Origin of the sequence: Muricauda sp. MAR_2010_75 (assembly GCF_000745185.1) — a bacterium.
Classification (GTDB): Bacteria; Bacteroidota; Bacteroidia; order Flavobacteriales; family Flavobacteriaceae; genus Flagellimonas.
The window spans coordinates 3,519,681-3,635,023 of record NZ_JQNJ01000001.1 but is presented as its reverse complement, the minus strand read 5'-3'; the positions used below and the strand labels follow the sequence as shown (position 1 = coordinate 3,635,023).

Here is a 115,343-nt window from a genome sequence, read left to right as displayed (position 1 = left end):
CCGGAATTAATTCTTCGGCAAAGGCAATTAAACCGGCAGCTTGGCCAACTTTTCCTTTGTATAGACGGGTCATGAGCCAGCCCGCAATTGGAGCCCAGATTACATCGGAGAACTCCCCTATTCCAGGAATCATAAAAGACAACATTCCTATGCCGTCAAGCAACAATCCCAAAAAGAGATTACGGTACTTTGGGTCTTTCTCTTCTGCCATTCAGGAAAATTAGGAAATCTGCTCGATATGGGAAAATCCCTTAGGACAAATCAGAACTGATAAGTTTCAAAAACTCATTTCTAGTCTCAATCTTTTCAAACTGACCCCTAAAACCGGAAGTTGTGGTCACAGAATTCTGCTTTTGTACTCCACGCATCATCATGCACATGTGGGCTGCTTCAATCACCACCGCAACACCTTTGGGTTTTAAGGTGGAATTGATGCACTCCAAAATATCATGTGTCAAGCGCTCCTGTACCTGTAATCTTCGGGCATATACATCTACCACACGGGGTATTTTGCTCAGTCCCACAATATGTCCGTTTGGAATGTACGCAATGTGTGCCTTTCCAAAAAATGGCAGCATATGGTGTTCACAAAGCGAATACACCTCAATATCCTTAATGATCACCATATCATCATAACTTTCTGCGAACATGGCCCCTTTTAGGATTTCCTCTGCATTCTGTTTGTACCCTTGGGTTAGGAACAGCATGGCCTTTGCGGCACGTTCAGGGGTTTTTAAAAGGCCTTCTCGAGTTACGTCTTCCCCAATATCATCCACAATTTTGGAGAAATGTTCTTTTACCTCGTTGGTGATTTCAATATTGTACTCTTCCAGATTTCGGTATGGTGACATATTTAACTAGTGGTGTTTAACTTCTTTGAAAAATGAGTGTTCAGCTTTTTAATTTTGGGGTCAATGATAAACTGGCAATACGGTTGTTGCCTATGGTCATTGTAATAATTTTGATGCTCTTCCTCTGCCAAATAAAAGGGTTTTTCCTCAGAAATGGCCGTTACAATGGGTGATTTAAAGATGCGTTCTTTTTCCAAAAGGGCAATAAATTCTTCGGCTTGTTCTTTTTGTTGGGTGGATGTATAAAATATTTCACTTCGGTATTGGGTACCCACATCGTTACCTTGTCGGTTTAAAGTGGTAGGGTCATGGGTGACAAAGAACACCTCCAACAATTCAACATAGGAGACCTTTGAGGGATCAAATGTAATTTTTATCGCCTCTGCATGTCCTGTCCTTCCTGTGCAAATTTCCCGATACGCTGGATTTTTAATGGTACCTCCCGTATAACCGGAGAGTACTTCCTCTACTCCACTGAGTCGCTGAAAAACGGCTTCTGTGCACCAAAAACAACCGCCAGCGAATATGGCGGTCTCTAGTACTGATTTGTTTTGTTTATCCATTAAGTTTCAAAGTTAAACAAAGTTTGTGATTCTACCATCTGAATCAAATACTTATTCTTCTGCAAATAGTCGTAATACCATTGGAAAACTTATTTGAAAGGTACATCTTTGCCCACTCAGCTGTAATCCGTATTTTCACAACGAGAAGTATTTTCATGATAAAGGCCACAAATATTCAAAAAAACTACGGAGACCTCAAGGTCTTAAAAGGTGTTGATTTGAAGATTCAAAAAGGAGAAGTAGTTTCCATTGTTGGAGCATCAGGAGCTGGTAAAACCACGCTATTACAGATTTTGGGCACCTTGGATTCGCCTTCAAATGCTGGGGAAAGTACCCTTTTCATCAATGACACCAATGTAACTGCGTTAAATGATAAGAATTTGGCCCGGTTTCGGAACGAACATATTGGTTTTATTTTTCAATTTCATCAATTGTTGCCAGAGTTTACGGCCTTGGAGAACGTTTGTATTCCGGCATTCATCAAAAAAACACCTAAAGAAGAAGCCGAAAAACGGGCAAAGGAACTTTTGGATTTTTTGGGACTCCAAGACCGGTACCACCATAAACCCAATGCCCTGTCTGGAGGTGAACAGCAACGTGTGGCTGTGGCGCGATCTCTTATGAACAAGCCTTCCATAGTTCTGGCCGATGAACCCAGTGGAAATTTGGACTCGGAAAGTGCGGATAACCTTCACAAGCTATTTTTTAAGCTACGGGACGAATTTGGACAAACTTTTGTTCTTGTGACCCATAACCTTGAATTGGCCGATATGGCCGACCGAAAATTGACCATGGTGGATGGTCTCATCGTTTCTTAATTAAAATGACCCAGTCGGAGCTAAAGGAATTTTTGGATGAAAAAGTGGTGCAGTACAACCATCCCCGATTTTTGGAAGATGACCCGCTTCAAATTCCGCATAGATTTACCAAAAAAGAGGATATTGAAATCAGTGGTTTTTTAACCGCGACCATTGCTTGGGGAAATCGAAAAAGTATTATCAACAATGCTTCTCGACTAATGGAGCTTTTGGACAATGCACCGCATGACTTCATTATAAATAATTCAGAAGGTGATCTGGACAAATTAATTCCTTTTGTCCATCGAACGTTCAATGGGCTGGATTTGCACTATTTTCTGCGAAGTTTGAAAAATAGCTACCAAAATCATGGTGGGTTGGAATCTATTTTCAGTAAAAATCAAGAAAAGGATTCCTTGCAGTCTGCCATTTCCAAGTTTAAAGAGGTATTTTTTGAACTCCCTCATTTGCCACGAACCACAAAACATATTTCTGACCCCAACAAAGGTTCTGCAGCCAAACGCATTAACATGTTTTTGCGTTGGATGGTCCGTGACAACAGTACCGGAGTTGATTTTGGTATCTGGAAAAGTTTAAGTCCGTCCCAACTTTCCTGTCCGTTGGATGTACATTCAGGTAATGTAGCCCGAAAACTAAAGCTGCTCAAACGGAAACAAAACGATGCCAAGGCACTACAAGAACTGGATAAAAAACTAAGAAAACTCGACCCAATCGACCCGGTAAAATATGATTTTGCACTGTTTGGACTTGGGGTATTTGAAAAGTTCTAATTTAAAATTCATATTTCTAAATTTCAGCGTATAGTTTACTTTTATCCACGGTAAAGTACTATGGAATCAAATAGAAAGTCACCATATTATCCAGATATTCCCCTTTTTTTGGTGCTCATTCCATTTATCAGTGCCTTTAACTACTATCTCACCTACGCCAATGTAAAGTTCGATTGGTGGTTTGCTTTTACCTATACACTAGATACACTAATTGGTTATGCGGCTTGGCTTGCTGTGCGGAGAATTATTTTGTGGCTCGATAAAAAGATAGTTTATACACAATTTGCAAAACGCGTTACTTTACAGTTTTTGCTCACCACCTTTGCAGGACTGTTCATCATCAGTTTTTTGACCGAACTTTCCAGCCTTATTGTGAAAGGGAAATGGGCCCATTCCAGTTTTTACAATTACGACCTCTTTATTATTGCCATTTGGTTCTTTTTCATCAATGCCATTTATGTAATGATTCATTATTACTATCAATGGCAAGGAACAGCACAACAAGTATTATTGGAAAAACAAAAACTGCAAACTGGTTTTTTAGTGCGTGAGGGTAAAAATGAGAACAGGATTCCCTTTGAAAACATTACGGGCTTTTCCGTAGAAAGTGAATATGTGGTTTTGTATACCATGGATGGAAAACAGTATTTTTTGGACACTCCACTGGAAAAAATTGCATCGGAGCTTCCATCAAACCTATTTTTTAGGCTCAACCGGCAATTTATTGCCCACCGAGATCAAATTATGGGATTCATTAAGCTTGAAAATGGGAAAATCAGTGTTTCTCTGGTAGAAGAAAGTGCACTTCCGTCAGAAATCCCAGTAAGTCGCACCAAGGCACCTGCATTTAAGCGCTGGTTTCGGACATCTGACTGACATTTCAACCTAAATTTTACTACACTTCAAGGAAAAGACCAAGTTTTTCCTTGACCGCTGCTCTTCTCTCCTCCTACTTTTGAACCATCAAATCAATCAAAAATGAGAACAGTATTTATAGCATTTGTTTTGTGCACTTTGATGGTTCAATCCAGTTTGGCTCAGAGGGATGAAGGAAATCACAGAAACTTTCCATTAATCATTAGCATAGAATTTCACTCACTATCCCTTCCCTTTAAAGACAAAAAGTCCCTTTTTAAAAATATAGGGATTGGATTGGGTACCGAAGTGAGCTATAATGGAAACCGAAACTGGGTGCAACAATTCAAAATGATCTGGTACGGCAACAAAACGGTTGGCGGTGGACTTTTGTTTCAAACCCAAGCCTTGTGGCGGCCCAACATGGTTGACGATGCATTTTCTGAAATTAAGTTAGGGGTGGGTTACTTATACGCCAAACGTCCCAAAGACGGGTATATTCCCACGAAAAATGGATGGAAAAATATAGGCAAAAAAGGAAAAGGAATGTTTGTGGTGCCCATTGGAATTGGATTGGGATACGATTCCTATAGCGAAGGCACTTATGTTTCCCCATTTGCCAACTACCAATTTTTATTGGCTACCAATTACAATGAAAGTATGCCCTTGGTTCCCTTTACTTTGATGGAACTTGGAAGTCGTGTACATTTTTAAAACATAAAACAACGTCATGAAACATATAACTATATACATCTTTTTACTTAGTGGGTATTATTTTGGTTGGTCCCAGATAGAATCCAATCCAAATCACCCCAAGGGAACTGAAATATCACCTTATTTAAAATCATTGGTAGAGTATGGTTGTCCTGGGGTCAGTTTGGCTATACTGGACAAAGATGGCTGGTGGTTGCAAAGTGAAGGATTATCCAATATTGAGGTACAACGCAAAATGAAGGATACCCATTTGCACTACCTGCAAAGCGTGGCAAAAACCTATATGGCTGTGGCGATTCTTAAACTCTACGAAGAAGGCAAACTTCAGTTGGATGAACCCATAACCCAATATTTAGCTCAAGAAGTGTCCAGCATGGTGGATAGAGCGGATAAAGTCACTATTAAAATGCTGTTGAACCATACCTCCGGTATCCCAGAATACAACTTTGACCCCGAGTATGCAAGTACTTTACTCCAAAATCCAGAGACTGCTTTTACGGCTGTGGACTATATCAAATTTGTCGATGGGAAAAAATTGACCTTTGATCCCGGAAGCCGATACTCATACAGAAATACAAACTATGTACTTCTCTCAATGATAGCCGATGAAATTACTGGTGACCATACCTCTTTTATTGAAGAAAGCATATTTAAACCTTTAGGTTTGCAGCATACCTACTACCGTATATCTGATGAAAAGCTCTGGAATGAGACTTTGGCAAGTAGTTATTGGGACCGCTACAGTGATGGGATTTTGGAAAACATTTCTCACATCCAAAAACAAAACGTAACCTATATGGTTGGGGATGACGGAATTGTTACCACCACTTCTGAAGCCATACAGTTTTTAAAAGGATTGTTAGAAGGGAAATTACTTCAAAAAAGCACTCTGGACATGATGATGACCTGGGTTAAAAATAAAGAGGGAAAACCTGCCTACGGACTTGGATTGGGTCATGGTGAGGTTAACGGACATCCCTATTATGGACACTCAGGAGGAGGAATTGGCGCAGGTTGCGAACTTCGGTATTTTCCTGAAACTGACCGATACATGTTCGTTGCCATCAATATTGGAACGGTAACGTACAGTCCTTTGCACAGAAAGCTTGAAGTAATACGGAACAAGATTTTTTTGGCAATGACAGAATAGAAGACCTATTGAGAGATTAGTTATAGGTCCTCTTTCTATGCAAGCATTCTTATTTTGTAAAGGGATACTCTTTTCCCAAAATGGTGATTGTGGAATTGTTGTAATTTATTTTGATGTCTTTAATATTGGCGATATCTACGTCCAGGATACCCGATTTAATACTCCGCGGAAGCAATACAAAATGTAACGATTCTTCAGTGGTCAAGGAATAATCCAAACCTTTGGAACTTGTACCTGTTTGCGAACCTTCCCATATATATTCATCATCCCAAATATACAACGGTGTTTCGCTTCCAGCAATCCATGTTCTGGTCGAGTTTTCTTGATATTCAATTAACGCACCAGATTTTGTTGTGATTTTCCCATCCTGAATAACTACGTTATATTCCAAATCTCCATCTAAATTTTCACCCGTATTCTCAACCACATGAGTTCCCTCAACTTTGTAATCGTTGTGATAATAATCCGTAAAAGTAGCGGTATGAATGCTTCCAGTTTCTCTATACCAATTGGTGGAAACAATGGTGATTTCTCCTTTGCGGGTAATACCATCTTTGCCCAAAACACCTGTTTTAAAATTCACGGTTATGGTTTTTGGAAAAGTTACAAAATCGGCAGGTGATATAGTTACTTCAACATCTTGTGCAGTTTTCTCCACTGAATTGGATTTTGCCGTGGAAGTAGTACTTTCAGCAGATAAAACAACATCTCCGTTGTTGTTGCCAATATCCTGAAACACTTTATTTACAATAACATACTCTGTTAATGCATCAACAACAGCTTCTGAATTGGTTGGGGTTTTCGAATCTTCTTTGTCGCAGCCAAGAAACAGCACGACCAGCGTAGGAATTATAAGTTTTTTCATAATACATAAGATTTGTTATTACAAAAAAACTAAAATTCTGATAGTTTACCTCTTGAAAACGTTATTTTTTTGAATGCTAGACTTTGGTTATGAGTGACTTATTTCAAAATCAGCCCTTGGAAGCTTTAATTTTTTCAGGATGTTGGCAATCCGCCAAAACCGTATCCGGGTTCCAAGTCCAGCATAACTTTTTGTCCACCTTTCGCTATGGATTCATAAATGGCTTCACAGATGATCATATCACGTTTGCCCATTTCACCTGGGGCAATGTTGGGAGCATCAAAAAGTACATGTTTGGCAAAATCATCCATTTGTAGTTTTTGTTGACTTTCATGAGGGAACTCAATCACATCCCCTTTTGAGGTTCTTCCGCTAAGCGGGCCATAATTATTGGCCGGTTGTAATTCAAACCATCCTGATTCTGCCGACACATACATACTGTTTGCGCTAATGTTATGGGAAGTCATGATATTTCCCACTGCTCCGTTTGGAAACTCAAATTGGGCCGTAATGGTCTCATCGGTGTCCTTGAAATATTCTGGACGGGTGCTATATTCTTGGGCAGTAACAGAAATGGGATTCTGCCCAGAGCCATAAATGGCACTTTGAATGGCGTATACACCCATATTCAATAAGGCCCCACCTCCAGAAAGTTCCTTGTTCAAACGCCACTGGTCTGGATTTCCGCCAGAATGGTATCCGGCATCCGCAGATACATACCTGATATCTCCAAACGTTTTTTCACGCACAAAACGCTTTACTTCATTGGTGTACGGCTCAGACTGCAATCGATATCCAACACCGAGTTTTACACCCGCTTCTTTGCAGGCATTGATAATGGCATCGCATTCCTCAACACTTACTGCCATAGGTTTTTCGCAGATGACATGTTTTCCGGCTTTGGCCGCACGTATGCAGAATTCGGCATGCATGCTGTTCGGAAGTACCACATAGACCACATCAATATCATCGTTCTTTGCTATGTCATCAAAATTCTGGTAGTTGTAGATATTTTTCTTTGGAATGTTATACTTATCAGCCCATGTTTTTTCCTTTTCGGGGGTTCCTGTTACAATCCCTGATAGATAACAGTGTTGGGTATCCAGTAGTGCGGGAGCCAATTGGTAAGTACTATAACTACCAAGACCCACTAGGGCAATTCCCAATTTCTTTTTGTCCTGTCCACTGCCCATGGCGCAAGCCAATGGTGTGGTTGCCATAATGGCGGCTGTTCCCATGCCTTTAGCCATTAGAGAATTAAAATTTCTTCTTGATAAGTTTTTCATTGATACCATGTTTAGTCAGTGTGTCTTAAAATTAAGAATTATGCCGATATGCACAGCTTTTTCCTGGGTTTTACCATTCTTTTAACAAAAAAAGAACTTTCAAAATACTTACTTTTAGCGATAGACTAATTCAACTTAATACTATGAGAAAAATTTATCTTGCTTTAAGCATGGTTTTATGCGCTTCCCTTACCATTGCCCAAAACAGAAAACTCCCGGTGGATACCACGGTAACGACCCAACATTCAGTTACCATAAAAGGAGTAAATATTAACTATACAGCCACTACAGGTACCCAACCCGTATGGGATGAAATGGGGGAGCCCATTGCTTCGCTTCACTATACTTATTATACTAGAAACAATGTTAAAAACAGAGCCGAACGCCCCTTGCTGATTTCCTTCAACGGTGGTCCCGGTTCGGGTTCTGTTTGGATGCACTTGGCCTACACAGGTCCTCGAATCCTTAAAATTGATAATGAAGGTTATCCCGTTCAACCTTATGGTGTGGATCATAACCCCTACTCTGTGTTGGATGTGACCGACATTGTATATGTGAATCCCGCTAACACTGGATATTCCCGAACCATTCCCGAAACTGGGGAAGAAGTGAAGCGTGAAAAGTTTTTTGGAATAAATGCAGACACCGAATATTTGGCAGAATGGTTGAACACCTTTGTAACCCGAAACAATCGCTGGAGGTCTCCAAAATACATTGTCGGAGAAAGCTATGGAGGAACCCGTGTAATGGGACTTTCCTTGGCATTGCAAAACCAGCAGTGGATGTATTTAAACGGGGTAATTATGGTATCTCCTGCTGATTATAAGGTGTTCCGTGACAACGACCCGGTTTCAAGCGCTTTAAACCTTCCTTATTTTGCTGCTGCTGCATGGCATCATAAGACATTACCAGCAGCATTGCAGAGCAAGGATTTGCTGGAGGTGTTACCGGAAGTTGAGGAGTATACCATAAACACGCTATTGCCCGCCATTGCCAAAGGAGGGTTTATTCCAGATGCGGAACGGAACGAAGTTGCCAAACAAATGGCCTATTATACAGGATTGAAGGAAAAGGACATTATTGACCACAATTTGGTTGTGCCCACCCAATTTTTCTGGAAGGCGCTCTTAAAAGATAAAGGAGGGTACACTATAGGTAGATTGGACAGCCGCTATTTGGGAATTGACAGGCAACTTTTTGGGGACAGCCCAGACTATTCTCCTGAGTTGACTTCTTGGCTGCACAGCTTTACTCCTGCGATAAATTATTACCTACAGGAAGAATTAGGATTCAAAACAGACATTAAGTATAACATGTTCGGTCCGGTTCATCCTTGGAACAACGATGATGACAATGTTCGAGATAATCTCCGCCAAGCGATGGCCCAAAACCCCTATTTGAATGTTTTGGTGCAATCTGGCTATTATGATGGAGCCTGTACCTACTTTGCGGCCAAATATACCATGTCTCAAGTAGACCCCAGTGGACGCATGAAAGATCGTTTTGATTTTAAAGGCTATCGCTCTGGACACATGATGTATTTGCGAAGAGAGGATCTTCAAAAGGCTAATGATGATATCAGGGACTTTATTCTTAGAACCCAGACCAATGGGAAGAGTGCTAAATACTAATAAAGTTAATGATGGAAAAAAGGCAGGTTAAATAACCTGCCTTTTTTATTTACATTTACAGCAACTGCACAATTAATTTTAACTAAAAACTGACATTTTGAAAGTACAAACTGTAATTTGGACCATGGCTTCACTGTTAGCACTTTTAAATCCGAACAAATCCGCAGCGCAAGATTGGCCCAACTTGGAAAAGTATAAAAAGGCAAATGCTGAGCTATCCGCTCCTACGGAAAATGAACACCGTGTCGTTTTCATGGGCAACTCCATTACCGAAGGTTGGTCCAATGCCAACCCGGATTTCTTTAAAAACAATTCGTATATCAATCGCGGAATCAGTGGACAGACCACACCGCAGATGCTACTTCGTTTCCGACAAGATGTTATTGACCTTAAACCGAAAATCGTGGTTATTTTATCGGGTACCAATGATATTGCGGGCAATACAGGCCCCATGACTTTGGAACAAATTCGGGACAATATGCTTTCCATGGTAGAACTGGCAAAGGCCAATAACATTTTTCCCATTGTCTGTTCGGTGCTTCCCGCTTATGATTATCCGTGGCGACCAGGCAAACAGCCTAATATAAAGATTCCCAAACTCAATACAATGCTTAAGGCTATGGCCGAAGAAGAGGGTGTAATGTATTTGGATTATTTCTCGGAAATGGCCGATGATCGTAACGGGCTTCCCAAAGCATTGACCACAGATGAAGTCCATCTGACCAAAGCGGGCTATGCCGAAATGGAAAAATTGGTTCAAAAAGCTATCGAACAAGTTGTCAAAAATGAAAAGTAGTCTCTTTTTTGTCTTTTCTATTTGTACTCTAGTTGCTTTTGGCCAAAATGAGATAATGGTTCATCCTGCAATTGAGGTTTTAAAAGAATTTGACAAAGTCAGGGACTTTACCATGGATGCTTCCGATTCCGAGGCTTACTTTACCATTCAATCCCAGACTGAAGATGTTTCGGTGATTTCAATCGTTGCCAAAACGGACAACAAATGGAATACACCAACAATTGCTCCCTTTTCGGGAACTTACAAAGACATGGAACCGTTTTTAGCTCCAGATGGGCTTCGGCTCTATTTTGTGTCAAACCGTCCCCTGCATGATTCCATTTCCAAAACCAAGGATTACGATATTTGGTATGTGGAACGGTTTTCAAAAACATCGGCCTGGTCCAAACCGATCAATATGGGAGAACCCATTAATTCAGAACACAATGAGTTTTATCCTGCCGTGGCCGAAAATGGTAATTTCTATTATACAGGTGACCGACCTGAGTCCAAGGGAGAAGATGATATTTTTTTCAGTGAGTTCAAAAATGGAACCTACTTGGAACCTATCTCTTTGAATGAAAACATTAATTCCAAAGGCTACGAATACAATGCCTACATTTCAAAAAAAGAAACTTATTTAATTTTTGGAGGGTATAACCGTAAAGATGGACAAGGCAGCGGCGATTTGTACATTAGTTTTAAAAACGCTTCAGGCGAATGGTCCAAAGCTAAACCCCTGCCCCAACCCATCAATTCTAAACAAATGGATTATTGCCCCTTTGTGGATGAGGCCAATAACATGTTGTATTTTACAAGCCGAAGAGTCACAAATCCTGATGGGCCAATTCATACTATGAAATCGTTGGTTCAATTTCTCAATTCCTATGAAAATGGAAACAGCAGGTTATACAAGGTTGAAATAAATCCCTTGCAGTTTCAACCATAGTTACAGGATTATTGACCATTTATAAACGTTCATCCCCAAAGCGTACAAAAAATAGGAGACATACCTTATGTTCTATTCTTGGTAAGCGATCTTTTGTATATTTGACTTTCAATTGTATTTTAGGTGGAACTGGTTGGTAATAAGGAGACTACAATTGCAGTATTGCCCTTTCAGATTAATGGGGTAGAAAATGCTATGAGCCCTATTATAAGAGGGTTTACCGAAGACTTGATTATTAATTTCTCGAAGTTTAATGGCCTTTCAGTAATTTCCCAATATTCTACAATGGGTATTTCTGATATTTCGGACACCGATTCCATTGAAAAGTTGGGAGCGGATTACCTCATAACGGGGAGTTTTAGGCCAATAGAAAAAGGGTATAGAATTGGGGTTCAGCTCATAAGAACCAAAGATAATAGAGTGGTTTTTGCCGGAAACCATGACGAGTCTTTGGAAACCGTACTCAATGCCCAGGATATCATTACGCAACAAATGGTGAGTGTTCTGCAACAACAGATAGAGCATGATCTTCTTTCCTACTCTTACAAAAAGGAATCTGTAGGACTCGCTGCCTACGAAAATTGGCTTCTAGGAATAAAGGAATTAAAAAAAGGGACCGTTGAGAGCGATTTGATTGCCCGCAACTATTTTGAAGCCGCCTTAAAAATAGATCCCTTGTTTGCCAGGGCTTACACCGGAATATCCCTTTCCTATTTCAATGAATGGAGCTGCCAATTGTGGGACCGTTGGGAAGTAAGCCAAAAAGGAGCTCACGATTACGCCCTCAAGGCCATTGAATTGGATGAAAACGATTACGTTTCATTGGCAGTTTTGGGAAGGACTTTTTTGTATTTGGGCGATTATGACAAGTCTGAACATCTTCTACGGAAGTCATTGCGGATGAATCCAAATGATGCTGACAACCTCATTCTTATTTCAAATTGTATGGTATGGTTGGGGTATTTAGAGGAAGCCGAAGAACTGTACATCAAGGCCCGTAATTTAAATCCGTTGTATCCCGAAGCCTACCTGCCCATCGGCATGCTAATCTATTTTGAAAAAGGAGATTACAAAAGAGCCACAGCATTAGGGGAAAAAGTAGCCAATATTTCTATTTGGACCGATTTCACTGCATTTTTGGCCGCGGCCTATTACCATCTCTCCCTTTATGAACAGATGAATCTGTACTGGAAGAAATATCTGGAACTTTTCAAAAAAAATATCAATGAAGGAAAAGAGGCCACCAATAAAGAGGCAGTAGAATGGCAAAAAGTGGTCAACCCCTATAAGGTAAAAAGTAATTTGGAACCGTTTTGGGAGTTTAAACTAGGAGATTCCCCAATGAAAACCACCTCCAGTGTTCCACGGGCAAGTGCTGTTTCAAAAGGAAGATTTATCCATAATGGGGACTTATGGCAACTCTCGTATTTGGATTTATCTGTTGCCATAAAAGATTGCAAAGGGCTGCATGACATTTCCAAATTACTGGAACAGCCCGAGTCACAATTGCATTGCACCGAACTTATGGGTGTGGTCCTTGAAACTGTAGGAACGTCCATAATTGATGACCAAGCTTTAAAAGAGTACAAAGAAAAAATCCGCTCCTTAAAAGCAGACATTTCCGATGCCGAGGAAATGGGACTATATCAAAAGGCCGATCAATTTAAAGAAGAGTATGAGGCCTTGGTAGAGCACCTGTCAAAAGTAACAGGGTTGTCCAATAAAATTCGGAAGACAGGCTCTTCCAATGAAAAAGCAAGGGCAGCAGTAACATGGCGAATCCGGAATGCCATCAAAAAAATTGAAAAAGTACATCCCCAACTGGCCAAGCACTTGGCCAATTCCATCAAAACAGGAACCTATTGTAGCTATGAGCCAGAGACACCACATGAGTGGACCGTTTAATACTACTTACAGCACCTTCCTTACAATGTAAGTCGAAAACTTTAGCCTATAAGGTTGAACAACAATCTAAACAATACAAAAATGCTAGAGATTATTCAAAATTTACCAAACCCATGGGCCGTACTTGTCGACCCTATTTCCCTAATTGTTTTGGGAATGTACGTGGTATTGATGATTTGGGAAGCCCTTTTTCCAGCTAGGGAACTGCCAAAAGTGAAGAACTGGAAGCTGAGAGGACTTGTGTCCTTCGGCGTGTTTTTTTATCTGTCCACCTACTTTCCATTAATTTGGGACACCTATTTAGTGGACTATCAAATTTTTGACCTAACCGCTTTGGGAGCTGGTTGGGGTGCCTTTGTTGCCCTAATGATTTACGAGTTTGGACTTTATGTTTGGCACTATGCCATGCATAAAAATGACACCCTTTGGAAAATATTCCACCAAATGCACCACAGTGCGGAACGTATGGACAGTTACGGTGCCTTTTATTTCAGCCCTATGGACATGATCGGATTTTCATTGTTGGGAAGCCTTTGTCTTGTTGTCATTGCTGGGTTTACACCGGAAGCCGCTACCCTCTTTATCCTGATCACCACATTTTTGGCCATATTTCAACATGCCAATATTAGAACGCCAAGGTGGATGGGGTATATTGTTCAGCGGCCTGAAGCCCACACCATACACCATGCCAAGGGAATTCACGCGTATAACTATTCAGATATCTCTCTTTTTGATATCATCTTTGGAACCTTCAACAACCCAAAGGGTTATGAACACGAAACCGGGTTTTACAATGGCGCATCAAAACGAATATGGGAAATGCTGACCTTTAAAGATGTGTCAAAAAACAATTCTTAATGAAGCTTGGAAAAAGCGTAAACTTTACAACCATATTGTTGCTGATGTTCAATATGTTGTTGACATCATGCGGTAAAAATGATGACGGTAGTGGCCCTTCCCCTATCCCAGAACCTGGTGATGGAGTGGTTTATCTTCCCGTTGTGGTCCATGTAGTCCACAATGGGGAAGGCCTTGGGGAAGGCCCAAACCTTTCAGAACAACAAATATTGAGGCAGATTGAAATCCTTAATGAAGATTATAGAAGAAAACTGGGGACCAGAGGATTTAATGACCACCCCGATGGTGGGGATGCCCAAATTGAATTTGTATTGGCAAAAAAGACCCCGGATGGAGAACAAACCAATGGGATAAATCGCATAGATGCATCGCAAGAGAATGTTCCTGATTTGGGGTACAACCAAAATCATTATGCGCAATATGCCTATTGGAATCCAGAAGCATACATTAATATTTGGACCACCCCATTGCCTGAGTCCAGCATGTGTTTGGCTTTGGGTAACGCAACTGGTCCAAAGACAGACTTGCCCGGTACGGAACATCTATCTATTCCCGGACCCAATGATGCCGACGGAATTATGATAAATTGGATACACTTTGGAGAATCCAACATTGACTGTCATGCGCGTTTTGGACGCACCCTTACCCATGAAATGGGGCATTTCTTGGGATTATTGCACACTTGGGGCAGTGGGGATTGCGAAACCAATGATTATTGCGATGATACCCCACCGGTGGATGAGCATGTGTATGGAAATGTTCCTTTTGTTGGCTGTGCCGGCGAAGAGGTCATGATCGGAAACTATATGAACTACTCACATGACGAAGTAATGAACATTTTTACCAATGATCAAATTCAACGGATGCATTACGTGCTCAAGCATCACCCAGGGAGAAACGCCCTGTTGACAAGCCCCGCACTTTAACTAAAACTAAATATCATGACTTGTGCAAATCCAAATCTGTGGTACGGCAAAAACTATACCCATCATTCACAATTAAGCGATTCAGAATTTGTAGAATCCTTTGAGAATGGTAGTCTAAATCCAAGGCTATTTAATCATGAGGCCCATTTACGATTGGCATGGATCTATATCCAAAATCATGGGGAACAAAGAGCTATTGAAAAATCGTGCTCAGGCATCAAACATTTTGATTTTATCCACGGCAAAGGGGATAAATTTCACACCACTATAACCGTAGCGGCCGTTAAAGTGGTTCATCATTTTATAAAGAAATCAGAATCTAGAAGCTTTGCCGATTTCATTGAGGAGTTTCCTAGATTAAAAGTTGCCTTTAAAGAATTGTTGGACCAACATTATGGGTTTAATATTTTTTCCAGTGACGGGGCCAAGACAGATTATATTGAACCAGATTTATTGCCTTTTGACTGAAATCACGTATTTGCCTTCGGATTTAGTTTCTTTGTAGTATGCAAAATCCCAAGGTAAGTATTTGTATTCCCTTTAAGGATACCGTACATTTTCTTCCTGAATGTCTGGACTCCATTTTGAATCAAACCTACAAGAATTGGGAAATCCTTGCTGTAAATGACCATTCCAGTGATTATGGTTTTGAGCTTTTGGGCTCGTATGCTGATAAGGACCATAGGATAAAAGTCTTCAACAATTCAGGCAAAGGAATCATTCCTGCACTGAGGACCGCATACAAACACAGCTCTGGGGATTTTATCACCCGAATGGATTCGGACGACATTATGAAACCTTATCGGTTGGAAACCATGGTGAAGTCACTTTTAAAATCAGGAAAAAGCCATGCGGCCGTGGGTCAGGTGAAGTATTTCTCAGACCGGGGTATCAGCAACGGTTACGAACGCTATGAAGCTTGGCTGAACAAGCTTACCTCTAAAGGGGCAAATTATAGTGAAATTTATAAGGAATGTGTTATTCCCTCGCCCTGTTGGATGGTGTACCGTGAGGACTTTGAAGCTTGTGGTGCCTTTAGACCCAATCGATATCCAGAGGATTACGACCTCACTTTCCGATTTTATGAAAAGGGATTGAAAATTATTCCATGCAATGAGGTCTTGCACCTTTGGCGCGATTACGACACCAGAACTTCCCGTACCCATGAACATTATGCGCAGAATTATTTTTTGGATATTAAACTCCACTATTTTCTAAAACTGGATTATGACAAAAATCGTCCTTTGGTGATTTGGGGCGCAGGTTCCAAAGGAAAAACCATTGCCCAAGGTCTTTTAGAACAACAAACCGATTTTACATGGTTGTGTGACAATCCCAAAAAAATTGGAAAGAATATTTATGAAAAAGAATTGGTTCATTTTGAGGCATTAAAGAATTTGGACAATCCACAAAGTATTGTTACCGTGGCCAATGAAGACGCCCAACAAGAAATTAAGGGCTTTTTATCAGGGCTTGGCCAACAGCCCATGCTCGATTATTTCTTCTTCTGCTAAAAACCTTTGACCCTTCCACCTTCCACCTTCCACCCTTCACCTTTCTGCCCATCAACCATATATCACATTTACAACTCCCTTAACAATGAAATTTATACACCTACACTATTTTAATCCCTATATTTGTTCAATCAAAGTTGGGAATGCAGTTTAAACATCCGGAAATTCTTTGGGCCCTCGCACTACTTGTCATTCCTGTTATCATTCACCTTTTTCAATTACGGCGGTATAAAAAGACCCCTTTCACCAATGTAGCCATGCTACAAAAGGTAGTGTCAGAATCCCGAAAAAGCAATAGCTTAAAAAAATGGTTGCTGCTCTTGACGCGCTTATGCTTGTTGGCTGCCATTATTGTTGCCTTTGCCCAACCTTTTTCATCCACTGAAACGGCACTGAAAGAAAAAGAGACCGTGGTCTATTTAGACAATTCCTTCAGCATGCAGGCCAAGATCAATGGACTTTCCCTCATGGAAAAAGCAGTTCAAGACCTTATCCGAAATATTGGGGACGAAACGGTTTTTAGTCTGTTCACTAATGAGAATACATACAACGGTGTAACTGTAAAGAACATTCAAAATGTGTTGTTGTCATTTCCGTATTCCCACAAGCAATTGAATCTTGAGGAAATCAAACTGAAGGCGGCCACCTTATTTTCAAAATCAAATGGCAGTGTCAAGAATTTAATTTTGATTTCCGATTTCCAACAACGGATTGCAGCAAACAATCCTGTAACAGATTCTCTAATATCCATGTATCTGGTTCCTATTCGGCCTAGGGAGACACAGAACGTGGCCATTGATTCCATTTATCTTGATGATGAATTGTCAGAACAACCTAAGCTTACGGCATTGCTTTCTGGAGGTTCAGAAGAGCAGAATTTACCCATTTCCTTGTTCAATAACGATACGCTTATTGCGAAATCCGCAGCTAAATTCAATGCCAATGGTACAGCTGAGGTGGTCTTTTCCATTCCGGGAAATACAAAAATCAACGGAAAACTCAGCCTTACAGAAAATGGATTGGGGTATGACAACCGATTCTATTTCAGTATCAATGAAAGGGAAAAAATAAAAATATTGGCCATCAGTGCTTCAGAAAATGATTATTTGGAAAGACTGTATCCTGAAAATGAGTTCTCATTCCAGAAATCCCAGTTGAACCAATTGGATTATAGTGCGCTGGATGAGCAAAATGTGGTGGTTCTTGACAACCTTCAATCCATACCCAATAGTTTGCAAAAAGTCCTTCTTACGTTTAAGGAAAATGGTGGGACGCTCATAGTGGTTCCCTCAAACGAAAGCGATATAACTTCCTATAATTCATTTTTATCCAGCTTTTCGGCCATTCAAATGACAGAAAAAGTGGCGAACAGTACCAAAGTAACCTCCATTTCTTTTGATCATCCGTTGTACACAAACGTATTTGAAAAAGAAGTCACCAATTTTCAATACCCTACCGTAAAAGAATATTTCAGGATACGATCAAGAATGTCCAAAATTCTTGCTCTGGAGAACAATGATGCTTTTCTATTGGGAAATGATGGCTTTTACGTGTTTACGGCCTCTTTGGAAACAAGCAACTCCAACTTTAAAAATTCCCCCCTGATTGTGCCCACATTTTATAATATGGCCACATCAAGCCTTCAGTTACCGGAAATTTACCATACACTTGGTGAAATCACTACAATAGATATTTCAACAAACTTGGGCAGCGATGATATTTTAAATGTATCGAGAGAAGATTACGACTTTATCCCATTGCAGCAAACCTTTCCAAATCGTGTGCGATTGACCTTTGATCAAAATCCCGCATTAGATGGAATTTACACTATCAATCAGCAGGGACGGGCTTTGCAGAACATCAGTTTTAACTATCCCAGAGCTGAAAGCAAACTCAACTATCTGGAGGTTGAAAGTCTGCCAAATGCCCGCACCCAAGATAGCATTGGGTCACTTTTTGAATACTTGGAAGCCGAAAGTAATATTACCGCATATTGGAAATGGTTTGTTATTTTAGCGTTGCTTTTGGCGTTGACCGAGGTACTCATCCAAAAATTCATTACATGAACATTCTGCTGAAGTCTGCAAAAATCGTGTGCCCAGAAAATAAGGAACTACACTTGAAAAAGCGGGACATCCTTATTAAAAAGGGGATTATTGAAAAGATTGCCGCCTCTATTGAAACGCCTGCAAGCATAAAAGTAGTCAATCTTGAAAACCTTCATGTTTCATTGGGTTGGTTTGATAGCGGTGTGAGCTTTGGAGAGCCCGGTCATGAAGAGCGTGAGACCATTGCCAACGGTCTGAACGTAGCCGGCAAAAGCGGATTTACGGATATTGTGCTCTATCCCAACACCTATCCCGTACCCGACACCAGTTCTGACGTGGTATTTTTAAAGGAACGCAGCCTTGGGAAACCAACCAATTTACATCCGCTCGGAACCTTGACCAAAAACGCAGAGGGTGTTGACCTTGCTGAGTTGTACGATATGAAAAATGCCGGAGCGGTGGCCTTTTACGATTTTAAACAACAGATCACCAATCCCAACCTTCTAAAAATCGCCTTATTGTATGCCCAAAATTTTGAGGGACTGGTTTTTTCCCATCCCCAAGATGTCCACATAAAAGGAAAGGGTATTGTGCACGAAGGAGAAGTCTCAACCCGATTGGGATTGAAAGGAATACCTGCCTTGGCCGAAGAACTCCAGATTGCCAGGGATTTATTTATCTTAGAATACACCGGTGGCAAATTGCATATTCCCACCATTTCAACCGCAGAATCCGTAAAACTGATTGCCAATGCCAAGAAAAAAGGCTTGGATGTAAGTTGCAGCGTGGCTATCCATAATTTGGTGTTTACCGATGATTCGTTGGAAGATTTTGGTACAAATTTCAAAGTGTCTCCTCCCCTACGAACCAAACAAGATGTCAAATCGTTGCTAAAAGGTTTAAAAGACGGTACCATAGATTTTGTGACCAGTGATCACATTCCTATTGATGTGGAAGGAAAACGTGTGGAATTTGACAACGCCATTGATGGCACCCTTGGTCTGGAAACCGCATTTGGAAGCCTTAACAATATCTTTGGCCTAGAAGAAACCATATCACTTTTGACCAAAGGCAGGGAACGTTTTAATCTTGATGCCCCTATTTTAAAGGAAGGCGAGAAGGCTTGCCTAACCCTGTTTCATCCAGATAAAGAAAGTACCTTTGCCTTGGAAAACATTTTGTCCACTTCCAAAAACAGTATGTTTGTGGGAGCAAAGCTTAAGGGCAAAGTTTACGGTGTGATCAATAACGATAAAACTTCAATTTAATATTGTGAGCAAACCTAATCCGGGAAGAACAACGGCCATTGTGGCCTACATCACCATCGTAGGGTGTTTAATTGCCATTACCATGAATATGGAACCCAAAAATGCCTTTGCCCGGTTTCATATTCGGCAGGCTTTTGGAATTCATTTACTGTTCCATGCTTTGGCCGTGGCGCTAACATTTTCTGGAATTGTTTATCTATCCATCCCCCTATACCTTTTTTATTTGGTACTATGGGGCTACGGATTCATCCAAGCTCTGAATGAAAAAAACAAGCCCCTGCCTGTTCTGGGCACCTATTTTCAAAAATGGTTTACCTTTATTTCATAAAATTCTAAAATGTCCCCAACCTCATTGTCTTTGGAGTACCTAATACGTCCCTCATCATTAAAATCAGGAAAGAAACCCGGTCTATTCATGTTCCATGGTTATGGAAGCAATGAAGAGGACCTTTTTTCCTTTGCATCGGAACTTCCGGAGGAATTGGAGGTGATTTCGGTTAGGGCTCCTTATGATTTGGACCCTTTTGGCCATGCTTGGTATGCCATTAATTTTGATGCGGAATACGGTAAATGGAGTGATGATGAGCAAGCCAAAACATCTAGGGATAAAATTGTGGCCTTTATGGACGAGTCTATTGCGGCTTTTGATTTGGATGAAGAAAATATTACCCTTCTGGGCTTTAGCCAAGGCACCATTTTGAGTTATGCCGTTGCCCTTTCCTTTCCAGAGAAGGTGAAAAATGTAGTAGCGTTGAGCGGTTACATCAACAAAAGTATTTTGCGCGAAGATTATGCTGAAAAAGACCATAGCAACCTCCATATTTATGCTTCCCACGGTCAGGTGGACCAAGTAATTCCAGTAGAATGGGCCCAGAAAACCCCAGATTTCTTAAAAAAGTTGAATATTGACTTCATCTATGAGGAATTCCCTATTGGACATGGCGTTTCACAACAAAACTTTTACTCCTTCCGAAAATGGTTGGTGGAACATCTTTGATTTAAGTAATAACAGCTCGGTAGGTAGTGGATCAGTAGGCAGTGGGCATTACCCAAGGAATCCAACAATCAAATAATCAAGAGTCAAGTTCAAGAGTCAAGAGTCAAGAGTCAAGAGCAAACCCTTCTGGTTGATTTTTGGATTCGTATCAGGTAGGCAGTGGGCAGTCAAAAAAGCTCAAGTCCAAGTATCAAGTTCATGCTTCTGACTTCAAGTAGTCCAAGGTCCATCAGCCAAAAGGGGCTCACATCAACCCAAAAACAGCATTCGTCAAATAGTCCCAAAAAGTCAGCAGGAGTTTTGGGAAATTGTGGTTTCAACCCTTTAAATTTTAAAAGATGGAACGAAAAAAATTGCTATTCCTGACCCTTTTCGCCTTGTACCTTGTAATTTCCTGTAGCAAGGACGATGGGCCAAGTCCTTCGGCGAACACCGCCCCCGATATCAAGGCGCAGACCTTCCCTGCTGCCGAGAACCTAACTGATACTGCTACCATTGGAACGGTGACCGCTACCGATGCGGACAAGAATGACAAGCTCACTTTTAGTATCGCCGCAAATAGCAGCAACTTGTTTGAGATCACCACAGATGGTAAACTGAGCCTGGCCGCGGGCAAATCCCTGGATTTTGAGACCACTGATGAACACACTATTACCGTGGAGGTAACCGACAATGTCAACAATCCTGTCTTTGCAGAAATTACCATCACCGTTACCAATGTGATCGAGTCCTTGGCCGAGGATCCCGATTCCTTTATCACAACATGGGTTACCACAGCCAACAATGAAACCGTTAAAATTGGGGTTAATCCAAACCTTACCTACGATTATACCATAGACTGGGGAGATGGCACGGTTGAGAACCTTACCATCAATAGCTTCGCTGCCCAGCACCAATATGCCCAGCCAGGGGCCCATACCGTGGCCATAAAGGGCACTTTCCCAGCAATTTTAATGGATAAATATGAGCTTGTCACTCAAGCTGATGCACTTAAATTGGCAAGCATAGAACAATGGGGCACCAACCCGTGGACCAGCATGAAAAATGCCTTCATCGATTGTAAGAACATGGTGTACAACGCCACAGATGCGCCCAATCTCTCCCAAGTGACCAATATGAGTGGTATGTTTAGTTCTGCTGTTGCCTTTAACGGCGACCTCAGCGGCTGGGATGTGAGCAATGTTTCCGATATGGGTGGCATGTTTGCTGGCGCCGTTACCTTTGAAGGGACCGGGCTCAGTGATTGGAACACAAGCAATGTCAACAACATGAGTGGAATGTTTGCTTATGCCGAAACCTTTAACGGGGATCTCAGTGGCTGGGATGTGAGTAGTGTAACCGGTATGATTGGTATGTTCCGGTTTGCAAATGTCTTCAACAGAGATCTAAGTGATTGGAACACCGGCAATGTCACCGACATGAGTGAAATGTTCGCCAATGCTGTTGCTTTTAATAGTGACCTTGGCGCATGGGACATCAGCAATGTCGACAATATGGAAGATATGTTGAGTTTTTCAGGGTTAAGCTCCGAGAACTATAGCAGTACGTTGAAGAGCTGGGCCAGCCCCAATGCTCCACAAGGTATAACTTTAGATGCAACCGGGCTTCAATATTGTGATGACATAGCTACCGGTCTATCGCTTACCTATCTTACCAATGACAAAGGCTGGACCATAACTGATGGTGGTCCTGTCGATTGCAATTGATTAAAAAATACTTGTTTATCTTTAAAGAGCATCGGGAGATTTTGTTTCCCGGTGTTCTTTTAGTTCTTCTTTTTTGAGGGATGAACAATGATCAAATTCCAAGGGTCCAATAGCCAAATAACAAATCCATTAAGTTTCTTTAGAATTCGTGAAGTTGGTGTCATTTCGATATGGGATGCAAAGCTTATAAAATCGAAAGCTGTTAGTTGCTCCGAGTGTAGAGCAAGTGGTCCATTGGCGTAAAGCTAACGCTCAGGTCATCTTTTAATTCATACTGCAACAACAATTCACCCCAATATTTTCCATCCGAAAAATCAACAATGATCCATTTGTGGTTCAATACTTTGATTTTATTGATTTTGAAATCACTCTCCATACCTTCATAAGGAATCAACGGGTTGTCCCCTGATTGTTCATTGGTTTCCAATAGCTTGTCTTCAATGTAACGTGTAGGGTTATCCAAGTTGAGATGATCATAGTAGACCAAGGCATCATCGTTGTTTTCAAGCGAAAAATATTGCATATCCAATATCTTTAGCTGACTTTTCTGCAATGAATCTTGAAGCTGTTGAACTTCGGTTTCCAAGTTCTCAAGATCAGAAGTCATGGATTTTTGCATGTTATTGGTGCTCACAAATTGATAAAGAACCACTAAAGCTGCGAATACAAATAGATAAAGGAAAATTTTGCTCTTCATTGTTTAAATCTTCAATTGTAGGTTATCGTATGCCAAATGTATGTTTTTGGGCAATTCTTTTTCTACTTCTTCATGAAATCCCATAATATGACTGATGTGCGTAAAATACGTTTTATCTGCACCAGCTTCCCGCGCAAACTCAATGGCTTCCTCTAAATTAAAATGAGAATGATGGGGCTCTTTTCTGAGCGCATTGACCACCAGCACTTTGGCCCCTTTTATTTTTTTGAGTTGATCTTCATCCACCCGCTTCACATCGGTCAGGTACACAAATTCTCCAAACCGATAGCCAAATACCTGCAAGCGGTTATGATAGGCTTCAATGGGAATGATCTCTAGGTCCCCCAATTCAAATGGTACATTCTTTTTAACCGGGACAACCTGTACCGCCGGTGCTCCGGGATATCTGTTTTCATCGGCAAAAATATAATCAAATCGTCTTTTTAGGGAGGCAATTACGCGTTCGTGGGCATAGATGGGAATATCGCCCTGGCGAAAGAAAAAGGGTCTGATGTCATCAATACCGGCAGTATGATCGGCATGCTCATGAGTGAATAAAATCCCATCCAGTTTTTCAATGGGATTGCTGAGCATCTGTTGCCTAAAATCGGGGCCACAGTCAATCACATAATTATAATCGCCCCATGAAATTAAAACGGAGACCCGCAATCTTTTATCCTTGGGATCCTTGCTCAAACAAACTGGATGATCACTTCCGATAACAGGTATTCCCTGGGAGGTTCCAGTGCCCAAAAAGGTAATGGTCATCTTGTCATCCATTAAATTCAAAATTATAACTTATTTATTTAATAGATTGAATGAAGAGTGTAACTTTGTTCATCATATAAAATATCGGATATGCCTACCGTACCAAGCAAAGAAAATGCTTTTGAAAACATCCCTTCCATAAAGGCAAAGACCCTTAGAATAAACTTGAATCCAAATATTTACGGAACATTTGCCGAAATTGGGGCCGGACAGGAAACAGCGAGACATTTTTTTAGGGCAGGTGGCGCTTCGGGCACCATTGCAAAGGCAATGAGCGCCTATGATAAGTCGTTCAGTGATGCCATTTACGGTATTGAGGAAGATGGGCGGTACGTGACCCAGTCGCGTTTGAAGAAAATGCTGGACCATGAAATGAGGTTGGTGGAGGAACGGATCAGCCGTGAGAGCAACCCCAATTACTTGTTCTTTACGTATGCCAACACTGTTGCCACCATTGATTTTTCCAAACGATATAAGGGTCATGGATGGGTTGGAATCCGATTTCAATTAGATCCAAACCAAAAGGAATACGATGAAATTGTCCTGCATATCCGTTTTAAGCAAAATGAGGCCCGCTTACAACAGGAAACGTTGGGCATTTTGGGAGTCAATCTTATGTATGGGGCATTTTTTAAGTTTCATAAACCCAAAAAACTGCTGAAGTATCTATACGATCATATAGATAAGGACACCTTGGAAATTGATATGGTCAATTTTGTTGGACCCAACTTTAAGGAGGTGGACAATAGATTGATGAGCTTGCAGTTGATCAAGAATAATATGACCGATGCGGTCATGTTTGGCCCCGATGGGAACAATCTTTTACCTGCTGCGGTCCTTTACAAGAAAAATATCTTGGCACTAAGGGGAAGTTTTAGGCCTGTGACCAAGGTGAACATGGATATGTTCAAGAAATCGTACGACATCTTTGTACGGGAACAGACCGTGGAATATGAAAATACCATCGTGGTCTTTGAGATAACCCTCTCCAATCTTAAGGCTTCTGGGGAAATTGATGAACAGGATTTTATGGACCGCGCGGAGCTGCTATGTTCATTGGGACACACGGTGTTGATTTCCAAATTCCAAGAGTATTACAAGTTGGTGGAATATTTTAACAATTATACCAAGTCAAAAATTGGATTGACCATGGGCGTAAACAACCTAGTGGATATTTTTGATGAGAAATATTACCGTGATCTAAGTGGTGGTATCCTTGAGGCTTTTGGAAAATTGTTCTTTAAGGATCTAAAGGTATACCTCTACCCTATGAAGGATCCAGAGACCGGCCAAATTATGACCAGCAATAATGTAAAAGTGCATCCAAGGATGAAAGAATTATACAAATTCTTTAAGTATAATGGAAAAGTAATGGACATTATTGATTATGATCCTGATATTATGCACATTTTCTCCAGGGATGTACTGAAAAAAATCATCAATGGCGAGGATGGATGGGAAGAAGAATTGCCAGAAGGTATTGCCGAAATAATCAAGGAAAAGCATCTCTTTACCCGTAAAGTACTCCCAGAGAAGGAAGAGGCATAAATATCACATCGAGCGGAGTCGAGATGTCTTTTTTTGTTCTCGACTCCGCTCGATGCAACAATACTTGCTATTCTAAAATCTGAGCGGCGTGGTCCTTGGTCTTTACCTTATCAATGACCCGTTCCACAATACCATCACCACTGATTACAAAAGTGGTACGATGGATTCCGTCAAATTTTCTTCCCATAAACTGTTTTGGTCCCCAAACACCAAAAATCTCAAGGACGGTATGGTCTTCATCTGCCAATAAAGGGAATGGGAAATCATATTTTTTCTTGAAGTTTGCCTGCTTACGCTCAGAATCAGCACTTACTCCTAAAATCTCATATCCAGCATCCTGCAAGGCTTTGTAATTGTCTCTTAGATTGCAGGCTTCCAGAGTACATCCGGGTGTATTGGCTCTTGGGTAAAAGAAAACCACAAGTTTTTTTCCTTTATAGTCACTCAGATTAATTGTGTTTCCATCTTGGTCTTTTGCGGAAAATTCAGGTACTTTATCCCCTACTTTTAACATATCCATATGCGTACGGTCTCTATTTTATTGTTTAATTATTTTTATTCAAAATTAAACAAAAATGACTAAACAAGAAAAAGTTGATTTTGTTATTAAAACTTTGGATAAAATTTACCCGTCCATTCCCATTCCCTTAGACCACAAAGACCCTTATACACTCCTGATTGCTGTCTTGTTATCTGCCCAAAGTACAGATGTACGGGTGAATCAAATTACGCCATTGCTATTTGAAAAAGCGGACAATCCGTATGATATGGTAAAGCTTTCTGTGGATGAGATACGGGAAATCATCAAGCCTGTTGGGCTTTCACCTATGAAATCAAAAGGAATTCATGGTCTTTCCCAAATTTTGATAGAAAAATACAATGGTAAGGTTCCAAGGAGCATTGAATTATTGGAGGAATTGCCAAGTGTAGGCCACAAAACAGCCAGTGTAGTGGTTTCGCAAGCTTTTGGCATACCTGCATTCCCTGTTGATACGCATATTCATAGATTGATGTACCGTTGGGGATTCAGTAATGGGAAAAATGTGGTGCAAACGGAGCGGGATGCCAAGCGTTTGTTCCCCAAGGAAATCTGGAACCGACTTCATTTGCAAATCATCTGGTATGGAAGAGAATATTGCCAAGCAAGGGGCTGGGACTTGGAAAAGGATGTGATTACAAAGACCATCGGGCGAAAATCCGTCATCAACGAATATTATAAAAACAAAAAGAGCCGCTAATTGCGGCTCTTTTTGCATCTGTTTTTCAGCAACTTAGTTCAAAGTTACTTCAAATGGATGCTTTTTGTAGTTAACTACATGAATCGATTTAGAATAGCTAAGTAAGAAATTAATAGTTTCTTGGCTTGCTTTTACCGATTTAACGGTTTTTTGTTCTTCAGAGTAAATATTTTCCATATTCTAGCATTAATGTTTCAAATAGATAACGCCGCTAGAATTGAAATATTGTAGGGTTCGACAGAATGCCGATTAATTCGTTAAAACGATGTTCTTACGATCAACGATTTTTCTGAGATTAATCAGTGCATAGCGCATTCTTCCCAAAGCTGTGTTGATACTTACCCCAGTATTTTCAGAGATTTCCTTGAAGCTCATGTCCTTATAGATACGCATGATCAAGACTTCTCTCTGATCTTCGGGCAATTCATCAATCAACATGGTAAGATCGTTGTCAATCTGGTCTTTGATGATTTGTTTTTCAGCATTTAGCTTCTCGTCCTTGATTACGGAGAAAATGTTGAAGTCATCGCTGCCTTCAAACTTTGGCATTCTTTTATTTTTCCGAAAGTGGTCTATAATAAGGTTGTGGGCAATGCGCATTACCCATGGCAAAAACTTGCCTTCCTCACTATATGAACCTTTCTTCAAGGTTTTAATGACCTTGATAAAAGTGTCTTGGAAGATGTCCTCTGCAACATCCCTGTCAAGTACTTTGGAATAAATAAAACTGGAAATTCGTTGGTTGTGCCTGTTGATGAGCGCCTCTAGCGCTTTTTCATCACCAGCAATGTAGTTTTTAACTAGAATCGAGTCATTAATCTGTAGTTCCATACAAATTACTTTTTTTTGGTTAATATCACGGTCTTCCCTTTCCAAGAAAGACTTTAGGTATTTAGTTGAAATTTTAAAAAAGTAATTATTTCTGTATAGGCCTATCAGTATTTTAATTACAACTCAAATATAGAAAATTAGGTAGGCGACCTAAAAACTATGTTGTGATTTGCGCTTTTTTATATGTTAACTGATGCAATATACGTATTAAGTGTCCTGTATCGTATCTTTGAGGCCCTAATTTTAACAAATGTCAGCGATTACCAACATAGATCCCAAGCAGAATATCATCATAAAAGGTGCCAAACTCCATAACCTTAAAAATATAGATGTTGTTATTCCACGTAATAAATTGGTGGTGATTACCGGATTGTCCGGTTCTGGTAAATCAAGCTTGGCTTTTGACACACTTTATGCCGAAGGTCAACGTCGCTATGTGGAAAGTCTTTCTTCCTATGCCCGGCAGTTTTTGGGAAAATTGGACAAACCTAAAGTGGATTATATAAAAGGTATAGCCCCGGCCATTGCCATTGAACAAAAAGTGAATTCTACCAATCCGCGTTCCACGGTGGGAACCACCACGGAAATCTACGACTACCTAAAGTTGTTGTATGCCCGTATTGGGAAGACCATCTCCCCTATTTCGGGCAAGGAGGTAAAAAAACATACCGTAACCGATGTCATTAATTATATAAAGCCACTTGCTGAAGGAACAAAGCTCCTATTGTTGGCTCCTATTATTATTAAGGAAGACCGCGACTCCATAAAATCGTTGCAGCTATTTTCCAAGCAAGGCTATGCCCGTATTAAATATAATGGTGAAGTCCTTAGAATAGATCAAGCTCCTGAGGATATTGGAAGGGAATTTGATTTGGTCGTGGACCGGGTAATTGTGAAGGATGATGAGGATTTCTACAACCGATTGGCCAATGCGGTGGACAATGCCTTTTTTGAAGGCAAGGGTCAATGCGCTATAGAAAACTTGCAAAGTGGAGAAGTTAAGGTGTTCAGCAATCAGTTTGAATTGGATGGGATGAAATTCTTGGAACCCAATGTACACCTTTTCAGTTTTAATAATCCCTACGGCGCTTGTCCCAAATGTGAGGGCTATGGTGATGTGATAGGCATTGATGAAGATTTGGTGATTCCCAATACCGCCCTATCCGTTTATGAAAATGCAGTTTTTCCTTGGCGAGGTGAAAGCATGGGATGGTATCGGGACCAATTGGTGAACTCCGCCTATAAATTTGATTTTCCCATCCATAAACCTTGGTTTGAACTCTCTGAAGAACAAAAGCAGTTGGTTTGGGACGGGAATGAGCATTTTATTGGTATCCATAAATTCTTTGAACAACTCGAAGAAAAGAGTTATAAAATCCAGAATCGGGTGATGCTTTCTCGGTATCGAGGAAAAACCAAGTGTACGGTTTGCAAAGGAAAGCGACTTCGAAAAGAAGCCAATTATGTAAAGGTAGGTGGTAAATCTATTTCAGATTTAATAGAACTTCCCATAAAAAGAGTAGTTCCTTTTTTTGAGGAGCTCCAACTATCCGAGCACGACACCGCCATCGCCAAACGATTGATCACCGAAATCACCACCCGTTTGGACTTTTTGGATAAAGTAGGATTAAGTTATCTCACCCTGAATCGTAAATCCAATACCCTATCCGGTGGGGAAAGCCAGCGCATTAATCTGGCCACATCGCTGGGAAGTAGTTTGGTGGGTTCCATGTACATTCTGGATGAACCCAGCATCGGCCTTCACCCCAAAGACACCGAAAACCTCATTGAAGTCCTTAAATCTCTAAGGGATTTGGGCAATACCGTTATCGTAGTGGAACATGACGAAGATATCATGAAAGCTGCCGACGAGGTCATCGATATTGGCCCTGAAGCAGGGACATTAGGTGGTGAAGTAGTGGCAACAGGAAGTTTGGAAGCCGTTTTAAAATCCAATTCCCTCACCGCTGATTATCTAACGGGGAGAAAAGAAATCCAAGTTCCTGCCGAACGAAGAAATTCCAAACATTATATTCAGATTAAGGGAGCACGGGAAAACAACCTTAAAAATATTGATGTAACCTTTCCCTTGAACATGTTAACGGTGGTCACAGGGGTTTCCGGAAGTGGAAAAAGTACCTTGGTCAAAAAAATTCTGTATCCTACCATATTAAAGGAAGTGGGTGGTTATGGTGAAAAGGCAGGACAGTTTAGTGCTGCTGAAGGTAAATATGCCCACATAAAGCATGTGGAGTTTGTGGACCAGAATCCCATTGGGCGTTCCTCCCGATCAAATCCGGTGACGTATATTAAAGCTTACGATGACATCCGAAGTCTGTTTGCTTCGCAAAAGTTGAGCAAATTGAGAGGCTATCAGGCCAAACACTTTTCCTTTAATGTGGATGGTGGCCGTTGTGAAAAATGCAAGGGTGAAGGTGAGATTACCGTGGAAATGCAATTTATGGCTGATGTGCATTTGGAATGTGATGTTTGTGGGGGCAAACGCTTCAAAAAAGATATATTGGAAGTGCAGTTTGAAGGCAAAAACATCGATGATATCCTAAACATGACCATCGATGACGCCATTGCACACTTTAAGAATCACAAACAGGACAAAATTGTAAGCAAACTACAGCCTCTGCAAGATGTAGGTTTGGGGTATGTTACCTTAGGGCAGTCCTCCTCTACCCTTTCGGGCGGTGAGGCGCAGCGTATTAAACTCGCTTCTTTTTTGGTAAAAGGGAATACCAAGGAAAAAGCTTTGTTCATCTTTGATGAACCCACCACAGGACTCCATTTTCACGATATTAAAAAATTGCTCAAATCCTTTGATGAATTGATAGGTAAAGGGCATTCCATCATTGTCATTGAACACAATATAGAACTCATTAAATGTGCGGATTATATCATTGACCTTGGTCCTGAGGGTGGTGAAAATGGTGGGTATTTGGTGGTTGAGGGCACTCCGGAGGAGGTTGCTCAAGTCTCTGAATCCCACACTGCTAAATATCTGAAATATAAGATTTGATCAACTAAACAAGTTTTTTCGATTTTATATTGTACACAAAGTACAGGGGTAAACTCAAGACGTCCCTGACATTTCCTATTCATAGTCTCAAAAATACATCAATTCATATACTGGTTTTATCAAACCTAACCTTCCTTTTACAAATTTACTTCCTTTCAAAACCAAATATGGTTATAACATCGCATCGCTAATATTTGTCAATTTGATTACTTCCCTGATTGATTTTGTTGTTAGAGCAAAATGCCGCGAGAAGATTCATCTGGACAATTAGCGATAACCAATACTTAAATTATGAATCTCTCCATTTCTAAAACCAAATGGCAGAGGGGGTTTATACTGGGGCTTTTCTTTGCAATGGTACGTCTTGTCCCAAACCCTCTAATTAATACCCCAATAGAAAATCATAAGAACAGCCCTACTGCAAACAACATTGCATCTGTTCATTCGGAATCCCAAACTAATTTGAATGTCTCGATTTCCACTGCATACGTTCCGGCTATCGCTATAATTAAAACAGGGGTCCAAGACCCTGGGAGTCCATGCAGACAAATAGTATTTACCTATACGGTTACTAATCAAAGTACTAACGGTGAAATTTTAGAGGGTGTGGAGGTTATTGATCCCCTAATCGGCATGAACGCCTTGCCAGGTCCATCGGCCGGCGATGACAACAATAATACTTTTTTGGACCCAGGAGAGGTATGGGAATATAATGCCCTAGATATTATAAGCATACAGGACAGGATCAATGGGCAAGTGAGTGGCAATGCCACTGTTACGGCAGATGTTCAAGGCCAGGGAATCTCTGTGAATGACCTATCTGATGATGACAGTGTTTTGGAAGATGAGCCTACCATAATTGATTTAACTGAATGCCAGCCTACCATTGCAATCGTCAAAACAGGTATTGTGGCCCCTGGTTGCGATAACATCCGTTACCGTTTTGATGTTACCAATGAAAGTGCTGGTGACGATTTTTTAGAAAATATTGAGGTCATTGACCCACTGATTGGTCCCAATCCCATTGTTGGACCGTCTTTTGGGGATAATGGCAACGACATATTGGAAGTTGGCGAGGTTTGGTCCTATTTTGAAACCTATGACCTTACACAAGCTGACAAAAACCTAGGCCATGTGGAGAATCAAGCCCATGTAACCTCTAATGTGCAGGGTTTTCCAAATGCCTTTATTGAAGATGACTCTGATGATAACAGTGTATTGGAAAATGATCCAACAATAATCGATATATCAGTATGCCAACCAAGAGTAGCTCTGGTAAAGACAGGTACGGTAAGCAATGATTGCAGCCAAATCGAATATACTTTCTATGTTTCCAATACAGGAGCCCAAATTTTAACCAATATTGAGGTCATCGACCCCTTGTTTGTTAATGAACTTGGAAATAATCCCATACCTGATTTAGATCTCACTACAGATTTAAACAGTAACGGACATCTAGACTTGAACGAAGTTTGGGTATACAGAAGGGCTTATAATCTTACCCAAGGCGATTACAATACGGGAGAAGTGGTAAATCAAGCAACGGTAACAGCGGAAATCCTTGTAGCTCCCAATAACTTTGTAAATGATCTTTCTGATGATAACATAATTTTTGAGGACCATCCCACAGTGACTGACCTCACGGCTTGTATAAACCCAGAAATTGGTGTCATTAAGCAAGGACAAGTAATTGATATAGATGCGGATGGTTGTGATGATCATATACTATATGAGTTTACCGTGGCCAACCTGGGAGACGTGGATTTAGCCACAGTTACGCTTGATGATGTATTCCTTGGCGGAGTCATTCCTGGGCCTGCTTCTGGAGACGTTGGGAATGATAATATCTTAGGTATCGGCGAAGAATGGATATACAATTTCCTTTATGATATTACCCAAACCGATATAGACCAAGGTATTGTCCAAAACCAAGCTAGTGTAAAAGGGCATTTGAGCAACAATGTAAATATCCAAGTATCCGATTTGTCGGATAACGATAGCTATAACGAAGACGAATTCACGGTAACCGATGTCGCAGGAACCTGCGATGACCATGGAGGCCCTTTGGGCGTAATTAAATCAGGGACTTCCATTGACAGTAATGGAGATGGTTGCGAAGATCAAATCCAGTATACGTTCAGTGTAACAAATAAAAGTCCACTGGACTTGAACCAAGTAATCCTTGAGGACAATGACATATTGCTGGGTGTTATACCTGGGCCCGACTCCGGAGATGATGGCAATGATGGAATCATGGATCCAAATGAAGTTTGGAGCTACTCAGCAACTTACCTAATTACCCAAGCTGATATTGATGCCACCCAGGTTATGAATCAAGCAGAAGCAAGGGCAAATTTAATGCTGAACAACAACCAATATGCTGATTTATCTGATGATGACAGTTACGCAGAAAACGACCCTACTATAACATCCGTCACGGGAGCTTGTATTCCCAACCCTGGTATTGGACTTATCAAACAAGGTGAGTTGGTTGATAGCAATGACAATGGCTGTAAAGAATCCATTATTTATACGTTCACGGTTGCCAATTTAGGCAATGTAAACCTGGAATCTGTTACCGTACAAGACGACTTATTGGCGATAACCTTAACCGAGCCAGATTCGGGAGATACAGGAAATGATGGAATCCTAGGACCGGATGAAGAATGGACATATACCCTGATTTATGGAATTACTGAGGCAGACATTGACGCGACCCAAGTCCAAAATCAAGCAGAGGTAACCGCTGTCCATGTGGGTACACAAAATAGTATTTCAGACTTCTCTGATGATGCCAGTTATTCCGAGGATGGATTCACGCTTATATCAGTAGCAGGTGCCTGTGTTGGCTCTGGTAATCCAAACTTTGAGATATTCAATGGAATTACTCCAAATGGAGATGGTCTAAATGACTATTTCCATATCGAGGGCATTGACAATTATCCTTTCAACTCCATGAAAATATTTAACCGATGGGGGGTGTTGGTCTATGAAATCAGTGAATATGGCCAAGGAAATAATTTGTTCAGGGGTGCCTCTGAAGGAAGAGCGAACATTGCAGCAGACCGGGAACTACCCAGCGGAACTTATTTCTATGTATTAACCTTCCCTGCCGAGAATCCGGGGCAAAAAAGTTATTCAGGATACATCTATATAAATAGAGATTGATTGCATTCCGCAATGCCAAAATTCAAAACAAAAATCCAAATGAAACCAAATAACAAAAGAATGCCATGGTCAATGGTGATCCTACTGTTATCAACAGTCTATCAAAGCTTTGCCCAACAAGATCCCCAATACACACAATACATGTACAACACCCAGATTGTGAATCCTGCATATGCTGGGTCTCGAGAAACACTTAGTTTTGGTGTATTGGGCCGTACCCAATGGGTAAACCTGCAAGGTTCCCCAACAACGGGCACCTTTACTGTTAACTCTCCTATAGGGTTATATGACAATATGGGATTGGGACTATCTATTGTACATGACCAAATAGGCCCAGCAATAGAGTCAAACATAGTAGTGGATTTTTCATATTCATTATTTCTAAAATCCCCGAATAAACTCTCCTTTGGGCTTAAGGCGGGCATAGATGTATTGGATGTGGATTATTCCCGTCTGAACATTTTTGATTTTGAAGATCCTTTTTTTCAAAATAATGTGGATAATAAACTGCAACCCCAGGTCGGTGCCGGAATCTATTTCAACACCAACAAGTTTTATGCAGGTCTCTCTGTTCCCAATTTTTTGAATACCAAACATTTTGATGAAAGTACACTGAACAATACGGACCCTGGAAGCGTTGCCATAGAAAGATTGCACTACTTTCTTATAGCAGGATATGTATTCAACTTAAATGACAACTTAAAATTTAAACCAGCAACACTGGTGAAAATGGTAAGTGGAGCACCACTACAATGGGACATTTCGGCCAATTTCTTAATCAATGAAAAATTTACTTTGGGGGCTTCCTATCGATGGAGCGCTTCCATGAGTGCACTGGCTGGATTCCAAATTTCAAACTCCATTTTTGTGGGAATGGCCTATGACTATCAATCTACTACAATAGAGAACTATAGCGATGGCTCCTATGAAGTCTTTTTACGGTTTGACATATTCAACGGTCCAGACAGAATGATGACCCCAAGATTTTTTTAATCCCTTACTTATGAAATCAAGAACTCTTATAAAACTGGTATTGACTTTGTCAATTGTGGTTGGAATGAAAGGCCAAGAACTCAAAATAAAAAAAGCAAACGATGAGTTTGATAATTTTTCCTATATAGATGCTCGGAAAATTTATTTGGATGTGGTGGAAGATGGATATGAATCAGCTCAAATTTTTAAAAAACTGGGCGACACCTATTATTATAACAGTGAATATGCAGAAGCTTCAACATGGTACAAAAAATTGATTGAGCAATATCCAAGCCAAGTTGAGTCGGAATACTACTACCGATTGGCGCAAACTCTAAAAAGTGTAGGTCAATATGATGAGTCAGAGCGAATGATGCAAAAGTTCGGGGCATCATCTAATGATAACAAACCAGCAGAAAACTATACTTCAATAGAAAGCCCAATGGATTTTAAGAATAAAAAATATATCGTTAAGAACGTTACCAATGGACTATCGAGTTCCGATTTTGGGCCGTCATTCTTTGGGGATAAAATTGTTTACGCCTCATCCTCCATTAATCCCATGGGAAGTAAAATACATGACTGGAACGGCCTTCCGTATCTAGACCTATATGAAGCCAATATTGGAGAGGGCGGCATGCTTTCTAATCCCACTCCTCTGAAAGGAGATATCAATTCCCCATATCATGAATCGTCGGCTGTCTTTACCAAAGACGGAGGAACTGTCTATTTTACCCGCAACAATTATATGGATGGAAAGAAAAAAAGAGATAAAGACCGACTTGTAAGTCTAAAAATCTATAAAGCCACTAAAAATGAAAATGATGTCTGGGGCAATGTGGAGGAGTTGCCATTCAACAGTGATTCATACGCTGTGGCGCATCCGGCATTAAGTCTCGATGAAAAACGGCTGTATTTTTCCTCTGACATGGAAGGTTCGCTGGGAAGGTCTGATATTTGGTATGTTGATATTCTGCCGAATGGAACCTATGGAACTCCTGTAAATTTTGGAACTGTTATCAATACTCCAGAAAGAGAGTCTTTCCCCTATATAAGTGATAACAATAACCTTTATTTTTCCAGCGATGGACATCCTGGCCTAGGTGGCTTGGACACCTTTGTTATTTCCTTGGATCAAAATGGACAATACCCAAAAGTAACCCATCTGCAAAGTCCCATAAACTCCAATCAAGATGATTTTGGTTTTATTATAAATGAGAAACATATAACAGCCTATATATCATCAAACCGTGAGGGGGTTGAAGGAAGTATATCAGATGATATTTATTTGATAAATGAAAGCTGTAATACAGTTATCAATGGAATTGTTTCAGATATAAAGACGGGTGAGCCCCTTCATGGATCTGTGGTTACCTTATTAGATAATCAAAATAACGTCATGTCCCAAGAGATAACCTCCACTGATGGGTCATATTCATTTGAAGGTTTGGTGGATTGCAATAGCCAATATGCCATCCGTGGAACTAATGAAGAAAAGGACTATCAACCTACAGAAAAGCTAATAACCTCACCAAATGGAACGTATGTTTTAGAGGTGAATTTAGAGCTTGTCCCGCCAGACTGCCCAGTGAACGATTTGGGATGCAGACTTGATTTACAACCCATCTATTTTGATTTTGACAAACACAATATCAGACCAGATGCTGAAATTGAATTGGCCAAAATATTGCAGGCAATGAGAGCATACCCACAATTAAATATTCATATTGAGTCTCATACAGATTCAAGAGGTAATGACACCTATAATGCTACCCTTTCTGAAAAACGAGCTCAATCCACCATGAATTGGCTTATGGACAAAGGTGTAGATTCCAGTAGGCTTTCGGCTAAAGGATATGGGGAATCCCAACTTCTAAACCAATGTGGCAATGGCATTAATTGCCTAGAGGAAGAGCACCAACTCAATAGAAGGTCTATGTTCATCATTCAATACTAAAACCAACGCAGAAGGGAAATCTTTGAAATCTCCGTCAAACGGAACGGCTTTTTCATCAAATCATAGCTGCCATTTGTAAAGTTATAGGGCTCCAATACCTATAAAAGGTAAATCTTTATGGTTTAAAAAAGCTACGCTACTGCATCTTTTCTGGGCAAGAGCCAATGCTTTGTAAGACCATATTTTATGACAAGATTTTTATAGAATTAGAAATGGTTTAGCATCAATTCAAAAAATTGCAGTCACCCCCCAAATAAAGCAACTAACTATGCTCTTTGACTCAATTAATAATAAAAAGCGAAAAATCAGATTGATAAGCATCCTTTCAATCTTAGCATTTTATCTTTCAATTTCAACTTTTTCCAACAGCAAAAATATCACGGCGCCAAGTAATTTCACACATAATGAGGTTGAAATAAAGCATGCCAGTTCCAGCCCATATGCTCCCAGCATTTCCATTATAAAATCTGCCCCCGCATTTGATGGAAGCGATTGTAGCGAAATTCCCTTTACCTATACCATAACCAATCAAGGCGGCATTGGAGAAGAGCTTCAAAATGTGGTAATTACCGATCTTGATTTTGGTGGAATAATTGCTGGACCAATGTCATCGGACTATACTGGCGATACTGGTGGCGTGGGTGGCGACGGGATTCTTTCTCCCGGGGAAATTTGGACCTTTGAGATTAGTTACACCATCGCACAAACAGACCTAGATAATGGCCAATTTATTGGACAAATAGCAAACGTCAATGCCGAATTGGTTTCCAACCCCAGTATTGAGGTTGGGGATACTTCCCATCCATCAGACCCCAATGGTGAAGCCCCCACCATCGTAGATTTGTCCGCGTGTCAAAACCCCAGCATTGGGCTAATTAAGGAATGGGCGTATTTTGATTTGGACAATGACGCTTGCGCTGAGAACTTTTTATACACCTTCAGGGTAAGAAATACAGGGGACATTAGTTTGCAAAACATTGTTTTGAACGATCCATTGCTTGGAGGAGCTGTCCCCGGTCCAAAACCAGGAGCTGATATTGGAGGCGATGGCATCCTAAGCCCTGGCGAAGAATGGGAATACCAAGCCTTGTATGCTGCAGATCTTGAAGAAGGGGGGGCTATTTTTAACCAAGCCGATGTTACTGCAGAAACCGTGGTCCAGAATATTGAAGTATCCGATCTTTCGGATGATGGTGGTCAAAATGGTGGTGGAGGTACATTTGGGAGTGGTTCTGGCAATGATGATGGTACCATTGCCGCTTATGATGACCCTTCATGTGGTGTTACTTTTGTTCGAATAGCACTCATCAAAGAAGCCACGCCTACAGATGATAGTGGCGATAACTGCTTCGAAAGCATCTTGTACACCTTTTCTGTACAAAATGTCGGTCAGGCTCCTCTTGAAAACATCCTATTGACAGATGATATGTTGGGCGGAGAAATCGCCAACCGTACCAACAATGGCAATGGGGATGAAATTCTAGATCCAGGGGAAACCTGGACCTATGAAGCAAACTATAATTTGGTCCAAGCCGATTATGATGCCGGTTTTGTGTCCAATCAAGCACTGGTACAAGCTGAAATAGAAGGTTTGGGCATAGCCTTATTCGATTATTCTGATGATACCAGCTATGACGAAAATGACCAAACCATTGTGCCAGCATGTCTCACCTCAAGTATGGCGTTGGTGAAATCAGTAGGGGTCTCAGATTATCTGGATTTAGATAATAACGGTTGTGTGGAGACCATACGTTACAACTTTGAGGTGTCCAACACCGGAGGTATCGCCCTTGAAAATGTAGTGCTTAATGATAATGTTTTGGGCGGACCTGTAAACGGCCCCATACCCATTACAGATACCAACGGTGATGGTGTACTCTCTGTGGGTGAGACATGGACCTACCAAGCCCTCCACTCCCTAACCCCACAGAACGTCTCAGACGGAGAGGTAACCAACCAAGCACAGGTTACCGCCTATGAAGAGAATACCAACAACCAAGTTTCTGCCATGGACGAGATCACCACTCCTTTAGGGGCCAATGCCTGTCCAGCAGTGGCAAGTATTGGGCTCATAAAAAGGGCTCCTCTTATTGGACTGCAGGATTTAGATAATGACGGTTGCCCAGAAACGGTAACTTATCAATTTACGGTGACCAATACGGGAAGCATTCATCTGGGACAGATAACCCTTATTGATACACCACTCAAAGCTCCCATTACTGGCCCCCAAGGCGATATTGGTGGTGACAGTGTGCTCTCTGTAGGAGAAAGCTGGACTTATGAAGCACTCTACCCCATTACTGATCAAGATGAAATAGCCGGACAAGTTACCAACCAAGCCCAGGTTACCGCCATCGCTTTGAACGATAATAGTCCAATATCCGACTTATCGGATCATACCAACAATGATGAAGACCGTGCAACCACTATTGTTTTTAATCAAACCGTGTGCGCTGCAGAGTCCAGAATTGGTCTTCTTAAAAGAGTGCCTTTGGGAAACTTGGAAGATTTGGACAATGATGGGTGCGACGAAACTATCCGATACTTTTTTGATGTAGAAAATATAGGTACCATAACCCTTGAAAACATAGAACTTACTGATGTTTTGTTTGGCGGAACCATAACCGATTATGAATCATTACAGGGTGATGTCAACAATGATCAAGTTCTTTCCATTGGTGAAAGATGGAAATATGAAGTGCTCTATCCCCTTAATGATCAGGACATTGCTGACTTAGAGGTTGTCAATCAAGCGCAGGTTACTGCAAATGAATGGGGCACCAACATTGAAGTTGCGGATGATTCCGACCCCACCGATTATGCCCAGGACAGACCAACCATCACTTCCACCGTAGGTGCCTGCCCGGCAGAAGCTGGGATTGAACTCACAAAAACAGGGGTTTTGGCGGACAGTGGAAATGGCTGTTTCGACACCATTGAATATACCTTTTCAGTAGCCAATACAGGAGCCTTAGATCTTGAAGAAGTGATGCTCAACGATACTGTCTTGGGCGGCCCCCTAAACGGTCCCATCCCCATTTCTGATTCTAACGGTGATGGCAAACTTTCCGTGGGTGAGACATGGATTTACCAAGCACAATACGCACTGACCCTACAAGATGTATCAGATGGGCAGGTGACAAACGAAGCACAGGTTACCGCGCTGGAAGAGGGTTCCGGCAACCAAGTTTCTGCAATGGACGAGATCACCACCCTCCTAGGTGTAAATGCATGTGCAGCTGAAGCTGGAATTGGGCTCAAAAAAACAGGGGTTATGGTGGACAGTGGAAACGGTTGTTTCGATACCATTGAATATACCTTTACCGTAGCCAATACAGGAACTATTGAACTTGATAACGTTGTGCTTACCGATGCTGACTTGGGTGGCGAGATTACTGGTCTGGTACAAAGCACCGATATTAATACAAAAGGTGTCCTTTCAGTGGGCGAAGAATGGACCTATGTGGCCCAATATGCCATTACAGAAGCGGACATCACTGCCAATGAGGTACGGAACCGAGCAGAGGTAAATGCCCAAGAAGTGATTAGTGACAATCCTGTTTCTGACTTTTCGGACCACACGGATTATACTCTAGATAGGGAAACCGTCATTTCACCTTTGGACAATGTCTGTACGCCATCCGGCATAAACCTTAACAAATTTGTAGGAGGATTGGACTTTATAGATCAAAATAATGATGGATGCACTGAAGCCATCAGATACAACTTTATTATTTCGAACACGGGTACGGTTAATCTCCTAAATGTAATCCTGACCGATGATAATTTGGGAGGACAAGTCATTGAGCTGCCCATAGGCGATTCCAATAACGATCAAGTGCTATCTGTTGGTGAGCAATGGACCTACCAAGTATTGTATCACCTTACCCCATCTGACATTGGGGTGTTGTCAGTTATGAATCAAGCTGATGTAGCGGCGGTTGAGGAGGGCACCAACAACCCAGTTTTGGATACGGACGAGATTACAATTCCCTTGGACGACACCTTCTGCCCTTCTGAGGCGGTTATTGAACTTGAAAAATCCGGTGAGTTGGTCAATCTAGATGGAGATAACTGCATGGAAAGCATACAATATACCTTCACCGTTTCCAATACGGGAACTATGGATTTAGCCCAAATTGTACTTACAGATACAGATTTGAATGTTCCCATCATCGGACCCACTGGCGATACGGGAAATGACCAAATGCTTTCCATTGGCGAGGTGTGGACCTATGAGGCCACCTACCCCATCACCCAAGCGGATATTGATGGGGGTACCGTATTGAATCAAGCCAGTGTCTCTGCTGTAGAACAAGAAAACAATACTTCTGTTTCCGATAGCTCTGATAGCGTCATTATTGATGTTTCAGGCGCTTGTGTCGCTGAATCGAAAATCGGGCTCATAAAAACTGCTGGCAGTCAATTGGAAGATGTTGACAATGATGGTTGCCCAGAAAATATCAGCTATACGTTTACGGTAAAAAATACAGGAGCGATTATTCTTCAAGATGTGGTTCTCAATGATATTAAACTAGGACCGGGGTCCATAGAAGGTCCGTTACCTGGAAATGACATTAATGGTGACACCTACCTTTCCGTTGGTGAAACATGGACCTACCAAGCCCTATATCCCATTTCGGAACAGGATAGCATAGCGGGGCAGGTTATAAATCGGGCACAGGTAAGTGCTGTTGAGCTTGGAACCACTATTATGGTTACAGACGATTCTGATAATAACTCTTTTGATGAAGATGATGACACCATCACCTCAATTGCAGGTGCCTGTGTGGCCCGCGCTGGAATTAAACTCGTAAAAAACGGAGTGCTTGTAGATCAGGATGGTGATGGATGTGCAGAATCCATTCAATATACTTTTGCTGTTGAAAATACGGGAGCCATCAACTTGTATCAAATACTACTGGAAGATACGCTATTACAGCAAGCTGATATTCAAGGACCCTTGCCAGGTAGTGACATTAATGGAGACCAAGTACTTTCCGTTGGTGAAACTTGGATGTTTGAAGCCTTTTATTCCATTACCCAACAGGACATAGCTGATGAAGAAGTCACCAATCAAGCCACGGTATCTGCTTTAGAGGTCTTCACAAATAATACCATTTCAGATGAGTCCGAGGAAATTGTAACCATAATTGAAGGAATCCCATGTGTTGATCCAGTGGACCCCGATTTTAAAATCTTTAATGGTATTTCCCCCAATGGCGATGGTGTCAACGATTACTTCCAAATAAAAGGGATAGAAAGTTACCCTAACAATACTTTAAAAGTATTCAACAGATGGGGCGTATTGGTCTTTGAGATGGATGGTTACGGTTTGGGCAATCAACAGTTCACCGGTCATTCGGATAGTAAGGTCACCGTTGCAAAAGATAGAAAGCTACCAAGTGGCACTTATTTTTATACACTCACCTTTCATGGAAATGATAACCCCGGAGAAAAAAGCTATTCAGGATACCTCTATATCAATCAAGATTAATCACTACAAAACAACTTCAAAAACAACCTACAGAATAGGAAATGATATTCAACATGCAAAAAACCAAATGGGCATACCTTTTTAATCTAATTTTAATGACATACACAGGATCGGCCCAACAAGACCCGCAGTATACCCAATACATGTACAACACCCAAATTGTAAACCCTGCCTATGCCGGATCTAGGGAAGTGCTCAGTTTTGGTGTTTTGGGTCGCACACAATGGGTTGGGTTGGACGGATCTCCCCAAACGGGAACGTTTACCGTGAATTTTCCAACGGGACTTTACAGGAATATGGGGCTGGGTATGTCCATTGTCCATGACCAAATTGGCCCTGCTATAGAATCAAATGCCACAGTAGACTATTCCTATTCCATCAACCTGGCTCCTTATACCATAAGCAAGTTATCTTTTGGGCTTAAAGCGGGAGTGGATATGCTGGATGTGGATTACAGCAGACTGGAACTCTCGGACCCCAATGATTTCGCTTTTCAAAACAATGTAGATCAAAAACTCAATCTACAAGTTGGGGCCGGAATCTATTATCGTACTGAGAAATTTTATGCTGGAGTATCCGTACCCAATTTCTTAAACTCCAAACACTTTGATGAGAGCTCATTACAGAATCAGGATGTAAACAGTATAGCCATCGAAAGATTACACTATTTCTATATAATGGGCTATGTTTTTGACTTAAGTCAAAACCTAAAATTTAAACCAGCGACCCTTGTGAAATTTGTAAGCGGAGCCCCTTTGCAATGGGACATGTCCGCCAATTTTCTAATTCATGAGAAGCTTGCGCTGGGAGCATCTTATCGTTGGAACGCCTCCATAAGTGCCTTGGCTGGCTTCCAAATTTCAAGGTCCATTTTTGCAGGGGTAGCCTATGATTATCAATCCACCGCCATTGAAGATTACAGCAATGGCTCCTATGAGGTATTTATTCGGTTTGATGTCTTCAATAGACTGGACAGGGTACTCACCCCAAGGTTTTTTTAAAAATTGATGATGATGTCAACAAAATTTTCAGCGGTATTCTTATGTTTAGGCCTATTTACCCTAACGGTAAACGGACAAAAAAGCAACCTAAAAAAAGCAGATGAGGTGTTTGAGGCCTATGCCTATATAGATGCTAGGGAAATTTATTTGAAAGTGGTAGAAAAAGGGTACGAATCTGCCCAAATATATAAGAAACTGGGAGACACCTATTATTTTAACAGTGAATATGCCGATGCCGCCAAATGGTACAAAAAATTGGTGGACAAGTATGCAAGTCAATTGGAGCCACAATATTATTACCGGGCTGCACAGACATTTAAAAGCATTGGGGAATATTATCAATCCAAGAAAATGATGGGTGAATTTTCATCTCGATCCTCAACTACTAATCTGGCTCAAAATTTTATGAACAGTTACCCAGCCTTGGACAGTTTGGTGGACATTGAGTCGAATAAATTTGATTTGGTGAATATAACCGAAGGGATGTCAAGTTCAGATTTTGGTCCTTCCTTCTATCAAAACAAATTGGTATATGCATCCTCATCCAAAAATACAGAAGGAAGAAAAATTCATACCTGGAATGGTCTAAAGTACTTGGACCTTTATGAGGCCGATTTGGACGAAAATGGAAAATTAATTAATCCCATTCCGCTTAAAGGTGATATAAATTCTCCTTACCACGAATCTACCGCTTCATTTACTAAAGATGGGAATACCGTTTATTTTACAAGGAACAACTTCATCGACGGAAAGAAAAAAAAGAACAAGAATAGAGAAATTACCCTTAAAATATACAAGGCAACAAAAGACAACAAGGGTTCTTGGGGAAACATCAAGGAACTGCCATTTAATAATGATGCGTATTCTGTGGCCCATCCAGCGTTGAGCCCAGATGAAAAGCGTCTGTATTTTTCCTCAAACATGAACGGAACCTATGGGGAATCTGATCTTTGGTATGTGGATATTGGCTCCAACGGTTCATACAGCAAGCCTGTGAACTTAGGTCCCAAAATCAATACGGAAGCACGGGAAACATTTCCCTTTATCAGTGAAAATAACAACTTATATTTTGCGAGTGATGGCCATTTGGGCTTAGGCGGACTGGATATATTCGTTATTTCCCTTGACAATCATGGAACACCTCAAAAAGTAACCAACCTAAAAAAGCCTATAAATTCCAGTAAAGATGATTTTGGTTTCATCATTGATGAAGAAAAACATACGGGGTATCTTTCTTCCAATCGAAACGGAAATGCCGGTAGTGCCTCCGATGATATCTATAGATTTATAAAATCATGTGGCATAACAATCGTGGAGGGTATTGTTTCAGACGCCAAAACCAATATGCCTTTACAAGGGGCACAAGTTACTTTACTGGATGAAAACAATGACATTGTCGCCCAGACAATATCAGATACCCATGGGGCATACCAATTTGAGAATGTTTTGGACTGTTATAAACGTTACGGTATCCGTGGGGAACACGCAGATATGGAATACAATCCAACCGAAGAAACCATTCTTGTTTCTGGTGATGGACCAACAATGGAAGTAAACATTCCCCTTACTCCTCCAGATTGCGCGGTAAATGACCTAGGATGTAGACTAAATCTACAACCTATCTATTTTGATTATGGAAAGTATCAAATAAGACCTGATGCAGAAGTGGAATTGGCCAAAATCCTTGAAGCCATGAAGGAATATCTACAGCTTAAAATCCATATTGAATCCCATACCGATTCTAGGTCCAGTGACTCCTTTAATATGCGATTATCGCAGCGGAGAGCCCGGGCCACAATGCAATGGTTGATAGATAACGGAATAGCTCCCAGTAGACTCTCTGCCAAAGGTTATGGAGAGACCCAATTACTAAACGAATGTTCCAACGGAGTTCGATGTCCAGACGCCAAACACGAATTGAATAGAAGGTCGGTGTTCATTATAAAAGAATAAAGAAATATAGTAATTTACTGATTATCAATTATTTATGATTTTTGGCACGTTGATTGATACTACTAAGGTGGATGTAAATAGGTACATCTAGAACTTAAAACCTTGTAGCATGAAAAAGTTAGTACTCTTTATAGCAGCAGTTGCTTTCGGTACCATAGGTGCCCAAGCAGCCAAATTGGACGATAATGTGGCCATGGCCACTAGATATGGGAATTCCTTCATCTTTGTAGAGGATGGTGTAACTTTTTCAGTATACCCAGATGGAGAGTTCGATTTCTATATGGACAACAGGGTTAATATTGGAGTTGGTGCCCAAATAGGAAATGTAGGTATCACCTTTAACTCCGGATACAACTATAACCCTTTTGTACAGTATGATGATTACGGAGCCGTAATCCAAGTTGAAAATACGCCTATTTTTTATGATTACTATGGTCGTGTATCACAGATTGGCAATGTAAATATTTGGTACAACAATGGTAGAGTTCGTAGAATTGGTGGATTGCATGTCTACTATAACGGCGGTGTGTTCAGTCACTATACCGGATATATCAACATCTATAATAGACACTACGTATACCGTCCTTTCCATAGGTATTTTATTAGGCCAACAGTTGGATTCTGTAATGTGTATGCTAGACCCTATAGAAGGTATTACAATCCTGTTCGCTATACCTATTATGCGCCTTATCGATATAACCAAAGAAGGGCTTATGCCAGAATTGGTAAGGTATATCGAAACGATAATAGATATAGAAGGGACAATATCTATAGAAATGACAAAAGAGTGTCCGTACGTGATAACAACAGTATAAGACGTGGTGGTGATTACGGAAGAAGCAATAGGACTGTTGCTAAAAACAATGATAGAAAAGGAAGCCCCAATGTATATCGCTCCAACAGCAGCGTAAAAAGACAAGCTACGGCGCAACGCAGCGTGAGACAAAGTAATACGTACAGAAAATCAAATAATGCTTCTAGAAACAACAGGGCGGTGACCCAAAAACAGGTAAAACGAACTCCAGATAGGAGAACCGTTACCAAGAGAGAGGTTGCTTCCACCCCAAATCGTAAAACGGTGTCACGCACTACAACTACCTACAGGAAGCCCCAAACAAGAAGCAATTCAAGTAGGTCTGTAGTTCAAAGAAGTAGTGCTCCCAAAAGAACTGTAAAAAGTAGCAGTTCTAAACGGACGACTGTTAAGCAAAGTGCAAGAACTTCTTCCAGTAGAGGAAATAGTAGCGCCAGATATAGCAGAAGTTCAAGAAAAAATTAAACGAGAGTTTTTAGGTTGGTTAGTTGTTTAACCCCGTGGTTGGATTTATCCGCTACGGGGTTTTCTTTTTCAACCATTTTGAAAGGATTCCGGAAACATCTTCTGATATATCAAAACGATACAAAATCCCCACATACATAATCACGATCAAGACAGATTTCAAGACGATGTTCAAAATGGGATGAAATGGAAATTGCAACATATCAAACAATACGGCCAATAATACCAGAGTGGCTAAAACTTTAAAGGTCGCTTTGGAAAAAGGCTGAATGCCAAACTTTTGCTTCACAAAAATAACCTTGGTCAAGTTGAAAATAAAAATGGATACAAAACTCGCTAAAGCTGCTCCTTCCAGTCCCAACACGGGAATCAGCACATAATTCAATAAAATGGTCAATGCCGCCAAACAGACCCCAAATACCAATACGGTTTTATAGTATTGGGAATTGAACAAAATAGAATTGTTGTTTCCCAAAAGCGAATCGAACACCTTGGCCAGCCCCACCAAAAAGACTATGGTATATCCATTTCTGTAGGCTTGGGGCAATAATAAATACAGGTCGTTCAAATTCAAAATAATCAATACAAACAGAATTCCCGAAGCGATAAAAAGCGTCAATGAAGTTTTTTGATATAAACGCTCCAATCCAGAATGGTCCCCAGAATTCAATTGTTCCGCTGTTAAGGGATAGGTGATTTGGTGCATGGCCCGTGATGGAACAATGATAACGGTAGCAATGTATACGGCCACGCCATAATACGCCACGTTTTCTATGCTGATGAACTGGTTGAGCATTACCTTATCGATTTCCAAAAGTATCAAGGCGGCAGAGCCGCCAAGAATAATCAAGAAGGAATAGGATAGGATTTCTTTGTAGTTGTGTGGTAAATGAAAATCAAACTTTGGAAAGCGTAAGGTATACGCATAAATCTTAATAATTATGGTCCTTAAAAGATATAATCCAACCAAAAGCTTAAAAAATAAATCCAAAGAAATCACCTCGAAATAGAAAAAAATCAGTAGGATAGATACGCCAATTCGGCCGAAGACCTCTTTCATAAAGTTCCCAAAAACCGACTTTAAGTGTACCTTGCACCATGCAAAATAGACTTCAAAATATGCCATGGCCAGCCCCACAAAGAAGATATACCAGAGATACTCCTTGACCATAGGGTTGACTTGGGATACCCAATCTCCCAGCGGTTCATAAAAAAAGAGTCCGATCAAGGCTACGGGAATGATTCCCAATAGCGGCACCAAAAGCATAAAAGTCAGGAAAACATCCTTCTCCCCTTCCCTGTAATTGCTATAATATTTAACCAGTGTATTGTGCACTCCAAATGCCATCAATGGCATTAAAATAGCCCCCGATGCCAGAATAAAGGTCACCAGTCCATAATACTCGTCCTCCAGAATTTTGGTGTATAGAAACAGCGTGTTTACAGCTCCGAACAAAAAGCCCAGATAGGTGACCACAAGATTTTGTACGGATTGTTTTAAGACGACTCCCATTAGATGAATTTTACCAAGCTTTCGGTCAATGCTTTTCTGTGGAACTGCCCCACTCCCACTGATTTACAATGAAGTTCTCCCTTCTGATAGCTCTGGAACCAATCCAAAAGTACATTTTTTAGACAAGTGGTATCATTTTGTACACATACACTCCCTGATTGGGTTTGGGTCACCAATTTTCCAGCTTCCCATCCTTCTGGACCTATGGCCAAAATGGGCCGTTTCGCATTCAAATATTCAAACAATTTTCCAGGGATAATGCCCTTGGTTTCTTCAGAATCAATTTCCAACAACAATAACACCTGCGATTTTTGCTGAACCTTCAAAACCTGGCCATGGGATAAATACCCCAAACGTTTTACGTGTGACTCTAAACCAAATTCCTTGATGGATTGCAAAACTTCATCCCCTACCACCCCAGCCAACTGGATTTGCAGGGAATTTTTAAAAGCCTCATTTTCTTGTATAAGCTCTTGGATGGCCTTCCATAAAGCAATCGGATTTCGCCTGGTCAACAAAGAACCCATATGCGAAATAGTAAAGCCTGAATCTAAGTTTACTAGGGTTAAATCGTCATCATATCCATTGGTAATCACCTTAATGGGTTTGTCTGTGATAGCTTCAAACTCATTTTTAGTGAGGTTACTTGTTACAACAACCTTATCTGCCGAAGTCAATACTTCGGCTTCCAGTTTCTTGTGTTTTTTTTGGGAAGTCTTGGTCAACCTTAATTTTTTGTGATACCCAATGGAAGTCCAAGGATCTCTAAAGTCGGCAATCCACTGAACAGAATACTTTTCTTTCAATCCCAATCCTATCAGGTGTAGACTATGCGGTGGACCTGTAGTAATGATGGTTTCAATACCTTCATCCGCAATAACCTTGGCCAAATAACGTATGGAAGGTTTTACCCAATTTTTTCGGGCATCTGGAATAAAAAAATTACCACGAATCCAAAGCAATACCTTTTCTAAAAAGGAAGGGTCTTTCTCTTGGATTATTCCAGAACTGATGGTCTTGGTCTTTTTTTTTGACAACAACCCGGCCCATTTATAGGGTTCTTTTATGGGCTGCTTCAAAATCTGAATTCCCTTCGGAACTTCATCGACAAGATTTTCATCCACAATGGGATATTTGGGGTTTTCCGGAATATATACTATAGGTTGAAATCCAAACTCGGGCAAATACTTGGTAAACTTGAGCCATCGCTGTACACCTGGTCCCCCAGCCGGAGGCCAATAGTATGTTATGACCAAGACTTTTCGCATCAGGATTCTTTGGGTTTTTTCGGAACAAAGGAATATCCAACACCGCCCACAATAATCAACCCCAATAAAATACAGGCTGCCAAGGTTATCTGACTTCCTGTTTCAATGACCTGTGGTTCAAACTTGAACTCAATGACATGCTTCCCTGATGGAACCTTCATGCCCCGCAAGGCATAATCCACCTTGTAATGTTCCTCCGGTTTACCATCAATGTAGGCATTCCAGCCAGATGGATAATGCATTTCAGAGAAAACAGCGAATCCATCATTGCTGTTGCTGGACTCATATTTTAGATAATTAGGTCGATAATCCACTAAGTCAATATGTGCTAGAGAATCAGTTTCATACCGAAGCTTCGTCAAACGGGGATATTCCTTAGTATTGACCACCGCCTGCAACTTGGAATTAAAATCTTTTAGGGCTTCAATCTCCTCGTTCGCCGAAGATACAGGAAGCAATTGCCCCACAAACCAGGCATTGCCATTGGCATCGTCATTCACGGCTGGGAAACTGTTCCCCTCTTCATCTTGTTGGATGATATATTTTACGTTGAGCATGTTCAACACCTGAAGGTTGTTCTGGTACAGATGGTATTCGAACAAATTTTGTAGAGCACGCGGCTTAGCAGCATGATAGCCGCCTATGGATTTATGAAAATACGAAGTTCGAGCCCCATTCAATCCTTCTTGGGGATCAAAAACCCGATAAACCGAGTCATCTTCTTGGAGAGCGTGATCTATCTGACTTGCTTGGAACGGGGTGTTCATTTCACGTTGACGTACAAAATCGTCCTCGTTTACGTAACGAAGGGCTACTCCCACCAAATCAAACAGTACCAGTCCTGCCATGATGAGCACCATGGCGTTCTTTCCAATTTTCTCTTTTACAAAAAACCATAGCGCAACAGCGGCCAAGGTCACATATATTAAAGAACGAATAGTATCGCTGACATAAACAGCTTCACGGTCCCGTTGTATCATGGTCATCAATTCATCACCAAAATAACCACGGTACATCTCATCTCGCATACCATCAAAATCAAAGAAAGCTTTTAGGATAAAGATAAAAACCGCCAATCCCACAGCAACAAAGAACGATAGTTTGAGTGCCTTTAGTTTGTCTTTTGAATTGACAGACTTTTTGAACAATTGACGTAATCCCAAAACCCCTAAAACGGGAAGACACAATTCCAACACCACCTGAATGGAAGAAACCGCCCTGAATTTGTTGTATAGCGGGAAATAATCGATCATAAAATTGGTCAACGCCGGGAAATTCTTTCCCCATGATAGCAGAAGCGACAATAAAGCACCTCCCAATAGCCACCATTTATGTTTTCCTTTTACCAAAAACAAGCCCAACACAAACAAAAAGAAGACTATAGCACCAACATAGGCTGGACCTGCAACAATGGGTTGCTCTCCCCAATACAAGGGCAAGCCATTGGATAATTCCATAGCTTTGGATGGGGAAAGTCCTTGCCCCACTAAATATTCATAAGCTTTTGAATTTTTCCCAAGGTCTTCATTCCCAGAACCTCCAAAGAGACGGGGAACAAATAAGTTTAAGGATTCGGCAATGCCATAACTATATTGGGTAATGTACTCCTTGTCCAACCCATTGGAGGGTTGTTTTGGGGTCCCATCTGGATTGATGGTTAATTCCGATTTCCCCCGGGTACTCCAATCCGCATACTCTTTGGTGGCCATCAAGCCTGTGGCATTGGCCGCAATGGAAAGTGCAACGGCACCGATTAAAATTCCAACCGATAGGAAAAAGTGTTTTAGTTTCTTATCCTTTATCGCATAAATGAGCTGCACCAACCCTAAAATGAGCACCAACAACATAAAATAGTATGTCATCTGGTAATGATTGGCACTGATTTCCAAGGCCATGGCCAAAGCCGTTAAAATAAAGCCGAGTAAATACTTCTTTCTAAAAACCAATACGATTCCACCCAAAACCATAGGAATGTAGCCCAAGGCATGCGCCTTGGCGTTATGCCCCACACCAAGTATGATAATGAGATAGGTAGAAAAACCAAAGGCAATGGCACCTAACGCGGCTAAACGGAAATCAACTTTTAGACAAAGTAACAGAATGTAAAATCCAATAAAATACAGAAAAAGATAGTCTGCTGGTCTGGGTAAAAACCGAATCAATCGGTCCAGTTTTTTAATATAGTCATTGGGATAATTGGCCCCCAACTGATAGGTGGGCATTCCTCCAAAAGCACTGTTTGTCCAATAGGATTCTTCTCCGGTGACCTCTTTAAAATCGTCCCGCTCTTTGGCCATGCCCTTATACTGGGCAATATCGGATTGAAAAATGGCCTTGCCCTGCAAAACTGGATAGAAATACACCAGAGACGCGAGTAAAAATAAACCAATGACACAAATATGGGTGATAATGGCTTTGGGAGAAAAATTCATGGATAGCTGTTGAAAAGACAAATATTAGTCAATTTCCTCAAAATCTATGTATTCTCCAACTTTTTTTGAAGGATTGGATTTTCTTGTGGGTGTCTTATAAATTGTGGTATCCCCATCCTCAGCGGTATTTTGGCCAAAATCTTGGTAATTTCCAAATTGTTGCCCAAAGCGTTCCTCGGTTTTCTTCATGGCATAGTTCAACAATCGTGGAGCCAACCATTTCAGCAGTAATTTCGCTGCATAGTATACTAATATGAGGATAAATATCGTTTGTAGTACAACCATATAACCGTAAACTATTGTTTCAAAATTACACTGTAAGTAGCATAAAAAGACCAAACGTATCTTAAAATACTATTAAAATAAGTTATATGGATTTTTCCTTTTTCAAAAAGACCCTTTTTCTTTTCATTCTTACACCAGTTTTTTTGAGCGCCCAATATACCGATGTCATCAATTCCAACAGACCGGGTAGGGCCATAAGTGCCTATGCTGTGGGAAAAAATGTGGTCCAGGCTGAAGCAGGACTTTTTTATGAGCAGCAAGATAATGCCGACCTTAATTCCGATTCCAATATTTTTGGAACCGATATGGCTCTGAGATACGGGTTTCTTTTTGAAGAACTGGAAATCAATTGGGAAGGAACCTTTATGAAGCAGAACATAAACTATCCTGATTTTGGGATTGAAGGAAAGCTGGCTGATTTTTCACGAAATCGACTTGGGGTCAAATATCTCCTTTACGATCCTTATAAAAACCCAGAACGCAATAAACCGAATTTATACAGTTGGCGTGCCAACAACCTGTTCCAGTGGAAAAATTTAATTCCAGCGGTTTCGCTGTATGGTGGGGTTAATTTTGTGCTGGGTGACAATCCGTTTTATCCCGGGGAGCCCACAACTTCCTACAGAGGAGCCATTGCCACACAAAGTAGGTTGTCACCAAGGTTTGTGCTTATTTCAAATGTGGCCTATGACCGAATTGGAACGGATTTTCCCGAATGGCGCTATGCCCTTTCCCTTTCCTATGCCCTTAGAGATCCCAGATGGAGTATCTTTTTTGAAGGTCAGGGGATTTCAGGGGATCGGTATTCCGATATTATCTTACGAACCGGAGTGGCCCGTTTGCTGAATCCCAATTTTCAGGTGGATTTGCACATGGGTTCCGGATTTAAAAATGACCCTTCCCGCCTATTTGTAGTACTTGGTGCTTCCTACCGCTTGGATTTTCACAAAGATAGCTTTAAGACCATCGACCCATTGAGTAGCAATCAGAATGAAAAAATAAAACGGAACTCCAATAAGAAAAAATCAAAAAAGCGAAGGAAAAAAAACAAAGATGACATTGATTTCTAAGTTTTGTCTTTAACATTTTTATGATGTAGGTAATATTGCTAATATTGACCTGTAAAAAATGATGTATGATCACCATCAAGCAGGTTCAATCAAAGGCTGATTTAAAACGCTTTGTAAAATTTCCCTTCTCACTCTATAAAAATTCCCCATACTGGGTCCCCCCTATCATCAAGGATGAAATGGCATCTTTTGATGAAACCAAAAACCCTGTTTTTAAAAATGCTGAAGCCCGATTTTTTCTAGCCTACAAGGACAGCGAGATTGTAGGAAGGGTTGCGGCCATCATCAACTGGTTGGAAGTGAACGAACAGAAAGTTCGAAAAATGCGTTTTGGCTGGTTAGATTTTGTGGATGATCTTGAGGTTTCCAAGGCTTTGCTGGACAAGGTAGCCGAAATTGGAACAGAGAACCAGTTGGAATACATGGAGGGACCCGTAGGTTTCTCCAATCTCGATAAGGTTGGTGTCCTTATTGAAGGGTTTGACCATATCGGTACCATGATAACCTGGTACAACCACCCGTACTATCAATCCCATTACGAAAAGCATGGTTTAGTAAAGGAAAAAGAATACCTGGAAAACAAATTCTTGGCCTCAGCCGCAGACCCAAAGTTATTTTACAAGGCAAACTTGTTGGTGAAAAAACGCTATGGACTCAAAGAAATGAATTTTGAGAGTAGCAAGGAAATTATGCCATGGGTGGATAAAATGTTTGACCTTTTCAATGAAAGTTATGCCAAACTGTCCTCATTTGTAAAGATTACGGACATTCAAAAGGAATATTTCAAAAAGAAATACATCAGCTTCATAAACCCGGAGTACATCAAATTTGTAGTGGATTCGGATGATAATCTAGTGGCTTTTGCCATTGTAATGCCCTCCTTTTCCAAGGCGCTTCAGAAAGCCAATGGGCGCTTGTTCCCCACGGGAATATTTCATCTGTTGAAAGCAAAAAAAGAAAGCAAGGATGTTATTTTTTATTTGATTGGCATACATCCCACCTATCAGAACAAAGGGGTTACGGCCATCATTTTTAACGAATACTACCATACATTCAAGAAAAAAGAGATTGTGAATTGCATACGAACACCAGAATTAGAAGATAACGTGGCCATTAGGCAGATGTGGAAGCATTTTGATCCTGTAACCCACAAACGGCGCAGAACCTATCGAAAAAGCCTATGATCAAAAGCCTTCAACCTCTTCTTTTTGCACTGCTATTTACTGGCTTTCTGTTTTGTCAGGAAAAAACGGTAACACGTAGAGGGGAACAATGGTTTCAATATAACAATCAAACACATTTAAACGAAAAGTGGACCTTGTTTGGCAATACGGGTGCGCGCTGGAAACATGGTTTTGAGGAATTTGCAATTTTCTTTGGAAGAATTGGCGCCTCATATTCCATGAGTGATAAAATTGGAGTGTCAACGGGATTCACCTATGTAGAATTTTATGCCGATAAAGACCGGTACCAGGTTGAGTTGAGACCGTATGAAGAAGTATTGATACGAGATACGGGCGAGCATGCTTTTAAATTGAACCACAGATTTCGGTTTGAGCAACGGTTCTACAATCCAGTGGTTGATGGTAGCATACAATCAGACAATACTTTTGCCCTGAGGTTTCGCTATGCTTTGATGACGGGTTTTACCCTTTTCCGTCTTTCCAAAGAAAATCCCGATGCGAAATTTAGAATAAACATCAGTGATGAAATTATGTTTAATGCCGGAAAGAACATTGTTTATAATGTCTTTGACAAAAACAGGTTTGTAATCAGTCCTGCCGTACAATTAAATAAATGGATTTCCCTTGCGCTGGCATGGAACAACCAATTTGCCTCGAGCTCTTCCGAAGCTGGGCACTACATCCATACCCATGCACTATGGCTGCACATAACACATACTCTAAATCTCTCAAAAAAGAAAATCGGGGAAATCAAGGAAAGTCTTCCACCAATACCTTCAACTGCTACTCACCCATAGCAGCCGCAACGGCAGCTGAAAGTCGTTTGTAGGTGCCATTTTGGAGTCTTTCCCTAATAGATGAGAAAGCATCCAAGGTCTCTGCAATGTCTTCCATGGTATGAGTGGCGGTAGGAATCAAACGCAATAGGATTAGCCCCTTTGGAATTACCGGATAGACCACAATGGAACAGAAAATTCCATGGTTTTCACGTAAATCCTTAACCAAAGCCATCGCTTCTGGAATACTACCGTTCAGATAAACAGGAGTAACACAGCTTGATGTTGTACCAAGGTCAAAACCACGGTCTCGGAGGCCATTTTGCAGTGCATTTACGTTTTCCCAAAGCTTTGCTTTCAATTCAGGCATGGTACGCAACATATCCAAGCGCTTCAAGGCTCCTTTTACATAGACCATGGGTAGTGATTTGGCAAACATTTGCGACCTAAGGTTGTATTTTAAATATTCTATGATTTCTTTATCGGCGGCAACAAAAGCACCTATTCCGGCCATGGATTTGGCAAAAGTGGCCAAGTACACGTCAATCTCGTCTTGTACGCCTTGCTCCTCTCCTGCTCCAGCTCCTGTTTTTCCCAAGGTTCCAAAACCGTGGGCATCATCTACCAACAACCTGAAACTATACTTCTTCTTCAAGGCTACAATTTCCTTGAGGATTCCTTGCTCACCGCGCATTCCAAAAACGCCTTCGGAAATCACTAAGATACCACCTCCGGTCTCGTTGGCGAGTTTAGTGGCCCGTTCCAAGTTTTTTTCAAGACTTTCAGGGTCGTTATGCTTAAAGGTGAAACGTTTGCCCATGTGCAGACGAACACCATCTATGATGCAGGCATGACAATCCACATCGTACACAATGATATCGTCTTTGGAAACAAGGGCATCAATAACGGACATGAATCCTTGGTAGCCAAAGTTTAAAAGATAGGAAGCTTCTTTGTGGACAAACTCCGCCAATTCTCGCTCCAATTGCTCATGGTAATCGGTATGGCCGCTCATCATTCGGGCACCCATAGGGTAAGCGGCTCCATGTTCGTGGGCAGCATCTCCATCAACTTTCTTGATTTCGGGCAGATTGGCGAGTCCCAGATAGTCATTGATACTCCAAGTAATAACATCTTTCCCTTGAAATTTCATTCTGTTGGAGATAGGTCCTTCCAATTTCGGGAATACAAAATAGCCTTCTGCTTGTGATGCCCATTTTCCCAACGGACCTTTATTTTCAATGATTCTATCAAATAAATCTCTCATCTACCTTAAAATTGATTCAAATGCAAAAGTATAGATTTTTGCGAAGCTCACATAACGATTTTTTCACATAAAAAACGACAATGAAATCATTGCCGTTTTAATCCAATCGAGTTATATCTCTTATTTGATGTATTCTATCTTTTCGGGTACCTCGGCATTTTTAATATCAAAAAAACCTTGGTTTTCCATCCACTCATTGCTATATATCTTGCTCATATATCTTGAACCGTGGTCTGGGAAGATAACAACAACATTACTGTCTTTTGTAAATTCACCCTCTGTGTTCAATTGATATAAAGCCTGCATTGCGGCACCACTGGTATATCCTACAAACATACCTTCGGTATGCGCAATTTTGCGGGCCATGTGGGCGCTTTCACCATCGGTTACCTTAATATAGCGGTCGATACTATTAAAATCAGTGGCAGCTGGAATCAAATTTTTCCCCAAGCCTTCAATCCGATACGGATACACTTCATTATGGTCAAACTCCCCGGTTTCGTGGTATTTTTTAAGAATGGAACCATAGGCATCCACCCCTAATATTTTGATTTTGGGATTTTGTTCCTTTAGGTAACGGGAAATTCCGGATATGGTCCCACCTGTTCCACTGCAGGCAACCAAATGGGTAATATTACCATTGGTCTGTTCCCAAATTTCCGGACCGGTGGTCTGGTAATGGGCCTCTATGTTAAGTTCGTTAAAATATTGGTTGATATAAATGGAGTTCTCGGTCTCCTTGTGCAATCTTTTGGCCACTTCGTAATACGATCTTGGGTCATCTGCACTAACATGGGCAGGGCAAACATAAACCTTGGCACCCATGGAACGCAACATATCTATCTTATCAGGGGATGATTTTGAACTCACTGCCAAAATACACTTATACCCTTTTACAATACTGACCATAGCCAAACTGAACCCAGTATTCCCGGAAGTGGTCTCAATGATAATACTTCCAGGCTTTAGAATCCCTTTACGCTCGGCCTCCTCTATGATATAGGCCGCTATTCTATCCTTTGACGAATGTCCAGGATTAAAGCATTCCAATTTGGCATAAAAGTTTCCGGTAAGGGGGGCTGCGATCTTGTTAAGCTTAACTAAGGGGGTATTTCCAATTAGGTCAAGGATATTGCTACACGCATTTATCTGTTTTTTCATAACTGGTATTAGGTAAGGAATGAATTTTTGAAACGACAAAAACCCATTCGGCACAAAAATAGCATTTTATTTTGAATGGGTTTTCCCTTCAAGGTCTAAAATAAAGGTATAGGCCTTGGCAGTTTCCTTTAAAGCTTCAAATCTGCCCGATGCACCACCATGCCCCGCATCCATATTCGTATCCAAAAACAAGAGGTGGCCATCCGTCTTAAATTCCCGTAGTTTCGCCACCCATTTAGCTGGTTCCCAGTATTGTACCTGCGAATCATGTAAGCCGGTTGAAACATATAAATTGGGGTATGCCTGGGGTTCCACATTGTCATAAGGCGAATATGATTTGATGTAATCGTAATAATCCTTGTCATTTGGATTTCCCCATTCATCATATTCTCCGGTGGTCAGTGGAATGGAATCATCCAGCATGGTCGTCACCACATCCACAAAGGGAACTTCAGCAATTACCCCATTATAGAGCTCTGGCGCCATATTGATTATTGCTCCCATTAACAATCCGCCTGCCGAACCACCGCTGGCATACAAATGTTCTGGACTGGTGTATTTTTGTTCAATCAGGAACTTGGAGCAGTCAATAAAGTCCGTAAACGTGTTCTTTTTATTGAACAACTTGCCATCTTCATACCAAGGTCTTCCCAAGTATTCCCCTCCTCGTACATGAGAAATAGCGTAGATAAAGCCCCTATCCAATAAACTCAATCGAACCGAGGAGAAATACGGGTCAATGGTACTACCGTAGGAGCCATAAGCGTATTGATATAGCGGGCTGGTACCGTCTAAGGGAGTATCTTTATGATATACCAACGAAATGGGCACTTTTTTACCATCCCGTGCCGTGGCCCATAAACGCTCGGTTTTGTAGTTCTCTTTATTGAACTTTCCTCCCAAAACTTCCTGCTCCTTCAACACTTTTTTAGTGCGAGTCTTCATGTTGAAATCAATAATGGCATAGGGCGCTCCCATCTCATTATAATAATAACGAAGCTCATCCGTATCAAAATCCAAGTTCACCGAAGCTCCAGCCACATAGGTTTCGCTGTTAAATGGCAAATAATAACTTTCTGAACCATCCCAACGGGATATGTTCATCTGGTTAAGCCCATTTTCACGCTCTGAAAGCACATAGTAATCCCTGAAAATCTCCACATCTTCCAGTAAAACATCTCGCCTGTGCGGAATAAACTCCTGCCAATACGCTGAAGAGGTATTTTCTTCATTGGTCCGCATCAACTTAAAATTAGTGGCCTTGTCCCTATTCGTTAAAATATAGAAGTTACCATCGTAATGGGCAATGGAATATTCTACCCCTAAATATCTTGGAGAGAACACTTTAAAACTGCCGTTGGGGTCATCCGCATTCAAAATTCTATATTCCGAAGTCAACGTACTCACAGAACCAATAACGATATATTTCCGAGATTTGGTCTTGTAGACAAAAGTGTTGTACGTGGAATCCTTTTCATGGAATACCAGTTCATCATCATTGGAAGAAGTCCCCAAAACATGCTTGAAAATTTTATCGGAACGCAGGGTCACCGGGTCTTTTTTCGCATAAAATAAGGTCTGGCCATCATTGGCCCAAACTGAACTTCCTGTAGTATTCTCGATAATATCTGGATAAATTCCCCCAGTTTTCAGGTCTTTAATCTGGATGTTGTACTGTCTACGGGATACCGTATCGGTTCCGAAAGCAGCCAAAGTATTATTTGGGCTTACCGATATCCCTTTTAGATTGAAAAATTCGTGTCCTTCGGCCATTTTGTTACAGTCGAACATAATCTCCTCGGCAGCATCCAGACTATCCTTTTTACGGGAATAAATGGGGTATTCCTTTCCTTCTTCGTAGCGATTGATGTACCAATAGCCATCCAATTTGTAGGGCACAGAGGAGTCAACTTCCTTTATTCTCGACTTCATTTCCAAAAAAAGGTCCTCTTGGAACTTTTTGGTATGTGCCGTCATTTTGTGGTAATAATCGTTTTCTGCATTGAGATAGTCAATTACGGCTTGATCTTCCCTATTGTTCATCCAATAGTAATTATCTATCCGTACATCTCCATGTTTTTCCAGTTGGGTTGGAATCTTTTTGGCCGTCGGGGGTTGTATTTGCATCAATTCTTTACTTTTTTGGCAAGAGCCTGCAAAAATAAGGCATATTCCGAGAATACAAGGGATTGGATTGATTCGTTTCATCCAGTTTGATTTATGCCAATTTAGTATTTTTGAAGTCAATTAAACACAAAAAAACAACAGCTATGTTCGGAGATATCATGGGAATGATGGGTAAACTCAAAGAAACCCAGAAAAAAGTACAGGAAACCAAGGAACGATTGAATACCGTAATGATTGATGAGCAGTCCTCTGATGGTTTGCTGAAAGTTACCTTAACCGCCAACCGCGAAATTAAATCAATCAGTATTGACGATTCTCTACTTCAGGATAAAGAGCAACTGGAAGATTACCTCGTATTGACCCTAAACAAAGCCATCGAAAAGGCTACCAACGTCAATGAAACTGAATTGGCGGCAGTGGCCAAAGAAGGCATGCCCAATATTCCAGGGATGGATGCTTTTATGAAATAGGGTTTAGGATTTAGGTCTTAGGAGTTAGTGCCCAGTCAATTTCTTTACGTATAAAATTCCAACTTCTAACTTCGTAATTTGTCCGATACGGATAACACAAATTTGCACTAATCATCCCATTGTTTTCAGGATTTTAAGGAAATGCAGGTGCATTGCATCCGTGTAGTCTAAATGAGTAACGATGCGCAGTTTTCCTTGCCCCATACCGATAATAGAGATTTGATTTTCTGCTAGTTTGGCTAAAAAATCTACTGAAGTAAGTTTGGATTCGTCCAATTCAAAAATGATGATATTGGTTTCAATGGGCTCCACTTTTTTTATGAAATCCAACGTTGAAAGTACCTCCCCGATTTCGGCTGCTTTTTTATGGTCTTCCGCCAATCGATCCACGTGATGGTCCATGGCGTAGATTCCTGCTGCGGCCAAGAATCCGGATTGTCGCATTCCTCCACCCAGGATTTTACGGATTCGCAAGGCCTTGTCAATCAAATCCATACTCCCCACCAAAACAGAGCCTACAGGACACCCCATGCCCTTACTTAAACAAACACTTATGGTATCAAAAAGGGAACCATAGGCCTTTGGGTCTTCTCCTTTGGCTATGAGTGCATTCCAGAGTCGCGCACCATCCAAATGGTACTTGAGTCCATGCCTATCGCATACTTTTTTGATTTTTTGGAGCTCCTCAAAATCCCAACAAGCCCCTCCGCCCTTATTGGTGGTGTTTTCAATACAGACCAATGAAGTCAAGGGACTATGGTAAAAATCGAGGGGATTTATGGCTTCTTCAACCTGCTGGTATGTCATCATCCCGCGATTACCATCCACCAACTTGCAGGAAACCCCACTATTAAAACTAACACCGCCACCTTCGTAATTATAAATGTGGGCATATTTGTCACAGATCAACTGGTCTCCCGGCTGGGTGTGTAATTTTATCGCCGTTTGGTTGGTCATGGTACCACTAGGGAAAAACAATGCGGCCTCCATCCCAAAATAATCGGCTACCTTTTCTTCCAAGGCATTAACGGTAGGGTCGTTTTTAAAAACATCATCCCCTACTTTGGCGGTCATCATAGCCTCCAACATTCCCGCTGTGGGCTTAGTGACCGTATCACTGATCAGGTTTATTGTCATAAAAGCTCAAATTCAAACTCAAGTTCAAACTCAATTTATTTTTAGTTTCCTTTTTATACTTTCTTTATTACCTAAAGACCTTCTTTCTAAAAGATGTTGCTCATAACGTCTGTCTACACCAACAGCTACACCAATATAAAATTTACCTTTATTTAGTTTGATTACATATGCAAACCAATTTGTAGTAGAAATTCTATCCCTCAATTTTCCATCTGTAACCAAAATTCCACATAAGATATAGTTAATATTTTCATTAACCCTTGAACTTGATTCTTGAACTTAAACCTGTACTTGACCTTATCTAATCCATGCAGTCCATTCCTATGGGAGAGCCATCAGGAATTTTGGGGACAGGTATAACATTAAAACTGGAAGGCTTTTCCAAAAAGGCATCTATTCGTCTTACCATTTCTACTGCAACTGCAGTTTTTCCATTGCCCAATAAAATTGTCTTAAGCTCCTTCAAAGTTTCATTGGCAATGGCATTAACCTGCGGATGTACTTCAGTATGAGCCGCCAAGTTCATGATGTGGTACAGCACCCTAAAATTGATGGTCTGTTGTACTTCATCCAAATACGGGTCTTTTTTAGAGTTTTCAATTGTATTGTCAACCAGTTTACTTAAAACCTCCTCCAATCCCAATTGACCTTTATCCAAACTCTTTTGTTGGATCAATCTGGAAGCACGTTCTGGGTGCAACAAGAGTCCCAAAGTCATATCGGCAGCGGTTTCGGCAGCGGAAAGGGCGTCAAAGCTGACCCCAGTTCTTCCCATCAACGACTCACGGGTACGTGGATATCCGATGGCCCTAGGTGGGAAAAGGTCCAATTTACCCTTGGGAACGGCAATAACCTCGGCATCCAAGGTTTTTAGGATGGATTCCAACGCTTTTTCTTGTACCATTTGATTCACTGGTTCCACAACACGTTGTCCATCCCCTTTAACCGCGTAGTTGTAGTCCAAACCTCCAACAACTTTTGATACGGCCTCAGTTTGATAGCGATGGAAAAAATACAGGGGAGCAAAAACATCTTCCAATACCGAATTGGGCTGGCCGGTACGAATATTATCAATGGAGAAATTATTCATTGCGGTCTTCCTGATTTGTAATACATTTTCCAACTCCTGACTGGCACTTTTACCATTGTCCCAAAGATGCGCCAAGGCATGGGCACCTCCGGTTGGTCTGGCATCTTGATCAGATATGTACCGAAGTCCATCATCCTGGGCCTTCTTTAATATGGCATTGAGCCCTTCTTTTTCAGAAGTGCCACTTGGAAAGTCAGCATAGGAATAGGCCACGGTTACCTTATCCCATTCGCCTATTCCTATATCGTATGCATTCGAAAAATCTATGGAGTTTCCCTTCAATTCAAATTGTGGATGTGGATAATCCATCACCGAAGCCCTGTTATTGGTACTTGCGGCAAAATTATGTGCAAAACCAAGGGTATGCCCTATTTCATGGGCCGAAAGTTGACGGATTCGGGCCAAGGCCATATCCAACATCGGTTGGTAATTGTCGTCACGTTCCGCAAAAGGTTTGTTCATCAACGCTTGCGCAATCAAGAAATCCTGACGAATGCGCAAGCTTCCCAAACTCACATGGCCCTTCATGATTTCTCCTGTTCTTGGGTCTGTAATGCTGCTGCCATAGCTCCATCCTCTTGTAGAACGGTGCACCCACTGGATTACATTATAGCGAACATCCAACGGGTCGGCATCATCGGGCAACATTTTTAATTGAAAAGCATCTTTGTAGCCAATGGCCTCAAAGGCTTGGTTCCACCATTTCCCACCTTCCAATAAAGCAGAGCGAACAGGTTCTGGGGTTCCATTATCCAAATAATAGATGATGGGCTCCACGGCCTCGCTTACCGCTGCACCGGGATTCTTCTTTTCCAATCGATGGCGGGTGATGAAACGTTTCAATATAGGTTCTTGTACTGGCGAGGCATAATCATAATAGGTCAACGGATATGAACCACATCTAGGGTCGAACACCCTTTTTTTGTATTTGTCATCGGGCAACTCAATCAAAGAATGGTGTTGTGCCACGGTCACCAAGCTGGGGTTTGGGGTTACGGACTGAATCCATGCCCCTTCGGGATTTCCCTTAAAGGTGAGTGTTACATCAAACTCCACATTTTTTGGGAATGCTTTGGTACGCTCAAACGCCAATGCACTTTTGGAAGCATCCAAACTATAGGTTCCTTGTTTGGAATCTTTTAATCTATTGGCCACCCCATGGGCATCACGCATTAAAAAATCTGTAAAATCGATTAAATAACTTCCTCTGGATTCCTCCTCAATCTTAAACCCGTGCAAAACGGATTTGGCAAAAGCCTGTTCCACAGATTTTCGCTCCAATACGTTGTCCGTAATGGCCCGATAGGTTAGATTGGGTTGAATCAGAAGGAGCTTGTTCCCAGCTTTTTTAAAGTATACTACCTGTTCATTGCCCAATTGGCCCCTGTCCAAACCGATATCATTGCTTCCTATGCCGCTGCTGAGCGAATAGACATAGAGAAATTCTTTGTCCAACTCATCCACTTCCAGATAAATTTTATCCGAGGCATCATCATAATAAAAATTGAAATAACCATTGAATTTTTGAAAATCCTTGGCTTTGTCAAAAGTCTGTCCGTATAAGGATGCACAAAAAAAGCTAAATACTGCGATGAGGGAAGTAGTGTTCTTCATAGTTGAGTGGAAATTGGATTTAAAAATATGTAATTCATTTTAAAAAACCCTGTGAATCCTACTTTTCCGCCTTAAAATATAAATTGATAAAAATTGTCGTCAATTTTTGCTTCATTCATTTTTATGTTAATGGATTTTTAACTAATGTTTATTTCATAAGACCTTGAAAATCCATATTTTACTTAAAAAACAATATGGGGCCAACCACAGATAAAACCATCTTTTCAAGTTATGTACGCAAAGAAGGACTTTTTGATGAAGTCTTTAAAAATAATGGGGATGTTAAGTCTGTGTACCAGAAGCTATTAGATCTATATGGGTCCCGATCCATTGAAGATTACGTCAACCTTAACACTAAGGCAAAGTCCTCCTTTTTTAATCAAGGCATTACTTTTCAGGTGTATGGCGATAAGCAAAGTCAGGAGAAAATCTTTCCTTTTGACCTCTTTCCGAGAATAATCGACCCAAAAGAATGGGAAATCATTGAAAATGGTGCCATTCAACGAAGTTTGGCCTTAAATCACTTTCTATGGGACGTGTACCACGATAAAAAGATTGTTAAGGATGGTATAGTTCCAATTGAGTTATTGAGTTCATCACCCAATTACCTGCATCAAATGATGGATGTGGATCCACCAAGCAAAATCTATAACCACATCTCTGGAACAGATATTATTAAGCACTCAGATGGTAATTACTATGTTTTGGAAGATAACATCCGCTGCCCCTCAGGGGTAAGTTATGTCATTTGCAACCGAACCGCTTTAAAAAGAGCCCTCTTTGGTGTATTCAATCATTACAAGACCCATACGGTGACCAATTATGCGGAAAACCTGCTTCATCTTTTGGAAAGTGTTAAGCCTCCGGGCGTGGATTCGCCAGTTTGCGTGGTAATTACCCCAGGGATGTTCAATTCGGCTTACTACGAACATTCGTATTTGGCCAAGGCCATGGGTGTGGAATTAGTGGAAGGGCGTGACCTTTTTGTTGAGAACGATTTTGTTTACATGAAAACCACCCAGGGCCCTGTTCGCGTGGATGTGGTGTACCGGAGGGTTGATGATTTATTTATAGATCCCATGGAATTTCATCCTGATTCGGCCTTGGGCGTTCCAGGACTGTTCGCCGCTTACCGAAAAGGCAATGTTACCATTGCAAACGCTCCAGGAACCGGGGTAGCCGATGACAAGGCCATCTATACCTATGTTCCGGATATCATTAAATATTATTTGGATGAAGAGCCCATCCTCAAAAATGTACATACCTACCATTGTAGCAGACCCGATGAGCTGAACTATGTTCTGGACCATGTTCATGAATTGGTCATAAAGCCGGTTGATGAAGCCGGAGGCTATGGTATTTCCATAGGAAATAAGTTGACCAAAGATGAAATTGAAAAAGTAAAGGCCGAGATTAAGGCCAATCCCAGAAAATATGTGGCCCAGCCTATAATGTCTTTATCTGTACATCCTACCTATATAGATGAAAAAGAGTCTTTTGAACAACGGCATGTGGACCTCAGAACGTTCACCGTTCTAGGACATGACCAACAATTTGTATTAAAGGGTGGCCTCACCCGCGTTGCGCTCAAAGAGGGTAATCTCATCGTAAACTCATCCCAAGGCGGTGGATCTAAAGATACTTGGGTATTAAAACAATAAGAACACTATGCTTGCACGAGTAGCCAATAATTTATTTTGGATGGGACGGTATATTGAACGGGCCGAACATGTGGCCCGCTTTATGAACGTCAACTATTTTTCATCCTTGGATGCCCCCAACCAATTGTCACAATCCAGGCAATTTGTACTTCGGTCCATGCTGTTTATGGTAGGAGACCCCGTGCATGACGATTCCTTAAAACTAAAGGAAGAAGAAGTCCTCTATGATATTGGGTTGAATCCAGAGAAAAACTATTCCATCATATGCAGTATCAAATTTGCTAGGGAAAACGCCAACAGTTCCCGGGATTTGATTTCAACGGAACTTTATGAAAGTCTCAATAAGTTCTATCACTTTGTGATGAACTATCCCACGGACACCTTTGTAAAGACCAATCTGTACGACTTTACGGTGAACATTACTGAAATGACCGCAGTTCTACGTGGAAAAATACGGGGTACGCTACTACATGATGAGGTGTACGCCATTATTATGATGGGGGTGAATATTGAAAGAGCCATACAAATCACCCGTATTATCAACACCAAATTCAATGATGCCTTAATGGCCAAAGGAAGCTACGGAGATCCCATTGGGAACAGTTTTGAATGGACCACCTTGCTGAAATGTGCTGAATCCTATGACATGATGCGCAGGCTTTATAAAAAATCCCCCAATAGTACTTCTACTTTGGAGTTTTTAATTTTGAACGGAAGGTGCCCTCGCTCCTTTATGAATTGTATCAACCAAGTGTACAAGCATATTTTGGAAATCGACAAGAAAGTTGAGTATGCTAAAAGCTCCACGGCTTTTATGGTTGGCAAAATACGGGCGGAGTATGAATTTAAACAAATTGAAGAAGTACAAGATGACATTCAAGGCAATCTTGATCTGATCCTTAATAAAATGTTCAAAATTAGTGAGAACATGGAGAAAGAATTCTTCAACTACTAGACCAATTTGACTAACTTGGTCTGATTGAAATCCCACCCCCATGTTCTATGAATACGAAATAGATTATGACACGCAAAACTCTTATGAGAAAGGGTTGAGTGAGGCCTTTTGGCAATTTTTGGTCATTCCCGAAGAAAATGATACCCAGGAACTTACCTATTGGCATTTTGAGAACGATTTGGGAGAACGCAACAGTGTATCGGTAAATGGTTTGGGTTTTAAAACGGTCCAGGTACGGTCCATTAAGGAAATTGACCATATTGAGTTCAATGCACGTTTCAAGCTCATCAAAAAAGAAACCAATCCTTTTGACTTTGAGCTTTCTTTAAACTCAAAGGATGATTTTAACCAACTTCGCAATCTGAATTTTAGGATTGACCACGAGCCTTTTTTGAGAAATACACCGTTAACCTATCTTCCCGAAAAATATGCATCCATTTTCATTCTTGATGAAAACGTGACCCTTTTTGAAAATCTTCAGGCCTTGAACCAATGGGTCTACAATAAAATATATTTTAAACCCGGTGTAACCGATGTGGATACCTCCTTAGAAGAGGTTATAGAAAAAAGACATGGTGTCTGTCAGGATTTCACCCATTTGTTCTGCGCCATAGCCAAGAAAAATGGAGTACCCGCCCGCTATGTTTCGGGATATCTGCACCAAGGAAGTGGGTTCTTCGGGGATTCCCAAATGCATGCTTGGGTTGAGGCCTTTGTGCCCAATGCAGGGTGGGTCGGGTTTGATCCCACCAACAATATTTTGGCCAACCACAACCATATTAAAGTAAGCCATGGAAAGGATTATACTGATTGCGCTCCGCTGAAAGGTGTAGTTTATACCTTGGGGAAAAATGAGACAAAATATTCCGTTTCAGTCAAAGCAGCACAGCAGCAACAATAGATTATAGAATGTGCTGAAAGAAACTTACTTTTGCCCAAAATTGAATACATGGTAACCACAGATCAGCAAAAAGATCTTATTGAGCGCCTTGGTGCGTTAAGGAGGTATCTTTGACATCGATGCCAAACTCATAGAAATAGAAAACGAGGAAGAAAAAACCCTCGAACCCGACTTTTGGGACAATCCACAGGAGGCCCAAAAGCAAATGCAATCCCTAAAATCCAAGAAAAAGTGGGTGGAAGATTACGAATCTGCCAAAACGTTGGTCAGTGATCTTGAAGTATTGGCGGAATTTCAACAAGCAGGTGAAGTTTCGGAAGAAGAAGTAACCCAACAGTACACAAAAGCACTGGACCTCATTGAAAATTTGGAGTTCAAAAACATGCTTTCTGATGAAGGGGATGAACTCACCGCAGTACTTCAGATAACTGCTGGTGCCGGAGGTACGGAAAGTTGTGATTGGGCCTCCATGCTCATGCGGATGTACCTCATGTGGGCCGAAAAGAACGGGTACAAAGTAAAGGAGCTCAACTACCAAGAAGGTGATGTGGCCGGAATAAAGACGGTAACCTTGGAAATTGAAGGCGAATATGCCTTTGGTTGGCTCAAAGGTGAGAACGGGGTACATAGATTGGTGCGCATCTCCCCTTTTGATAGCAATGCCAAGCGGCATACATCTTTCGCATCGGTATATGTGTATCCGTTGGTGGACGATACCATTGAAATTGAGGTAAACCCTTCAGATATTGAAATTACAACAGCGCGTTCCAGTGGAGCCGGAGGGCAAAATGTAAATAAGGTGGAAACCAAGGTGCAACTGGTGCACAAACCCACAGGTATCCAAATTTCTTGTTCCGATTCCCGATCACAGCACGATAACCGTGCAACAGCCATGAAAATGCTGAAGTCACAGTTGTATGAGATTGAACTTCGGAAAAAACAAGAGGCTCGAGCCGAAATAGAATCCTCAAAAATGAAAATTGAATGGGGATCGCAAATCCGGAATTATGTGATGCATCCGTATAAATTGGTAAAAGATGTGCGCACCGGTGAGGAAACAGGTAATGTGGATGCTGTTATGGACGGGGAAATAGATCTTTTTTTAAAGGCCTTTCTTATGATGATGGGGCAGAAAGAGGAGGAATAAATGGTGCGAGGTTAAGGGTAAAGGGATAGCAATAACTTAGAACTTAGAACTTAGAACTTAGAAAGTATGATCAAAATATATCACAATCCTAGATGCAGAAAATCCAGGGAAGGACTGGAAGTATTGGAAAAATCTGGACAAGAATTTGAAGTTGTAAAGTATCTGGAAGAAATTCCATCTAAAGAAGAGCTTAAGACTCTAATTGGGTATTTAGGCATTACTCCAATGGAATTGGTTCGAAAAAATGAGGCGGTCTGGAAAGAAAACTATAAGGGAAAAACACTTTCGGACGATGAAATCATCACTGCCATGGTGGAAAACCCCAAATTGATCGAACGCCCGATAGTTGTAAAGGACAAAAAAGGGGTGATTGGCAGACCTTCAGAAAAAATCAATACCTTGCTATAGTATTTCAAACGTATTCAGTAGGCTATGAAAAGTGCAAATTCATTAATTTTCTTGACCTTTTTGACCATAATCCTTTCCATAGGCGATTTGGCGGCCCAATATGGTTATGGATCTCCCTATGGAAACCGCTATGGAAGGCGGCAAAGTACCATACCCAGGGCTCAAGAAACCCCAAAAGAAGTGGAGCCACCAACGGCAGAGGAAGTTGTAGATCAACAAATGCCTTCCATCACAGAAGCTTTGGGGCTCAACCCCTTTGAGGAAGCTGTGGTACGTACAACTTTACTGGAATCCGTTCAACAGCGGATAGAGCTCCAGATTTTAGGATTGGAGCCTTTAAAGATGAAGGAAGAATATGAGAAAATCTTTAAAAAACAGAACGAGGAACTAAAGGCGGGTCTACCAGAAGATAAGTACAATGCTTTTATAGAGCTTCAGGAAAATAGTTTCAAACCCAAAAAGAAGAAGAAAAAGAAAAAGAAAAAAGATTAACAAATCATTAAGGTCATTCACGGGATCAAGTTTGTTGTTGGCAGAGATAAATTTCGCTTCTACTTAATTTCATTTCAACTTTGTTTGCATAAAACCAAACTATGCAAAGAATCATTGTACCGTTGTTTTTGTTGGTATTCATCTCAATGAATGCCCAAACACGGCAGAGCCAAAACTCCATTACTATTTCTGGAACCGTAATTGACCAAGATTCCGGACAACCCTTGGAATATGCAACTTTTGTTTTGCAGGAAGTGGACAATCCTGATAAAGTAACCGGTGGAATCACGGATTTGGACGGAAAATTTGAGATTGAAACCAATCCAGGCCAATATAATATCCGCGTTGAGTACATTTCCTATAAAACCTATACCCGAGCCAACCAGAGCTATACCTCTTCTACTGATTTGGGGAATATTATTCTTGCGCCCGATGTAGCTCAACTTCAAGAGGTTGAAGTTGTTGGGGAAAAAACCACTGTTGAAGTTCGGCTTGACAAAAAGATATACAATATTGGAAAAGACATTACGACAAGTGGTGGTAATGTTAGCGATGCCTTAAATAATATTCCCTCTGTTTCTGTTGATGTGGAAGGTGCGATAAGCTTAAGAGGTAATGAGAATGTTAGGATTTTAATAAATGGAAAACCTTCCGCACTAGCTGGTTTTGGCTCCACCGATGTGTTACAGCAATTACCGGCCGATGCCATTGAGAAGGTAGAGGTCATTACAAGTCCATCCGCTCGATATGATGCTGAAGGTACGGCAGGGATTCTCAATATTGTCTTGAAAAAGGAAAAGACCTTGGGCATCAACGGGTCGGTAAATGCCACGGTAGGAGATCCATTCAATGCCAGGGTCACCACCAACTTTAACCTACGCACCGATAAATTCAACATCTTTAATACGCTGGGCTATTTCCACAGAGAATCTCCAGGGAATGGATATAGCGACAACACCTATTCTCAAGGCGAGTACGACCGAATTATAGAAGACCGAAGCATCAGTAGAAATGACGATGGTTTCAACCTTAATATTGGAATGGAGTATTTCCTTACGGAAAAATCATCCATTACAGGAAGCTTTTTCTACCGTATTTCAGATGAGAACGATCTCACAGAGAATGATAACCAACGATTTACAGATGCTGCATTGGCAAGTCGCACCTTTAGAAGTGAAGATCAAGGTGAAGATGACAACAGTTACCAGTATTCCTTCAACTATACCAATAACATCAACGATGATGGGCATAAACTGACTGCTGATTTTCAATATTCCTACGACGATGAATCAATTTTTACGGTAATCCAAGAAAATAATACCGTCCCCAACACGGATTTGCTGGCCTTGGAAAATATATATGAGAGTGAAACTCAAGATGACATACTGGCCCAAGTAGACTACGTTTTGCCCATTGGTGATGCTCAATTTGAAGCTGGGTATCGTGGAACTTTTGAAAAAGAGGTCAATGACTACCAATTGGACCAATACAACTTGGATACTGATGAATTTGAGACCAACACAGATTTGACCAACGTTTTTACGTACCATGAGAATGTGAATGCGGTCTATACCCAATACGGTAATAAATTTGGTAAATTTTCCTTTTTGGCAGGATTGCGATTGGAAAACACGGAGATGAGAGGTGGTGTTGATTCCGAAATTGATAGCGAGGCCTTGGAAGAAATTCTTGGAGAGGATGTAGATTTGAATTTTGACAAAAACTACCTTGGTCTGTTCCCTACCATTAACTTGATTTACGAATTTGAGGACAACCAGAACATTTCTCTTGGATATAATCGAAGAATCAACAGGCCCAGAGGATGGTTTATTAATCCCTTCCCTTCCCGATCCAGTAGAACCAATGTCTTCCAGGGAAATCCGGATTTGGACCCTGCTTTTGCCAACGCCTTTGATATAGGGTATCTAAAACGGTGGACCAAATTGACGTTCACATCATCTGTGTACTATCAAAGAGAAACCAATTCCTTTGAACGTGTGCAAGAAGAGACAGGAGAGGTTACTTCCGATGGTATCCGTATCATCCGATCTATACCGATTAACCTTTCCACAAATGAACGGATTGGTGCGGAAGCGGGTATGCTCTACAACCCCACAAAATGGTTGCGATTGAACGGTAGTTTCAATTTCTTCCAATTCAGCTCAGAAGGTAGCTTTAATGGTGTGGACTATGGTACCGACAACTCCAGTTGGTTTGCTCGATTCAGTTCAAAATTCAGTTTGCCTGCCAAAATAGACTTTCAGGCCAACTCGTTCTACATGGGGCCACGACAAAATGCACAAACAAAGAGCAAGAGTATGTTCTCTCTGAATTTGGCCATGAGCAAGGACTTATTCAAGGAAAATGCCACCTTGTCCTTGAACGTAAGCGATGTGTTCAATTCAAGGAAGCGCCAGTCTTTTACAGAAACCGAATTCTTTACTTCAGATAGCGAGTTTCAATGGAGAGTACGACAGATTAATCTTTCCTTTATCTACCGCTTTAATCAACCCAAAGAGCGTAGGCAAAGGGGAGACAGACAAAATGATGATGGAGAAGGAGAAGGTCAATTCCAAGGTTAGAATGGAAGAAACCGATATAAAACAAAAAAGAAGCCAAATTGGCTTCTTTTTTTTATTCTTCAAGCCTGGCTCGTTTGGCCTCGCGTCTTTCTTTGAACATTTCACGTAAGTTACCGATCAACCAATAAGGCACTACAAAGGTCAACAAGAAAATCATCAACCAAAAACCAATGGTCAAAATCGTTAAAAAAGCTAAAAAGCCTAAATACTGATCAAATTCGAACATTATACTATCCTTTTGTTGAACAAAGATACTTCCTTCTTGTGAAAAAATACAAATCTGAATCTAAAAAAGTGTATTTGCACCCAACAACTACCATATAATTTTGTGAACAACTACCTTTGTAGATATAAATTTTGAAAAATGAGTTTTAGGATTGAAAAAGATACGATGGGTGAGGTTAAAGTGCCCGCGGATAAATATTGGGGAGCACAAACGGAACGTTCCCGGAACAATTTTAAGATTGGACCTTCGGCTTCCATGCCCTTGGATGTGGTCTATGGCTTTGCCTATTTAAAAAAAGCGGCAGCCTATGCCAATCACCAGTTTGGGGTGCTTTCGGTGGAGAAAAGAGATTTGATTGCCCAAGTATGCGATGAAATCCTTGCTGGAAAATTGGATGACCAATTTCCATTGGTTATTTGGCAGACCGGCTCTGGAACCCAGAGCAACATGAACGTCAATGAAGTTGTTGCCAACAGAGCCCATGAAATTGCCGGAAAAAAAATTGGGGATGGTGAAAAGACCATACAGCCCAATGACGATGTCAATAAAAGTCAATCCTCTAATGATACTTTCCCTACGGGAATGCACATTGCTGCTTATAAAAAAATAGTTGAGGTTACCATTCCTGGTGTAGAGCAACTCAAAGATACCCTGGCCAAAAAATCGAAAGAATTCAAGGATGTAGTAAAGATTGGACGTACCCACTTGATGGACGCCACTCCCCTAACCTTAGGCCAGGAATTTTCTGGATATGTGGCCCAATTGGAGCATGGAATCAAAGCTGTAAAAAATACTTTGGCGCACTTGAGCGAACTTGCCTTGGGTGGAACAGCTGTGGGAACCGGACTAAATACACCTAAGGGATACGATGTTTTGGTAGCCAAATACATTGCAGGGTTCACTGGGCTGCCTTTTGTGACGGCTAAAAATAAGTTTGAGGCCTTGGCCGCCCACGATGCCATTGTGGAAAGCCATGGTGCCTTGAAACAATTGGCGGTTTCCTTGAATAAAATTGCAAACGATATCAGAATGATGGCCTCGGGACCTCGCTCCGGTATTGGAGAGATCATTATTCCTGCCAATGAGCCGGGAAGTTCCATTATGCCCGGAAAAGTAAATCCTACCCAATGTGAAGCCATGACCATGGTTTGTGCCCAAGTAATGGGGAACGATGTGGCCGTTAGCGTGGGTGGTACCCAAGGTCATTATGAACTGAATGTCTTTAAACCGTTGATGGCCGCGAATATTTTACAGTCAGCGGAACTTCTTGGTAATGCATGTGTAAGTTTTGATGAGCATTGTGCTGTGGGTATTGAACCCAATCATGAAGTGATCAAAAGATTATTGAACAATTCGTTGATGCTCGTAACGGCATTGAATACCAAAATTGGATACTACAAAGCAGCAGAAATTGCCAACACCGCCCACAAAAATGGAACTACACTACGAGAAGAGGCCATTAATTTGGGCTATGTTACCCCAGAGGAATATGATGCGTGGGTAAAACCGGAGGATATGGTGGGAAGCCTTAAGTAATTTAATCGAGAATTCAATCCATAAAAAAAACCCGTTTAGTTGAACGGGCTTTCTTAGTTATATGGATAGTGTGAATTATTTCAATTCAAATTTAGATGTACCCAACAATTTAAGATTGTTGTCATAAACATTTACCATGTAGTTTCCTTTTTGGAATTCGTCCACAGGCTTGTTGATGTAATCACATACGTCCAAAGAACTGTTTTCATAGTAGAAGTTGGTTCCTTTGCTGTAGGTGATGGAAGCACCTTCCTCAGTAGTTTTGGTGAAACTGTCGCCCAATACATTTCCTTGTGGGCCAAGCACTTCAATAAAGAACTCTCTGTCACCAGCTTCAGCGATTACGTTATCAGCAATGGTAAAGCAAACTTTGAATTTGTCAGTAGCTCTAGCTCTCGAAGTAGAAACCAATTTACCACTGTTTCTTTCCCTAACAGCATCTACACTGATAGTAGAAAGGTTAAGAGCAGAACCTCTTTCAACAGCATCGGCCAATTGTGTGTTCTGTACGATCAAAGAATCGTTGAAAACGGTTTGTTTCTCCAATTCAACAAAAGTGCTGTCTCTTTGCATGGCCAACAAGGTGTTTGATTGTGTCAAAGAATCTACTTGCTTCATCAATTTCTCTCTTTCAGCTTTCAAAACACTAACTTGTCTTCTGTATCTTGAAAGAGATGCGATGTCAGCTTTCATACTTTGAACAGAATCGATGTACTTTGCAATATTGTCACGTGCAGCAACCAATTCTTCATTGGTAGCGTTGCTTTCCAAAATCGCTTTGTCGTACTCAGATTTCAAGTTGTTCAAATCTTCAACAACCAACTCCTTTTCTTGAGTTAGCGCTTGGGTTGTCTTTTTCTTATCTTGGTAAAGACTTACGGTATAGATGATTGTTCCCAAAAGAACTACACCCAACAAACCGGCTATTACCTTCAAACCATTGTTATTTTTTGTTTCAGTCATAACGTTTTGTATTAATTGATTCTCGTTTAGGTTTTTTAATCAATCGTGTTTGGTTTATATACGCTTTGGATTTCTATTTGGATCATATGGATTGAAATAATATTGAAAAAAATCTTCTTTATCGTCCATATACCTTAATTTTAAAGGAACTCAAAAGAAAACCATGAAAAGAAATTTTATCCTGATGGTCATTGCTTTAGCACTTACCATCGCCTGTAAACAGAAAAAAGAAGAAAAAGAAAACACCGAAGAGGTCGCTGTCCAAGTTGAGACCAAAGCACCTGCTGGGGTAGAAATCATACCCATTGAGCACGCCACGGCTGTTTTGGAGTGGAATGATACTACAATATATATAGACCCTGTTGGTGGCAAAGCCGCCTTTGAAGGTCAAAATTCCCCAGACTTGATATTGATAACAGACATTCATGGCGACCACTTAAGTCCGGAAACCTTGGAAGAGCTTAACCCAGAAAAGGCAACAATCATTGTTCCACAGGCGGTTGCTGACCAGATTCCGCAAGAGTTTGCACTTAAAGCAGCCATAGAAATTATGGGCAATGGTGAAACTAAAACATTTTCTGGGGTTACGGTTGAAGCCATTCCCATGTACAATTTAAGGGAGGAGGCCAAAGATTTTCATGCCAAAGGCAGAGGAAATGGCTATGTAATAACACTTGGGAATCAACGGATTTATTTTTCAGGGGACACAGAGGATATTCCCGAAATGCGGGCTTTGGAAAACATTGACAAGGCCTTTGTCTGCATGAACCTTCCGTATACCATGACCGTGGAAAGTGCAGCAGATGCTGTTTTGGAGTTTCAACCCGATGAAGTTTACCCGTATCACTTTAGAGGAAGACCCGATGTGAGTGACGTGGCAAAGTTCAAGCAATTGGTCAATGAAGGAAATCCAGATATAGAAGTGGTTCAATTGGACTGGTATCCCAATGATGATTTTTAATGGAATAAAATAAAGGCACCATATTGTCGTTAAGGTAACAGACTATAACCAAATCAAATACTTAATCATGGCTCCCAAATCCCGTGTTTTAGTATTAATGGCGATGTTATTTGCCATAAATGCTACTTTCTCCCAACAATGTGATAACTATTATTCCAAAGTGACGTATGCGCTCAACCATTGTAAAAAAGCAATGGAAGCCACTAACTTTGAACATCAAATGTATTATGCCGAACGAGCATTGACCGCTCTTGAAAAAGCAGACGAATTCAAAGGTGACTGCGTTTGCAAAAAAGCCTATGACAAAGCCTATGACACTAAGCAGACCTTGGACAAGGCCATTGAACCTGTGGACTGGGAAGCAGGTCGATTTTTCACCAAAAAAGCATTGGGCCAAATCAATGAGCTCATTACCTTCTTGGATGAATGTACACTGGGCGTCTCTTCATCTGTGACCATTGCTGATAGTGGCAATGCTACTTTGGAACATCAAGCCCATACCGATGACAGTTCGGATGAAAGCAAAACCGTTGCTGCAAGTGACAATTCCATGGAGCTTGAAATGATCAAAATTTTTGAGAAGCACGCCACAGATAAATTAAGGACAGCCGAACAAGCTGTTGCCCAATTGGTGGAACTCTCCAAAACCATTGGAACAAACCCTACTGGAAGTAATGACCCCAATAGTTTGGCATCACACCAACAAGCTTATTTGGAAAAGGCCAAAAAAATTCTTGAGGAAGGCATCAAAAATCTCGGAGGAGAAGAATAAGTCCTCAATTACCGAATCAATTTTTTGTACTTAATACGCTTGGGCATGATATCCGTTCCCAAGCGTTTCTTTTTGTTCTCCTCGTAATCTGAGAAAGAACCTTCAAAGAAATAAACCTGTGAATCTCCTTCGAACGCCAAAATATGGGTACAAATCCTATCCAAGAACCATCTATCGTGGGAAATAATCACAGCGCAACCTGCGAAATTCTCCAAACCTTCTTCCAAAGCACGAAGCGTATTTACATCCAAGTCATTGGTAGGCTCATCCAGCAGCAATACGTTTCCTTCTTCTTTTAAGGTCATCGCTAAATGAAGTCGGTTGCGCTCTCCACCGGAAAGCATGCTCACTTTTTTGTTTTGCTCACTTCCTGAGAAGTTAAATCGACTCAAATAGGCCCGGGAATTTACTTGCTTCCCTCCCATCATTACCAGTTCCTGTCCGTCACTGAAGTTTTCCCAGATTGATTTTTCTGGGTCGATGTTGGAGTGACTTTGGTCCACGTAGGCCAATTTTGCCGTATCACCTACAATGAATTCACCTTTGTCCGGTGTTTCCTCACCCATGATCATTCGGAATATGGTGGTCTTACCCGCCCCGTTAGGGCCAATGATTCCCACAATTCCCGCTTGCGGTAGATTGAAGTTCAAATCTTCATATAATAATTTGTCGCCATAGGCTTTGCTCACTCCCTTAGCTTCAATGACGTTGGTTCCCAGTCTGGGACCATTGGGAATGTATATTTCCAACTTCTCTTCCAATTGTTTTTGGTCTTGGCTAAGGAGTTTGTCGTAATTTTTTAAACGTGCTTTTTGCTTTGTCTGTCTTCCTTTTGCACCTTGACGAACCCATTCCAACTCGCGTTCCAAGGTCTTTTGGCGCTTGGAGGCTTGTTTGCTCTCTTGGGCCAAACGTTTGGCTTTCTGATCTAACCAACTGGAATAATTTCCTTTCCATGGAATGCCTTCACCCCTGTCCAACTCCAAAATCCAACCCGCAACATTGTCCAAGAAATAACGATCGTGCGTTACGGCAATAACAGTTCCTTTGTATTGTGCCAAGTGATGTTCCAACCAATGCACGGATTCTGCATCCAAGTGGTTAGTAGGCTCATCTAACAATAGCACATCGGGTTCCTGCAATAACAGTCGACATAAAGCCACTCTTCGGCGCTCCCCTCCAGATAACACCGCAATTTTTTTATCGGACTCTGGTGTACGAAGCGCATCCATGGCTATTTCCAATTTCGTGTCCAGTTCCCAAGCATTGGACGCATCAATCTGGTCCTGAAGGGCCGCTTGCTTGTCCATCAACTTCTGCATCTTGTCCGCATCCTCATAGACTTCGGGCAGACCGAACATGTCATTGATTTTATTATATTCATCCAAAATGGCCACGGTTTCAGCAACGCCTTCACGCACCACTTCCATTACCGTCTTGTTTTCGTCTAATTGTGGTTCCTGCTCCAAATAGCCAACGGTGTATCCCAGAGAAAAAACTACATCACCTTGATAGTTCTTATCAACACCTGCAATGATTTTCAACAAGGTGGACTTACCGGAACCATTGAGACCTAATATCCCAATCTTGGCACCGTAAAAGAAGCTCAAATAAATGTTTTTGAGTACAGGGGTATTGGCCGTTTTAAAGGTCTTGGTAACCCCAGACATTGAAAAAATGACTTTTTTATCGTCTGACATGTAGTTGTTCTTTAAATTGAAAAAAGGGGAAATCTAAACCCGACCCTTGAGCGCATTGAATACCCAAGCAACAGCAAAAAATCCGATGCCCACTGCACCAAAGCCGTAACCTGCAACCTCGTCATATTTGAAAGCTCCAAGAGCAATCATTCCTATTCCTACAAAAATCATGATCCAAGTGGCCCATGCGAGCACTGTGTTTTTGTTCATTCCCATATAAATCGTTCAGAAGAGCCTCAAATATCGTAAAAAATGAAATAATCCAAAGCCTTGAACCCGGTTTATCCCTCAAAAGGAAAGGTAATTCCGCATTTTTCACGAATTGTATCCAATAATTCGGCTATATCCAAGCTATTTTGATGCGACCAAAGGTCGCTCTGCAACTTATTGTCCTTTAAGCATTGGTGCACTTCCTCAATTTCATGCACAAAACCATTTCCTTGACGAGGAAGGTCGAACTGTTGGGTATTTCCATCTTTTACCAATGAACAACCATCAGCTTCGTGCCATCTTGGATGGATGAAAATTTCACATTTACTTCCTGAGATTTCAGCTTCCATTTTTGAATCACTGGTCAATCCACTGTATAAAATCGCTTGTGCATTTTCGTAATGGAACAACATGGATGTTTGTAGTTCTGTACCGTTCTGATGAAAGTTTGATTTAGCCATAATCTCTTTCGGCATTCCCAAAATCAAATAGGCCAAAAAGATGGGATAGATTCCAATATCCAGCAATGAACCGGAAGCCAAATCAGGGTTTAACAATCTGGAATCCAAACCACGATCCAAGGCGTAAAATGCAAAATCAGCATGGAGGTAGCCGACTTCACCAATGGTGCCATCGTCCACCAATTGCTTAGCTTTTTGTACCGAAGGATTAAATCGGGACCAAAGTCCTTCCATCATAAAAACTTGGTTTGCTTTGGCAGCAGCTACAATTTCATCCACTTCTGCCCTGCTTACACCTAACGGTTTTTCGCAAAGCACATGCTTACCCGATTCTATGGCTTGAATGGCTAAATCCTTATGAAAATTATGTGGGGTGGCCACATAGACAATATCCACTGTGTCAGAATTGAAAAGCTCGTCATAGCTTCCAAAAACATTTGGAATGTTGAATTTATCGGCGAACTGTTGTGCTCTTTCCAAATTTCGGGAAGCCACACCAGCTACCTCTGCGTCTGGCACCAATTTTAAGTCCTCGGTAAAATCTGTGGCTATTTTTCCAGGGCCCACAATCCCCCATTTAATTTTTGTGTCCATATAACATCAAAAGTAATGATTATAACTCCTTATCTTTAACCGATAGCAAGAAATTGAAATACACCTATGGATATTGACTTCAATAAAAATGAAGACCATAACAAATTAATGCTCTCTGAACTTCGGAAAAGGCATGCCACAGTGAAGCTGGGCGGGGGAAAAAAACGCATTGAAAAACACCATGAAAAGGGTAAAATGACGGCCCGCGAACGGATTGATTACCTGTTGGATGCCAAATCGCCTTCTATTGAAATTGGAGCATTTGCTGGAGATGGGATGTACGAGGAGCATGGGGGGTGCCCCTCCGGCGGGGTTGTGGTGAAAATTGGCTATGTAAAGGGAAAACAATGTGTGGTTGTTGCCAATGATGCTACAGTAAAAGCAGGGGCATGGTTTCCCATCACGGGGAAAAAGAATCTTAGGGCCCAAGAAATTTCCATAGAAAATAGACTACCCATTATTTATTTGGTAGACAGTGCTGGGGTGTATTTGCCCATGCAGGACGAAATTTTTCCGGATAAGGAACACTTTGGCCGGATTTTCAGAAACAATGCCGTGATGAGCAACATGGGAATCACCCAAATTGCTGCGGTTATGGGCAGTTGTGTTGCAGGTGGGGCCTACTTGCCTATCATGAGTGATGAAGCGCTGATTGTGGACAAAACAGGAAGTATTTTTTTGGCCGGAAGCTATCTGGTAAAGGCGGCCATTGGAGAAAATATTGACAATGAGACTTTGGGCGGAGCAACTACCCATTCCGAGATTAGCGGAGTAACGGATTACAAAGCCAAGGATGACAAAGATGCACTGGACAAAATCAAGAACATCGTTGATAAGATTGGTGATTTTGAAAAGGCTGGTTTCAACAGAAAGGAATCGAAAAATCCATTGGAAAACCCAGAAGATATTTATGGGTTACTACCGGCTTCCAGAAGTGACCAGTATGATATGTTGGAAATCATTAAGCGGTTAGTGGACGATTCGGAATTTGAACAATACAAGGAAGGCTACGGCAAAACAATTTTAACAGGCTACGCCCGTATTGATGGCTGGGCCGTGGGGGTTGTGGCCAATCAACGGAAAGTGGTCAAGACCAAAAAAGGGGAAATGCAGTTCGGTGGGGTTATTTATTCCGATTCTGCGGACAAAGCCACCCGATTTATTGCCAATTGCAACCAAAAGAAGATTCCCTTGGTGTTCCTCCAAGATGTGACCGGTTTTATGGTTGGCAGTAAAAGTGAACATGGAGGGATTATTAAGGATGGTGCCAAAATGGTGAATGCGGTAAGCAATTCTGTGGTGCCGAAATTCACGATTGTTATTGGAAACAGCTACGGAGCCGGGAATTATGCCATGTGTGGAAAGGCGTACGACCCTAGATTGATTGTCGCTTGGCCCAGTGCCGAACTTGCCGTGATGAGTGGAAATTCAGCCGCAAAGGTGTTGTTACAGATTGAAAAAGCTTCCTTGGAAAAAAGCGGTAAACCTGTTGATACTGAGAAAGAAAAAGAGCTCTACGATAAAATAAAACAACGTTACGACAATCAAATATCGCCTTACTACGCTGCAGCACGACTTTGGACGGATGCCATTATAGACCCGTTGGACACAAGAAAATGGATATCCATGGGCATTGAGGCCGCCAATCATGCGCCTAGTGATAGAAAATTCAATATGGGGGTGTTGCAGGTGTGATCACTCTACGGCAAATTTTGCTAATTGTTGTTCGTCCCCATTTTCCTGAAGGCGTACCATAAATTCCTCGCTTGTTTGGTTGGGTTTGCCAAAATTGTATTGCACCGTACATTTTAAAAAAGTGGCAGCTTCATTTTTTGGGGTCCTGTTCCCCAAATAGGTGGCATTCAATATCCACTCTCCTTTTGTTTCAGCCCCCACAATTTCAAATTGTTCGGTTGAGTTTCCATGCTGCAGTTCTTCCAAAATCCGATTTCTATCTCCAATTTCGGTATGTTCCCAGGTAAAAAATCGCTTCTGTGGATTTACAAATTGAACGGAAAATTCGGCATCGGGTACATTCCAACTCAAAATTAATCGCGCATTATAGGTTACATTGTTACGATACTTGGCATCTGTTTTATCAATATCGAGCTTTGCCTTATGCTGATTGACCAAATTTCGAATTTCTGAACCTACGACTTTTTCCATGGTACTGAAGTTTAACTCAGGATTTGCTTCCCCAGAAATCATTCTATTTAACATAGTGAGGGATTCCTGAAAATTACCTGCATTTTTTTGGGCTATGGCAACATCAAAATAAGATTGGATTTTGTTCGGGAACAATTCCAGCATTTTTTCTGCTGCGAACACAGCGATTTCATAACTTTCCTCTTCAGTGGATTTTAGAAATAAAGCACGCAATGCTTCGTAGGAAGGATTTTCTATTTCTAGAACATTGGATAAAATCCGCTCCCCTATCTCTGGGCTCGAATCGAGGAAAAAATTGGAAACATCCAAAAAATATTCGGGGACATCCCTGTATGCTTCCCTTTGTTTTAAGTAAATATTATACGCTTCCCCAATATTTTTGCCCTTTTTAAGCTCTTTTAAATAAGGAGTGATCAAGGCTTTATTATTTACCTTGATTTTATCCTCATAAATGTTGTCCCTTAAACGGGCCATGTCAGGTTTTTCACCCGATTCCTTGGCGTAGGTTGCCGTTTTTGAAGTAATCACAAGGACTCCGTTAACACCAAGACTGCCATATTTGTTTGTTGCGGCAAGCCCTTTTAAAACGGTAATATCCGCTATGTTTTCGGGATTGATGAAATCTGAGCTAAAAACAGTTCCACTTGCAGAGTCAGACTGGCGCAACGGAACTCCATCAATCACAATCAATCCATATACATTTCCCAATAATGTCATTCGTGGCCGCATGGTCACCTGGCTCAAATCTTCATTTTGCCCAAGGTTGACCCCAGAAAATTTCCCTTGAATGGCCATATCCGGGGTGGTAGCGGCATCAGAAATGTCATCAGCGGAAATGGATTGTACCGCATACCCCACCTTATCCTTGTTTTCCTCCCCATACCCCGTTGTAATGGTTTCTACTGGCTCACTCCTTCTTTCGCTTACCACCACTTCCTGAAGTTGAATTCCTTGATCTTCCAATGAAAAATTAAGCGTATTGGTTTCTCCCAATACCTGTTTTTCAATTTTATTTCCGTAAGCAATCACTAATGTGTCCCCTATCCTTCCGTCTATACTAAAATCCCCCTTGGTATTGGATTTTATCCTGTTTTCATCATTACCTTGTACATAAATTTCCGCATTGGCCAACCCCATGGTTCCGCTATAAATGGTGCCCGAATATTGTTGCAGGTTTTCCATGGTCTCCTCTGCATTGCGCTTCTCATTGAAATCCACCAAATTTCCATTATTAACAATGGACAGTAGATTGAGACTGGCCTTATCAAAATTTTTATTGCTATTGATTATATGGAGTTCCCCGCTGAAATTGGGGGTGCTATTACCTATATTTTGTCCTCCATCCGTAAAAAGCAATACATCTCCTGGGTCCACATAACTGCTCAAGGATTCATAGGAAGTGGCACCATCATATCGCAGCCCTTCAAGTTCTTTCTTAATGGTAGACCAATCACTTGAACTCACCTGGTATGTATCTTTTGAAAGGACGCGGTCGCTAAAGGTGATTAGACTCACCTTGGCATTCTGGACGGTTTTGAAGTAAGCATCCAAAAAATAGAAATCTTTTTCAATATCCCGGTTTTGCATGGAAAGAGAAACATCCCAACAAATAGAAACATTTTTAGGTGCTTGTGCATGACCTCTGATTCCTATCACAAAAAAGCACAAAAAGACAAACTGAATTGGTGATTTCATTTTTAATACGTTGCTACAGAGCTTCCATTTTTAACCTGGAAAAGTGCTTGGTTCACATTTTTTGCCGTCAGTTTAAACACTTTTGTTTCCTTATGTTGGGCTTTGGTACCATAATTATAGTAAACAGTAGCCTTCAAATAAGTGGGAGTTAGACTTTTGTTTCCGAAATACGTAGCGTTCACAGACCAGTTCCCGGTAATGGGTCTATAAATTAGGTATTCCTGTGAGGAGAAACCCTGCATTTTTTCCTCCATAATCCTTTCAGCATTAGCAAGTTGGGTGTGCTCCCAGTTGTGGTACTGGTTCTCTGGCCCCACAAATTGCAATTCGAACTCTGCCTCGCTATTATTCCATTCCAAAAGCAGCCGCACTCCGTCAAAATCATTCTCTTCTGTTTTTACAATCGTGGTATTCCCTGTAATGGAACCGTGGGTAGCCAACAGACTGCCAAAATCCCTGTTGATTATTGGAGAAAAAGTTGCTGAGGAATCCAAAAGTGACTTATCCACCAAGTGGTTATACCTAGCGTATAAGGAGGCAGAGCTCTCAATGGCCCCCACATCTTCATAGCTTTGTGCCAAATCCATATAAGACTGTGCATAGTGTGGTCTTAGGATAAACACTTGTTTATAGATTTCATTGGCCCATTGGTGCTGTCCCTGTTCCTCCAGATGATAGGCAAATGCTTTCAGGATAGTAGGATCTGTCGCAAACTTTTTCTGAATTTTCTTTCCAATCTTATTGGCCGTTGCGGCATCTCCAAACTTCTTGGAAAATAGTGCATACGCATCAAGATAAAAATAAGGCGATGAAGCGTATTTTCTTTCAAGTTGGAAATAGCTGTCGATGGCCTGAGCAGCATTCTCTGCCGAGGAAATTTCTTCTAGGTATTGGGGTGCGGTTATCTGTGATATGGCCACAGTACTGCCCTCTTCGAAATAATTATCACGACGTCTGGCAAAATCGTAAGGCTTGTCAGTTCCAGGTTCTTGCGGACTATAATTTCCTGTTTTCGTATTAATTATAATCAGCCCTCCTCTTGCGAGACCTCCATACTTTCCAAGTGCCGCCAAACTTGTTGTCGTTCCTATGCGTTTGATGTTGGAAAGGTCAATAAAGGTAGGGGCATCAGTATAGAGTATACCATCTACTTCAAAAACGGCTGGAGGGGGGTTATCGAGGCCTAATATTCTTGGGAAATAAACTATTGGCGAATAGGGGTCAAACATTGGACGGACTACTATCAATCCTGGAATTGCGCTCTGCAAAGCACTTACAAAATCAAGGCCCGCAGGGTTTAAATCATTTCCTTCAAAAATCTTCAAGGAATAACTTACATTATCCTTATCAAGAATACCAAACCGTGTCTTAATCAAATTTTTGTTGGAATTATATTCCAAAAAAAGGTCTTTTTGTGACTTGCGGATCCGTTTTCGCTTGGTGACCACTACCTCGTCCAATTCTTCTATTCTATCATACAGAACAACATTGAGAATGCTGGTTACATCTTCAACGATTATCTCCATTGGCTGTTTGCCTACATAGCTATAGACCAAGGTTTCTCCTTCATTGGCATAGATTTCATAGGTTCCGTCCGTTTGAGATTCAGTTCCCGAGTCATTTCCTTTAACAACAATACTTACTTTGGATAACGGATTCATACCATCACTCACAATTCCACGGATTTTTTTCAGTTGGGTCTGGGAAAAGACCATGGTAAGGGACAATAGAAAAAAAGGTACTATAGTTTTGCGAAACATAATGGCTGTGTTTAAGTTCTTTCCTACAAGATACTGATAAAATCTATATGATAATATCACAATAAACAAGTAACCTATTCTATACCAGATACTAATCTAACCACCCCAGACCAACTATAATTGTAAGAAATAGACATCTAAAGTAGTTTCTTTGGTTAGTACCCTTGCTGTGGTTTCACCCTTGGAATCAATAGCAATTCCGTTTGTCTTCCGTTGATGTATCTAAATCCGTCTTCACCAAAAAACCCCGGCTCTTCCAGCATAATTCGAATATCCCGGTTCCATTCCGGGATGTTCACCGTGGCATTCAACTCAATAGCGTAACAGGTATTTGGGTTAAGTGGATAGTTTTCACCATCATCCTTCATTACACCATCTTGGGAATCCCACATACCAATGGTGGATCCCGCGGAGTGTCCATACATTCCCAAAGGATGGGTGTAAATGGCAGGTTGCAATCCTGCATTCTTGGCTTCTTGCAGGGATTTGGCCAAAATTTCATTCCCTGTTCTTCCTTGGATCATGTTTGTGGTCAGGAAATCCTGCACACGGTTGCCATCGTAGAGGGCATTCACTAAAAAGGAAGGGGCTTCGGTCTCTTCCGGTTTTAGCACATAGGCCAACTCTTGGCAATCGGTGTTCAGACGGAGATAGGTAATTCCAAAATCGCAGTGCAATAAATCACCCGGCATGATCACCAAATCATCCGGCCGGCCTGAAAAGGAATACAGATGACTTACCAATTCTTCACTCGTACGCTGTATGTCTACTGTTGGGTGGAACCAGGTTTCCAACCCCAAATCGGTTACCTTTTGTCGCATCCACCATTCCACTTCGGTAGTTGTTGTAATTCCTGGGGTGATGACCTTTTCAGAAAAAGCCTCGGCAATAATATCGTGGGTAATGTCCACCAACTGGTCAAAAATTATCATTTCACGTTCTGTACGTGTTTCAATCCAACGAACCGCCAATTGTTCTGCCGTTTGTACTTTGGAATGCTGCTTCTTGGGAAGATTAGCCATGAATTCATCATAATCCGTCTTATCCAGACCATCAGCAATATTATGGTCTTTGGAAAAATTGAGGGCAATTTTCTTGGGATTTCGCTCTTCAATCAATTGCATCAACCGTTTCCACTGATCAGGCTCTTTTTCCTTATCCCAGGCTGAAACAATACTTTTACCAATATTATAACGGGCCACCGCCAATTTATCTATGGTATTTTTTTCCTTGTTCCGATAAAAAAGAAGGATGGTTCGTCTTCTGGCATTCAACCAAGTGGCTGGAAGCATGGTTCGCAGCACAGGGTCTTCATTGTACTCTCTTGAAATAAGCACCCACATATCAATCCCTGTGTCATCCATAAGCTTTGGGAGGAGGACATTGAACCGTTCCTCGAGGATTTCATCCACAACTCTGGCACGTTCCACTTCCGGAAGGATTTGCTGGGCATTGGTAAGGAAAATGGTAAAGAATGCAAAAAATAACGTTAGTTGTTTCATGTAGTTTTATTTATCCGTTCAAAATACAAAACTTACCGTATTTGCTGCATTATTTTTTCACGTTGGATTTTTCCAGTTTTGGTTTCGATAAAAGGTTTTAATACGTGGACCTCTTTGGGCACTTCGTATTTTTGGATTCCTTTTAAAGTTTTGATTTTGTCGAGTACCTTTTGGGAATCAACTTTAGATTCCTCTATGACCAAAACCAATTTTTGACCCAAAGCATCATCGGGAAGTCCTGCTACAAAAAATCGCGAACTAATAATGGTAGACAGTTTTTTTTCGATTTGTTCGGGAATCAATTTAATGCCTCCGGAATTGATAATGGAATCATAACGCCCCAACCATTTAAATTGATTTTCAGTGACCAATTCCACCAAATCGTTGGTCACTATTTTGGTATCCGAAATTTTTGGGGCATCAATGACCAAACAGCCCCTATCATCTTGGGTAACTGAAATATTGGGCAAGGTCTCAAAATAGTCAATGGAGCCAATGCCTATTTTTTTAACGGCGATATGGGTAATGGTCTCCGTCATGCCGTAAGTTTCATAACTGTTGGTTGATGGGGCTTTTAACTTGTTCTGCAAAGCAATAGCTACCGGCGCTCCGCCAATGATCAATGTTTTTATCCTATGCAACTGTTTTAATGAATTTTGAACTTGTAACGGTACCATCGCCACAAAATCATACGGCTTATCATTAGTTGTCAATGGGGTTGATGAGGGTGCTACATAATCCAAATGCAAACCCAAGACCATGGCTCGGACCAACATCATTTTTCCTGCAATTCCAGAACAAGGAAGACACAATAAAGCTGTATTGGCGGGTTTTAGATTGAAGTATTCCCCTGTGGCCAAGGCCGAATTGACCATGTGCTCCTTCTGCAAGACAATTTTTTTTGGCTTTCCGGTAGATCCCGAAGTGAATACTTCCAATGTTGGGCTATATGAGGTCCAATCCAAGATAAAATCCCCAATAGAAACCTCAAAAGGGTCTCCTTCCTTGACCATACTATATCCAATCTCCTTAAGGTCTTCCAAATCGTACGGAACACCATTGAGTTGGAACTGTGGATGACTATTATGCCAAATTGGATTTTCCATCAGATAAGGCCACAAATTCTTCTTTGGTCATTACTTTTCCAAATAATCGGTCTTTCCAGTTTTTCCAACCATACTTCTTGGAAAAAAACCACAACAACAATGGGAAAACAACAAACACAGGAATCACTGCATCCCATCCCAATGATGGTTCTGAAATGTCTTTATAAATGGAATTGGTCTGGAAAGCGGTCCAATCTGCAGTAACCAACAATGCGGTGATAAGGTTGTTAGCTGCATGAAAACCAAGGGCAAGTTCCAAACCTTCGTCCATCAAAGTCAAAATCCCCAAGAAAAAACCTGTTCCGATATAGTAAATAAGGATTCCGAAACCCAATTTCTCCACTTCGGGGTTGGCAATGTGCATCGACCCAAATAAAACGGACGTAACTATCAACGGCACCCATTTGTTCTTTACCAAAATGCCCAATCCTTGCATCATGTGCCCCCTAAACAAATATTCTTCAAAACTGGTCTGCATGGGAATCAAAACAATGCCTATAATGGCCAAAGGGATAAATTTGACCAAATCAAAATTCAGTACATAACTATCCGGGGAAAAATAAATGTCAATCCCCACAAGAAGCACTGTGATGACCGTCCATAGTCCAAATGAAAAAAAGATACGTCTCCAGTCAATTTTCTTTCGCGAAGTGGTCAGTGAGGTGATGGACTGTTTATGAACAATATATGTCCATCCAAGAACCACAAATAACCCAACTGCCAGGGGAAACAAAAGAATAATCAGCACCAAATTGGAACCAAACTGCGCTATAACCTGTTGCATGGTATCCTCCACACTGACCGGAGAATTCACAGTGGCAATATAATTCGCTACCATAAATGCGATAAACGACGTGGGGATGACAAAATATTTCCACAGGCCGAGGTCTCCCTTATATCCTTGTTCTATATACATAGATTTTCAATTAAATTATATTTCCACTGTTTGTCGTTTCTATAATACAATTTCCCTTTTGAAACCTCCAACGGACTTTCAAAATTGTTGGTGTATAGACTTCCGGTGCCCAAACCTTGTGGCATGGTATTTCCCAAAATATAAGTCCATTGGGCAATGGCATTGAGCCCTATATTACTCTCCAAAGCACTGGTTATCCACCACCCAATATCATATTTTTCAGCCAACTGAATCCACTCCCCGCATCCATTAAAACCACCCACTAAGCTTGGTTTTAGTATAATGTATTGTGGCTGTAGGGTTTGTAGCAATTGTTCCTTTTCCGTTACAGAAAAGATACCGATCAATTCCTCATCCAAGGCAATGGGCAATGGTGTATTTTGGCATAGATCTGCCATACGTTCCCACTGATTAGGTTTGATGGGCTGTTCAATAGAGTGGAGTTGATATTTTGATAATTGCTGGAGCTTTTCCAAAGCATCAGTTGGTGAAAAAGCACCATTGGCATCTACCCGGAGTTCAATTTCATCTGGAGTGAAGTCGTTTCGGATAGCTTTGAGGATGGAAAGCTCTGTGGGGAAATCAATGGCCCCAATTTTCATTTTGATACATTGAAAACCATCCTTTAGTTTTTGTTCCAATTGGGACAGCATAAAGGCTTCATCTCCCATCCAAATGAGTCCGTTGATGAATATGGCAGCTTCTTTTTGAGTGAAATCTGACGGGAACAGCTCAAATGGATTTTGGGACTTCAGTGATAAAAATGCTTGTTCCAGCCCAAATTGAATGGAAGGAAATTGTATCAGTTTATTTAGCAATTGTTCTTGCCCCAAGTGAATATTCTCGCAGACCCATTTCAATTTTTCTTCATAATCGGGCACATCATCCACACTCAATCCTCTTAAAACACCGCACTCCCCTATTCCACAATGGTCCCCATCATGAAACAACAGAAACCAGGTCTCTTTTTGGGTCAAAACACCACGTGAGGTGCCACTGGGCACCTTAAAATTTAGTATATACTTTTTGTAGGTAGCTTTCATCCAATGGTTTCAAATGTAACCATATTTTAGGATGTTATTTAACTAAAGTTGAACCAAAAACGAACGCCCTCACCTTCTTTGTCAATGTTCAACTTCGATTGTAATTGGTTTACAAGTCGGTTCATCAAACGGATTCCCATGGAAGAATGGGTGCGTTCCTCTGTATCTTCGGGAAGGCCAATTCCATTATCGGTATATTCAAAATAGCCTTGGTCCCCATTTTTACGTAGGTGGATATAAATCTTGCCGTTTTCATCATTTTCAGGAAATGCATATTTGAAAGAATTGGAGACCAACTCATTCAAAATCAATCCAAAAGGAATTGCCCTATCAATGTCCAATTCGGTACCTTCAGCATCAATAGTAATGCTGATGTTGTGTCCGCCCTTTTTGTAGACCGACTGCACACTGTTGATGAGACTCTCAATGTAGCCCTGCATCTCAATGACGGACAAATCATCGTTCTGATACAGTTTTTGGTGTATCAATGCCATGGCCTTTACCCTGCTTTTTCCCTCTTCCAATGCCTCAATGGCCGCCTTACTCCTTGTGTTTTTGGTTTGAAGACTCAACAAACTGGAAACCATTTGCAGGTTGTTCTTTACCCTGTGATGGATTTCTTTGAGCAGCGAATCTTTTTCAACCAGAGCATTTTCAATAATGTGCTTTTGTTCAGCGATCAAACGTTGGTTCTTGATACTTTTTAAATAGGCATAGACCAAACCGGCAAAACCGAGCAATGTAAAAATAAGGGAGATAAACACCAGATTGATGCGTTCATCCTTCGCCTTCATTTCACTTCGAGCCAACTCATTGATGCGTTTTTGCTCCTCGATAAGGCGTTGTGAATTTTCCAAGTCTTCATTGGCCACAATGGTCACCAACTGCTGCTTAATGATGGAGGACTGTTTTTGGGCCATGGAATCTTTAATGCGCTCATTGCGCTTGTAGTACATTGCGGAATTCTTGTAATTTTCCACTCTGTCATAATAGGCAGCCAACAAACTGTTTCGCTTTATTACTTGTTGGATTCCAATATTATCAAACTCAATGTCAAGGTTTCGTTTTGCTGCCAAAAAACGGTCCAATTGCAAATTGGCATCTGCCAAATAGAGCGTGTTTTCCACCATCTCACTTTTATGGCTGTTCTTGGATGAGGTGTCCAATACTTCAATGCTACTTTCCAAAAGTGGAATGGCCTGTTCGTATTCGCCCAACATTACATGGCACTTTCCAATGTTCCCTTCAATTTCAGCTTTAAGCAAATCGCTCTCAAAGATTTCGTCTTCGCTTTTTTGAATGGATATGTCGTTGAGATAAACGTCCAAATAAGCTTTTGCTTTCTTCAATTCGCTCAACGCAGTTGGTGCTGAATTATCAAGGCGAAGATAGTTCCCCACTTTGCTGTGATATTTAGCCAGTCCATAAGAATCATTATCGGCAATTGTAGGCTTTACCTCCATGATGTATTGGTTCCTAGCCACCCGGTACAACCCTAGGTTACTGTAGATATCGTAGAAAGAGACGTTGTCTGTAATGCCCAATTCCTTTTTTTGCTTCCTAATTTCTATCTGTTTATCAAATAGTTGCAGGTTGGCATAATTGTCGTCCAAAACATCCAAGACGGCTTTTTGCGAATCCACATCCAAAGAATCCTTAAAGGCATAGAGCTCTTTGGCCAAAGTGGTACTCTTGTCGTACTCACCCAGATCGTTGTAGATCTGGGCCTGCATTACTTGGTATAAGCGTTGCGCAGTTGTATCGTTGCTGGTTTGCGCGTTGGAAAGGTATATTTTGATGGTATCCAACCAGTCGTATGCCGAGTTTTGATTGTATCGGTCAATGGAGTTGAAAAAAACATTGAAACGATCTTTTGGTGCGTTGGTATCCTGGAATTCCTTTAAAACGCTCTGCTCCTCTTCTGACAAGGATTGTGCAGCACCGTTGGAAAGAAAAACAAAACAAAGTATAGTGAATAAAAATCTTACGTAACGTCCCATTAATTTACCATATATAGTACTCCAAGAATCTCTTGAAGATCTATTGGATTGTTTGTGCCCTTTATTTTTATTCCCCTAGGATGATTTCTGCGCTGGATGGATCTATTGATTCAACCTTTGGAATCAACGTATGGGGTATATAAAGAACGTTAGTTTGGCGTCAAAATTAAATCCAAAGGGACAGACTTGTTCAGTATTGTTGTGAAACAGTCTATTTCTGTTGTGAAATGCATCCTGAGGTATGTCAAAGCACCTTTTGTCGATGTTTTGTGCATTTCATGGAATTGGGGAAAGTTTTAAAACCAAAAAAGGCCTTGCTATTAACAAGACCCTTTTACGAGAACACTATATGAAAATGAAAAAATTACTTTCTAATTATTTACACTACTAAAGTAGACCAGACATGCCATAGTGGAAAAACATTGTTGTGAACCTTTCAAAAATTGTGGTCAGTTCGTTAGAAAAGTTTGTGGCATAAAAAAAGTGCCCCTAAAGGCACTCTTATTATTCTTAAAATTCTTTTGTGCTCAACTGTTCATCGACGAAAGGATGAACTCCTTAAAATCCTTGGATATTGGGATCAAGTTGTTGTTGATCATAATATCCTTTGAGTTGATGGCGTCTATATGGTCCACATTCACAATGTAGGATTTGTGCGCTCTATAAAATTTATTCTTTGGCAATTTCTCCAAATAATCCTTGAGCGGGGAACGAACCAGAAACTTTTTGTCGGCCGTGTTCACTTCCAAATACACATTGTCTGCCTTGATGAATTGGATATCGGTAAACTGAATCCTGTAATAGAGATGTTGCTTTTTTACAAAGATGGAATCCTTCAGTACAGAGTTGGATGTAAAGCTTTCGCCTTCTTCCCCATCGGCATCCTTAATTTCACCTTTCTTGTTGTAGTTGAAGTTAGAGAGTGCTATTTCTATAGAGGTGTATAGATCTTGTTGCTCAAAAGGTTTTACCAAATAACCATCAGGTTTTACGGTCTTTGCGTTTTCAACCGTTGCCCTATCCGAGTTTGAGGTCACAAAAATGAAGGGAATGTTATAGGATTCCCTGATATGTTTTCCTAAATCGATACCCGTTTTATCAGAGGCCAAAATAATATCGATCAACACAAGGTCAACATGATTATTTTTCAATACCTCCACGGCTTGTTCATAGACAATGACATTGTCCACTATTTCATAGCCGATTTCTTCCAGCATGGACTGCATGTCATCAGCAATGATGACGTTGTCCTCAACAATTAAAATTTTAATCGGATGTTCCAAGTTGCTTAAAGTTTATTTGGTTGTATATCAAAATTACAAAAAATTATTAATAGCAATATAGAACAATAAAGCGAGTGCAAATGTACTGAGGGCCAATTTTTTAAGTTCACCATCAAGTTCTCCCGGTTCCTGGGTTTTCATTACAGTTACAAGATGAATTAAAATAGGCACAAATGCCAGCATAAAATAGGAGTTGGTCCAACTGGCATTTTCTATCCAGATATAACCCAAAAAACATAGAAAAGCAATGAAAATCAATAGGAAATGATACCATTTTCCATTGGCAAATCCCATTAAGACCACCAAAGTGTTCTTTCCATGCTTTTTATCCGACACAACATCCCTTAAATTGTTCAGGTTGAGTACACCAACACACAACAATCCTATTGCGACAGCGGGAAGCAATGAAACCCAATCCAAGGCCTTGGTATATAAAAACATGCTTCCCAAAACTCCCAGAAGTCCGAAAAAAAGAAAAACAAACACATCGCCAAGGCCCATATACCCATATGCATTGGAACCAATGGTATACTTAAGGGCCGCCCAAATGCTCAGAATCCCTAAAAAGAAAAATAGGAGGATATAGATCAAATTTTCTGTGCCAAAGGCCATATAGATGAGCGTCATGGCCAACAACATGGAAATGATAATGGAAACAATGATTCCCTTTTTTAGAACAGGACGTGACAGCAGGCCACTTTGAAGTGCCCTGGCTGGACCTATTCTATCAGCATTGTCGGTGCCCTTTACTCCATCTCCATAATCATTGGCAAAATTGGAGGTGACTTGAAAACCAATAGTGGTCAATAAGGCCAACACAAAGATGCCAACTTCAAAAAAACCTTGTTTTTTGGCCAAGGCAGTGCCTACAATAATTCCTGATACTGAAAGAGGAAGAGTTCGCAATCTAGCGGCCTGTATCCAGACCTTGATATTTCCCAAGATTAATACGGATCTTCTATTTGAATTCGTTTTCCATCTTGGTAAGAAGCTACAAAAGCATCCTTAAAGCCCATCTGTACCAGTTGTTTTCTAAACGATTGGGCTTCGTCCAAGGTTTCAAAGTTACCCAAAGAGTAGGCATAAAAAGGGTTTGTCTTAACAAAAAGGGTATTGGTCAATGCTTCGGAAGCTAAGGTAACATTGTTGTCCACAAAGGACTTTATCTGTACGGAATAAATTTTTTCTTTGTCCAAAAAGGCTTTGGCCAAGTAGAATTCCCGTACCAAACTAAGCTCTTCATTTTGAGCTTTAAGATTATCAATACGGGTTTTTACCGCATCCAAGCTATCTATGGATACCAAAAGGTGGTTGTTTTGATTTTCAAAAGAATTCTTGCTGCTCAACCCGGCCGTAAAGGAAGTAATGGCCAGAACCCCTATAACGAACAAACCTGTAATGCCCAGTAAAACATTGCGTTGCAGCTTTATTTTTTTGAGATCCTTGTTCTTATATTTAATTTGATCTAAAAGTCTTTCGTTGATAATCTGGGCCTTATCTATATCCTTATGAAGGTCCAACAAATCACTTTCTTCAATAAAAGGCATACGCTAAGTGGTTATAAATTCTTGCAGCAAGCTAAAAGCATAGCTGTCAATAAGTTAAATTGAGTTTATACAAATGTAAAATTTTTGCGCAAAGAAAAAAATTTGGAGGTATGAAATTACTTCTATGCACCCCGTATTGGATAGATTTCAGTTTTAGCCGTTCAGGCCAAGTAAATCCCATCATCCTTAATATTGATTTTTCGCTGGCGGTACAAGATACCCACACCCTTTTTAAATGCTTTTTTGCTCAAATGGAGTTCATTTTGTATTTCTTCTGGGGAAGATTTGTCATGTAGGGGCAGAAAACCATTGTTCTGCTGTAATTTGTCAAATATGATCTTGGCTGTGGGTTCCAGCATTTTGGCTCCAATGGGCTGAGGGGAAACATCAATTTTTTTGTCTTCCCGAACATTTTTGATGTACCCCCTAAATCGGCTTCCTACCGAAACGGGCTTGAACAAGTCACTATCAAAAATGAGGCCTTTGTGCTTTTGATCCACAATCACCTCCCATCCCAATGGGGTTTTTCGGGTTACCAAAACATCCACTTCGTCATTGATTTCATACACCGCATTTTCATTGGACAAAAATTTGTTTATCCTGCTGGAGCCCACCAACCGGAAGGTCTCTTCATCCAAGTAACAGTGCATAATATAATTGTTGCCCTCTTCCATACGTTGGGCTTGTTCCCGAAAGGGCACTAAAAGATGTTTCTCCAAACCCCAATCCATAAAGGCACCAAAATCGGCTACTTCGGCAACTTTTAAAGATGCAAATCCATTTCGCACAATGTAGGGTTTCAACGTAGTGGCAATGGGTCGTTCATTATTATCTAGATAGCAAAACACCTCCATTTCCGCATCAATCTGAAAATCCTCTGGCACATATTTGTTGGGCAGTAGCACCTCTGTGCCCTCCTCATCCCCCAAGAAAAGTCCAACGCTTGTGCTTCGCAATACTTTTAAGATATTATAATCTCCCAATTTTATCATAAGGCAAAGGTAGATTGAAATATGGGTATAAAAAAAGCCATCCAAAAGGATAGCCTTATTTGATTACAAAACCCTATTAATTATAAACGGATTCCTTACCAAAGTACTTGGTCAACATATAATAGATCACGGCACGGTACTTATTCTTGTCGGAACGCCCATAGCCATCAATAATGCTGTTAATGGCTTCCATTAACGCAGGGTTATCGGTCAGTCCCAGTTTTTTGACCAAGAAATTGTTTTTAACGGTTTCCAATTCCTTTTCGTCCGATCCAGAAACCCGGGAAGCATCCAAATTATAAATGGCCGGACCCAGCCCAATGGCTACCTTGGTCAACAGATCCATATCCGGGGCTTTGCCAAATTTATCTTGGATGTCCTCGGCGTACTTTGTGATCAATTCGTCTCGTTTGCTCATGATTGATTGGTGTTGTTTTTGTGATTTATACCTAGCTTCTAAGATATAAAATCGAAGTACCCAAGCAAAATTTTATTGTTCACCAAGCGAGGTGTGCTGATTTCTAAAATTTTGGGCTTGAGGGAAGTAGTATAAAAATTACTTAATCCCTCAGTCAATTCGTCCTCATTATCGGCTTTCAAATATTCCAATCCGTACATCTGTGCCAAATGCTCCGCCGTGAAGTCATGATAGGTCTCAAAAAAGGTGGAAAATTCCGCTGTGTCCTCCTTGCCTGGTAAGATTCTAAAAATCCCTCCACCTGAATTGTTAATGAGAATGATCCTAAAATTAGGACGAATATGGGCATTCCATAACCCATTGCTGTCGTAGAAGAAGCTCAGGTCCCCAGTAATCAACAAAGTGGGTTCCTCTGTATGGATTGATGCACCCACAGCGGTGGACGTGCTGCCATCAATACCACTGGTGCCCCGATTACAGAACACATTTAAAGAAGCACCCATTGGGAACAATTGGGCATAACGCACGGTGGAACTGTTGGCCAAATGCACCTGATACCCTTTGGGTATGTGCCGTATCACCTGGTCAAAAACCGTGAAATCCGAAAATGGAATCTTATCTAAATAAGCTTTCCTCCTAACCTCATAGTGCTTTTTTACTTCTTGCCACCTTATCTTATAATCGCTCTTTTGTGTTTCCGAAGTCAAAACTGCTCCAAAGAAATCATTTGGGTTGGCCTTTACGTGTTTGGAGAGACAAAAGAAGGTGTCATACGCTTTTTTGGGGTCGATATGCCAATGCTCCTTGGGTTGATACTTCCGCAGGAACGCTTTTATTTTCTTGGAAACGATCAATCCGCCAAAGGTGACCAATATATCTGGTTGAAGAGCCTTGAACAACTCTTCCCTGTTTTCAGACTTTTCAATGGGAGCGATGACGCTATCAATGCTTGGGAAAAATTCAGGATGGTGCATGTTGGAAGTTGTTTCCGTAAACACCAAGGTATTTCCATCTTGGGCCAAAGCTTCCAATACTTCTTTCGCTATTGCGTTGGGTTGATTGACTCCTACCAATATCATCTTTGGACCACTGCTTTTCCAAACAGCTGTATAATCCGACCAATCTTCCTCACTGGAATTAATCGGAACATCCGTTTTCTTTTCAGCAATTTGAAGAACTGGTTTTTCCATCACCCCGTACAAGGGTTCCTCAAAAGGAATGTTGATGTGGACCGGAGTACTTTTCCATCGGGCTATTTGCAGGGCGTTTACCAGCTCCCTTTCATTGTATTCCTGAATTTCTTCCTGCGTTTCTATTAAAAGGGACTTTCCCCATTTTGAAACAGTTTCGGACGCATGTGAAATATCCTGCTTCAAATTGGCCGAGTACCCAATGTGCTTTTCCAGCACATTTTCCTGTCTGATGGTCTGTCCATCTCCAATGTCAATTCGGTAACTGGGTCTATCAGCAGACACCACAATCAAGGGAATATCACTATAAAATGCCTCGGCCACGGCGGGATAATAATTCAAGAGCGCACTTCCCGATGTACAAACCACAGCAACAGGCTCTTGTAACTGCTGGGCCATTCCCAAAGCAAAAAAGGCTGCACACCGTTCATCTACAATGCTATAACAACTAAAAAAGGAATTCTTGGTAAAACCAATGGTCAAGGGAGCGTTCCTTGAACCGGGAGAAATTACAATATGCTTAACCCCTCTGGACTTAAAGTACAGCACCAATGTCTGGGCCGAGGGAATATCTGAGTACATCATGGAGCACAAAAATACATTCCTAAACCGTATTCCCCTAAATTAAGAAACATCAAATTACAGTATGTTCAGCATGGTCTTGCTTTTGTTCTGAGTCTCAACCCATTCACTTTCCGGATTGGAGGCCAATGTGATTCCACCACCCATAAAAATGGTGGCTTTGTTCCCCTTCAGTTCCATGCACCTAAGGTTAACAAACAGTGAGGTCTCCTCTGTTTCATTCAGATTTAGTTCGCCCAAAAAACCAGTGTAAAAATTTCGGTTGTAATTCTCATTTTTCAAGATGAAGGATTTTGCCGCTTGGGTTGGGATTCCACAGACCGCAGGGGTGGGATGCAATGCCTTAATTACTTTTTTAATCCCATTTTCACTGGATAAGATTCCCGTTATCCCTGATTGCAAATGCCACAGGTTCCCAGCCCTGACGGCTTTCGCTTCACCAATATGAAGTGCTGACACAACTGGTCCCAACCGTTCTTGAATGTAGTCTGAAACCATTTGCTGCTCCTCAACTTCCTTTAATCCCCATTGAGGAGTTGTATCCCCGGTAAAAGGCAAGGTGGCCGCTAAGGACATGGTGCGCAATTGATTGGTTTTGACTTCCACCAAGGTCTCAGGTGTGGCTCCACACCAAGTTCCAACTTTAGGATGGTGGAATAGATAGCAAAAGGCGTTGGGGTAATGGTTCAGGAGGTTTTGAAATATTTTGGGTGGAGTGGACGAAACTTCAGCCCCCAGTTTTCGGGACAGCACTACTTTTTTAAGATGACCTTTTTCTATTTCAGAAATCCCTTTTTTTATCAAACCAATATGGACATCTTTTCCTTCATCTGAAAATTTAATAGAGCTATTTTCAGGTTTGATTTCGATTTCAACCAATGCCGAGAGCACTTCATCGGGTTGAATCAAAACAGCATTATCCTTTAAATCGAACGGTGCAAAAACAAAACCCTTCTCTTCAAAATCAATGGTGGTATGAAGCGAATCATCTTTCTGAAAAACAACGGTCACCTCTTCTTTTTTAGGCTTTCGATAAGCTGCAAAGGGCAAGCCTTTTTCAAGGCATGCATGAATCTTGTGAAGAATGTCTTGAAACTCCTTATTTTCTGGGTAGGGCAATGGTGGTCAGTTTACAGTTGGAAATCAGTTTTCCGTCCTCATCGGTAATCTTTATCTCCCAAAGTTGGGTTGTCTTGCCCTTGTGCAAGATGGATGCTCGCGCATACACAAAACCCTCTTTGATGGACTTTACATGGTTTGCGGAAATTTCGATGCCCCTCACAAAAAATTCCTTTGCATTTAAAAAGATGTACGAAGCGGCACTTCCCACACTTTCGGCCAACGCCACGGAGGCTCCCCCGTGCAGCACGCCATCAGGCTGATGTACCTTAGGGGTTACAGGCATTCGGGCCAGTAAAAAGTTCTCCCCCACATCAATATAGGTAATGTCCAAGGTTTCCATCAATGTCCCTTTGCAAATTTCGTTGCAAACTGAGAGAATCTTCTCTTTGTGTGCTTCCATCCTTCTATTTTTTGTAAAATTACACAAAGCTAAAGCAATCGAACAACCCAGAAAGGACTTTATGGCCCCAACTGAAAAGACAGTACGCTACACCGCCCAGAATACGTATTTAACGCAAAATCCTATCACGCAGAAAACCAAGAATGTATGGTTGGTTTTTCATGGCATTGGTTATTTGAGCCGCTATTTTGTAAAATATTTTGAAGGTCTTAACCCAGATGAGAATCACATTATTGTTCCCCAGGCTCCCTCAAAATACTATTTAAAAAATGAGTACAAATATGTTGGTGCAAGTTGGTTGACCAAGGAAAATAGGCACATGGAAATTGACAATGTGCTCAACTATGTGGATGCAGTTTTTGATTCGGAACAAATCCCATCAGATGTAAACCTGATTCTTTTTGGATTTTCCCAAGGGGTTTCCATTGCAACCCGCTGGTTGGTTCACAGAAAAATACAAGTCAAGGCTTTGATTCTCTATGCGGGAGGCATCCCCAATGAGTTAAAAAAGGAAGATTTTAGTTTTCTGGATTTGGAAAACACAACGATAAAAATCATCTATGGAGATACGGACGAATTTCTTACCCCAGAACGATTAAAGGTAGAAAAAGTAAAAATTGATGCACTTTTCCAAGGCAAAGCGGAAGTTACAACTTTTAAAGGCGGACATGAGGTGAAACCAGAGATTATTGCTGGAGTGATTTAGACCAAGTGCTATCTCCCTTCGTTAGGTCCTGTGGCATCGTCTTCTTCTGAATAGTATTTGATCACACGTGTAGTGTAGGTATTGCCAGGTGTGATAATTTTCTTGACCCAATTCTTTTCGCCGTGACTGTCAAATTGAAAAATATAGGATTCCACGGATTCGGTGTTTACCGTTTTTGTGACAACTTTGTCCAAAACCCCATTGGTGTAGTAATAAAACAATTTCTTTTGGGCCACAAATTCCTTTTCATCCATATCATATTGAAAAAACTCACTGGTGACCAAATCATTTGATGAATTAAAAACTTCCTCCAGAGCCCTGTTGGGTTCTCCATCAATATACTCCTTGGTCAAAACTACCTTTTGTGTTCCTTTGGAACTTTTACGTTCTGAAGTTCGTATGGTCTTTTCTAGGATGCCATTGGTAAAAATACTGGTGGTAAGCTCATTTTTATAGGGTGTGTATTCAAAAGTGGTCTCATCCACCCCTTCTGAATTGGAGGTGATGATCTTGGATAATCTACCTTCATCACCATACAAATATTCCTGTTGCTCCAGAAATTCCTTGTCGTATGAAATGATTTTTTCCAAGACTTTTCTTTGGGGCACGGTGTCAATCTCATAAAAATTTGCCATTGAGGTTGATGCGTCCAGCACATTGTTCTTGTAGCTCTCCATACGTCTTTCCACAAGCTCACCATTGTTGTACTTGTAGTAGGTGATATCTTGATCGGTATCGTTGTACTGGGTCACCGTTTTGGTCAAAATACCTTCTTTATTGAACTCAAACGATTCCCGGCCATAATCTGTAATGACCAAGCACGATTTTACCTTTCCATTAAGGTCAAAATCCTGCACTGTGAAAATCTGTACTTCTTGGGAGCGAAGTCCGGAAATCAGAAACAAACAAAAAAAGAAATATATGACGTAGTTTTTTATCATGCTGTAAAATTACTTCGAATTCAGGCAACTAAAAAATTTACTGCATACACTATACCAAAATTAACCTAAAGAAAACAAGGTGATTAAAACTTACGATCGGGACTGAATGGGGATAAGTCCATAGCTGTTTTTTGGCCAGAGATCAACTCCGTGACCATTTTCCCTGTGCCGGGTCCCAGACTCCAGCCCATCATGGCATGTCCGGTGGCAATGGTCAAGTTTTTATAGCCCTTGGGCCTTCCAATATAAGGTAGCCCATCTGGTGATACGGGACGTAATCCACATTGTGCATTGCTTTTATCCTCATCGGAAATCTTGAGTCCTTTATAATAGTGTTCCGCTCCTTTGGCTATAGCTTCCACCCTTTCCTTCCGGATGATGTCATTGATGCCTGAAAACTCCATGGTGCCAGCAAAACGGGTAAACCCTTGCATAGGTGTAACCGCCATTTTGGCTTCCATTAAGATGGCGGGCATTGATATTTTGGTGGGCGATTCCACATTAATGCGGTATCCTTTTCCCGCTTGTAACGGCAAATCAATGTCAATTTTTTTTGAAAGATTTGAAGTCCACGATCCAGCGGCAAAAACAACTTCATCTGCTTGATAGCTGGCTTTGTTGGTACGTATTTCGGATACAACACCATCTTTAACATCCAAATCCACAACTTCTTCGCCTTTGTGGATGCTTACGCCATTTTTGGCAAGGTGCTCCAAAAGCTTTGTCATGATTTGGGGAGGGGTAGTATGCCGGTCACATTGGTAATGTATGGCCCCCATTGCGTTGAGTTCAATATGGGGTTCAACTTTTTTCAACCCATCTGCTTCCAAATGGCTGGCCTCCAACCCCATTTCCTGGGCCTTTTTCATCACCTCCAACTCATGATCTCGTGCCTGTTCGGTCTGATAGAGCATAAGCAATCCTTTGTCATCCAAATGAAAATCCCCTAAATCACCAGAAGCTTTCATGTCTTCATATAGCTTCCGGCTGATCAGATTAATGCCCTTGATAATGGGCATGGCCCGCTCCACTTTGGCTTTGGTTGAGGATTTTTTAAAATACCAGGCCCATTTAATAAAGTCAAAATCCAATCTGGGTTTCATATAAAACGGACTGGAGGAATTGAACATGTATTTGATTCCTTTTGAAATCATTCCCGGAGCAGCCAAGGGTACAATATGACTGGGGGTTAAATATCCTGCATTGACAAAAGAGGCTCCTGAGGAAATATCGGACTTGTCCAAAACCGTTACCTGATGGCCTTCTTTCTGTAAAAAATATGCAGTTGAGAGTCCAACAATTCCCCCGCCAACAACAATCACATTCTTATTTTTGCCCATACCCTATCTGTCCTTATTAAAATTAAGTACTCAGTTTTCCGGCAAATTTAGAACCTAAATAATTTCTACGGATAGAAGTTTGCCCAAATTTTTAATGATTATGGGGAATCCCAACTATAGATGAATTTAAACCTTTACCTTGGCATGGACCAAACCTTCAATATTGGGTCTTGTTCGCATGCCTTCTTCGATGATGGCCTTTACCCGTTCCCTTTCTTTGCCCTGTAGGGGCATTCTGGGCAAACGAACATATTCAGTGCCAATTCCAGTTGCTACTTCGGCCAGTTTTATGTTCTGTACCAATTGCGGGCTAATGTCCAATTCCAACAACGGCATAAACCATCTGTAAATGGCTGTGGCTTCTTTTATCTTGCCAGCTTTCACCAATTCGTAAATGGCAACGGTCTCTCTTGGAAAAGCACATACCAGACCGGCCACCCAGCCATCAGCTCCCATTAACATGCTCTCCATGGCCAAGGTGTCCACACCACATAAAATCTTCAATCGGTCACCAAATTGGTTTCGCATTCGTGTAACATTGGTAATATCCCGAGCAGAATCTTTTACCGCCTGAATATTATCATGCGCTATCAATTCCCCAAACATATCTAAAGTCACCTCTATTTTGTAATCCACTGGATTATTGTAGATCATCATGGGCAAGGACGTATTTTGGGCTACAGCCTTAAAATAAGCGACGGTTTCATAATCTGTCGATTTATAGCGCATGGGCGGTAAAATCATTATTCCTTTTGCCCCGTATTTTTCGGCTTGTTCAGCGGCAAGAATTGCATCTTTAGTAGTCTGCTCTGCAATATTGATCACCACGGGAACCTTACCTTCCACCAAGTCCACCGTATGCTGGACCAAAATTCGTTTTTCATCTTGGGTCAGCGTACTTGCTTCTCCTAAGGTCCCCCCCAGTATTATGGCATGTACCCCTGCATCAACCTGGGCTTTGATGTTTGTGGAGAACATATCAATATCCAACTGATCTTCTTTGTTGAATTTAGTCGTTACTGCCGGCATTACCCCGGCCCAATTCATTTTCATCTATGGCGTGTTTATTAAGAAGTGCTCAATATACACATTCACTTGAAAAGTCAATAAATTTTTTTATCAATCTTTTGAGTATTTTTGGAAAATTTTGATAAAATATTCCATTATGAACAAATTTGCCTTGCTTGTTTTGGGCTTTCTTTTTTCCTGTAATTCTTCTCAAAAAACAGTATCAGAAACCCCAAAATCACTAGTAGAGACAGACCCGGTCATCTACGCGCAAACCATCACCCAAGAGGATTTAAAGGAGCATTTATACACCTATGCATCAGATGAGTTTGAAGGCCGGGAAACAGGAGAACCGGGGCAAAAAAAGGCCGTGGAATATCTAAAGGAACAATATAAGGCCTTAGCTATACCAGCTGCCAAAGAAGATGGGGATTATTTTCAGAAAGTACCCTTGGAAGTGGCAAAGGTTCCCGAAGGAAACATCAATATCAACAACGCAACTTTTGAGCTTGGGGAGGATATATTGGCATTTACCCAGGCCCAAGGCAACTATAGCGAAGTAGTATATCTGGGGTATGGTATTGAAGCGGATGAGTATTCGGATTATGAGGGCTTGGACGTGAACGGAAAAGTAGTGCTCATCAAATCTGGAGAACCCATGAGTGCAGATGGCATTTATGTACTCTCAGGAACTTCCAAAAAATCGGCTTGGAGCAATATGTCCGAAGCCATGGAGAAAAAAGCTACTCTTGCCATGGAAAAAGGGGCCAAAGGTATTTTGTACTGGGATTCCCTAAATTTCCCACGGTACAAAGGGTATTTTGAGTTTATGAAAACCAACAACAGTGGAAAAATGGAGTTGGCAGAAAACAGTACCGACAATTTTATTGTAATTCTTAATGAAACCAGCGCAATAGCGTTCAAAGATGATATTGAAAGTGACCATGTCCCAAAAACAATTTCGGTGGACCTGAAGTTGAACATTGCCAGCGGAAATGATAAAATAGATTCGGAGAATGTGGTCGCTTTTATAAAAGGAACTGAAAAGCCAAATGAGTATTTGGTCATTTCCTCCCATTTGGACCATATCGGGGTGAATGCCAATGGGGATATCAACAATGGCGCTGACGATGATGGCTCCGGAACGGTGGCCCTACTTGAAATTGCAGAGGCTTTTAAAAAAGCTGTCGATGCTGGAGATGGCCCCAAACGTTCCGTAGTTTTTCTCCATGTTACCGGGGAGGAAAAAGGACTCTTGGGGTCTAGATATTATACCGATGTAGACCCTATTTTCCCTTTGTCCCAAACCGTTGCCAACCTTAATATTGATATGATCGGGCGCATTGACCCCAAACGGAGTGGAAATAGAAATTACGTATACCTTATTGGCTCCGATAAATTGAGCACGGAACTCCATAATCTTTCAGAAGAAATCAATGCCAAATATGCCAATTTGGAGTTGGACTATACGTACAATGATGAGAATGACCCCAATCGGTTTTATTACCGCAGCGACCATTACAATTTTGCCAAGAACAACATTCCCATCATCTTCTATTTTAATGGCACCCATGCAGACTATCACCGTCCTGGTGATACCCCGGATAAAATAAACTATGATCTATTGGAAAACCGCACACGCTTAATTTTTCACACCGCTTGGGAAGTGGCCAACCGACCTGAAAAGGTTTTAGTGGATAAAGTTGCGGATTGAAAAGCTAAGGAATTATTAAGAAAAAGCCCCACTGTTGAGGGCTTTTTTTATTGGAAACAACACTCAAGGAACCATCTTCATTTGGCGGGTAAATTCAGGTTTTAGCCCTGAAACCCCATCAATTTTAATCTCCCAATTGCTTCATATATGGGTTAGGTCAAGCCAAAGACAGCATCCATCAATTAAGGTGGCCAGAGGGAGTTATCCAACTCTACTTTTAGGGAAATATTAACCTCTTTAAAAGTACAATCTCATGAGAAAAAACAATTATTTTGGCTTGATTGCCATGAGTATGGGCCTTGGTTTTATAACACTGGTGGCTTGTAGCAAAGATGATGGCTGCGAAACCAAAGCCTATTATTTGGACAAGGACATGGACAATTATGGTATTACAAGGCCCACAATGGCCTGTAAACCACCAGTCGCTACTGTGGGACAATATGTAACCCAAAGCGGCGACACCAATGATAATGACCCAAACATTAATCCTGGGTGTGATTTGGTGTTTTATTTGGATGAGGACAACGATGGTTTTGGTGTTGGAGAACCGTTGACATTCTGCGAAAATCCAGATGAGGACATATACACCGATTTTGATGATGCCTTTGACTGTGATGATACCGATCCCAACATCAATCCAGATGTCTTTACTATCTATTACCCAGATAATGACGGTGACGGCCATGGTGACTTAAATGGAGAAACGGTCTCCATATCAGGGTGTAATGAAATTCCCGAAGGATACGTTGCCAATAATACGGATTGTGATGATGAAAATACGAAGGCTTATCCCGGTGCTGAAGATATTACGTATTACCTCGACACGGATGGCGATGGATATGGTAGTGATTCTAAATTTGATGTACTAAGTGCCTGTGATCCCGCCCCTGAATATAACTACTCCTTACAAGGCGGTGATTGCAACGATAATGACCCCGGTATCAACCCTGATATATTAAACGTAACGTATTATGAAGATAGTGATGGGGATGGCTATGGAGATCCCAATGGAGCAACTACGTTGGGTTCTGCTTGTGTGTCACCAACTGGTTATGCTGATAATAACATGGACTGTAACGACAGCGATGTGAATATAAATCCGGGTGTAGAATTGACATACTACAGAGATGCAGATGACGATGGGTATGGAAAGGACTCAGAAACTCTGATGATAAGTACATGTGATTCACCCCCTGCCTTATATGCATTAGAAGGAGGAGACTGTAATGATGCCTCTAAAGGCATAAATCCAGGTGTGGACGAAATTCCAAATAATCAGGTTGACGAAAACTGCGACGGGGTAATAGAGTAAAATCACCACGTTCTACCCACCACCAATCATTACCAACCAACCTAAAAAAAGGCCTTGGAGAAATCTAAGGCTTTTTTTATTCCATTAAGCGATGGTTCCTATCACTCCAAAAACAAAAATCCCGACCAAAAACCTTGATCGGGACTCTTTTAAACTTCAGGGTGGAAGACCGGGTTCGAACCGGCGACCTCTGGAACCACAATTTTTTGGTAATTGATGAATCAAAACCAATTCATTGTAATTCAACAAGTTAAAATATTTTATTTGATCCATTATATGGCTTTGTATACTCGTCTATATGCCCAGTAGAATTTTAATAAGACTGAATATATTGAAAAAAGCCTTGTTTAGAGCAATATCATGAATTACATATTGGAGGCAAAAAGAACCATTCAGTTTTAATTTAAAATTAATATTTCATTTTTCACAATAAACAATAACATTGCTAAATTTACCCTATTCAAATGAATCGGAGTTATTTTGATTTTCGTGGAATAAATAGATATACAGTAATTGCTTGAATTATTATAACTTAACCCTTATCCTTAAACAATGGAAAGCATTGACTACACTTCATACAGAACAACAAAAAACAAGTTATATTCCATGATAAAGCCTTTTGATTATAGGGCTTTTATCAAAATCATAAACCCCATTGTTTGCGAAAACAGAGGACTGGAGATGGATTCTGCGAAATGGGCCATTAAGCTGCAAAGTGTTGAAGTGATTCAGTTTTTGAACCAGATAGGATTGCCACTTATTGATTTTGGTGAGAATATCCAGATTAGTGGGCAGCAGATTTCAAAGAAACAAATAAAGCAGATGATTCCAGAAGTCACAAACACGGAGATAGAAAAAGTACTTAATCCCATCCTGGAAAAAAGAATCTTTTCTGTGTCTGATCCAAAATGGGCAAGGTATGTTTCTTTAGATGAGTTACGGACATTCCTATTTATAATTGGCGAGACTATCCAAAGGCCTATACACAAAGTAGTGGAGTTGATTTAGCCTCTATCAAAACCTTTTGGTGACTTGGCCCATGCAATAACCAATACAAAAAAACTTTTTGACGATAAGTTAATTGAAATAGTTCTTTATACATCTACATTATTAATTAAAGCAATCTATGATATAAAAAACATACAAATACAAGATCATTTTATCCCAAAACACTGCTCAACCTGAACATTGGTAAATACATGGACACCAAAATCACCCCAACGAAAATCCCAATAACAACAATGATCAAGGGTTCCATAATGGTCGACAGCAGTTTGGATTTTTGTTGTACTTCGATTGTGTATTGCTGGTTCAGTTTTTCAAAAATGAACTCTGTTTGGTTTGTCTCTTCCGCCACCTTGATCAATGACACCATTTTGTTGTCGAATATTTTTCCTCCTTTTAGACTTTCGTGGAGACTTTCCCCTTTCATGATTTTGGATTCCATATTTTGAAGGGCATCCTGTAAGGGGTAGAACCCAATCATTTTTTTGACCATTTGAACACTGTTCAACATGGGGACTTTGGAAGAGGTCAACAATGCCACAGCTTGGGTAAACTGGGCGAGATAGACCGAACGGATAAAGTTCCCCACATAAGGAATCCTCAACAGCAAATGATCCCATTTGCGTTTGACGGATGCTCTTTGCAAAAGCGGTTTTCTCAAAATCAAGAATGTCAAAAATCCCAAAAGGACTATCCAGCCATAGTCCTTTATAAAATTGGATGTAGCGATTATCCATTTAGTAATCGTGGGTAGTTCCACTCCATTCTGTTTGAAAATATCCTCGAACATGGGAACGACCATCCGCAACATAAAAATGACCACTAACACTGCCGTACAAAGAATGATCAAGGGATAGGTCAATGCATTGATTAAGTTTCTTCTCTGTTCGTTCTTTTGGGCAAAAAATACGGCCAACTCTTCGGCGATCTTGACCAAGTTACCACTCTCCTCACCTATTTGAACCGAATAATACTCGTATTCGGTGAAGTCTTTTTGTCCCTTCAAGATTTCTGAAAAACTAAGCCCGGCATCCAGCTTATCCAGCATTTGGGCATAGAAATCCCGGAATTTCTCCTTCTTTTGGTTATCCCTCAACAATTCCAATGAATCTCTTAAATGAACACCGGCCTTTAATAAAAGGGCGAGTTCCCCATAGAACTCTTCCTTTCTTTTGTTGTTGAAGAACTTTCCAAAAAGGGTGATCTCCTTCTTCAAAAGACCTTCCAACCCTTCTCGTTGATCAGTCTTTGAAGTAGTTTCCCCCAATGTATGTTCCAACTTAAATCCCATTACTGATTCACATAACTGGTTGATGCGTTCTTCTTGAACACAAAAATTCTTCCTCCTCCTTCTTTAGAGGTACGCAGGTCCAGAGCATCGATTTCTCCTGATTTTGTTCCCTCTCCCTTGAAATAGATTCTCTTTTCATCGATGGGAATAAAGAACGTGTCACGCTCTTTTATCACATATTTGTCACGAAATTGATATGTTACCCTCTTTAATTCATTTACAAAAAGGAACTTCTGCTCCGTTGCATCAAACCAAACCCCATCACATTGGTTAAAATCAATCCAAAGGCTTTGCCGCAGCAAATTTAGTTCCGTGCTCTTTTCATAGTTGTGGGTCAATCCATCCATCTGTTGCTGTACCAATCTCAAAACACTAAAGGCCATACCCACCACCAAACTTGTTATCAATAGGACAACAAGCATCTCGTTCAAGGTAAAGGCCTTTATTTTCTTAGCGCTTTTATTCATTCAATAGTTTAAAAGAGACTTCTTTATTATTGGCTTCATGAACGGCAGAAAAATTGATCTGGTTGGAAGAATCCCACACTTCATTTTTCACTTCAATGTGCCACGGACCCATTTCATCATAATGAGGCAGCTGCAACTTTCCATATTCGTATTGGTACTGTAATTGTAACAGCTCTTCCTGTATAGCTTCATCGTTCTGGGCAACACTGCCCTCAAACAAGGAATTCAGCACCATACTAGCCACCATGAATACGACCACTATAAGTACGGTTGCCACCAAAGTTTCCATCAATGTGGATGATCTTATGCGTTTCAGTACAACCATTTCAATACTGTATTGGCGGGCTTATCCTCATAACAAAGACCTCCATACCCCGATGGAAGCATCATAGCGTCAATTTTTCCATTGAACAAATGATTTTGATAGGCATTGCCATTTTCCAAGGCTATAAAAGCGTCTGTTGTGGCACTTCCATAAATGCTTCCTTTTAGCTCCAAGTTTCGGGAACAGTAGACCTCTCCAATCACAAGGGCATTCTCCTCTATTTTGATATGCGGCCTTATATCCTTCGATTCCTCTTTATCCTCATAAAGTACAATCCCAGCTACAGAAGCACCATACTCCACCAAAATGTTTGGAATACGGGAACTCCCCATCTCCTTGCCTGTATTTTTGGATTGATGTACCGCCAAAACTGTGGGGTATTCCAAATTGGCCCCTTTCCCCACTCCGATTCTTTCACTGGCCACGGCCTGAAAGTTTCCACGTATTCCTTCCTTGATTTCAATATGGGGAGCCACCAATAGCACATCATGTAATTTTGCGGATGAATGGACCGTTATTTTTCTGGAAGCCCAAATCATAATGTTACCGGAAAGGGTCACTTTTTCCAAATTGACTGTAAAACCTTTAATAATTTGGGTCTCTTCCTTGAAACTGTTTTTGAGCACCATTCCTAGTTTCAAATCCACTTCTTCTCCTTGAGGTTCAAAATCGGGATTGCTTATTCTTTCCAACTGTTGCTGGACTTCTTGGTCCAACTTTGGTAATGTGGAGGAGCTTCTTCGTTGTTTCCCATAGACCAGATGTGGTCGCCTGTACCCATAGCCCTGTATATTGCCCATTTTTATGCCCCGCTCCGGTAATTGGACCGTTCCGGTGATTTTTGCATCTCCAGCGATGACCATGGGACGTTGGTTTTCCTTTAAGTAGAGTGCTGACACCTCACTTTGACCATGTCCGACAAAGCCTGTTTTCTCAAATTCAAGCTTTCCCTTTTTGGCCAAAACGCTTCGAATTTCCAATAAGCCCCAATATTTTTTTTGGATGGTTGTGGTAATTCCAGTTTCATCTTCATCAGGAGCTTGAAGCATATCCCCATTTTTCATGGATTGCATAAAGGAATACACCAACCCCTGATCTGCGGTCCTGACCAATGAAATGGTGACATCCGTTTTCTTCTTAAAAAGTATATGGGTATGGGAAATCAGCACAAAGGACATGAGCAATACGGCAATGATTGCTCCGATGAAGAGCACAAATTGCAGTGCCCCGGCCTTTATTTTTTGGTTCCAAATCATTTTGCTCGCACAATGGTTTCTGTGATTCCCTTGTAACGCACTTTGATGCTTTCCTCGTTTCCACTCAGTAAACGAACATTGTCCACCTCTTCATTTTTGGACAGGGTGTATTGCCTACCATCAATGGAGACAAAATAGAGGGTGTTGCCCGAACCCGTCTGGGAAACCAGTCCTGAATACACTATGTTTTTTTTGGGCACTTCTTTTTTTACAACGGGTCGTTTCACCGTATTCTTTTCTTGGGGTGGAAGGGTTCCCAAAAAAGGGTCCCTGTAATCTGCAATTATGCTAAAGGTGTCCTTCTCCTTCACCAATTGGAAGTCTTGTGAGGTTTGCTTTACCACAATCTCGGGTTGGGGCTCTGACGAAAGGGTACCTATCACCTTAAAACCAATAATGCCCCATATAATCAATACAAGGCCCAAAAGCGCATATGTCTTTACATTCTTGCTCAATTATTCAATGGTGAAGTTAAAGGTGGTGCTGGCATCACTTTCATTCCCTCCGGCATCATAGGCCTTTACGAGCCAATAGTAGGTTCCAGCAGATACCGTGGTGGAATAGGTCTTGTTGGCTCCCAATGCTTTGGTGGTTAAACTCCCAAGGGTTTCATCCGAATAGACAAAGATGCTGTCCCTTTCAGGGGTTCCGGCCACATCTTCCCGGGTCCATGAAAAATCCACAGTTGTCTCGGTCTGGGCAGCCCCATTGGCCGGTGCCACCAGCTGTGGGGTATTGGGCGGGGTCAGATCTAAATCCTCATCCCCATTTACCTGAAAACTGCTTTGGGTGTAAACAGTTTCGTAATCACTATTAAACGCTTTTACCCGCCATTGGTAGTTACCGTTGAACAGGGTTTGGTTAATTCGGGTGGTTATCTGGCCCAGTGTATCCACCTGCACCACACTGTCCAAGTTAAATTGCGCTGCGTTCTCAAAATTGGGGGTGGCCACTTGAACGGTATAGGCCGTAGCATCCTCCACGGCTTCCCAATTAAAACCAACAACATTGGTGGTAAGGGAACTTCCTTCCGTTGGAGCCAAAATGGAAACGGTCTGGTTGGAAATGTCCGGTACCTCTAAAATATCTTCACAACTTGACAGGGATACCAAAATTACCATGCCCATGTATAGCATCTTTCGTGTTATCATAGCTTTGAATAGTCAAGGATTGGATCCAATTTGTTCGGGTTGCTCTCGGTTTCTCCGGGACAGCTTTTGCCATCGATCAATATATTGGCGATTTCCACATGTCCCCGTTTGTTGCGTTTCCAACAGAACCCTGAAGTCTCAAAATCGAAGATTTGGAGGGATGTCATTTTAATTCCTTCTGCTCCACTGCCACTCCCTATTTTTAAAACCAAAGCGCCGTTTTCGCTTTGGATGTAATACTGGTCGGTGGCTTGCAGCTTGTCCTCTGTCTGTTTGTCTGACATAAAGGAAATCATGGATAACAATTGTAATCCCTGATCGTCTTGGATATACCGCCTTACGGTAGCATTTACTTCATTGTTCAACTGGGTACTTAAACCAACAATATCCGTGATCTGCATTTGGTAATAACGTGGTTGAACCGCAGTGGAATCCTGGGATTCCACCATAGGTTCCTGTGCTTGGGCCTCCAAATACTTTGCATATTTGGCCTTTGTGGATGGGCTAAAGCCGATGGATTGTATGGACACTGAAATAGGGGTGACCAACTCGGGTTCTCCCACTTTTTGAAAGTCTTTTTTAAACAGCCCAGAACGGTATGCCCCAATAGACCCGATGCTGGGTATTTGGGACTCCGCCTTTTGCATACGGTGCAAAGGACTGCAGGCATGTAAGACCAATGCCATGAGCATGATTGCTATTGTAGGTTTCATGTGTAAGATTCTGTAGGAAAATAACGCTATTTTGACAAAAGTGTTGTGTGGATTGCCTTGTAAATGAAAAATTCTATCGTCTCAAAGAAAAATGGCCAGATTGGACCTTTCCTTCATACTCATATCGAAACCAATAATCCGATGATGGCAGTTGTTTTCCCAAATACGTGCCATCCCAACCTTGACCTTGGGGTGAAATTTGGCCCAATAGCTTTCCGTATCGGTCATAAATGAACAATCGAGAGTCTGGAAAATACGACCCTCCCACTATATTCCAAGTATCATTGGTGCCATCCCCGTTTGGTGTAAAGAACTTTTGAAAACCGACCGCTATAACATCTTTGCTCAATGTCCTGCAGCCAAATGGATCTCGGACATAAATCGTATACTCCCCTGGAAAAACCTCAAACTGATTATCGGTTTGGTAATTGTTCCCATCGATGGAGTATTCAAAATCACCTATGCCGGTAGCCTCAACCGTAATGGTTACCCTGTCCGAAAGACCGCTTGTGTTTGCCACAAAGCTATCCGGGGCTCCGGAGGATACCACTTCAAAATTGGTAGAACCTGAACATGTGACCCCGTTCTGGTTTTGTGTTACTGTTAGTTGGTAATTTCCCAATTCCGTTATGGGCAATGTGCGTTGGTTTCCGATTGTATTTCCTGAACTATCTTTCCATGTATAGCTTTCAAATTCACCTGCATCCAAAACCAAATCGGGGCTTTCTGGACATATCACATACATTTCGTCCAAATCTGTTATAGGTAAAGGATTTACGATGATATCAAAGTTGGTGACATCATAACATGTGGGCAATTCACTATGCTGGATTCTTGCATAAATGGTTTCATTCAATATTGTATTGAAATATTCAGCCTTGGAAAGGGGAGCATCTCCATTGAAGGCGTCCAATTCTGTTGAATGATAACTCACCTGATAATATGTAGGATCCTGTCCGTTGAGCACCTCAGTATCCTTTTGCGACAGGGCGAATGCGTAAGTCCCCGTTTGCTCATCATCACATACCACAATATCAGTTGGCTGGTATGCCATTGGGGTATCAAATACCTCTAGATGAAAACTTCCAACCGAATAACAACCAGTGTTGTTTGTATTGTTTAAACGGAAATAGATGGTTTGTGGGTTTGTTGTATTCTGATAAACGCCATTCATAGAATTCTGCTCCAGTTCTGCATCAACTTCAGATTCATAAAAAGCAACCGAAACCCCGCTTACTCCTCCTAAAATCTCATCCACCCTTTCATTCAAGTCAAATATATATTGCCCATCATGGTCATCGTCACAGACCCACCAATCCGATACGTTTGGAACCACAGGGACATCAAAAATATGGAGCTGAAAAGCGGTAGTGGCATAGCAAGAACCATCCAAAGCATTGGACACCCGAACGTAAATTGTCTTTTGGAATGAGGAACTTGTAAAATTCGTTGGCAATGGGTTGGAATTACTATCGGCTTCTGCTTGTGAATCGTGATAGGTAATCACCACACTTGTGGCACTTTGGGCACCCAAGACTTCCGGTTCCACTAAGGTTAGATCAAATTCCGCCGTTCCATCATTATTGTCATCACAAACTTGCAGATCAGTTGGTGCATTGGCCAAAACCTGATCAATGACACCAATCGTAAAAATTCCTGTTTCATAACAGTCTGGATACAATGAATTCTCCACCCTAAAATACAAGGTCTCATTGGTCACAGAAGAAGTATAGTTGGGCCCAATGGTGTTCATTTTGTTATCCGCATCCGTTTGGGTGCTATAAAAGGAAATGCCAAATTCAGAAGGATCTTGCCCATTCAGGATCTCAGTATTTTTTGTCGACAGATCAAAAGTATATTGTCCATCACCATCATCATCGCACATCACCCAATCCACAACAATCGATAGTTGCGGTGCCTTCTTAACAATCACTTCAAAACTGGTGGTATCATAACATAAAGGGTTTACCGTGCTGGAGATTCTTGCGTATACCGTTGTAGTACCCTGATCAAAGACTGTTGGAGACACCAATGGATTGGCATTGCCATCTGCATCCGCTTGTGAAGTGAAATAGCTAACAGAAAAATCTGTTGCGGGCTGTGCGCCCAGGACCTGGGTATCCAAAGTTCCCAAATCCATACTGTACGTGGGTTCTGATTGGCATTGCTCTAAGGTGGTCACAGTATTTGCCATAGGAACCTCGGATATCAGAATGACTTTAGTCTCCGTCTGGGTACCCAATGCCGTGGTAACTTCCGCGTTGACCGTATATGTACCTGGCGCTGTATAGGTATGCGTTGGGTTTTCAATTGAAGATGTATTACCATCCCCAAAATCCCATAAAATAGAAAGTATGGGATCAGTAGAAGTGATTGTGAACTCCGTGGTTTCACCAAAGCAAATTTTGTTGGCCTGAATACCGGTAACGAAGAAAAAAGACTGAATAAATGGAGGGAGTCCCCAAAACGACGCTCCACTTCCCAAATCTATAGCTCTATATTCGTAGTTGCAGCCCGTACCAAGTATGTCTGGATTATGAATCACACTTAATGTATTACTAAGAAAATTTGAAATATAGATTTTTCCATCCACCGCCAATTGAATTGAAGCTTCCCCACCATTATTTTGGTTAATGTCGATAGCACTTCTGGGTATATCAGCGGCATTGAGATTGTATTGAAAAATATGATTGTCAAATGGGGATAAATAGAGTATCTGGCCTGATGGTGAAAATTCCACTCCGTATTGATTCGATGCAGTAGTCAAAAGAACAGGGTTGCTTAGGATTCCTGTGGTATTATCAAAATCCAACAGTTCCGAACCATGGTCCCTGTGGCTAATGGCAACTTTGGATCCATCAGGGGATGCTTTTAAGTATCCAATTGCGGTTGTCTTGTCCAAACCTATCGACATATCCATCCCTGCCGTGCTTACTACGGGAGTAGTAATGACCCCGGCCGGGGTGACCAGATAGGTCACAAAATCAGCATTACCCCAATCATGGGTCAACACCCAGATATCCCTACCGTTGGCATGTTTTAC

General features: G+C 41.1%; 96 protein-coding genes (2 of these 96 cut by a window edge). 47 read left to right on the top strand and 49 right to left on the bottom strand.

Annotated features, from left to right (window positions below; genetic code table 11):
• The 3 genes in view from FG28_RS16290 to msrA are tightly spaced (at most 40 nt apart) and all read right to left on the bottom strand, a layout consistent with a single transcriptional unit that may run on beyond the window.
• A protein-coding gene (locus FG28_RS16290) for a hypothetical protein (protein ID WP_036384631.1) crosses the window boundary here: on the bottom strand, positions 1–211 show its 5' portion. It extends 86 nt beyond the left edge of the window; only the first 211 of its 297 coding nucleotides appear in the window; it begins with the start codon at positions 209–211; the stop codon falls past the left edge of the window.
• 40 nt (positions 212–251) lie between these two features.
• Positions 252–851, bottom strand: coding sequence for a GTP cyclohydrolase I FolE (gene folE, locus FG28_RS16285; RefSeq protein WP_036384629.1), 600 nt, complete (start codon positions 849–851; stop codon positions 252–254).
• A 2-nt stretch (positions 852–853) separates the two neighbouring features.
• Positions 854–1,414 carry a peptide-methionine (S)-S-oxide reductase MsrA gene (gene msrA, locus FG28_RS16280; protein WP_036384628.1) on the bottom strand — a complete coding sequence of 187 codons (561 nt, stop codon included), beginning with the start codon at positions 1,412–1,414 and terminating at the stop codon, positions 854–856.
• A gap of 155 nt (positions 1,415–1,569) precedes the next feature.
• Between msrA and FG28_RS16275 the strand changes: the two genes are divergently transcribed.
• From FG28_RS16275 to FG28_RS16255, 5 genes are all read left to right on the top strand, one after another.
• Positions 1,570–2,232 carry an ABC transporter ATP-binding protein gene (locus tag FG28_RS16275; RefSeq protein ID WP_036384626.1) on the top strand — a complete coding sequence of 221 codons (663 nt, stop codon included), beginning with the start codon at positions 1,570–1,572 and terminating at the stop codon, positions 2,230–2,232.
• A 5-nt stretch (positions 2,233–2,237) separates the two neighbouring features.
• Entirely contained in the window at positions 2,238–3,002 is a 765-nt protein-coding gene (locus tag FG28_RS16270) for a TIGR02757 family protein (RefSeq protein WP_036384619.1), read from the top strand.
• A 60-nt stretch (positions 3,003–3,062) separates the two neighbouring features.
• Entirely contained in the window at positions 3,063–3,878 is an 816-nt protein-coding gene (locus FG28_RS20245; RefSeq protein WP_051947425.1) for a LytTR family DNA-binding domain-containing protein, read from the top strand.
• 102 nt (positions 3,879–3,980) lie between these two features.
• Entirely contained in the window at positions 3,981–4,571 is a 591-nt protein-coding gene (locus FG28_RS16260; RefSeq protein WP_036384618.1) for a hypothetical protein, read from the top strand.
• Positions 4,572–4,587: 16 nt separating this feature from the next.
• A complete protein-coding gene (locus FG28_RS16255; protein WP_051947423.1) occupies positions 4,588–5,721 on the top strand; it encodes a serine hydrolase in 1,134 nt (377 codons plus the stop codon).
• A gap of 49 nt (positions 5,722–5,770) precedes the next feature.
• Here the strand turns inward: FG28_RS16255 and FG28_RS16250 are convergent, their stop codons facing one another.
• On the bottom strand, positions 5,771–6,586 hold the full coding sequence (locus FG28_RS16250; protein WP_036384616.1) for a hypothetical protein: 816 nt from the start codon (positions 6,584–6,586) through the stop codon (positions 5,771–5,773).
• 134 nt (positions 6,587–6,720) lie between these two features.
• Positions 6,721–7,872: a Gfo/Idh/MocA family protein gene (locus tag FG28_RS16245; protein WP_036384614.1), complete on the bottom strand. Its 1,152-nt coding sequence runs from the start codon at positions 7,870–7,872 to the stop codon at positions 6,721–6,723.
• Between the two features lie 143 nt (positions 7,873–8,015).
• On the opposite strand from FG28_RS16245, the gene FG28_RS16240 reads away from it, so the two are divergent.
• The 13 genes from FG28_RS16240 (at position 8,016) to FG28_RS16180 (ending at position 22,449) form a co-directional block, all read left to right on the top strand.
• Positions 8,016–9,503, top strand: coding sequence for a S10 family peptidase (locus FG28_RS16240; protein ID WP_036384612.1), 1,488 nt, complete (start codon positions 8,016–8,018; stop codon positions 9,501–9,503).
• 124 nt (positions 9,504–9,627) lie between these two features.
• Positions 9,628–10,299 (top strand): SGNH/GDSL hydrolase family protein, encoded by a 672-nt coding sequence (locus FG28_RS16235; protein WP_081894438.1) that lies wholly within the window; start codon positions 9,628–9,630, stop codon positions 10,297–10,299.
• A gap of 55 nt (positions 10,300–10,354) precedes the next feature.
• Positions 10,355–11,227 (top strand): PD40 domain-containing protein, encoded by an 873-nt coding sequence (locus FG28_RS16230; protein ID WP_197062618.1) that lies wholly within the window; start codon positions 10,355–10,357, stop codon positions 11,225–11,227.
• A 123-nt stretch (positions 11,228–11,350) separates the two neighbouring features.
• On the top strand, positions 11,351–13,132 hold the full coding sequence (locus FG28_RS16225; protein WP_036384608.1) for a tetratricopeptide repeat protein: 1,782 nt from the start codon (positions 11,351–11,353) through the stop codon (positions 13,130–13,132).
• A gap of 81 nt (positions 13,133–13,213) precedes the next feature.
• On the top strand, positions 13,214–13,990 hold the full coding sequence (locus tag FG28_RS16220; protein ID WP_036386761.1) for a sterol desaturase family protein: 777 nt from the start codon (positions 13,214–13,216) through the stop codon (positions 13,988–13,990).
• Positions 13,990–14,916, top strand: coding sequence for a M43 family zinc metalloprotease (locus FG28_RS16215; RefSeq protein WP_051947420.1), 927 nt, complete (start codon positions 13,990–13,992; stop codon positions 14,914–14,916). Before FG28_RS16220 ends, FG28_RS16215 begins: the two co-directional genes overlap by 1 nt.
• A 15-nt stretch (positions 14,917–14,931) precedes the next feature.
• Entirely contained in the window at positions 14,932–15,384 is a 453-nt protein-coding gene (locus tag FG28_RS16210) for a hypothetical protein (protein WP_051947418.1), read from the top strand.
• Between the two features lie 38 nt (positions 15,385–15,422).
• Positions 15,423–16,430 carry a glycosyltransferase family 2 protein gene (locus FG28_RS16205; RefSeq protein WP_036384606.1) on the top strand — a complete coding sequence of 336 codons (1,008 nt, stop codon included), beginning with the start codon at positions 15,423–15,425 and terminating at the stop codon, positions 16,428–16,430.
• 143 nt (positions 16,431–16,573) lie between these two features.
• On the top strand, positions 16,574–18,496 hold the full coding sequence (locus FG28_RS16200; protein ID WP_036384604.1) for a BatA domain-containing protein: 1,923 nt from the start codon (positions 16,574–16,576) through the stop codon (positions 18,494–18,496).
• Positions 18,493–19,746 (top strand): dihydroorotase family protein, encoded by a 1,254-nt coding sequence (locus FG28_RS16195; RefSeq protein WP_036384602.1) that lies wholly within the window; start codon positions 18,493–18,495, stop codon positions 19,744–19,746. Before FG28_RS16200 ends, FG28_RS16195 begins: the two co-directional genes overlap by 4 nt.
• A 4-nt stretch (positions 19,747–19,750) precedes the next feature.
• Entirely contained in the window at positions 19,751–20,074 is a 324-nt protein-coding gene (locus FG28_RS16190; RefSeq protein WP_036384600.1) for a membrane protein, read from the top strand.
• A 9-nt stretch (positions 20,075–20,083) separates the two neighbouring features.
• Positions 20,084–20,743, top strand: a complete 660-nt coding sequence (locus tag FG28_RS16185) for an alpha/beta hydrolase (protein WP_036384598.1) — start codon at positions 20,084–20,086, stop codon at positions 20,741–20,743.
• 338 nt (positions 20,744–21,081) lie between these two features.
• On the top strand, positions 21,082–22,449 hold the full coding sequence (locus tag FG28_RS16180; RefSeq protein ID WP_036384595.1) for a BspA family leucine-rich repeat surface protein: 1,368 nt from the start codon (positions 21,082–21,084) through the stop codon (positions 22,447–22,449).
• A gap of 202 nt (positions 22,450–22,651) precedes the next feature.
• On the opposite strand, the gene FG28_RS16175 is transcribed toward FG28_RS16180, so the two are convergent.
• Together FG28_RS16175 and FG28_RS16170 are read right to left on the bottom strand one after the other, a co-directional pair.
• Positions 22,652–23,146, bottom strand: coding sequence for a hypothetical protein (locus FG28_RS16175; RefSeq protein WP_036384593.1), 495 nt, complete (start codon positions 23,144–23,146; stop codon positions 22,652–22,654).
• A 3-nt stretch (positions 23,147–23,149) separates the two neighbouring features.
• A complete protein-coding gene (locus FG28_RS16170) occupies positions 23,150–23,914 on the bottom strand; it encodes an MBL fold metallo-hydrolase (protein ID WP_036386756.1) in 765 nt (254 codons plus the stop codon).
• A gap of 90 nt (positions 23,915–24,004) precedes the next feature.
• On the opposite strand from FG28_RS16170, the gene FG28_RS16165 reads away from it, so the two are divergent.
• Positions 24,005–25,462, top strand: a complete 1,458-nt coding sequence (locus FG28_RS16165; RefSeq protein WP_036384591.1) for a nicotinate-nucleotide adenylyltransferase — start codon at positions 24,005–24,007, stop codon at positions 25,460–25,462.
• 67 nt (positions 25,463–25,529) lie between these two features.
• Here the strand turns inward: FG28_RS16165 and bcp are convergent, their stop codons facing one another.
• Positions 25,530–25,982, bottom strand: coding sequence for a thioredoxin-dependent thiol peroxidase (bcp, locus tag FG28_RS16160; RefSeq protein ID WP_036384589.1), 453 nt, complete (start codon positions 25,980–25,982; stop codon positions 25,530–25,532).
• 55 nt (positions 25,983–26,037) lie between these two features.
• On the opposite strand from bcp, the gene nth reads away from it, so the two are divergent.
• A complete protein-coding gene (gene nth, locus FG28_RS16155; RefSeq protein ID WP_036384588.1) occupies positions 26,038–26,700 on the top strand; it encodes an endonuclease III in 663 nt (220 codons plus the stop codon).
• A gap of 249 nt (positions 26,701–26,949) precedes the next feature.
• Here nth and FG28_RS16150 read toward each other — a convergent pair whose 3' ends face one another.
• Positions 26,950–27,531 (bottom strand): RNA polymerase sigma factor, encoded by a 582-nt coding sequence (locus tag FG28_RS16150; protein WP_036386755.1) that lies wholly within the window; start codon positions 27,529–27,531, stop codon positions 26,950–26,952.
• 250 nt (positions 27,532–27,781) lie between these two features.
• Between FG28_RS16150 and uvrA the strand changes: the two genes are divergently transcribed.
• The 8 genes from uvrA (at position 27,782) to FG28_RS16110 (ending at position 46,386) form a co-directional block, all read left to right on the top strand.
• Entirely contained in the window at positions 27,782–30,559 is a 2,778-nt protein-coding gene (gene uvrA, locus FG28_RS16145) for an excinuclease ABC subunit UvrA (RefSeq protein WP_036384586.1), read from the top strand.
• Between the two features lie 606 nt (positions 30,560–31,165).
• A complete protein-coding gene (locus FG28_RS16140; RefSeq protein ID WP_197062617.1) occupies positions 31,166–33,727 on the top strand; it encodes a gliding motility-associated C-terminal domain-containing protein in 2,562 nt (853 codons plus the stop codon).
• A gap of 39 nt (positions 33,728–33,766) precedes the next feature.
• A complete protein-coding gene (locus FG28_RS16135) occupies positions 33,767–34,720 on the top strand; it encodes a type IX secretion system membrane protein PorP/SprF (protein ID WP_036386753.1) in 954 nt (317 codons plus the stop codon).
• A gap of 10 nt (positions 34,721–34,730) precedes the next feature.
• Complete coding sequence (locus tag FG28_RS16130) at positions 34,731–36,656, top strand: OmpA family protein (RefSeq protein WP_036384582.1); 1,926 nt, start codon at positions 34,731–34,733, stop codon at positions 36,654–36,656.
• Between the two features lie 268 nt (positions 36,657–36,924).
• On the top strand, positions 36,925–42,153 hold the full coding sequence (locus tag FG28_RS16125) for a gliding motility-associated C-terminal domain-containing protein (protein WP_036384580.1): 5,229 nt from the start codon (positions 36,925–36,927) through the stop codon (positions 42,151–42,153).
• A gap of 41 nt (positions 42,154–42,194) precedes the next feature.
• Positions 42,195–43,154 (top strand): type IX secretion system membrane protein PorP/SprF, encoded by a 960-nt coding sequence (locus FG28_RS16120; RefSeq protein ID WP_036384578.1) that lies wholly within the window; start codon positions 42,195–42,197, stop codon positions 43,152–43,154.
• Between the two features lie 12 nt (positions 43,155–43,166).
• Complete coding sequence (locus tag FG28_RS16115) at positions 43,167–45,107, top strand: OmpA family protein (protein ID WP_036384577.1); 1,941 nt, start codon at positions 43,167–43,169, stop codon at positions 45,105–45,107.
• 109 nt (positions 45,108–45,216) lie between these two features.
• The gene (locus tag FG28_RS16110) at positions 45,217–46,386 is read left to right on the top strand and encodes a hypothetical protein (RefSeq protein ID WP_036384576.1); all 1,170 of its coding nucleotides are present in this window, start codon (positions 45,217–45,219) and stop codon (positions 46,384–46,386) included.
• A 52-nt stretch (positions 46,387–46,438) separates the two neighbouring features.
• Here FG28_RS16110 and FG28_RS16105 read toward each other — a convergent pair whose 3' ends face one another.
• The 4 genes from FG28_RS16105 to FG28_RS16090 are packed head-to-tail and all read right to left on the bottom strand — an operon-like array spanning position 46,439 to position 51,884.
• Positions 46,439–47,899, bottom strand: a complete 1,461-nt coding sequence (locus FG28_RS16105) for a lipopolysaccharide biosynthesis protein (RefSeq protein WP_036384574.1) — start codon at positions 47,897–47,899, stop codon at positions 46,439–46,441.
• Positions 47,899–49,167: a glycosyltransferase gene (locus FG28_RS16100; RefSeq protein WP_036384572.1), complete on the bottom strand. Its 1,269-nt coding sequence runs from the start codon at positions 49,165–49,167 to the stop codon at positions 47,899–47,901. The genes FG28_RS16105 and FG28_RS16100 overlap by 1 nt, the downstream gene beginning before the upstream one ends.
• Complete coding sequence (locus FG28_RS16095; protein WP_036384570.1) at positions 49,167–51,599, bottom strand: YfhO family protein; 2,433 nt, start codon at positions 51,597–51,599, stop codon at positions 49,167–49,169. The genes FG28_RS16100 and FG28_RS16095 overlap by 1 nt, the downstream gene beginning before the upstream one ends.
• Before the next feature lie 24 nt (positions 51,600–51,623).
• Positions 51,624–51,884, bottom strand: coding sequence for a DUF4834 family protein (locus tag FG28_RS16090; protein ID WP_036384568.1), 261 nt, complete (start codon positions 51,882–51,884; stop codon positions 51,624–51,626).
• Between the two features lie 86 nt (positions 51,885–51,970).
• On the opposite strand from FG28_RS16090, the gene FG28_RS16085 reads away from it, so the two are divergent.
• The 3 genes from FG28_RS16085 (at position 51,971) to FG28_RS16075 (ending at position 54,935) form a co-directional block, all read left to right on the top strand.
• Positions 51,971–52,954 carry a transporter gene (locus FG28_RS16085; protein WP_036384566.1) on the top strand — a complete coding sequence of 328 codons (984 nt, stop codon included), beginning with the start codon at positions 51,971–51,973 and terminating at the stop codon, positions 52,952–52,954.
• Positions 52,955–53,019: 65 nt separating this feature from the next.
• Positions 53,020–54,138, top strand: coding sequence for a hypothetical protein (locus FG28_RS16080; RefSeq protein WP_036384564.1), 1,119 nt, complete (start codon positions 53,020–53,022; stop codon positions 54,136–54,138).
• Entirely contained in the window at positions 54,135–54,935 is an 801-nt protein-coding gene (locus FG28_RS16075) for a DUF2490 domain-containing protein (RefSeq protein ID WP_036384561.1), read from the top strand. Before FG28_RS16080 ends, FG28_RS16075 begins: the two co-directional genes overlap by 4 nt.
• On the opposite strand, the gene FG28_RS16070 is transcribed toward FG28_RS16075, so the two are convergent.
• The 3 genes from FG28_RS16070 to FG28_RS16060 all read right to left on the bottom strand — a co-directional run bounded on the left by FG28_RS16070 (position 54,922) and on the right by FG28_RS16060 (position 59,469).
• Positions 54,922–56,181: an aminotransferase class I/II-fold pyridoxal phosphate-dependent enzyme gene (locus FG28_RS16070; protein ID WP_036384559.1), complete on the bottom strand. Its 1,260-nt coding sequence runs from the start codon at positions 56,179–56,181 to the stop codon at positions 54,922–54,924. The genes FG28_RS16075 and FG28_RS16070 overlap by 14 nt on opposite strands.
• Before the next feature lie 120 nt (positions 56,182–56,301).
• On the bottom strand, positions 56,302–57,342 hold the full coding sequence (locus FG28_RS16065; RefSeq protein ID WP_036386751.1) for a PLP-dependent cysteine synthase family protein: 1,041 nt from the start codon (positions 57,340–57,342) through the stop codon (positions 56,302–56,304).
• 66 nt (positions 57,343–57,408) lie between these two features.
• Positions 57,409–59,469, bottom strand: a complete 2,061-nt coding sequence (locus tag FG28_RS16060) for a S9 family peptidase (protein WP_231562644.1) — start codon at positions 59,467–59,469, stop codon at positions 57,409–57,411.
• 143 nt (positions 59,470–59,612) lie between these two features.
• Between FG28_RS16060 and FG28_RS16055 the strand changes: the two genes are divergently transcribed.
• The gene (locus tag FG28_RS16055; RefSeq protein WP_036384558.1) at positions 59,613–59,939 is read left to right on the top strand and encodes a YbaB/EbfC family nucleoid-associated protein; all 327 of its coding nucleotides are present in this window, start codon (positions 59,613–59,615) and stop codon (positions 59,937–59,939) included.
• A gap of 111 nt (positions 59,940–60,050) precedes the next feature.
• Here FG28_RS16055 and FG28_RS16050 read toward each other — a convergent pair whose 3' ends face one another.
• Both FG28_RS16050 and FG28_RS16045 read right to left on the bottom strand, forming a co-directional pair.
• The gene (locus FG28_RS16050) at positions 60,051–61,076 is read right to left on the bottom strand and encodes a low specificity L-threonine aldolase (protein WP_036384557.1); all 1,026 of its coding nucleotides are present in this window, start codon (positions 61,074–61,076) and stop codon (positions 60,051–60,053) included.
• 301 nt (positions 61,077–61,377) lie between these two features.
• Positions 61,378–63,780 (bottom strand): zinc-dependent metalloprotease, encoded by a 2,403-nt coding sequence (locus FG28_RS16045; protein WP_036384555.1) that lies wholly within the window; start codon positions 63,778–63,780, stop codon positions 61,378–61,380.
• Positions 63,781–63,974: 194 nt separating this feature from the next.
• On the opposite strand from FG28_RS16045, the gene FG28_RS16040 reads away from it, so the two are divergent.
• The 7 genes from FG28_RS16040 to FG28_RS16010 all read left to right on the top strand — a co-directional run bounded on the left by FG28_RS16040 (position 63,975) and on the right by FG28_RS16010 (position 71,926).
• Positions 63,975–65,441 carry a circularly permuted type 2 ATP-grasp protein gene (locus FG28_RS16040; protein WP_036384554.1) on the top strand — a complete coding sequence of 489 codons (1,467 nt, stop codon included), beginning with the start codon at positions 63,975–63,977 and terminating at the stop codon, positions 65,439–65,441.
• 7 nt (positions 65,442–65,448) lie between these two features.
• On the top strand, positions 65,449–66,396 hold the full coding sequence (locus tag FG28_RS16035) for an alpha-E domain-containing protein (RefSeq protein WP_036384551.1): 948 nt from the start codon (positions 65,449–65,451) through the stop codon (positions 66,394–66,396).
• 40 nt (positions 66,397–66,436) lie between these two features.
• The gene (locus tag FG28_RS16030; RefSeq protein WP_036384549.1) at positions 66,437–67,297 is read left to right on the top strand and encodes a transglutaminase family protein; all 861 of its coding nucleotides are present in this window, start codon (positions 66,437–66,439) and stop codon (positions 67,295–67,297) included.
• Positions 67,298–67,345: 48 nt separating this feature from the next.
• Positions 67,346–68,444 (top strand): peptide chain release factor 2 gene (gene prfB, locus FG28_RS16025; RefSeq protein WP_156102304.1). Its coding sequence is split into 2 segments (ribosomal slippage): positions 67,346–67,408 and positions 67,410–68,444, totalling 1,098 coding nucleotides; the frame shifts between segments, so codons are not numbered across the junction.
• A gap of 66 nt (positions 68,445–68,510) precedes the next feature.
• On the top strand, positions 68,511–68,852 hold the full coding sequence (arsC, locus tag FG28_RS16020; protein WP_036384545.1) for an arsenate reductase (glutaredoxin): 342 nt from the start codon (positions 68,511–68,513) through the stop codon (positions 68,850–68,852).
• Between the two features lie 24 nt (positions 68,853–68,876).
• A complete protein-coding gene (locus FG28_RS16015; protein ID WP_036384542.1) occupies positions 68,877–69,344 on the top strand; it encodes a hypothetical protein in 468 nt (155 codons plus the stop codon).
• Positions 69,345–69,445: 101 nt separating this feature from the next.
• Positions 69,446–71,926, top strand: a complete 2,481-nt coding sequence (locus FG28_RS16010) for a TonB-dependent receptor domain-containing protein (RefSeq protein WP_036384540.1) — start codon at positions 69,446–69,448, stop codon at positions 71,924–71,926.
• A 52-nt stretch (positions 71,927–71,978) separates the two neighbouring features.
• Here FG28_RS16010 and FG28_RS20865 read toward each other — a convergent pair whose 3' ends face one another.
• Entirely contained in the window at positions 71,979–72,152 is a 174-nt protein-coding gene (locus FG28_RS20865) for a hypothetical protein (protein WP_036384539.1), read from the bottom strand.
• A 138-nt stretch (positions 72,153–72,290) separates the two neighbouring features.
• Between FG28_RS20865 and fumC the strand changes: the two genes are divergently transcribed.
• Entirely contained in the window at positions 72,291–73,688 is a 1,398-nt protein-coding gene (gene fumC / locus FG28_RS16000) for a class II fumarate hydratase (RefSeq protein WP_036384538.1), read from the top strand.
• A 75-nt stretch (positions 73,689–73,763) separates the two neighbouring features.
• Here the strand turns inward: fumC and FG28_RS15995 are convergent, their stop codons facing one another.
• The gene (locus FG28_RS15995) at positions 73,764–74,651 is read right to left on the bottom strand and encodes a hypothetical protein (RefSeq protein ID WP_036384537.1); all 888 of its coding nucleotides are present in this window, start codon (positions 74,649–74,651) and stop codon (positions 73,764–73,766) included.
• A gap of 163 nt (positions 74,652–74,814) precedes the next feature.
• On the opposite strand from FG28_RS15995, the gene FG28_RS15990 reads away from it, so the two are divergent.
• Positions 74,815–75,612, top strand: coding sequence for an MBL fold metallo-hydrolase (locus FG28_RS15990; protein WP_036384536.1), 798 nt, complete (start codon positions 74,815–74,817; stop codon positions 75,610–75,612).
• 67 nt (positions 75,613–75,679) lie between these two features.
• The gene (locus tag FG28_RS20240; protein ID WP_156102303.1) at positions 75,680–76,384 is read left to right on the top strand and encodes a hypothetical protein; all 705 of its coding nucleotides are present in this window, start codon (positions 75,680–75,682) and stop codon (positions 76,382–76,384) included.
• 8 nt (positions 76,385–76,392) lie between these two features.
• Here FG28_RS20240 and ettA read toward each other — a convergent pair whose 3' ends face one another.
• The 3 genes from ettA to FG28_RS15970 form a co-directional block, all read right to left on the bottom strand.
• Positions 76,393–78,084 (bottom strand): energy-dependent translational throttle protein EttA, encoded by a 1,692-nt coding sequence (gene ettA, locus FG28_RS15980; protein ID WP_036384533.1) that lies wholly within the window; start codon positions 78,082–78,084, stop codon positions 76,393–76,395.
• Positions 78,085–78,117: 33 nt separating this feature from the next.
• The gene (locus FG28_RS15975; protein WP_231562643.1) at positions 78,118–78,294 is read right to left on the bottom strand and encodes a CAL67264 family membrane protein; all 177 of its coding nucleotides are present in this window, start codon (positions 78,292–78,294) and stop codon (positions 78,118–78,120) included.
• A gap of 71 nt (positions 78,295–78,365) precedes the next feature.
• The gene (locus tag FG28_RS15970) at positions 78,366–79,349 is read right to left on the bottom strand and encodes a Gfo/Idh/MocA family protein (RefSeq protein WP_036384529.1); all 984 of its coding nucleotides are present in this window, start codon (positions 79,347–79,349) and stop codon (positions 78,366–78,368) included.
• 66 nt (positions 79,350–79,415) lie between these two features.
• Here FG28_RS15970 and FG28_RS15965 point away from each other — a divergent pair, with 66 nt between their 5' ends.
• Positions 79,416–81,044: an acyl-CoA carboxylase subunit beta gene (locus FG28_RS15965; protein ID WP_036384528.1), complete on the top strand. Its 1,629-nt coding sequence runs from the start codon at positions 79,416–79,418 to the stop codon at positions 81,042–81,044.
• On the opposite strand, the gene FG28_RS15960 is transcribed toward FG28_RS15965, so the two are convergent.
• The 15 genes from FG28_RS15960 to FG28_RS15890 form a co-directional block, all read right to left on the bottom strand.
• The gene (locus FG28_RS15960) at positions 81,045–83,210 is read right to left on the bottom strand and encodes a TonB-dependent receptor plug domain-containing protein (RefSeq protein ID WP_081894433.1); all 2,166 of its coding nucleotides are present in this window, start codon (positions 83,208–83,210) and stop codon (positions 81,045–81,047) included.
• A gap of 2 nt (positions 83,211–83,212) precedes the next feature.
• Positions 83,213–84,970: a carboxypeptidase-like regulatory domain-containing protein gene (locus FG28_RS15955; protein ID WP_036384524.1), complete on the bottom strand. Its 1,758-nt coding sequence runs from the start codon at positions 84,968–84,970 to the stop codon at positions 83,213–83,215.
• 155 nt (positions 84,971–85,125) lie between these two features.
• The gene (locus FG28_RS15950; protein WP_036384521.1) at positions 85,126–86,472 is read right to left on the bottom strand and encodes a M24 family metallopeptidase; all 1,347 of its coding nucleotides are present in this window, start codon (positions 86,470–86,472) and stop codon (positions 85,126–85,128) included.
• 32 nt (positions 86,473–86,504) lie between these two features.
• A complete protein-coding gene (locus FG28_RS15945; RefSeq protein ID WP_036384519.1) occupies positions 86,505–87,578 on the bottom strand; it encodes an AMP-binding protein in 1,074 nt (357 codons plus the stop codon).
• On the bottom strand, positions 87,556–88,494 hold the full coding sequence (locus FG28_RS15940; protein WP_036384518.1) for a CPBP family intramembrane glutamic endopeptidase: 939 nt from the start codon (positions 88,492–88,494) through the stop codon (positions 87,556–87,558). Before FG28_RS15940 ends, FG28_RS15945 begins: the two co-directional genes overlap by 23 nt.
• Entirely contained in the window at positions 88,485–89,537 is a 1,053-nt protein-coding gene (locus tag FG28_RS15935) for an o-succinylbenzoate synthase (RefSeq protein WP_036384516.1), read from the bottom strand. Before FG28_RS15935 ends, FG28_RS15940 begins: the two co-directional genes overlap by 10 nt.
• Before the next feature lie 38 nt (positions 89,538–89,575).
• Positions 89,576–91,537 carry a sensor histidine kinase gene (locus FG28_RS15930; protein ID WP_036384514.1) on the bottom strand — a complete coding sequence of 654 codons (1,962 nt, stop codon included), beginning with the start codon at positions 91,535–91,537 and terminating at the stop codon, positions 89,576–89,578.
• A gap of 527 nt (positions 91,538–92,064) precedes the next feature.
• Positions 92,065–92,820, bottom strand: a complete 756-nt coding sequence (locus FG28_RS15925) for a LytTR family DNA-binding domain-containing protein (RefSeq protein WP_036384511.1) — start codon at positions 92,818–92,820, stop codon at positions 92,065–92,067.
• Positions 92,821–92,853: 33 nt separating this feature from the next.
• A complete protein-coding gene (gene menA, locus FG28_RS15920) occupies positions 92,854–93,762 on the bottom strand; it encodes a 1,4-dihydroxy-2-naphthoate octaprenyltransferase (RefSeq protein WP_036384509.1) in 909 nt (302 codons plus the stop codon).
• 2 nt (positions 93,763–93,764) lie between these two features.
• Positions 93,765–94,367, bottom strand: coding sequence for an SPOR domain-containing protein (locus FG28_RS15915; protein WP_036384507.1), 603 nt, complete (start codon positions 94,365–94,367; stop codon positions 93,765–93,767).
• A 161-nt stretch (positions 94,368–94,528) separates the two neighbouring features.
• The gene (locus tag FG28_RS15910) at positions 94,529–95,359 is read right to left on the bottom strand and encodes a S1 RNA-binding domain-containing protein (protein ID WP_036384505.1); all 831 of its coding nucleotides are present in this window, start codon (positions 95,357–95,359) and stop codon (positions 94,529–94,531) included.
• A gap of 76 nt (positions 95,360–95,435) precedes the next feature.
• Entirely contained in the window at positions 95,436–95,777 is a 342-nt protein-coding gene (locus FG28_RS15905; RefSeq protein WP_036384503.1) for a DUF2853 family protein, read from the bottom strand.
• A gap of 38 nt (positions 95,778–95,815) precedes the next feature.
• Positions 95,816–97,552 (bottom strand): 2-succinyl-5-enolpyruvyl-6-hydroxy-3-cyclohexene-1-carboxylic-acid synthase, encoded by a 1,737-nt coding sequence (gene menD / locus FG28_RS15900; protein ID WP_036384500.1) that lies wholly within the window; start codon positions 97,550–97,552, stop codon positions 95,816–95,818.
• A gap of 54 nt (positions 97,553–97,606) precedes the next feature.
• Positions 97,607–98,668: a chorismate-binding protein gene (locus FG28_RS15895; protein WP_051947412.1), complete on the bottom strand. Its 1,062-nt coding sequence runs from the start codon at positions 98,666–98,668 to the stop codon at positions 97,607–97,609.
• Positions 98,649–99,071 carry a PaaI family thioesterase gene (locus FG28_RS15890; protein WP_036384498.1) on the bottom strand — a complete coding sequence of 141 codons (423 nt, stop codon included), beginning with the start codon at positions 99,069–99,071 and terminating at the stop codon, positions 98,649–98,651. Before FG28_RS15890 ends, FG28_RS15895 begins: the two co-directional genes overlap by 20 nt.
• Before the next feature lie 61 nt (positions 99,072–99,132).
• Between FG28_RS15890 and FG28_RS15885 the strand changes: the two genes are divergently transcribed.
• Positions 99,133–99,777: an alpha/beta hydrolase gene (locus FG28_RS15885; RefSeq protein ID WP_036386743.1), complete on the top strand. Its 645-nt coding sequence runs from the start codon at positions 99,133–99,135 to the stop codon at positions 99,775–99,777.
• An 8-nt stretch (positions 99,778–99,785) separates the two neighbouring features.
• Here FG28_RS15885 and FG28_RS15880 read toward each other — a convergent pair whose 3' ends face one another.
• The 3 genes from FG28_RS15880 to FG28_RS15870 all read right to left on the bottom strand — a co-directional run bounded on the left by FG28_RS15880 (position 99,786) and on the right by FG28_RS15870 (position 103,111).
• Entirely contained in the window at positions 99,786–100,718 is a 933-nt protein-coding gene (locus tag FG28_RS15880) for a hypothetical protein (RefSeq protein WP_036384496.1), read from the bottom strand.
• A gap of 83 nt (positions 100,719–100,801) precedes the next feature.
• Positions 100,802–102,058 carry an FAD-binding oxidoreductase gene (locus FG28_RS15875; RefSeq protein ID WP_036384495.1) on the bottom strand — a complete coding sequence of 419 codons (1,257 nt, stop codon included), beginning with the start codon at positions 102,056–102,058 and terminating at the stop codon, positions 100,802–100,804.
• A gap of 126 nt (positions 102,059–102,184) precedes the next feature.
• On the bottom strand, positions 102,185–103,111 hold the full coding sequence (locus FG28_RS15870) for a dihydrodipicolinate synthase family protein (RefSeq protein WP_036384492.1): 927 nt from the start codon (positions 103,109–103,111) through the stop codon (positions 102,185–102,187).
• A gap of 112 nt (positions 103,112–103,223) precedes the next feature.
• Between FG28_RS15870 and FG28_RS15865 the strand changes: the two genes are divergently transcribed.
• From FG28_RS15865 to FG28_RS15855, 3 genes are all read left to right on the top strand, one after another.
• Positions 103,224–104,780: a M28 family peptidase gene (locus FG28_RS15865; RefSeq protein ID WP_036384490.1), complete on the top strand. Its 1,557-nt coding sequence runs from the start codon at positions 103,224–103,226 to the stop codon at positions 104,778–104,780.
• A gap of 253 nt (positions 104,781–105,033) precedes the next feature.
• Positions 105,034–106,092 (top strand): MopE-related protein, encoded by a 1,059-nt coding sequence (locus FG28_RS15860; protein WP_036384488.1) that lies wholly within the window; start codon positions 105,034–105,036, stop codon positions 106,090–106,092.
• 606 nt (positions 106,093–106,698) lie between these two features.
• The gene (locus FG28_RS15855) at positions 106,699–107,100 is read left to right on the top strand and encodes a hypothetical protein (protein WP_156102302.1); all 402 of its coding nucleotides are present in this window, start codon (positions 106,699–106,701) and stop codon (positions 107,098–107,100) included.
• Between the two features lie 151 nt (positions 107,101–107,251).
• Here FG28_RS15855 and FG28_RS15850 read toward each other — a convergent pair whose 3' ends face one another.
• The 8 genes from FG28_RS15850 to FG28_RS15815 all read right to left on the bottom strand — a co-directional run.
• Positions 107,252–108,388: a type II secretion system F family protein gene (locus FG28_RS15850; protein WP_036384485.1), complete on the bottom strand. Its 1,137-nt coding sequence runs from the start codon at positions 108,386–108,388 to the stop codon at positions 107,252–107,254.
• Positions 108,388–108,855 carry a type II secretion system protein J gene (locus FG28_RS15845; RefSeq protein ID WP_036384483.1) on the bottom strand — a complete coding sequence of 156 codons (468 nt, stop codon included), beginning with the start codon at positions 108,853–108,855 and terminating at the stop codon, positions 108,388–108,390. The genes FG28_RS15850 and FG28_RS15845 overlap by 1 nt, the downstream gene beginning before the upstream one ends.
• Complete coding sequence (locus tag FG28_RS15840) at positions 108,848–109,180, bottom strand: hypothetical protein (protein ID WP_036384481.1); 333 nt, start codon at positions 109,178–109,180, stop codon at positions 108,848–108,850. The genes FG28_RS15845 and FG28_RS15840 overlap by 8 nt, the downstream gene beginning before the upstream one ends.
• Entirely contained in the window at positions 109,168–110,436 is a 1,269-nt protein-coding gene (locus FG28_RS15835) for a hypothetical protein (protein ID WP_036384479.1), read from the bottom strand. Before FG28_RS15835 ends, FG28_RS15840 begins: the two co-directional genes overlap by 13 nt.
• Positions 110,433–110,891 carry a hypothetical protein gene (locus FG28_RS15830; RefSeq protein WP_036384477.1) on the bottom strand — a complete coding sequence of 153 codons (459 nt, stop codon included), beginning with the start codon at positions 110,889–110,891 and terminating at the stop codon, positions 110,433–110,435. The genes FG28_RS15835 and FG28_RS15830 overlap by 4 nt, the downstream gene beginning before the upstream one ends.
• Positions 110,892–111,587, bottom strand: a complete 696-nt coding sequence (locus FG28_RS15825) for a hypothetical protein (protein ID WP_036384475.1) — start codon at positions 111,585–111,587, stop codon at positions 110,892–110,894. It abuts the gene before it with no gap.
• Positions 111,584–112,300 (bottom strand): hypothetical protein, encoded by a 717-nt coding sequence (locus FG28_RS15820; RefSeq protein ID WP_156102301.1) that lies wholly within the window; start codon positions 112,298–112,300, stop codon positions 111,584–111,586. The genes FG28_RS15825 and FG28_RS15820 overlap by 4 nt, the downstream gene beginning before the upstream one ends.
• Before the next feature lie 73 nt (positions 112,301–112,373).
• Positions 112,374–115,343, bottom strand: partial view of a T9SS type B sorting domain-containing protein gene (locus FG28_RS15815; protein ID WP_156102300.1) — the 3' portion only. Its footprint extends 480 nt past the window's final position; the window shows 2,970 of its 3,450 coding nt (coding positions 481–3,450); its start codon lies off the right edge, out of view — the gene reads right to left on this strand; its stop codon occupies positions 112,374–112,376.

Coding starts and splice junctions, on each gene's coding strand:
- FG28_RS15850 (WP_036384485.1), bottom strand. CDS start 108,388: ATGGGATTTAAGTTGGAACATACATTGGGGGAAACTACTTCAAAGACT.
- FG28_RS16205 (WP_036384606.1), top strand. CDS start 15,423: ATGCAAAATCCCAAGGTAAGTATTTGTATTCCCTTTAAGGATACCGTA.
- folE (WP_036384629.1), bottom strand. CDS start 851: ATGTCACCATACCGAAATCTGGAAGAGTACAATATTGAAATCACCAAC.
- arsC (WP_036384545.1), top strand. CDS start 68,511: ATGATCAAAATATATCACAATCCTAGATGCAGAAAATCCAGGGAAGGA.
- FG28_RS15960 (WP_081894433.1), bottom strand. CDS start 83,210: ATGAAATCACCAATTCAGTTTGTCTTTTTGTGCTTTTTTGTGATAGGA.
- FG28_RS15935 (WP_036384516.1), bottom strand. CDS start 89,537: ATGAAAGCTACCTACAAAAAGTATATACTAAATTTTAAGGTGCCCAGT.
- FG28_RS16015 (WP_036384542.1), top strand. CDS start 68,877: ATGAAAAGTGCAAATTCATTAATTTTCTTGACCTTTTTGACCATAATC.
- FG28_RS16115 (WP_036384577.1), top strand. CDS start 43,167: ATGTCAACAAAATTTTCAGCGGTATTCTTATGTTTAGGCCTATTTACC.
- FG28_RS16170 (WP_036386756.1), bottom strand. CDS start 23,914: ATGACCATTACCTTTTTGGGCACTGGAACCTCCCAGGGAATACCTGTT.
- FG28_RS16175 (WP_036384593.1), bottom strand. CDS start 23,146: ATGAAGAGCAAAATTTTCCTTTATCTATTTGTATTCGCAGCTTTAGTG.
- FG28_RS16065 (WP_036386751.1), bottom strand. CDS start 57,342: ATGAAAAAACAGATAAATGCGTGTAGCAATATCCTTGACCTAATTGGA.
- FG28_RS15880 (WP_036384496.1), bottom strand. CDS start 100,718: ATGATAAAAAACTACGTCATATATTTCTTTTTTTGTTTGTTTCTGATT.
- nth (WP_036384588.1), top strand. CDS start 26,038: ATGACTAAACAAGAAAAAGTTGATTTTGTTATTAAAACTTTGGATAAA.
- FG28_RS16165 (WP_036384591.1), top strand. CDS start 24,005: ATGCCTACCGTACCAAGCAAAGAAAATGCTTTTGAAAACATCCCTTCC.
- bcp (WP_036384589.1), bottom strand. CDS start 25,982: ATGGATATGTTAAAAGTAGGGGATAAAGTACCTGAATTTTCCGCAAAA.
- FG28_RS15905 (WP_036384503.1), bottom strand. CDS start 95,777: ATGAGCAAACGAGACGAATTGATCACAAAGTACGCCGAGGACATCCAA.
- FG28_RS15930 (WP_036384514.1), bottom strand. CDS start 91,537: ATGGGACGTTACGTAAGATTTTTATTCACTATACTTTGTTTTGTTTTT.
- FG28_RS15910 (WP_036384505.1), bottom strand. CDS start 95,359: ATGATAAAATTGGGAGATTATAATATCTTAAAAGTATTGCGAAGCACA.
- FG28_RS16255 (WP_051947423.1), top strand. CDS start 4,588: ATGAAACATATAACTATATACATCTTTTTACTTAGTGGGTATTATTTT.
- FG28_RS15855 (WP_156102302.1), top strand. CDS start 106,699: ATGATAAAGCCTTTTGATTATAGGGCTTTTATCAAAATCATAAACCCC.
- FG28_RS16210 (WP_051947418.1), top strand. CDS start 14,932: ATGACTTGTGCAAATCCAAATCTGTGGTACGGCAAAAACTATACCCAT.
- FG28_RS16010 (WP_036384540.1), top strand. CDS start 69,446: ATGCAAAGAATCATTGTACCGTTGTTTTTGTTGGTATTCATCTCAATG.
- msrA (WP_036384628.1), bottom strand. CDS start 1,414: ATGGATAAACAAAACAAATCAGTACTAGAGACCGCCATATTCGCTGGC.
- FG28_RS15860 (WP_036384488.1), top strand. CDS start 105,034: ATGAGAAAAAACAATTATTTTGGCTTGATTGCCATGAGTATGGGCCTT.
- FG28_RS16090 (WP_036384568.1), bottom strand. CDS start 51,884: ATGGTTGTACTACAAACGATATTTATCCTCATATTAGTATACTATGCA.
- FG28_RS16045 (WP_036384555.1), bottom strand. CDS start 63,780: ATGAAGAACACTACTTCCCTCATCGCAGTATTTAGCTTTTTTTGTGCA.
- FG28_RS15875 (WP_036384495.1), bottom strand. CDS start 102,058: ATGGGCAAAAATAAGAATGTGATTGTTGTTGGCGGGGGAATTGTTGGA.
- FG28_RS15950 (WP_036384521.1), bottom strand. CDS start 86,472: ATGAAACAACTAACGTTATTTTTTGCATTCTTTACCATTTTCCTTACC.
- FG28_RS20245 (WP_051947425.1), top strand. CDS start 3,063: ATGGAATCAAATAGAAAGTCACCATATTATCCAGATATTCCCCTTTTT.
- FG28_RS16125 (WP_036384580.1), top strand. CDS start 36,925: ATGCTCTTTGACTCAATTAATAATAAAAAGCGAAAAATCAGATTGATA.
- FG28_RS15865 (WP_036384490.1), top strand. CDS start 103,224: ATGAACAAATTTGCCTTGCTTGTTTTGGGCTTTCTTTTTTCCTGTAAT.
- FG28_RS16035 (WP_036384551.1), top strand. CDS start 65,449: ATGCTTGCACGAGTAGCCAATAATTTATTTTGGATGGGACGGTATATT.
- FG28_RS15940 (WP_036384518.1), bottom strand. CDS start 88,494: ATGTATATAGAACAAGGATATAAGGGAGACCTCGGCCTGTGGAAATAT.
- FG28_RS20865 (WP_036384539.1), bottom strand. CDS start 72,152: ATGTTCGAATTTGATCAGTATTTAGGCTTTTTAGCTTTTTTAACGATT.
- FG28_RS16150 (WP_036386755.1), bottom strand. CDS start 27,531: ATGGAACTACAGATTAATGACTCGATTCTAGTTAAAAACTACATTGCT.
- FG28_RS15820 (WP_156102301.1), bottom strand. CDS start 112,300: ATGAAACCTACAATAGCAATCATGCTCATGGCATTGGTCTTACATGCC.
- FG28_RS16135 (WP_036386753.1), top strand. CDS start 33,767: ATGAAACCAAATAACAAAAGAATGCCATGGTCAATGGTGATCCTACTG.
- FG28_RS15990 (WP_036384536.1), top strand. CDS start 74,815: ATGAAAAGAAATTTTATCCTGATGGTCATTGCTTTAGCACTTACCATC.
- FG28_RS16185 (WP_036384598.1), top strand. CDS start 20,084: ATGTCCCCAACCTCATTGTCTTTGGAGTACCTAATACGTCCCTCATCA.
- FG28_RS16075 (WP_036384561.1), top strand. CDS start 54,135: ATGATCAAAAGCCTTCAACCTCTTCTTTTTGCACTGCTATTTACTGGC.
- FG28_RS16220 (WP_036386761.1), top strand. CDS start 13,214: ATGCTAGAGATTATTCAAAATTTACCAAACCCATGGGCCGTACTTGTC.
- FG28_RS15840 (WP_036384481.1), bottom strand. CDS start 109,180: ATGGTTGTACTGAAACGCATAAGATCATCCACATTGATGGAAACTTTG.
- FG28_RS16085 (WP_036384566.1), top strand. CDS start 51,971: ATGGATTTTTCCTTTTTCAAAAAGACCCTTTTTCTTTTCATTCTTACA.
- FG28_RS16110 (WP_036384576.1), top strand. CDS start 45,217: ATGAAAAAGTTAGTACTCTTTATAGCAGCAGTTGCTTTCGGTACCATA.
- FG28_RS16240 (WP_036384612.1), top strand. CDS start 8,016: ATGAGAAAAATTTATCTTGCTTTAAGCATGGTTTTATGCGCTTCCCTT.
- FG28_RS16105 (WP_036384574.1), bottom strand. CDS start 47,899: ATGGGAGTCGTCTTAAAACAATCCGTACAAAATCTTGTGGTCACCTAT.
- FG28_RS16080 (WP_036384564.1), top strand. CDS start 53,020: ATGATCACCATCAAGCAGGTTCAATCAAAGGCTGATTTAAAACGCTTT.
- FG28_RS15870 (WP_036384492.1), bottom strand. CDS start 103,111: ATGAAAATGAATTGGGCCGGGGTAATGCCGGCAGTAACGACTAAATTC.
- FG28_RS16180 (WP_036384595.1), top strand. CDS start 21,082: ATGGAACGAAAAAAATTGCTATTCCTGACCCTTTTCGCCTTGTACCTT.
- FG28_RS16260 (WP_036384618.1), top strand. CDS start 3,981: ATGAGAACAGTATTTATAGCATTTGTTTTGTGCACTTTGATGGTTCAA.
- FG28_RS15845 (WP_036384483.1), bottom strand. CDS start 108,855: ATGAATAAAAGCGCTAAGAAAATAAAGGCCTTTACCTTGAACGAGATG.
- menD (WP_036384500.1), bottom strand. CDS start 97,552: ATGATGTACTCAGATATTCCCTCGGCCCAGACATTGGTGCTGTACTTT.
- FG28_RS15975 (WP_231562643.1), bottom strand. CDS start 78,294: ATGAACAAAAACACAGTGCTCGCATGGGCCACTTGGATCATGATTTTT.
- FG28_RS16275 (WP_036384626.1), top strand. CDS start 1,570: ATGATAAAGGCCACAAATATTCAAAAAAACTACGGAGACCTCAAGGTC.
- FG28_RS16100 (WP_036384572.1), bottom strand. CDS start 49,167: ATGCGAAAAGTCTTGGTCATAACATACTATTGGCCTCCGGCTGGGGGA.
- FG28_RS16130 (WP_036384582.1), top strand. CDS start 34,731: ATGAAATCAAGAACTCTTATAAAACTGGTATTGACTTTGTCAATTGTG.
- FG28_RS15955 (WP_036384524.1), bottom strand. CDS start 84,970: ATGTTTCGCAAAACTATAGTACCTTTTTTTCTATTGTCCCTTACCATG.
- FG28_RS20240 (WP_156102303.1), top strand. CDS start 75,680: ATGGCTCCCAAATCCCGTGTTTTAGTATTAATGGCGATGTTATTTGCC.
- FG28_RS15835 (WP_036384479.1), bottom strand. CDS start 110,436: ATGATTTGGAACCAAAAAATAAAGGCCGGGGCACTGCAATTTGTGCTC.
- FG28_RS16050 (WP_036384557.1), bottom strand. CDS start 61,076: ATGACAATAAACCTGATCAGTGATACGGTCACTAAGCCCACAGCGGGA.
- FG28_RS15825 (WP_036384475.1), bottom strand. CDS start 111,587: ATGATAACACGAAAGATGCTATACATGGGCATGGTAATTTTGGTATCC.
- FG28_RS16055 (WP_036384558.1), top strand. CDS start 59,613: ATGTTCGGAGATATCATGGGAATGATGGGTAAACTCAAAGAAACCCAG.
- fumC (WP_036384538.1), top strand. CDS start 72,291: ATGAGTTTTAGGATTGAAAAAGATACGATGGGTGAGGTTAAAGTGCCC.
- FG28_RS15995 (WP_036384537.1), bottom strand. CDS start 74,651: ATGACTGAAACAAAAAATAACAATGGTTTGAAGGTAATAGCCGGTTTG.
- FG28_RS15970 (WP_036384529.1), bottom strand. CDS start 79,349: ATGGACACAAAAATTAAATGGGGGATTGTGGGCCCTGGAAAAATAGCC.
- FG28_RS15965 (WP_036384528.1), top strand. CDS start 79,416: ATGGATATTGACTTCAATAAAAATGAAGACCATAACAAATTAATGCTC.
- FG28_RS16030 (WP_036384549.1), top strand. CDS start 66,437: ATGTTCTATGAATACGAAATAGATTATGACACGCAAAACTCTTATGAG.
- FG28_RS16230 (WP_197062618.1), top strand. CDS start 10,355: ATGGTTCATCCTGCAATTGAGGTTTTAAAAGAATTTGACAAAGTCAGG.
- FG28_RS16040 (WP_036384554.1), top strand. CDS start 63,975: ATGGGGCCAACCACAGATAAAACCATCTTTTCAAGTTATGTACGCAAA.
- FG28_RS16250 (WP_036384616.1), bottom strand. CDS start 6,586: ATGAAAAAACTTATAATTCCTACGCTGGTCGTGCTGTTTCTTGGCTGC.
- FG28_RS16215 (WP_051947420.1), top strand. CDS start 13,990: ATGAAGCTTGGAAAAAGCGTAAACTTTACAACCATATTGTTGCTGATG.
- FG28_RS15915 (WP_036384507.1), bottom strand. CDS start 94,367: ATGCCTTTTATTGAAGAAAGTGATTTGTTGGACCTTCATAAGGATATA.
- FG28_RS16095 (WP_036384570.1), bottom strand. CDS start 51,599: ATGAATTTTTCTCCCAAAGCCATTATCACCCATATTTGTGTCATTGGT.
- FG28_RS16245 (WP_036384614.1), bottom strand. CDS start 7,872: ATGAAAAACTTATCAAGAAGAAATTTTAATTCTCTAATGGCTAAAGGC.
- FG28_RS16070 (WP_036384559.1), bottom strand. CDS start 56,181: ATGAGAGATTTATTTGATAGAATCATTGAAAATAAAGGTCCGTTGGGA.
- FG28_RS15945 (WP_036384519.1), bottom strand. CDS start 87,578: ATGGAAAATCCAATTTGGCATAATAGTCATCCACAGTTCCAACTCAAT.
- ettA (WP_036384533.1), bottom strand. CDS start 78,084: ATGTCAGACGATAAAAAAGTCATTTTTTCAATGTCTGGGGTTACCAAG.
- FG28_RS16235 (WP_081894438.1), top strand. CDS start 9,628: ATGGCTTCACTGTTAGCACTTTTAAATCCGAACAAATCCGCAGCGCAA.
- FG28_RS16200 (WP_036384604.1), top strand. CDS start 16,574: ATGCAGTTTAAACATCCGGAAATTCTTTGGGCCCTCGCACTACTTGTC.
- FG28_RS16120 (WP_036384578.1), top strand. CDS start 42,195: ATGATATTCAACATGCAAAAAACCAAATGGGCATACCTTTTTAATCTA.
- FG28_RS15885 (WP_036386743.1), top strand. CDS start 99,133: ATGGCCCCAACTGAAAAGACAGTACGCTACACCGCCCAGAATACGTAT.
- FG28_RS16270 (WP_036384619.1), top strand. CDS start 2,238: ATGACCCAGTCGGAGCTAAAGGAATTTTTGGATGAAAAAGTGGTGCAG.
- uvrA (WP_036384586.1), top strand. CDS start 27,782: ATGTCAGCGATTACCAACATAGATCCCAAGCAGAATATCATCATAAAA.
- FG28_RS16060 (WP_231562644.1), bottom strand. CDS start 59,469: ATGCAAATACAACCCCCGACGGCCAAAAAGATTCCAACCCAACTGGAA.
- FG28_RS15890 (WP_036384498.1), bottom strand. CDS start 99,071: ATGGAAGCACACAAAGAGAAGATTCTCTCAGTTTGCAACGAAATTTGC.
- FG28_RS16195 (WP_036384602.1), top strand. CDS start 18,493: ATGAACATTCTGCTGAAGTCTGCAAAAATCGTGTGCCCAGAAAATAAG.